This is a genomic window from Micromonospora sp. NBC_00821, assembly GCF_036347035.1.
Lineage (GTDB): Bacteria > Actinomycetota > Actinomycetes > Mycobacteriales > Micromonosporaceae > Micromonospora > Micromonospora hortensis.
The window spans coordinates 3936430-4051772 of sequence record NZ_CP108880.1 but is presented as its reverse complement, the minus strand read 5'-3'; the positions used below and the strand labels follow the sequence as shown (position 1 = coordinate 4051772).

The following is a 115343-nucleotide window of genomic DNA, read 5'->3' as shown; positions in this document are numbered from 1 at the left end:
CTTCGCGTACAGCGTGGTCGTGCCGGTGGGCTTGTTGGTCAGCGTGACGGTGGGGGAGACCAGGTTGTCCCACCCGCCGGTGGAGCCGATGGTGGCCGTGCCGATCAGCGTGCCGGTGGGCGAGCCGGTGCGCAGTTCGATGGCGCCGCCGAGCCCGCCATTGGTCACCCCGAGCGTCACCGAGCCGACGTTGCGCAGGTCCGCCGGCCCGAACGCCACCCAGTCGTTGTGGTCGACCTCGCCGAGCCGCTTGCCGGCGCGGGCAGTGGCCCGGTCGTTGACAGTGACGCCGGACTGGGCGCTGAAGTGCTCGGCCTCCTTGCTCTTGGGCTGCAACTGCACGCGGGTCGAGCCGGTCAGCGCCGGTACGCCGCCGGTCGCGCCACCGTCGGTGTACTGCGCGGTGATCAGGGTGTAGAGGTTCTGCCCCGGTCCGTGGCCGTCACCGGCGTCGGCCTCGGTGGCGAGTAGGCCCGAGCAACCGGTGTAGACGTCCAGCGGGTGGGCGTGCGAGTCGTGGCCGAGCTGCGTCTGCACCGTCACCTTGGCGCAGTCGATGGTCGTCTCCTCCGGGTCGGTGACCGTCACCGTGTACGGGATCTTGTCGCCGAAGTCGAAGAACCCGCCGTCGGGCACTGTGATGGTCACCGTCGGTCGGGTGTTGCCGACCACCACGTCGGTGACCGCTGTGGCGGTCAACCCGTTGCCGCTGTTGCGCACTGTCAGCCGGGCGGTGTGCTTCCCGGCCGTCGAGTAGGTGTGGCTCGGGTTGGCGGCGGTGGAGTCGGTGCTGCCGTCGTTTGTGAAGTCCCAGGCGTAGCTGAGCGCCGACCCGTCACCGGCGGACGACCCGGCCGAGGAGAACGTCACAGCGAGCGGCGTACGTCCGGTGTCCGGGGTGGCGGCGATCTTCGCGGTCGGTGGCCGCCCGTTGGCGACGTAGTCGATCCGGTAGATGCCCGCGCCGGCGTTGCTGCCGCCGCGACCACTGCCGGTGCCCTCGCCGAAGTCGATGACGTAGAGCGAACCGTCCGGGCCGAACTCCGCCTCGAAGGGCTGGATCCAGCTCATGTTGCCGAAGATCCCGTTGATCGACTGGAGGTCACCCACGGCGGTCGGGCCGAAGCGCGCGTTGCTGAAGCTCTGCGCCGTCTTGTGGATCGACAGCGTCTTGAACCATCTGCGGGTCAGCTCATAGGTGATCCACTTGCCCTCGAAGTACTCGGGGAACTTTGTGGTGCGGGTGTTGGCCGGGTCGTAGTCGTAGACCGGGCCGCTCATCGGCCCGCCACCGCCGGTGCCCAGCTCGGGGAACTGGGTGGAGGCGGAGTACGCGTACCAGACCAGCGCGGACTTCGCCGCCGGCAGGGTGGTCAGGCCGGTGTTGTTGGGTGAGTTGTTCACCGGCGCGGCGCAGGTGAACTTCGCCCCCGAGGTGTTGGTGGCGAAGTTGTAGTCGTTGAAGGGAATGTTGTTGCCCACGCAGTAGGGCCATCCGAAGTTGCCGGCGCTGGTGATCCGGTTGAACTCGACGGTCCCCTCCGGACCACGGTTGGGGTCGGCGGCGCGGGCGTCGGGACCGTAGTCGGCCACCAGCACCGCGTTGGTCTGCGGTTCGATGGTGATCCGGAACGGGTTGCGCATGCCCATCGCGTAGATCTCCGGCCGGGTCCTCGCGGTGCCGGCGGGAAAGAGGTTGCCGCTCGGCACCGTGTACGTACCGTCGGATTGTGGGGTGATCCGCAGGATCTTGCCGCGTAGGTCGTTGGTGTTGCCGGCGGTGCCCTGGGCGTCCCAGGCGGCGCGGCCGGCGCGTTCGTCGACGGGGGTGTAGCCGCTGGAGGCGAACGGGTCGGTGTTGTCGCCGATCGCCGCGTAGAGCCGTCCGGCCGCGTCCATGGCCAACGACCCGCCCATGTGCGAGTTGGCCCGGCCCTCGCCCCGATAGGTGGGGATGGTCAGCAGGCGTTTCTCCGAGGAGAGCGCGACGCTGTTGTTGGCGACGGTGAACCGGGACAGGTTGAGCTGTTTGAGGGTCTTGTCCGACCAGAGCAGGTAGATCCAGCCGTTGCTGGCGAAGTTGCGGTCCAGGGTCATCCCGAGTAGCCCGTCGGACTGGTCGGTCATCGCCGAGGTGTAGGCGAAGTCCAGCAGCGTGGTGACCTGGAGGGTGTCGGAGTTGACCACCTTCAGCGCGCCGGTGCGCTGGATGTAGTAGACCTTCCGGTCCGGGCCGACGGCCAACTCGAAGGGGTCGGCCAGGTTCTCGGTGACCAGCCCCACCCGTTCGAAGTTGCTGGTCTTGGTGGCCGAGCAGTCACCGGCGACCGCGCCGGCCGCCCACTCGATGCCGTAGCGCAGGTGTTCCAGGAAGGTCGGGGTGCTGAACTGGGAGCTGGCGTGCCCTCCGGCGGTGAACCAGGACCGGCCGCCGTCGTAGCGCTGACACCAGGAGTACGCGTGGTCGACGCCCTCGTCCAGGCCGTTGATCCCGTCGCGCACCTTGATCTGGGCGAGGGTGTGCACGTTGCCGGTCGGGTTGGTCCGCCAGTTGTACCACTCCTCGCTCTGCTCCCAGAGTTCCGGCAGGTTGCGCGTCGAGGGGTGCGCCCGGTCGAGCACCTTGACCCGGCCGGGGAAGGTGCCGCCGGTGGACGAGAAGTCGGGGTGGTAGTCGAAGATCGTGCCGACCAGCCCCTCGTACCACTGCCAGTCGCGTTCGCTGGCCGAGGCAGCGTGCAGGCCGGCCCAACCACCGCCGTTGCGGATGAACGTCTGCAACGCGGCCCGCTGGCTGGCGTTGAGCAGGTCACCCGAGGTCGGAAGGCTGTTGGTGTTGTTGAAGACGAGAGCGTCGAAGGTGGCGAGGTTGGCGTCGGTGAAGGCAGCCGCGTCGGTGGTGGCGACGACCTCGAAATTGTGGGCGGCGCCGAGCTGCTGGATCGCGGCGATGCCGGCCGGGATCGAGTCGTGGTAGAAGTTGGTGATCTTGGAGAAGACCAGCACCCGGAAGCGCGGGGCGGCCTCGGCGGGCAGGGCGGTGGTGGTGCTCACCACTGTGGCGATGGCGAGCAGGATCAGGCAGAACGCACGGAGGTGTCGGGGCATGGGGGCGCTCCCTGTCGGACGGTGAGGGGTCGGAAAGCGCTTTCTCGCTGCCCGCATCACGGTACTGACAGCCAGTGATGACCGTCAATAGCCTCCTGGTAAGCGGTTTCCCGCTCCGGCGGCGTCCGCGCGTCGGCGGGCCCCGCAGGCCCATGGGTACGGCTTAAGATGTCCTCTGGATGCGCCCGGTGACTGTGTGGATGCGGCGTGTCCCGTCGACCTGGGGAGGTCTCGTGACGGTGCCGTCCACGTCGGAATTGCCCGAGGGCCGTGGTGCCGACCGGATCGACACCACGACTGTGCATCCGGCTCGCCGCTACAACTACTGGCTCGGCGGCAAGGACAACTTCGCCGTCGACCGGGAGTCCGGCGACCAGATCGCGGCCGTCTATCCAGGGGTACGCACGCTCGCCCGGGAGAACCGGGCCTTCCTCGGCCGGGCGGTCCGCTTCCTCGCCGAGGAGGTCGGCGTTCGGCAGTTCCTCGACATCGGCACCGGCATCCCGAGCGCCGACAACACGCACGAGGTGGCCCAGTCGGTGGCCCCCGACTCCCGGGTGGTCTACGTCGACAACGACCCGATGGTGCTGGTCCACGCCCGGGCGCTGCTGACCAGCGACCCGGCCGGCGCCACCGCCTACCTGGACGCCGACCTCCGCGATCCGGACAAGATCCTCGCCGACCCGCAACTGCACGCCACCCTTGACCTGTCCCAACCGGTGGCGCTGGTGCTGATCGCCGTGACGCACTTCCTCACCGACGACGACCGCCCACACGAGCAGGTCGCCCGCCTGCTCGACGCGCTGCCGTCGGGGAGCTGGCTGGCGCTGACCCACTTCACCACCGACCACCTCCCCGCCGAGATCGTCAGGCGGATGGAGGCCGAGTTCGCCGCGGGCCGGATGAAGCAGGACGCCGTCTCCCGCGACCGCGCCGAGTTCGCCCGCTTCTTCACCGGGCTGGAGCTGGCCGAACCGGGCATCGCCCCGGTCACCGAGTGGCGGCCGCAGGTGCCACCGGAGCAGCGTCCGCCCCTGGCCGACGCCTCCATCTATGGCGCGGTGGCCCGCAAGCCCTGACCGGTCGTGCCGAGATGCCCGAGCCGCACTGGGCGCACGGTCACGTCTTACGCGTCAGGATCTGAGGCCAGGAGCCGGTCGAAGACACGTCGGTCGCCGTCGGGGTGTCGCCGCCAGGGCGTCGGGCGTTGAGCCACAGGCCGGGCCGTTCCTGGGTCAGGCAAACGGCTTCGGGTCGAAGCTGATGCCGCCCCGTTCGGCCATCCGGAGCACTCGATTGCCGTAACGCGGGGGTTGGCGCAGGTAGAGGGTGTAGCCCGACGCCTGGAACCTCAGGTCCAGGTCGCGCCCCTCCAGGTGCCAGCAGGGCTCCCCTGACTGTGCGGGGGCCTCCTGGCGCAGGTTCTTCAACTCGAACGGCAGACAGATGGAGTGCAAGCCGCCGACGATGTCCCAAACATTGTGGAAGATCAGCGTGGCCGGTGCTACCCAGAAGTGGACTTGCCGCATCGGGCCCGGATCGACCCGGCGCACGATGTAGTCGAGGTCGAGATGCAACGTCAAGGCCGACGGTGCGGTGGGATCGAGGTCGTCGTCCTCGCGATAGTCCCCTGTCGGATCTTCGAGCGGACCCTCGTCGTGGGTGACGGCGAGCGCGTGAATTCGGCAGTAATCCCACGAGGTTTCCACCAGGTCCTGATCTGTCAGGGTGGCCTTCCGGAGACCGGACTCACTGTGCGCATCCGTCGTCATGAAACGATTATCACCAGCCGCGTCGACGGCGCCAGATGTCATTCTGTGCGCGCGGGCTCCGACGGCCGGGTGAAGAAGCGGACGATGTCTTCCGCCGCGGTAGGGGACAGCATCATCGCCTGGACTCGTGCGGACATCTCGGCGATCGGCTGAATCCTGCTGAACATCGACTCCTCGTACGTCCGAATCGCCGAATTCGGGTCGGCGGGGTGGGCGGCGAGCCGGCTGGCGAGTTCTGCGGCGTCGAGCATCGCCTGGTTCGCTCCCTCGCCGACCGGTGGCATGAGGTGCGCGGCGTCGCCGATGAGGGTGACGTCCGGCCGGCTGGTCCAGCGCGTACCGATGGGCATCGCCTCGATCACGCGTGGCGTCGGCGCGCTCTCGGCGGCCTTGACGAGTGCGGTGAGTCGGGGGTTCCAGCCAGCGAACAGGTCCAGCAGTGCCTCCTTGGTGCGATACGTATCCAGGGGCCGGTCCTTTTCGCGCAGCGAGATCCCGACCCGGAGGTTGCCGTCGCCGAGACGTTGCGCTGCCAGAATCTGGTTCACCCCGACGCACCACAGGTTCCCGGGGCCGACCAGTTCGGCGAGATCGGGGTGACGTCTGTCGACGTCGGCGACGTTCAGCTCCACGAGCGTTGCCACGTAGGACAGTTCGACGTCGGTCAGCAGTGGCCGGACGACCGATCGCGCGCCGTCCGCGCCGATGAGGATGTCGCAGCTGGCTCGGTGGCCGTCGTGGAATGTCAGTTCCCAGCCCTCGTCGGGTCGGGGGGTCGCCGCGACGAGCCGGTGGCGCCAGGCGACCGTGTCGCCGGGAAGGGAGTCGAGGAGGAGGTCACGCAGTGCGCTCCGGTCGATCTCGGGACGTCCGGAGAACGAGCCGGGTTGCGGTTCGTGGTGCACCAGGGTGCGTCCGGTCGGGTCGAGGATGCGGTGTTCCTCGCCGTCGGGCCGCGCCTCCGACCGGAACCGGCCGGCGAGACCCGCCTCGGCCAGGGCCAGTTGTCCGGACTCCGGGTGCAGATCGAGGGCGCCGCCCTGGGGCCGGGCGGATCGGCTTGCTTCCCGGTCGTACACCACGGCGTCGATGCCGTGTCGGTGCAGGATCCGAGCCAGCGTCAACCCGCCGAGTCCGCCACCGGCGATCGCAATTCGCGTTCTCACGGCGCTACCGTACACTGTATTGGTGAATACACCGTACGGTAACGAGCCGCTGCCCGTTTGGGAGCGGCCCGAACCTCAGCCTCGGGCGGTGCCGGTGCCGTTGAGCCGCGAGAAGATCGCCGCTACGGCGATCCGGCTTGCCGACACGCACGGCCTCGACGGGCTGTCACTGCGCAAGATCGCCAAAGAGCTCGGTGTCGGTCCGATGCGGCTCTACGACTACGTGATCAACAAGTCGGAACTGCTCGATCTCATGGTCGACGTCGTCTATTCCCGGATCGCCGAGGTGGGCGAGCGCTCCGGGTGGCGCGACACGGTTCTGGCGATCGCCCACGCGACCCGCGCTGCCGCCCTTGAGCATGAGTGGTTCTCCGACGTGCTCGGCGGACGGCCACACCTGGGGCCGCACGCGCTCGCCGTGGGCGAAGCCACCGCCGCGGCGCTCAATGCGGCCCCCGGCGTGGTTGACATCGACGATCTCCAGCGGGCCGTGGGCACCCTCAACGCCGTCATCATCGGATCGGTCCGCAGAGAGGTCACCGAACGACGCACCGCACGCTCCACCGGCACCGACGAAGCCGCCTTCCAGGCCAGCCTCGGCCCCTACCTGACGCGCATGTTGACAACCGGCAGGTACCCCACAGTGGCCCGGCTCGTCATCGACGGCGCCCACCTCGAGGCCGAGGAGACCTTTCACCACAACCTGACCACCATCCTGGACGGCATCACCCGCCGACGCTCGACGTGATCCGTGCGCTGCGGCCAGCGGCTCACCAGTCCAGACAGGAGCCCACGAGTGGACGTCAGCCTGGCGACGAGCGCCGGCAGGGCCGATCGGCCGAACGAGGACTTCGTCGGTGCTGTTCCCGACGCTGTCGTTCTGCTCGACGGCGCCGGCATTCCGGGCGCCGAATCGCTCTGCTCCCACGGCGTCGCCTGGTACACGCACCGCCTCGGCGGCGCGCTGCTCGGCCACCTGTCGCGCGGCGACCGGCCAGATCTCGCCGCGATCCTCGGCACCGCGATCGGCGAGATCGCCGCCGAGCACGGCGACACCTGCGACATCACAGACCCCGGCAGCCCGCAGGCCACCGTCGCGATGGTCCGCGCGCACCAGGACCGCTTGGACTGGCTCCTGCTCGCGGACTCCTTCCTCGTCATCGACCAGGCCGACGACGGCCCGCTTGTGATCACCGATGAGCGCGAGATGACCGCCCGGCGGGAATGCGCGGCGCCGCTGGCCGGCATTGCCCAGGAAACGCCGGAGTACGACCGGGTGCGAGCCTCCTGCGTCACCGCGCTGCGTGCCCGCCGAAACCAGCCGGGCGGCTACTGGATAGCCAAGGATGACCCGCGCGCGGCGCGGGAGGCGGTGACCGGCAGCCGGTCCCTCGCTGACCTGAACGGTGTCGCGTTGCTCAGCAACGGTGCCAGCCGCATCGTCAGCCCGTACGGTCGGACCGACTGGCCGGGCATGCTGGACCTGCTTCGGGCCAGCGGGCCGACCGGCGTCATCGCCCGCGTCCGGCAGGCCGAGGCGCAGACCACCGGTGGCGCGGAGGCGCACAGCCCGGACGACGCCACGGTGGCCCACTGCACGCACCTGCCGCGGTGAGCACCCGCCCGTGCCGCCAGAGCGTGCTCAGCTTCAGGCGTGAGACGGGGGAGCTGCGACAGGGGCTCGGTCGTCCGACCCCTCCGGCAGGGTGATCGGCGCCGCGATGATTCGGCTGGGCACCACCGGCGCGTCCCGGCCGGTGCCCCGCCGGCTGTCGCCGCCAGAGGATTCCTCGTGGTAATCCTGCTCCACGTTGACCGACCAGACGTCGTGCGTACTCCCGGTGGCGATGTTCTCGGCGGTGAGCATCGCGGTCAGCATCGAGTGGTCCTGGTTGTTGTAGCGGTGCATGCCGTTGCGACCCACCGGGTGCACGTTCGGCACCGCCTCGGTCAGCCAGGCCCGGATCACGTCCACGTTGTGCTGGTAGCGCTCGTCGTACACCGGGTAGGCCTTGGGCATGCGCACGACGTAGCCGGCCTCCACCACGCCCTGTCGAACCAACCCCAACCGCTCCAGCTCCGCGGTGGCGAGGGCCACCAGGTCGGCATCCGGGGTACGCCACATCTCGTCGTCCTCGAACACGAAGTACTCCAGGCCCAGGCAGGTGCGGCCGTCCTTGACGAGGTACGGCGACCAGGAGCCGAAGTTCTGGATCCGGCCCACCCGTACCCCCGGGTCGTGCACGTAGATCCAGTTGTCAGGGAACGAGAACTCCGCCGGCACGACCAGGGCGACCGTCAGGAAGTCGCGGTAGCGCAGGTCGGCCGCGCAGGCCAGCACCTCCGGCGGCGCGGGCGGGTGCAGCGCGGTCACCAGCTCCGAGATCGGCATGGAGGAGATCACGTGGTCGGCTGCTTCGGTACGCTGCCCGCCCGCGCCGTTGACCGTCACGCTGATCGCCCGCCGGCGGGCCGGGTCGCGGTGCACGGCGGTGACCCAACTGCCGGTGGACACCTGCCCGCCCCGCTCGCGGACCTGCTCGGCGCAGCGCTCCCACATCATCCCGGGCCCGTACTTCGGGTACTGGAACTCCTCGATCAGGCTGGTCACATCGGTGCGCCGACGCCGGGGCAACAGCGCGTTGCGGATCGCCGTGGCCAGCGACAGGTTCTTGATCCGCTGCGCCGCCCAGTCGGCCTGCAACCGGTCCGCCGGCATGCCCCAGACCTTCTCGGTGTACGTCTTGAAGAAGATCGAGTACAGCCGCCAGCCGAACCGGGCCGACACCCAGCCCTCGAAGTGTGACTGGTCCCGTGGCGGCCGCAGTCGCGCGCGGGCGTACGAGCCAAGGCAGCGGACGGCCTCCGGCAGACCCAGGTTGCGCAGCGCGTTGACGGCGCTGAGCGGGTAGTTGAACAGGGCGCCCCGGTAGAAGATGCGGCTCATCCGGGGCCGGGTCAGGAAGTCCTCGTCCGGCAGGATCTCGTGCCAGAACGCCTCCACCCGGGGCACCTTGGTGAAGAACCGGTGCCCGCCGATGTCGAACCGCCACCCGTCGCGCTCCACCGTCCGACTGATCCCGCCGACCACCTCGTCGGCCTCGAACACCTGCACCGACCGGCCGTGCCGGAGCAACTCGTACGCCGCGGTGAGCCCGGCCGGCCCCGCACCGATGACCACAGTGCCGTTCTGCTCGCTCATGCTGACGCGCTCCCTGCTCACCGCCATGGTTGAGGCGCGGCGTCCACCCGCTCTGGGCAGAATGTCACACTTGGTGGTAGTTGGTCCTCGCTTCGGCGGGGAGCGCTGCGGCGTACCACGAGAAGAGCGACTTCCCCGCGCGGCCGGCGGACCGGGGGAGCAGGGAAGTGGGGCGGATGGACCGGTGGCGCAGCGGCGCGGCGACGCTTGCCGCGCGGGCGGTCGCGGCCGGTCGCGGTGGAGCACGCCTGGCCCGCCGGGTGCCGGCGCCCTGGCCGTACGTCATCGGCCTGTTCCTCGGCGCGAAGCTGCTGCTCACCCTGGTCGGCCTCCTGGTCCTTCACGCCTGGGACGGCGTCCCCGGGGCCCCACCGCCGGACGAGGCGTTGATGTGGGCGCAGCAGCGGGAGATCTCCGGGCACCGGTGGATCTCCTTCTGGTTCGCCTGGGACTCGCTGCTCTACCTGCGGCTGAGCGAGCTGCCCCTGAGCGGGCCGTGGCGAGACTTCGGATTCCCGCTGCTGTACCCGTTCCTGGCCCGGCCCCTCGGGACGGTCCTCGGCGGCGACAACGCACTGGCCCTGTTGGTGATCAGCAACGTGGCGTTCCTGCTGGCGCTCTGGTACGGCTACCGGCTGGCGGAGCTGCTCCTCGGCGACGCGTACGCCGCCCGCCGGTTCACCCGGTACCTGCTGCTGCTGCCGACCGCGTTCCTGTTCCAGGCCGCGCTGACCGAGTCGCTCTTCGTCTGCCTCGCGCTGGCCACCTTCTACTACGCCGAGCGACACCGGTGGCTGCTGGTCGGCGTGATCGGCTACTTCCTGGCGATGAGTCGCTCCGTCGGCCTGCTCGTGGCGCTGCCGCTGGCCCTGGTGCTGCTGCGGCAGCACGACTGGCGGCTCCGGCCGCGCGCCCTGCTCGGCTACGTCCGGATCGGCTGGCCGTTGCTGCTGCTCCCCGCCGGGTGGTTCACCTTCATGGCGTACTGCCGGTGGCGGGGCGGGGACTGGTTCGCCTACCAGCACGCCCAGGAGACCGGTTGGGGCATCGAGGTGCAGAACCCCGTTCCGGTGCTGCTCGACGGGTTGACCGGGGAGCCGCGCGACGCCGCGCGGGCGTGGTTCGCGGTGGCTGTCCTCGCCGTGCTGGTCGCCGGTTTCCGCCGCCGGGAGCTGGCCTACCTGGTGTACGGCGCCCTCATGGTGCTGGTGCCGCTGTCGATGGGCCCACCGGTGTACAAGAGCCTCCTGCGCTATCTGCTAGCCGCCTTTCCGGTGGCGCTGGTGCTGGCCCGCTGGGCCCGCCACACCAGCGTCGACGTGTGGCTGACCGCAGCGCTCGCAGTGGTGCAGGGCGTGCTGTTCGTGCTCTGGCTCAGCTACTGGACCCACATGATCATCTGATTGACGCTGCCGTCAGCCGGGCAAGAGGTACACGATGACCGAGCCACGGGTGCGCCTCGACGACCTGGGCGCCTGGTTGATCAAGGGCAACGCGGACCTGGTCGACCTCAGCGCCCGGTTCGCCAGTGAGCCACTGGTGACGAGCTGGTGCGTACGTCCCGGCTACCGGGCGCGGTTGATGTGCGCCGGGCAGCCGGTGGTGTTCTGGGCCAGCGGCAGCCGGGGCCGACTGCCGTACGGGGTGTGGGGCGTCGGGCGGGTCACCGGGGCGGCCGAGCCAGGCGCACCGGGGCAACCGTGGTCGGTGCCGCTGGATCTGCCCATCCTCGCCGAACGGGACCGGGTGTCCCGGCTGCTGTTGCGCGCCGATGACCGGCTCGTCGCCCTGGAGGTGTTCCGTCAGCCGCAGGCCGCCAACCCCTCCTACCTGACCGTGGCCCAGTTCGCCGCGCTGCGGACCCACCTGCCGCAGTGAGCGCGGAGGGCGGCCGTGCCTCGACCGAGGGGCCTGTGCGAGCCTCCTACGGACGTGAGAAGCACATTGAGTGGAGGCCCGGTGTTCGCCCTGCCGTTGACCGAGGACGTCGAGCTGCGCCCGTTGAACCCGTGGCGGGCCGAGGAGTTCCTCGCCCACCTCGACCGGGCCCGCGAGCACATCCAGCCCTGGGTGTCGCCGTCCTTCGTCGCCACCGACCTGCCGTCGGCCCGTGCGGTGTTGCAGCGGTACGCCGACCTCTGGGCCGGCGACAGCGGTGGCATCTGGGGGCTGTGGTGGCGGGGCACGCTCGTCGGCGGGGTCATGTTCGTGTCGTTCGACGTGACCCGGGGCGTGTGCGAGGTCGGTTGCTGGGTGGAGCCGGCGGCGCAGGGCAGGGGCCTGGTCGCCCCGGCGGTGCGCCGGATCGTCGACTGGGCGGTGCGCGAGCGCGGCATCCAGCGGGTGGAGTGGCGTACCACCGCCGACAACACCCGCAGCAAGGCCCTCGCCGACCGGCTCGGCCTGCGCCTCGACGGCACGCTGCGCCAGGTCAGCCCGGGTCCGCACGGTCGGATCGACATCGAGGTCTGGTCGGTGCTGGCCGACGAGTGGTCCGCCCGCCACGCACCGTCCACTGACGACAGCGAATAGTTGTCATACCCGCGCGGCACCATGCATCCATGGCCGTCCCCGCGCTCACCCCTCATTCCGACCCGCCGCGTTCCGTGCCGCTGCGTGAGGCGCGCACCCGGTTCAGCCAGCTCGTCGCGCTGGCCGAGCTGACCGACGCGGTCACCGTCGTCACCCGCGACGGCGATCCCCGCCCGGTCGCCGCGATCGTCCCCGCCGCAGCCGCCCGCAGCGGCGCCCAGGCCCGCGCCGACGCCGACCGGCTCGCGACGGTCACCGCCGGCTGGGCCCGCCGCCTCGAGGAGCAGCACCGACGCAGCACGCAGCGGCACGCCGCCGAGCTTGGCGCGGTCCGTGCGGCGCTGGCCGAGGTGTGGGCCGAGCTGGACAACCGGGTCGTCCCGGGCAGCGACCCGACGCTGGCCCGGCTGCGCGCGGCACACGCCGACCTGCTCGCCGGCTGACTCGCGTCCGCACCGGCGCGGCGGCGTTGGCTGCGCCCGCGTGGCGTTGGCGGTGCCCGCGTGGCGTTGGCTGCACCAGCTGAGGCGGGTGCCGCGCCGGGTGTGCGGCCGTATCCTGCCGGCTGACGGGTCCGCGCTGGCGGGCAAGCCGGTCGGCGTCCGTGCGGGTCGGCGTCCGCCTGGGTCGGTGTTCGCGTGGGTCTGCGCTCCGCTGCGGGCCGGCGTTCGCGCGGGCCGGCGTTCGCGCGGGCCGGCGTCCGCGCGGGCCGTCGGTCGTCGGGTCAGCCGGTGGCCGGGTACGCGTGGGTCTCGGTCGCCTTGACCGCCACCCAGACCCGCTGGCCGGGGATCAGCCGCAACTGGGCGGCGGCGGCCGGCGTGACGTCGGCGGCCACCCCGATCGGGCCGTCCAGTTGCACCCGCACGTTGTCACCGTGACGCTGGACGCCGGCCACTGTGCCCGCCCAGGTGTTCCGTGGGCTGCCCGCCGGTTGGGCCGGGTGCAGAGCCACCGCGGCCGGGCGGAACGCCACGAACGCCTCACCGTCCAACCGGTCGGCGACAGTGAGGGTCAGCTCCGGCGACACCCGCACCCCGTGCCCGTCGGCGCGACCCCGGTACAGGTTCAGCCCGACCAGCCGGGCGACGTAGTCAGTGCGCGGGCGGGCGGTGACGCTCGGCCCGTCGCCCTCCTGCACCACCCGGCCACCCTCGACGATGACCAGTCGGTCGGCCAACGCCAGCGCGTCCAGCGGGTCGTGGGTGACCAGCACCGTCGCGCCCGCGTGCGCGGACAGGTGCCGGTGCAGCTCCGCGCGGGTGTCCAGCCGGGTGCGGGCGTCCAGCGCGGCGAGCGGCTCGTCCAACAGCAGCAGCGACGGTGCCACGGCGAGCGCGCGCGCCAGCGCCACCCGTTGCGCCTGACCGCCGGAGAGCTGCCGCGGCTTGCGCTGCGCCTGCGCGTCAAGCCCCACCCGGCCCAGCCACTCCTGGGCCGTGGCGCGGGCGGCCCGCCGCTGGACGCCGTGCCGGCGCGGCCCGAAGGCCACGTTGTCCACCGCGGTGAGGTGCGGGAAGAGCAGGTAGTCCTGGAAGACCACGCCGATCGACCGGCGTTCGGTGGGCACCCAGCCACCGGTCGCCGGGCGGTCCAGGTCGACGTCGTCGAGGGTGACGTGCCCATCGGTGAGGGGATGCAGCCCGGCCAGCGCCCGCAGTGCTGTGGTCTTGCCGGCGCCGTTCGGGCCGAGCAGCGCCACCACCTCGCCCGGCGCGACCCGCAGCGGCACGTCGAGCCGGAAGACGCCCCGGTCGACGACGAGGCGCGCGTCGAGAAGTCGGTCGCTCACGCGCTGGTCATCCAGCGGTCTCGCAGCGCCACCAGGATGCCCACCGACACGACGAGCAGCACCAGGCTGAGCACGATCGCGGACTCCAGATCCGTCTCCAACGCCAGGTAGGCGGCGAGCGGCATGGTCTGCGTCCGACCGGGGAAGTTGCCGGCGAAGGTGATGGTGGCACCGAACTCGCCGAGCGCCCGCGCCCAGCAGAGCACCGCCCCGGCGGCCAGACCGGGCGCCACCAGCGGCAGCGTGACGTGGGTGAAGGTGGTCCACCGGCTGGCGCCCAACGTCGCCGCGGCCTCCTCGAAGCGGTGGTCGGCGGCGCGTAGCGCACCCTCCACGGCGATCACCAGGAACGGCATGGCGACGAACGCCTCAGCCAGCACGACACCCGTGGTGGTGAAGGGCAGGGTGATGCCGAACGTGCTGTCGAGCCAGCCGCCGACCAGGCCACGCCGGCCGAAGACCAGCAACAGCGCCACCCCACCGACCACCGGCGGCAGCACCAGCGGCACGGTGACCAGCGCGCGTACCAGCCGACGGCCGGGAAACTCGACCCGGGCCAGCACCCAGGCGAGCGGCACCCCGAGCAGCAGACAGAACGCGGTGGCCAGGGTGGCGGTCTGCACCGACAGCCGCAGGGCGGTCAACGCGCCCGGCTCGGTGAGCCGCTCCGGCAGGGTCGTCCACGGTGCCCGGATCAGCAGCCCCGCCAACGGCAGGACAAGGAACACCAACCCCAGCCCGGCGGGGATCAGCAGCGCCGCCGGCACGCGACCCCGCCGTCGAGGCGTGGCCGGGCGATCGCGGGGTGCGTTGTGGTCGTGGACCTGCCTCACGGCGCCTGGAACCCCGCCTCGGCGAGGACAGCCTGCGCCGGCGCCGAGCGGACGTACGCGACGAAGGCCCGTGCCCCGTTGGGATTCGGTGCGTCCTTCAACGCGACGATCGGGTAGTCGTTGACCGCCCGCGCCGACTCGGGAAACTCCACACCCGTCACGTCGGCGCTCGCCGCCCGCGTGTCCGTGCGGTAGACCAGCGCCGCGTCGACCTCGCCGAGCTTCACCTTGGCGAGCGCACCCTTGACGTCTCGTTCCAGGGTGACCGGCGTCAGCGCGACGCCGGCCGCGTCCACTGCGGTGCGGGCCGCAGCGCCGCAGGGCACCTGACTGGCGCAGAGCGCCACCTTCACACCCGGGCTGGTCAGATCGGCCAGGCCGGCCACTGCCTTCGGGTTACCCAGGGGCACCGCGATCACCAGCTGGTTGCGGGCGAAGACGCTCGGCGTGCCGTCGGCGTCGCCGGCCTCGATGACAGGGGCCATGTTCGCCGGGGCGGCCGAGGCGAACACGTCCGCCGGCGCGCCCTGGGTGATCTGGTTGGCCAGGGCGGAACTGCCGGCGACGTTGAGGGTCACCCGGCTGCCCGGGTTGGCAGCCTCGAAGTCCTTCCCGATGCGGGTAAACGACTCGGTCAGCGAGGCGGCCGCGAACACGGTCACCGGGCCGGTCACCCGGCCGTCCCCACCGCTGCCGGTTGCCCGGCCGTCGCCCGAGCCGCAGCCGGTCACCGCCAGGCCGGTCGCCACCAGGACAGCCACCGCCGTACGCCTGCTCCGCGCGACCGTCCGCGCGTTCATTCGCGCAACCGCCTCCGCGTTCACCCGCGCGACCGTCTCCGCCTTCATCTGGCCGATCGTCTCCGCCTTCATCTGGCCGACCGTCCGCGCGCCGGGGCGGGCGCGGCCCGCTCCACCACGACCGTTGTCGACTTGATCACCGCAACGGCCACCGACCCGACCCGCAGGTCGAGTTCGTCGACGGCCTCCCGGCTCATCAGCGACACGACCCGGAACGGGCCCGCCTGGATGTCGACCTGAGCCATCACCGTGTCTTTACGGACGTCGACGACGATGCCGCGCAACCGGTTGCGGGCCGAGGAGAACTCGGCGCCCGCATCCGGGTCGGTGGCCTGAGCGCGAGCGAACGCCGCCAGGTCGACGCCGTCGACGACCCGGTGGCCGTGCTCGTCGCGCGCGGCCGTCAGGCGCCCGGCGTCCACCCAGCGGCGAATGGTGTCGGCGCTGACGCCGAGCAGGTCGGCCGCCTCCCCGATCCGGTAGGTCGTCACCCGCTCACCCTAATGCCCGCATCTGCTAGGGCAGAAGCCCGGAACAGGCAGCAATCGCGTGGATCAGGCGTGCCAAGGCACGCAGTTGCGTCCTCCTGAGCGCCTAAGGACGCCACGGGCTCCCCTCGGGCGAGCCCGCAAGATCGCGCTCGAACCACGAAGTAGTGGTGTCGGCGGTCGATGAGGCCACTACATCCTGGTTCGAGCACGATCTTGGCGCGGGGCGCGGGGCGCGGGGCGCGGGGCGCGGGGCGCGGGGCGCGGGGCGCGGGGCGCGGGGCGCGGGGCGCGGGGCGCGGGGCGCGGGGCGCGGGGCGCGGGGCGCGGGGCGCGGGGCGCGGGGCGCGGGGCGCGGGGCGCGGGGCGCGGGGCGCGAGGCGCGAGACGCGAGACGCGAGACGCAGGGTGGCCCAAACCTCGCTCCCGGGCGGTCGGGACCGGTGTCCGTCGTCAAGATCCGCGCAACATCAGGGATGTTGCTGCCTCTCCCGCATCGAAGGCAGCACCATCCGGGAAGTTGCTCAGATCTGGGGGTGTGTGGCGGGCGGGCTCGCGTGAGCCCGCCCGCCTCTACGGTCAGCAGTTGCGGAGTTCGGGGGACTGGTTGAGCAGTTGGCCACGGGTCGACACGAAGCGGCGGTAGCGCTCGCTGTCGACGGCCGACGGGCGGAACGCGGCGACGCGGTGGCAGTTCTGGAAGGCCAGGCGTACGCCGAAGTGCCGCTCCAGGCCACCGCGGATCGCGTCGCTCGCCAGCGCGCGGAGCAGTTGACCCCGGTCGGCGTCGGTGGGCGGCGGGACGACGTTGTCGGCCAGGTCGGCGTCGCCGGCCTGCAGTTCGGCGACCACCCGGCTGACGGTGGCCCAGGCGTACGGCAGCGAGTCGCGGACGCAGGCGATGAACGCCTCGTCGTCGATGGGGCCGCGTTCGGCGGCGTCGAGCAGGGCGGGCGGGACGGTGAGTGACATGGTTCTCCTCCGCTTCAGCTAATGATTACCGTTTTCAACAACGGCGTCGACTGAGCAGACCACGTCTCTCGGACGACGTCAACGATGTCCCGGCGCGCCACGCCGCGACCGCACGCAGGCACATGCGAACGCGCCTGCGAAGCGCCTGCGCGAAGGCGCCCGCGGGAGCGCGCACGCGAAGGCGCCCGCGAGAGCATGCGTGCGGAGGCGACCGCTCGCAGCGCGTGCGACGGCGCTCGCGACGAGAGCCCGCGAAGGGCCTTGCGAACGCGCCCCACGCTGAGAGCGCGCGGAGGACCCGTTGCGGCGTCAGGGCCGGCGGGGGTGGCCCTTGAGGTGCCGGCCCAGCTCGCGGGCGATCTCCCGGTTGGCGTCGCGCTCGGCCAGTGTCTGCCGCTTGTCGTAGGAGCGCTTGCCCTTGGCGAGGGCCAATTCGACCTTGGCGTAGCCGTTCTCGAAGTACATCGACAGAGGAACGAGGGTCACCCCGCCCTCGCGGACCTTGTCCAGGATCCGGTCGATCTCGGCGCGGTGCAGCAGCAGCTTGCGGTTGCGGCGCGGGGCGTGGTTGGTCCACGTGCCGTAGGTGTACTCGGCGATGTGCAGGCCGTACAACACGATCTCGCCGTCGCGCTCGTGCGCGAACGCGTCGACCAGCGAGGCCCGCCCCTCGCGCAGCGACTTCACCTCGGTGCCGACCAGCACGATGCCCGCCTCGTACGTGCGCAGCACTGTGTACTCGTGCCGGGCCTTCTTGTTCGAGGCGATCAACCGGCGGGCGGGTGGCGTGGACGGGGTCACCAGGCGACGATATCCGGCCGCCGGAGCAGTCGTGCCGGCCGGCTCAGTCGCGTGCCGGGCGTGCGGGGAGCAGTCGTGCGCTGAGGTCGCGTACCGCCTCCCCGAACGCATCCTGCGACTCGCACGGCCAGTGCCCGAGGATCGGTGGTGGAACGCTGTCGCTGGGCGCCGGCACCACGTCCTGCGGGTCGGTCAACCTCCGGTCCACGGTCGCCGGCGGACCGGTCAGCGTCTCGGCCTCCCCCGGGCGGTGGGACGCGAAGATCCAGCCGCCGATCGGGTCGGTGTCGCGCCACAGGTTGATCCAGCGCCAGCCGATCCGTTCGCCGATCTCCCGCAGCGCCGGCTCGTCGGCGTAGGCGGGGAACAGCCGGGAGTACAGCCGGCCCAGCGGTGACCCATACGTCAGCAGGGCCACCCGCTCGGTGATCCGGGTGGGCAGTTGCAGGACCGTGGCGGCGAGCAGCACCGAGCCGTGGCTGTGCCCGGCCAGCAGCACACCCTGCCCCTGTTCCACCAGGTAGGTGATCCGCTTGGCCAGCTCCGGCACGGCCCGCTCGGCGTAGCAGGGCGGCGCGAACGGGTGCGCCGCCCGGGGCCAGAAGGTGCCCAGATCCCAGAGCACACCCACGTACCGGCGGAACTGCGCCGTCCGGTACGCGAAGATGCCGCCCACCACCAGGCCGAGCAGGATCGCGGCGATCACGTAGCTACCCGAACCGATCAGGAAGTTGACCATCCCTTCCGGCACGCCGATGTAGCGCTGCGCCACGTCGCCGGGTGGGAGCTGGAGCAGGCCGAGCACGCTGGTGGCCAGGCCGAGCGCCGCCAGGCCGGCGTACACCACGGAGAGCGGTTCCAACCGTTCGGTGAAGCGGGCCCGGGCCACGGCCTGCTCGACCCGCCGCAGCCGGGCCGCCGCGCGTGGCGGCGCCTCCGGGAAGTCGGCGGCCACGATCGCCCGCGCGGCCCGTCGCCGCCCGCGCCGGGTCAGCCTGGTGACCAGGCCGGCCACCAGCAGTGCGGTCACCACGGCCAGGAAAAACCCGAAGATCGCCCATTTGTACGCCAGGGGAGGGCTCGTCTCCAGGCCGTCCGCTGTCGTCCCCTCGCGATCGAGCAGGTCCGCCACCCGGTAGACCAGCTCGGCCGAGAACGCCACGGCGAGCCCGGCCGAGATCGTCATGAAGACCGGTGCTCCCAAGGCGCGGATGGGTGACCGGCTCTGCCCGCCGCCCCGCCGCCAGATCACCAGCGCGGCGAGCGCTACCACCAGCACCGTCTGGCTGACGAACAGCCAGGCCACGATCGCGCCGTAACCGGGTAGCGCACCACCTTGTGGCCAGGGTGCCGGGCTGATGACGACGTGCACGATCACCAGCATCGTCAGGCCGCAGGCGATGGTGCGTAGCCCGCGGAAGGCCCCGTCCACCCGGGGCGACGGGTCGGTGCGGTCGATGCTCGGCACCACGGTGACCAGGACCAGGCAGGCCAGCAGCACCGCCGCGGTGGCCGTCAGCAGGGTCACCATCACCCACGAGCGGTGCTGGCTGGCTCGCGCGGCCAGCAGGCTGGCGCTCAGCGTGGCGAACGCCACCGCGACGTGGACCGAGCGCAGTCGACCCACCAGCGGCTCGCCGTCCCACTGGCCGACGGCGCTCAACTGGTGTTTCGACGTCGGGGTCGACGGCGTCCGGAACGCGTCGAACGAATGGCCCGGGCGAGCGCCCAGCCACCAGACGAGCCCGATGGCGGCGACCGGCACGAGCGCCAGCACACCCAGGCGCAGCCCGGCCGGGCGCCCGCCGAGCCAGGACAGCCAGTTCCGGCCGGCCAGGCACGATGGGGTGTCCATGCAGCGCCAGGCGATCAGGTCCAGCGCCACCCCGACGATGGAGAGCACGTAGAGCATGGTGAGGGTCAGGGCGAGCACCCGGCACAGCGCCATGAAGCCACGCTGCGAGACGGTGTTCGCCGGGCGCATCCAGAGCGCCACGTTGCAGAGCATGAACGGCAGCAGGAAGACCAGCGACAGCGTCCGCACGGCCGTGCCGGACGGCAGGTCACTCCAGCGGTACGCCTCCAGCGTCACCCCGTCCGTCCCGGTGGAGTCCGGATAGCCGGGGCGCGGTCGGTAGAAACCTCCGCTGCGGTCCCCGGCTACCTGGTGCACGTACGGCCGGTCCAACACCTGGTCCGCTCCCGCGCCGGAGACACCGTGCACGCGCAGCTCCACGATCCCGCGTGACGTCGTCGGTCCGGTCGGTGTCGCGTCCGCCATGGGCCCCCCGAGGTGTGCGCGGCAGCCGGGCGGGCGTCGATGGCCGGCCACCCACACGGCTCCCCGGCTTACCCGCCTGCGGGGCGGTCAACCGTGCGCTGGGCCTCGGCGATGGTGCGGTCGACCCTCGGCAGGTGATTTCATGGCGCCATGGCGAACCCGGTGATCCTGACCGTCGACGACGACCCCGTGGTGTCCCGGGCGGTGGCCCGGGACATCCGGCGCCGCTACGGCGACCGCTACCGGGTGTTGCGGGCGTCCTCCGGGCCGGAGGCGCTGGACGCCCTACGCGAGGTCAAACTGCGCGGCGAACAGGTGGCGCTGTTGCTGGCCGACCACCGGATGCCGGAGATGACTGGCGTCGAGTTCCTGGAAGCGGCAATGGACATCTTCCCGGCGGCCCGCCGGGTGTTGCTCACCGCCTACGCGGACACCGACGCCGCGATCGAGGCCATCAACGTGGTCGACCTGGACCACTACCTGCTCAAGCCCTGGCACCCGCCGGAGGAGAAGCTGTACCCGGTGGTCGACGGGCTGCTGGAGGCGTGGGCGGTCACCCCGGACGCGGCCAGCGCGGAGATCCGGGTCGTCGGGCACCGCTGGTCGGCGCCGTCGTTCAAGGTCCGCGACTTCCTGGCCCGCAACCTGGTGCCGTACCGGTGGCTGTTGTCCGACGATCCGGAGGGCGTCCGGTTGCTCGACGCGGCCGGGGCCACCGAGGCGGACGTCCCGCTGGTGGTGACGGCGGAGGGCAAGGCACTGGTCGCCCCGAGCGAGGCCGAGTTGGCCGCGTTGGCCGGGTTGACGGTGGTGCCGGCGTGTGACTTCTACGACCTGGTGGTGATCGGCGGCGGCCCTGCCGGTCTCGGTTCGGCCGTGTACGGCGCGTCGGAGGGACTGCGCACGGTGCTCGTGGAGCGACGGGCGACCGGCGGTCAGGCCGGGCAGAGCAGCCGCATCGAGAACTACCTGGGCTTCCCGGACGGTGTCTCCGGCGCGCAGTTGACCGATCGGGCTCGGCGGCAGGCGGTCAAGTTCGGCGCTGAGCTGCTCAGCGCCCGGGAGGTGGTCGGTCTCAGCGAGGCCGGTGGTGCCCGACTGCTGCGCTTCGGTGACGGCACGGAGATCGCCGCGCACACGGTGGTGCTGGCCACCGGCGTGTCGTACCGGGTGCTCGACGCTCCGGGGCTGGCCGACTTCACCGGGCGGGGGGTGTTCTACGGCGCCGCCGCCACCGAGGCGCCGAGCTGCGTCGAGCAGGACGTCTACATCGTTGGCGGGGCCAACTCCGCCGGCCAGGCGGCGGTCCATTTCTCCCGGTACGCGTCGAGGGTGCACCTGCTCATCCGTGGTGCGGACCTGACCGCATCGATGTCGCGTTACCTGATCGACCAGTTGGAACGGATCGACCGGATCACCGTGCACCCGCACACCGCTGTTGTCGGTGGGGCGGGGGAGGACCACCTGGAACGGCTCACCCTGTGCGACACCCGTACCGGGGAGGCCCGCTCGGTCGACGCCTCCTGGCTGTTCATCTTCATCGGCGCGGAGCCCCGCACCGACTGGCTGGACGGGGTGCTGGTCCGCGACGACCGTGGTTTCATCGTGACCGGTCCGGATCTGCTCGCCGGAGGGCGGCGGCCGGCCGGCTGGTCGCTGTCGCGCGACCCGTACCACCTGGAGACCAGCGTGCCGGGCGTGTTCGCCGCCGGGGACGTGCGGGCCGAGTCGGTCAAGCGGGTCGCCTCGGCCGTCGGCGAGGGTGCGATGGCGGTGTCTCTGGTGCACCGCTACCTGGAGGCCCAATGAGCCGGTTCCGCGAGCGAAGGAGTCCCTGTGAGCGCGAGGAGTGAGCCGGGTTTGCGAGCCCCGCAGTCGCGAGCGAAGGAGTCCCTGTGACCACCGAGTCTGACCGGCTGACACCGGCGCAGTTGCGCACTCTGTTCCTGTTCGAGGCGCTCGACGACGGGCAGCTCGACTGGCTGGCCGAGCACGGCCGGGTCGAGCAGCGCGCCGGCGGCACCCTCGTGTACGGCGAGGGTGAGCCCGCGACCTGCTTCTTCGTGCTGGTGCGCGGGGCGGTGGCGTTGAGTCGCCTGGTGCGCGGCGACGACGTCGAGGTCAGCCGGACCGACCAGCGCGGCGTGTACGGCGGGGCCACTCAGGCGTACCTGGGCGACCAGGTCGAGCAGATCTACCGCAACAGCCTGCGGGCGGTGACCGACGCGGAGTTCTTCGTGCTGCCGGCGGAGGATTTCGCGTACGCCCTGCGGTCCTGGTTCCCGATGCCCATGCACCTGTTGGAGGGGCTGTTCTTCGGGATGCGGGACAGCCAGGCCATCGTCGGTGAGCGGGAGCGGTTGCTGGCCCTCGGTTCGCTTTCGGCGGGGTTGACCCACGAGCTGAACAATCCGGCCGCGGCGGCGGTGCGGGCCACGTCGGTTCTGCGGGACCGGGTCGCCGGGATGCGGCACAAACTCGCCATGATCGCCGACGGGCGGCTCGACGGGAGCGCCCTGCACGGCCTGGTCGCGTTGCAGGAGGAGGCGGTCGCCCGGGTGGCCACCGCGCCGAAGTTGACCCCGATGGCCACCGCCGACGCCGAGGACACCCTCACCGACTGGTTGGAGGACCATGGCGTCGGCGGGGCCTGGGACCTGGCGCCGATCCTGGTCGGCGGTGGGCTCGACGCGGCCTGGCTGGCGCAGGTCAAGGCAGCGGTCGGCGCCGCGGACCTGGAGGCGGCGGTGCGTTGGCTCACCTACACCGTCGACACCGAGCTGCTGATGCGCGAGATCGGCGACGCGGTCACCCGGATCTCCGGGCTCGTGGGCGCCGCCAAGCAGTACTCGCAGCTGGACCGCGCGCCGCACCGGGTGGTGGACGTGCACGACCTGCTCGACGCCACGCTGGTGATGTTCAAGGGCAAGATCCCCGCCGAGGTCAAGCTGGTCCGCGAGTACGACAGGGACCTCCCACCCGTCCCGGCGTACGCGGCCGAGCTGAACCAGGTATGGACCAACCTGATCGACAACGCGTTGGGCGCGATGGGGGAGAAGGGTGTGCTGACCGTCCGCACCGGACGGGTCGGCGACCAACTGACTGTGGAGATCACCGACACCGGGCCGGGCATCCCGCCGGAGGTGCGTCCGCGCATCTTCGAGCCGTTCTTCACCACCAAGCCGGTCGGCGCGGGCACCGGTCTGGGGCTGGACATCTCGTACCGGATCGTGGTGCACAAACACCACGGCGACATCCGGGTGGAGACCGAGCCGGGCCGCACCACCTTCCGGGTCCTGCTGCCGATCACCGAGGGGCCACCGGACGGGCCACGCGACGCGCCGACTACCTAGAGACATTGGATGGTCGCGGGCAGTAGTCTCGGGCGGCGTTCGTGATCCCCGTCTTGAGGAGGGTCCGTGGAGTCGATGGCCCGCCAGCGCACCGCTGCCGAGGACGACGACCGACCGATCGACCCGGCCGGTGGCAGCTCAGTGCTGCCGGAGCTGGAGGACGCCGCCTGGATGCACCACGCGAGCACCTTCGCGCACACCAGCTTCTGGGCGGTGGCCCGGCGGCTGCCCCGACTGGTTCGCGAGGCGGTGGCGCTGGCCTGGTCCACCAACCGTATGGACACTCTCGCCTCCATCGGCCTGAACGTCGCCGCCGGGGTGATGACCACCTTCGGCCTGCTCGCCACGACCTCCGTGCTGCGGGAGCTGTTCGCCGCCGGGCCCACCCCGGACCGGGTGCGTTCAGCCCTGCCGGCGCTGATCGTGGCCGCAGCGGCCGTCTCGGCGCGCGGCGGCCTCACCATCGCGGCCGGTTGGGCCCAGGCCCGGCTGACCCCGCAGATCAACTACCAGGTGGAGCTGCGGCTGTTCGAGGCCACCACAGCAGTCGACCTGGCAGCGTTCGACGACGCCGGGTTCGCCGAGGAGATGGACCGGGTGCGCGATCGAGGGATGGGGGAGGCGGCGTGGATCGTCGACCACACCGTCAACCTGGTCACCGGCGTGGTCGGCATGCTCGCCACCGCCGTGGCGGTGACCGTCATCCAGCCGCTGCTGCTGCCCTGCCTGCTACTCGCCGCGGTGCCCCAGGGGATTACGGCGGTGCGGATGGCTCGCCGGGAGTATCTGGCGATGCTGGCTCGGATCACCCGCCGACGGCGGATGTGGATGCTCGCCCACCTGATGGCCAACCGGCACACCGCCGCCGAGGTGCGTGCCTACCAGATGCGCGACTTTCTGCTCGCCGAGTACCGCGGCGTGATGGCCGTCGAGACCCGCGCCCAGCTGCGGCTGGTGCGGGCACAGACCGGCACGCGGGTGGTCGGCGCGACGGTGGCGGGGCTGGCCACCTTCGGCGTGTACGCGGTCCTCGGCGGCCTCCTGCTGGGCGGAATGGTCGCCCTCGCCGCCGCGGCGACCGCCCTGCTCGCCCTGCAGTCCGCGCGGACCAGCCTGGGCGTCGCGGTCGTCGCCACGAACTCACTGTACGAGGACGCCCTCTACTACCAGGACTACCGCGATTTCCTGGCCCGCGCCCATGCCCGGGTGCCGGTCGGCGGCGACCGGGTAGCCGACGCCGTCGACGTGATCGAGGTGGACGAGGTGAGCCTGAGCTACCCGGACACCGACACCCCGGCGGTGGACCGGGTCAGCCTGACCATCCGGCGCGGAGAGGTGATCGCGCTCGTCGGTGAGAACGGCTCCGGAAAGACCACCCTGGCCAAGCTGATCGCCGGGCTGTACCGGCCCACCGGTGGGGTGATCCGGTGGGACGGCGTTGACGCCGCCGAGCTGGACCCGCGTGCTCTCGGCGCCCAGGTGGCGGTGATGACCCAGGAGTACTGGAAGTTCCCCTTCACCGCTGGTCAGAACATCCGCGTCGGACGGCATGACCGCCCACCGGGGCGCTCCGGCCCCACCGTTCAGGAAGCGGCCGACGCGGCCGCCGCGCACGACATGATCATTGGCTTGCCGCACAGCTACGACACCCTGCTCGACCGCGAGTTCAAGGACGGCCATGAGCTGTCCGGCGGGCAGTGGCAGCGGTTGGTCGCCGCCCGGGGGCTCTACCGCGACGCGGCCCTGCTGATCTGTGACGAACCCTCGGCGGCACTGGACGCCCGCGCCGAACACGCCCTGTTCCAACACCTGCGCCGCCACCCCGACCGGGCGGTCGTCCTGATCACCCACCGGTTGGCCAACGTCCGGCACGCGGACCGGATCTTCGTGCTCGAGCGGGGCCGCCTCGTCCAGCAGGGCAGTCACGACGAGCTGATGGCGGCCGGCGGCCTCTACCGGGAGCTGTTCGAACTCCAGGCCAGCGGCTACCTGACCGGCACCGACGAGGTCCACCCTCGATAACAGCCAGACACCCCGTCCCGTTTCGTCCCGCAAGATCGTGCTCGATCCAGGAAGTAGTGGCCTCGGCGATCGTTCATGCCACTACAACAGGGACCGTGCACGATCTTCCGCCGCTGGGCCGCCGGCGAATCGGGCGGTTGGCGGGGTCAGACGGTGGGGTCAGGCGTGGTGGGCGGGGGTGAGGAAGTCGGCGAGTACCCGGGTGTGGGTGGAGAAGGCCAGCTCGACCGGGTCGGTGAGCACCAGCCACTCGGTCGCCTCCTCGGTCGGCGCCGACGGTGGCAGGTCCTCGGCCGCCCGCTCGGGCAGCACTCCGAAGACCATCATCGTGCCGCCCGCCGGCGCCCCGTGCACAGCGAACAGGCGGGCGTCCTCGGCCGCCGCGATGAGGCCGGTCTCCTCCCGCAGCTCCCGCACGAGTGCGTCGGACCACTCCTCGCCGTACTCGATGAAGCCGCCGGGCAGCGCGAGCAGGCCGCGGGCCGGCTCGATGTCCCGGCGGACTACCACCACTCCCAGGCCCTCGGCGGTGCGGACCGGCAGCACCGCGACCGCCACCGGCAGCGGGTTGCGCCAGACGGTCTCGCCGCAGACCGCGCAGACTCGCGGCCATCCGGCGGCCGGCGGGTAGGCGGCGCCGCAGTAGGAGCAGTGCGAGTACGGCGTGCCGGTCATGCCGCAGCACGTTACTCCGATCCCCGCCCAGCCCGTCGCGCCGCCGCCTCGCGCCCCGCCCAGCCCGTCATGCCGCCGCCCGCCGCCGCCTCGCCTGCCGAGCCGCCGCCTCGTCTCGCGCTCAGGCTGCCGGGTCGCCCGTGTAGAAGGCGGTGGTGCGTTCGGCGGCGGCCTTCGCCTCGTCGGCGTCGGTGCCGGCGGCGATGCTCGCTTCGCACCACAGCTGGCTGCTCAGCTCCATGGCCCGTCGTCCCTCGGCGGACGCGGTCCACTCGGCGCCCTGTTCCGGGGTGATCCCGCTGCCGTCGGCGGCCAGGTGCGAGGCGAGGCCGAGCAGTCCGAGGTCCCAGCCGACACCGACCGCGCCCGGCCCGAACTGGGCCCACCGGTCCTGGTCGACGTGCGCGATGTGGTCCAGGTCGAGGCGGGCCCGCTCGTCACCGACCGGGCTGACGCGCACCTCGATCCAGCTCACCTCGCCGCCCATTTCCCAGGTGGCGGTGAAGCGGTGCGGCGGCTCGCAGCTCTCGACGGTGCCGTGGGCGTTGCCCTGGAGCTGGTACGTGCCGCCCAGCCGCAGGTCGCCGGAGATCGGCAGGAACCAGCGCGGGATGCGCTCGGCGCTGGTGCAGGCGTCCCACAGATCCTCGGCCGTCGCCTGGTAGGTCTGGCTGATCGTGGTGACCCGCGCCTCACCGGCTTCAAGGTTGCGGCTGCCGACCTTCCGCTGGACGGCGTTGATCTGCTCGGTGGCGTCGAACATCAGGTGTTCCTCTCATCGGGTGGATCGGCGGGCCCGCGCAGCCGACGCTCACGTCGGCCCCGGGCCAGCTCGGTGGCGAGTGCCGCCAGGGGTGGGGTCCAGAACCGGCGGAAGTGATCCAGCCAGCCGTCGACCTCGCGCAGTGGGCGTGGGTCGACCGCGTAGAGCCGCCGGGCGCCCTCCGGCCGCACTGTGGCGAAGCCGTTGTCGCGCAGCACTTTCAGGTGTTGGGACACGGCGGGCTGGGAGATGCCGAACTCCTCGCGGATGACCGCGCTGACCGCGCCGGCGGTCTGCTCGCCACCGGCGAGCAGTTCGAGGATGCGGCGCCGGACCGGATCGCCCAGCACGTCGAAGGCGTGCACGACGACAGTTGTATCACTGACGGCTTATTTAAGCCAAGTCTGATATTCCGATGAGCTTGTCCAGCCGGATCGGCAGCTCCCGGATCCGTACGCCGGTCGCGTGGTGCACAGCGTTGGCGACCGCCGCCGCGGCGCCGACGATGCCGATCTCGCCGACGCCCTTCACCCCGGCCGGGTTCAGCTCGTCGTCGCGCTCGTCCAGCCAGTACGCCTCGATGGACTCCACGTCCGCGCAGCCGGTGATGTGGTACGTGGCCAGGTCGTGGTTGACCCAGTCGCCGTACCGCTCGTCGAGCAGGCCCTCCTCGTGCAGCGCCATCGACAGCCCCATCGTCATGCCGCCGATGAGCTGACTGCGCGCCGTCGTCGGGTTCACCACCCGCCCCGCCGCGAACACCCCGAGCATCCGGTTCAGCCGTACCTCGCCGGTGTCCGCGTCGACCCGCACCTCGACGAACTGCGCCCCGTACGCGTACCGGGGCAGCGTGGGTTGCCCGCCCACCTCCTCGGTGGTGTCCGCCTCGGCGGTCACCTCGCCGGTCGGTGGCCCGCCGTCGCGCAGCTTCTCGCGCAGCGCCTGCGCGGCGCGTATCACCGCCCAGCTCCAGCTGGCGGTCCCCATCGAGCCGCCGGCCAGCGGCGCCGTCGGCAGCGCGCTGTCCCCGATGCGGATCTCCACCCGCTCCGGCGGCACTCCGAGCGCGTCGGCGGCCACCTGCCAGATCGCCGTCCGGGCGCCGGTGCCGATGTCGGTGGCGTTGATCTGGACCAGGAAGCTCCCGTCGGGCCGGGCGGTGGCCGTCGCCGTTGACGGCCGGGCTCGGGCCGGGTAGCTCGACCCGGCCACCCCGGTCCCGATCAGCCAGCGTCCGTCGCGTCGGGACCGGGGCGACGGGTCACGGCCGGACCAGCCGAACCGCTGTGCGCCCTCGCGCAGGCAGGCCACCAGGTTGCGGCTGGTGAACGGGCGTCCCTGGTCGGGGTCGACAGCGGTGTCGTTACGGATGCGCAGCTCCACCGGGTCCATGCCGACGGCGATGGCCAGCTCGTCCACCGCGGACTCCAGGGCGTATGCGCCGGGGCACTCACCGGGGGCGCGCATCCAGAATGGCGTGGGCACGTCGAGGCGGACCAGCCGGTGCGTGGTGCGGCGGTGCGGTGCGGCGTACATGCTGCGGGTGTAGACGGCGGTCTGCTCGGCGAACTCCCGGATGGTCGAGGTCTGGCTGATCGCGTCGTGGCAGATGGCGGTGAGCCGGCCGTCGGTGTCGGCGGCGAGGCGGACCCGCTGGATGGTGGGGGTGCGGTAGCCGACCGGCCCGAACAGTTGCTGGCGGGTCAGCGCCAACTTGACCGGGCGGTCCACGTGCCGGGCGGCGAGGGCGGCCAGCACCACCGACGCCTTGGCGTACCCCTTGCTGCCGAAGCCCCCGCCGACGTGCTCGGCGACGACGCGGATCGACTCCGGCGGCAACTCGAACAGCTCGGCGAGGGTGGCGCGCACCGGTGTCGCGCCCTGGGTGGAGTCGTGCACCAGGAGCCGCCCGTCGCGCCACTGCGCGGTGGTGGCGTGCGGTTCCATCGGGTTGTTGTGGTACGCCGGCGTCCGGTAGGTGACGTCCACCCGCACCGGGGCGGCCGCGTACCCGGCGTCGAAGTCGCCCTCGGCGGTGTCCGTCGGATAGCTGGGGTTGACCTGGTCCGGCTTGTACAGGCCGGGATGGTCGTCGGTGAGCACTGTGCTGTGCGGGCCGGTGTCGTAGTCGATCCGGACCAGTCGGGCGCCCTCGCGGGCCGCCTCCAGGCTGGTGGCCACCACCACGGCGACGTACTGCCCCCGGTAGTGCACAGTCGGCTCCTGCAACAGCCGCAGCTCCGGCTGCGGGCCGGGCGCCATCCGAGGCGCGTTGCCGTGGTGCACCACGGCCAGCACGCCGGGCGAGGCCAACGCCTCGGTCGTGTCGATCCGGGTGATCCGCCCCCGTACCACCGCCGACGGCACCGCCCAGCCGTAGGTGACCCCGTCGATCGGGTACTCCACCGCGTACCGGGCCGTGCCGGTGACCTTCGCCGGGCCTTCGAGGCGGGGGTACGCCCGTCCGACCGCCCCGGTGCTCACGACGACGCCAGTTCGGTGAGCGCCCGCACGGTGATGGCCCGGGTCAGGGGCAGCTTGAAGCCGTTGTGCCGTAAGGGGCGCGCCTCGGCCAGCTCCGCGTCGGCGGCCCGGGCCGCCAGCTCCGGGCTGAACGGACGACCGCGCAGCTCCTCCTCGGCCCGGTACGCCCGCCACGGCCGGTGCGCCACCGCGCCGTACGCCAGACGCACGTCGCGGACCACGTCCCCGTCGAGGTCCAGCACTGCGGCCACCGAGCCGGCGGCGAAGGCGAACGAGGCCCGGTCGCGCACCTTGAGGTACGTCGAGCGGCGCGCGGCCGGTAGGGGCGGCAGCCGCACGGCCGTGATCAGCGCGCCCCGGGCCAGTGTGGTCTCCCGTTCCGGATGGGTGCCGGGGGAGCGGTAGAAGTCGGCGATCCGGACGTCACGGGGGCCGTCGGCGTCGTGCACCTCCACCACCGTGTCGAGCGCGGCCAGCGCGACGGCCAGGTCGGACGGGTGGGTGGCCACACACTGCTCGGACCAGTCCAGCACCGCCAGGTCGCGGTTCTGGCCGTGCAGAGCGGCGCAACCGCTGCCCGGCTCCCGTTTGTTGCACGCCTTGCCGGTGTCCTGGAAGTAGACGCAGCGGGTGCGCTGCAACAGGTTGCCGCCGGTGGTGGCCATGTTGCGCAGCTGCCCGGAGGCGGCGGCGAGCAGGGCGCGGGCCAGCACCGGATAGTCGCGGCGTACCACCGGGTGGGCGGCGAGGTCGCTGTTGCGGACCGTCGCGCCGATCCGCAGCCCACCGTCGGGCAGCGCCTCGACGGTGTCGAGCGGAAGCCGGGTCACGTCGACCAGCACGTCGGGGCGTTGCACCCCGAGCTTCATGAGGTCCACCAGGTTGGTTCCGCCGCCCAGGTAGGCGGCCTGCGGTTCGGCCGCCAGCACGGCGACCGCCTCGGCCACGTCGGCGGGCCGGTGGTAGCGGAACGCCCTCACGAGGACGCCGCCGTCTCGCGCACGGCCGCGACGATGTGCGGGTACGCGGCGCAGCGGCACAGGTTGCCGGCCATCCGCTCGCGGATCTCCGCGTCGGTCAGCTCGGCGGCCGTGTTCAGGTCGTCGGTGACGGCGCTGGGCCAACCTCGGGAGACCTCGTCGAGCATGCCTCGGGCGGAGCAGAGCTGCCCGGGGGTGCAGTAGCCGCACTGGAACGCGTCGTGCGCGATGAAAGCGGCCTGCAACGGGGACAGCTCGTCCGGCCCGGCCAGCCCTTCGACGGTCAGCACCGACCGGCCGTCCACGGTGACCGCGAAGACCAGGCAGCTCTTCACCCGCCGGCCGTCGAGGAGCACCGTGCAGGAGCCGCACTGGCCGTGGTCGCAGCCCTTCTTCGCCCCGGTCAGGTCGAGGTGCTCGCGCAGCGCGTCGAGCAGGGTGGTGCGGTTGTCCAGGGTCACCTCGCGGGCCGCGCCGTTGACCTCGACCGTCACCCGGGACGAGTGGCGCTCGTCGATCGTCGTCGCGTTCTCTCCTCCGCCCTGCACCGGCCCAGACTAGCTTTGTCAGTATATTCCAGGGCGAATAACGCAAAGCCCTTCGTACGGGGGTGATGCCGGTGACGGCCGGGCTGCTGCTGGCGGCCGGCGCCGGGCGGCGGTACGGTCGCCCGAAGGCGCTGGTCGAGCTGGACGGCGTGCCGCTGGTGCGGCGCGGAATCACGCTGCTCAGCGACGGCGGTTGCAGGCCCGTGCACGTGGTGCTCGGCGCGGGCGCCGACCAGATGCCCGATCTGCCCGGCGCGGTACTGGTCCGGCACGATCGCTGGTTCGACGGACTGGGCTCGTCGCTGCTGAAGGGCCTGGCCTCGCTGCCAGCCGCCGCGCCGGCCGCCGTCGTGGTCCTCGTCGACCAGCCGCTGCTCAGCCCGATCGCGGTGCGCCGGGTGCGCGCGGCGTACGCCGACGGTGCGGTCATAGCGGTCGCCACCTACGCCGGCCGGCGCGGACACCCGATCCTGCTGACTCGACGAACCTGGCCGCTGCTGAACGGGTACGCCGTCGGCGACCGGGGCGCTCGCGACCTGCTGCGCGACCGACCGGACCTGGTGGTCGAGGTGCCCTGTGACGATGTCGGGTCCCCGGTCGACGTGGACACCCCGGCCGACCTGCCCCGGATCTGAGCGCAGCCGAGCGGCCGCCCGGGGGCGACACCCCGGGCGGCCGCTCGCACCGCCCCCGTTCAGGCCACCGGAGTCGCGGTGCCGGTGGTGCGGGCGAGCCGCTGGTGGGCGCGGATCAACTCGGCGTAGCGCAGACCGCTGGCCTTCATCGTCCGACGCTGGGTGGTGTAGTCGACGTGCACCAGCCCGAAGCGCTTGTCGTAGCCGTACGCCCACTCGAAGTTGTCCAGCAACGACCAGACGAAGTAGCCGTCCAGCGGAACCCCTCGGGCCACCGCCGCCGCGCACGCCGCCAGGTGCTGCTCCAGGTGGTCGGTGCGTTCCTTGTCCTCCACCGTGCCGTCCGGGGTGACCTCGTCCGGCCACGCCGAGCCACTCTCGGTGACGATGATCCGGCTAGGCCGGTACTCCTCGTGCACGTCGACGAGTAGCCGCTCCAGGCCCGCCGGGTACATTTCCCAGCCCATCGCGGTCTCCACCGAACCGGGCACCGGCACCTGCCGGGCGTACGGGGCCGCGCCGGTCGGGTCGTCGACCACCAGCTGACGGAAGTAGTAGTTCACCCCGAGGAAGTCCGTCGGCGTGGCGATCACCGCCAGGTCGTCGCCACGTACCGGCGGCTCGACCCCGTAGGTGGCGATCATGTCGGCCGGGTAGCCACGCCCGTGGATCGGGTCCAGCCACCACCTGTTGACGTGTCCGTCCGCCCGGCGGGCCGCCGCGACGTCCTCGGGTCGGTCGGTCGCCGCCTCGATCGGGCTGAGGTTGACCACCAGACCGACCGAGGCCGGCCGGGCGGCGTTGGCGCGGATCGCCTGGGTGGCCAGGCCGTGCCCGAGCAGCACGTGGTGCGAGGCGTGCACCGCCCGGGTAAGGTCCCGCTCGCCGGGGGCCATGTTGCCCTCCAGGTGCCCGATCCAGCACACGCAGAGCGGCTCGTTGACGGTGCACCAGTCGGCGACCCGGTCACCGAGGCGGGCGGCCACCACCGCCGCGTAGTCGGCGAACGCCTCGGCGGTGGCGCGCTCCGGCCAACCACCCTGGTCCTGCAGGACCTGCGGCAGGTCCCAGTGGTAGAGCGTGACGAACGGTCGGATCCCGTCGGTGAGCAACGTGTCGACGAGCCGGTCGTAGAAGTCGAGCCCGGCGGCGTTGACCCGCCCGACGCCGTCGGGCATGACCCGGGGCCAGGCCACCGAGAAACGGTACGCGTCCACGCCGAGTCGGCGCGCCAGCGCCAGGTCCTCCGGCCACCGGTGGTAGTGGTCGCACGCCACCGCGCCGGTGTCGCCGTTGTCAACCTTGCCGGGGGTCGCCGAGAAGGTGTCCCAGATGGACGGCGCCCGGCCGTCGACGTCGACGGCCCCCTCGATCTGGTACGCCGCCGTGGCGACACCCCAGAGGAAGTCGGGTGGCAGCTTGGACAGGTCGGGCACGGGTCGGTTCTCCTCTGGGTGTGGATGACTCACTTGACAGCGCCGGCGGTGAGGCCGGCGACGAAGTAGCGCTGTAGGGCCAGGAACCCGACGACGACCGGGATGCTGACCACCAGCGAGGCGGCCATGATCTGGTTCCAGTAGACGTTGAACTGGGTGGAGTAGCCCTGCAGGCCGACGGCCAGGGTGCGGCTGCCCTCGTCGGTCATCACCGAGGCGAAGAGCACCTCGCCCCAGGCGGTCATGAACGCGTACACGGTGACCGCGACGACACCGGGCACGGCGGCCGGCAGGATGACCTGGAACAGGGTGCGCAGCGGCCCTGCGCCGTCGACCTGCGCCGCCTCGTCCAGACCCCGGGGGATCGAGTCGAAGTAGCCGACCAGCATCCAGATCGAGAACGGCAGCGAGAAGGTCAGGTACGTGATGATCAGGCCGGTGCGGCTGGCGTACAGCTCGATGCCTGTGGCGTTGCCCAGGTTGACGTAGATGAGGAACAGCGGCAGCAGGAACAGGATGCCGGGGAACATCTGCGTGGACAGCACCGTGACCGAGAAGAGGCCCCGGCCGCGGAACCGGTACCGGCTGACCGCGAACGCGGCGAAGATGGCCACCGCCACCGAGCAGATCGCCGCGATGCTGGACACCACCAGGCTGTTCACCAGGTACCGGGCCAGCGGCACGGTGCTCCACATGTCGATGAACGGTTGCAGGGTGGGCCGGCTGGGCCACCAGGTGAAGCCGTTCTGCACGTCCTGCAACGGCTTCGCCGCCGAGGTGACCATCACGTAGAGCGGGATGACGACGAAGAGGGTGAGCAGGGTCAGCACGATGCGCCGGCCCCAACGCTCACCGGCGGTCTCACGCATGGTCGTCCCTCCGACGGTTGGTGATCAGCAGGTACGCGGCCGAGACGACCAGCAGGAACAGCAGCAGCGCCACCGACATCGCCGACCCGGAGCCGAAGTCCCAGGTCTTGAAGGAGCTGCGGTAGATGTGGATGGAGATCAGGTCTGCCTGCTCGGGCGCGGAACCGCCGAACAGCACGAACGGGGTGTTGAAGTCGTTGAACGTCCACAGGAACAGCACCAGCAGCAGCACCAGGTTGACCGGCCGCAGCATCGGCAGGGTGACCGAGCGCAGTCGGCGCCAGAACCCGGCGCCGTCGATGGCGGCGGCTTCGTACAGCTCACCGGGCACGTTCTGCAACCCGGCCATGAGGCACAGGAACGCGAACGGCCAGTTGCGCCAGACCGACACCACCAGCAGCGACCAGAAGCTGTTGTCGCCGATCAACCAGAACGGCCGTTCGTTCATCAGCCCGAGCTGGTCCACGAGTACGTGGTTGACCAGGCCGGTGTCGCGTTGGAGCAGGAAACTCCAGGTGATCACGGCGGCGTAGACCGGCAGCGCGTACGGGGTGAGGAACAGCGCCCGCAGGATCGCGCGTCCACGGAACGGCCGTTGCAGGACCACCGCCGCCGAGATGCCGAGCAGCCAGGCGAACCCGACCGAGAGCAGGCTGTAGGCCAGGGTGATCCAGAACGAGTGCAGCAGTTCCTTGCCGGCGGCGCTGTTGAGGTCGAGCGTCGCCCGGTAGTTCTCCAGCCCGATGAAGGGCGCGGTGGACCAGTCACGGATGTGGAACTGGGTCAGCTCCAGCAGGCTCATCCAGACCCCGACCACCATCGGGATCACGTGGATGGCGAGTTCCAGCACGACGGCCGGTGCGAGCAGCAGGTACGGCAGGAGCGAGCGGCGGGGGCCGCGGGGCCGGCGGGCCGGCCGCCGGGCCGGGTCGCCGGCCCGGGGTTCGCGTCGGTCGGCGTCCGGCGCGGTGGTGCTGGTTGCCATCGGGGTCCTCTCGGAGGCGGTGGCCATGGTCGGGCTCAGCGCCCGACCACGGCCACCGGTGACGCCTGGGTCAGCGCATCTTCTGCTGCGCGTCGGTCAGCTTGGCCTTCACCGACGCCTCGGTGACCGGCTTGCCGCTGGCCGCGTCGGCGAACAGCTCCTTCATCGCGGTGCCGACCAGGGTCTCGAAGGTGCTCTCATCGGGGACCTGCGGCAGCGGAGCCGCGGTGGTGACAAGGGTCTCCTGGATGGTCTTCTGCTCGGTGGCGCTGAACGCCGGGTCGGAGGCAGCGGTCTTCACCGCCGGCAGCGAGCCGTACGTCTTGTTGAGGATCGTCTGCTCCTCGTCGCTGGTCATGAACTTCACGAAGCTCAGCGCGCCGTCTTTGTTCTTGGTGTGCTTGAAGACCGCCATGTTGATCCCGGCGACCATGCTGTTGACCTTCTTGCCGCCGGCCGGCGGGCTGGCCAGGAACGGCACCGGGGCCACCCCGTACGCGTCGGCGGGCATGTTCTGCGTCTTCAGGTTCGACCCGGCGGACTGCCACAGCAGCATGGCGGCCTTGCCGTTGGCGAAGTCGGAGACCGACTGGTTCTGCGCGTACTCGGCGTTGCTCGGGTTGGTGATCTTGTCGGCGGCCATGAAGTCGATGTACCGCTTGATCGCCGAGACGTTCTGCGGGGTGTCGAAGGTCGGCTTGCCGGCCGAGTCGAACCACTCGCCGCCGTACTGCTGGCTGAAGGTGAAGGCGTGGTGGGCGTTCTCCGACGGGTTGGCCCCCTCGATCGCCAGGCCCCACTTGCCGCCGGTGCTCAGCTTCTTGCCGTACTCGGCGAGCTGCTCCCACGTGGTCGGCGGCGCGGTGATGCCGGCGTCGGCGAACGACTTCTTGTTGTAGTACAGGCTGTACGCCATGCTGTAGAGCGGCACGGCGGCCGGCGGCTTGCCGGGGGCGCCGGCGGCGGCGAGCGCGGCGGGCACGATCCGGTCCTTGCCTCCGACGGCCTGCAGGGCGGCGTCGTCGAACTCGACCAGCGCGCCGGTGGCCTGCAGCGACGCCGACCAGGTGTTGCCGATGTTGACCACGTCCGGGCCCTTGCCGGAGGCGGCGGCGGCCAGCAGGCGGTTGAGCAGATCCGACCAGGGGACCACCTCGACGGTGACCTTGATCCCGCTCTGCTTCTCGAACTTGTCCAACTCCGGCTGGAGAATGGTCTTGTCGGCCTCCAGGCTGGCGCCCTGGTTGCTGGCCCAGTAGGTGAGCGTCTTCGGCGATGCGGCGGAGTCGTCGCCGGAGCCTCCGCAGGCGGTCAGCGAGGCGGCCGCCAGTACGGCGGCGGTGAATATCCCGAGGTGTCGTCTCGACACGGGTCAGCCCTTCCGGTGCGTGGTGGGGGTCCGCCGGCCTTCGTCACCGATAGGGGTCGGGCGACGGGGGCCGGCTGCGGACAGGGTTCGGGGGTGCGCCGTCGGGGTCCGTCGGCGTTTCCCGGGAGTTACATCACGGCTTAATTTATGTCGTCATTAAAGTTGCTGGCCGGTGGGTCGTCAAGCACGAGGCGGTTACAGTCGCCTCGAACGGCCGACGGGAACGAGGTGACGAGTGGAGCTGGCGCGTGCCACCAACCGCAGCGTGCGGTTGCGCAACCGGTCCGCCCTGCTGACCAAGCTCTTCCTGGACGGCCCGCTCACCCGGCAGGACCTGGTGCGCAGCACCGGGCTGAGCCAACCCGCGGTCAGCAACGTGGTGGCCGACATGATCGACGAAGGGCTGGTCGCCGAGGTCGGCGCCGCCGAGTCCGACGGCGGCCGGCCCAGCATGCTGCTGCGGATCGCGCCCCGCTTCGCCTTCCTGATCGGCGTGGACGTCGGCGAGACCCGGGTCCGGGTGGAGCTGTTCGACTTCGCGATGACCCTGTTGGCCAGCGTCGAGTACCCGCTCGACCCGGCCCGCACCGAGCCCGACCTGGTGGCCGGGCACGTGCTGGCCGGCATCGAGGCGGTCACCGGCCAGGCCGGGGTGGCCCCCGGCGACGTGCTCGGCGTCGGCATCGGTGTCTCCGGCGTGGTCGAGCAGGGCACCGAGGCCGTCGTGCACGCCCAGGCCCTCGGCTGGGACCGGGTGCCGCTGGAGCGTCTGATCGGCGCTGGCACCGACCTTCCGCTGCACATCGACAACGGCGCGAAGACCCTCGGCCAGGCCGAGATGTGGTTCGGCGCCGGCCGTGGCGCCCGGCACGCCGTCTTCGCGCTTGTCGGCTCCGGGGTGGGCGCGTCGGTGGTGACCAACGGCGCCACCTACCGGGGCGCGTCCAGCAGCGCGGGGGAGTGGGGGCACACCACCCTGGTGTACGGCGGCCGGGTCTGCCGGTGCGGCGCGCGCGGGTGCCTGGAGGCGTACGTGGGCGCGGAGGCGATCATCGACCGCTACCGGGAGGCGCGCCGGGGTCGACCGGTGCCGGGCGACGATGAGGAGTCTCAGATCGCCGCGCTGGTCGCCGCCGCCGAGACCTCGGCCACCGCCCGACGGGTGCTGGAGGACACCGCCGGGTACCTCGGCGCCGGGGTGGCCAACCTGATCAACCTGTTCAACCCGGAGCGCGTGGTGCTCGGCGGCTGGGCGGCGATGGCCCTCGGCGACCTGCTGCCGGCCGTGCGGGAGGCCGCCGGTCGGCAGGCGCTGCGCCAGCCGTACGAGCAGGCGTCGATCGAGCTGTGCCGGCTCGGGGTCGACGCGGTGGCGCTGGGCGCGGCAACCCTCCCGATCGCCCGCTTCCTCACCGAGGGTGGCGTCCGCCGCTGAGCGGGAACGACTGCTGCGCCGTCGGCAAATTACCCAAAAAGAATCCTCGGGATAAATAACGAAGTTATAGATCGATGTCTTGACGCCGTCGCAATCTCGCCGCAACACTCCTACGAGAGCGCTCTCCGACCCGCGACGCCGCATCGGCGGCACCACCCACGGCGCCACGGGGCGAGCCGATCCCATCCACGCGGCACCCCCTCGTAGCCCCCTATCGACAGGCGATGTCATGACATCTCGTGCAACATCCGTACGCCCGCGTCCTCGACGCGTCGTCCGGCATCTGCTGGTCGGGCTCACCGTGGCCCTGGTCGCGGCGCTCACCCCGACCGGTGCCACCGCTCCCGCGCAGGCCGCACCCACCCTGCTGTCCCAGGGCCGCCCCGCCACCGCCTCGTCCAGCGAGAACGCCGGCACCCCGGCCTCCGCGGCCGTCGACGGCAACACCGGCACCCGCTGGGCCAGCGCGTTCAGCGACCCACAATGGCTCCAGGTCGACCTGGGCGCCCGGGCCACCATCAGTCAGGTGAACCTGCTCTGGGAGGGCGCCTACGGCCGGGCCTTCCAGCTCCAGACCTCCGACGACGGTGCCACCTGGACGACGATCTACTCGACCACCACCGGCACCGGCGGCACCCAGAACCTCACCGTCACCGGCGCCGGCCGCTACGTACGCATGAACGGCACCGCCCGGGGCACCGGCTACGGCTACTCGCTCTGGGAGTTCCAGGTGTACGGCGAGACCGGCGGCAGCACGCCGACCTGCGGCAGCACCAACGTCGCGCAGGGCGGCCCGGCGACCGCCTCGTCCAGCCAGGACGCCGGCCTCGCGGCATCCGCAGCGGTCGACGGCAACCCGGGCACCCGCTGGGCCAGCACCGCCAGCGACCCGCAGTGGTTGCGCGTCGACCTCGGCAGCACCCGCACCATCTGCCGGGTGGTTCTCACGTGGGAGGCCGCGTACGCCCGGGCCTTCCAGCTCCAGACCTCGGCCGACGGGGCCACCTGGACGACGATCTACTCCACCACCACGGCCACCGGCGGCACGCAGTCCCTCACCGTCACCGGCAGCGGGCGCTACCTGCGGATGCACGGCACCGCCCGGGGCACCGCCTACGGCTACTCGCTGTGGGAGCTGGCGGTGAACACGACCGGCGGCACCAGTGAACCCCCGGTCGGCACTACCGACCCGTACAACCCCAACCTCGGGCCGAACACCTACGTCTTCGACCCGAGCACGCCGACGTCGACCATCCAGAGTCGACTGAACACCCTCTTCACCCAGCAGGAGACCAACCAGTTCGGCCCGCAGCGCCACGCGGTGCTGTTCAAGCCCGGCAACTACACCGCCGACGTCAACCTCGGCTTCTTCACCCAGGTCGCCGGCCTCGGCATGAGCCCCGACGACGTCAACCTCAACGGCCACGTGCGTGCCGAGGCGTTCTGGTTCGGCGGCAACGCCACCCAGAACTTCTGGCGGGCCGCCGAGAACCTGTCGGTCACCCTGCCCGCCGGGCAGACCGTGGAGCGGTGGGCGGTGTCGCAGGCGGCGCCGTACCGGCGGATGCACCTGCGCGGCGCGCAGAACCAGATCCAGCTCTGGAACGGCGGCGACGGCTGGTCCAGCGGTGGCCTGATGGCCGACACCCGCATCGACGGCCTGGTCGTCTCCGGTTCGCAGCAGCAGTGGTACTCCCGCAACAGCGAGTTCGGTAACGGCTGGACCGGCTCGGTGTGGAACATGGTCTTCCAGGGCGTCAACGGCGCTCCCGCGCCGAGCTTTCCCAACCCGTCGCACACCGTCATCCCGCAGACCCCACAGATACGGGAGAAGCCGTTCCTCTACGTCGACGGCACCGGTGAGTACCGGGTCTTCGTGCCCGCGCTGCGCACCAACTCGACAGGCACCAGCTGGTACAACAAGACCCCGGCCGGCTCGTCCATCTCGCTGTCGCAGTTCTTCGTGGTCCAGCCCGGCACCAGCGCCGCCACCATCAACGCGGCCCTCGCCCAGGGGCGGCACCTGCTCTTCACCCCGGGCGTGCACCACGTCACCGAGCCGATCCAGGTCAACCGGGCCGACACCGTCGTCCTCGGTCTCGGCCTGGCCACCATCCAGGCCGACAACGGCGCGGTGGGCATGCGGGTGGCCGATGTGGACGGTGTGAAGGTGGCCGGCATCATGTTCGAGGCCGGCACGACGAACTCGCCGGTGCTGATGGAGGTCGGGCCGTCCGGCTCGTCCGCGAGCCACGCCAGCAACCCGACCTCGCTGCACGATGTGTTCTTCCGCATCGGCGGGCCCCACGTCGGCAAGGCCACCAACACGTTGACCGTCAACAGCGACAACGTGATCGGCGACCACATGTGGCTGTGGCGGGCCGACCACGCGGCCAGCGGCGTACCGACCGGGTGGACGCTGAACACCGCCGACACCGGGCTCACTGTCAACGGCGACAACGTCACCATGTACGGCCTCTTCGTCGAGCACTACCAGAAGTACCAGACCATCTGGAACGGCAACGGCGGGCGGACGTACTTCTACCAGAACGAACTGCCCTACGACCCGCCCAACCAGGCGGCCTGGATGAACGGGTCGACCCGGGGCTACGCCGCGTACAAGGTGGCCGATTCGGTGACCAGCCACCAGGCGTTCGGGCTGGGCAGCTACAGCTACTTCAACGTCAACCCCGCCGTCGTGGAGGAGCGGGCCTTCGAGGTGCCCACCAACCCGAACGTGCGCTTCACGAACATGGTCACCGTCTCGCTCGGAGGCGTCGGCACCATCAACCGGGTGATCAACAACGCCGGTGGCACCGCGAACGCGGCCAACCAGCAGGTGTACCTGACCACCTATCCCTGACCGGGGTGCCCGCGCCGGCCCGGTCCTCTGTGATCGGGTCGGCCGGGTAGCACCCAGGGCCGTGGCCGGCCCGGTCCCGCCGAGACCGGGCCGGCGCGGTCGTGCCGCTCAGCCGGTCAGCACCTCGGCCGCCGCCCGTTCACCGGCGAGCACCGCGCCCTCCAGGTAGCCACTCCAGCGGGTGGCCGTCTCGGTGCCCGCCCAGTACACCCGCCCCACCGGCGTCCGCAGGTGCGGGCCGTACGTCCGCCACGTGCCCGGGGTGAACGCACCGGAGAAACAGCCCCGGGTCCACTCGTCGGCCGACCAGTCGTACTCGACGAGATCCACCGGGTCCTCGGCGCGCGGCCCGACCACGCTGGCGAACGCCTCCAGCAGGCATCGTCGACGCCGCGCGGAGGACATGCCGCGCAGCGTGGCGGCGTCGGTGGAGTAGCTGAACCCGGTCAGCACCCCGGTCGGTGAGGTGGGGGTGGAGTTGTCGACCGTCTCGGTGAGCGGACCGGCGCTGGTGGTGGCCACCCCGGAGCGCCCGTCGGCACGCCAGAACGGCTCCGGGTAGACGGCGTGCACCTTCAGCGCCGAACCCATCGGCATGCGCTGGGTGAGCCCGTCGCGCAACGGGGGCAGCGGCGGGTCGTACCGGATCCGGCCGGCCAGTGCCGGGGCCAGCGCGACCACCACGGCATCGCCGTCGACGCGCCCGGTGTCGGTCCACGCCGTCGCGCCGGCGGCTGTCTGTTCGATGGCCCGCACCGGCGCGGCCAGCGTCAGCGCGCCGGGCGGCAGGGCGGTGGCCATCCGTTCGGCAAGCGTCGGCGGCCCGCCCACGATCCGGTCCTGCTGCGCGCCGCCGGCCATCCCCAGCAACGGCCCGGTCCCGCCGGCGCTGCGCAGGTAGAACAGCAGGTGCAACAGGGACAGCTCGTCAGCGCCGGTGGCCAGCAGCCCGCCGGCGAGCACCCGCCCCAGGTAGTCGGCGGTGTCGTCGTCCCCGGCCGTGGCGGCGAGCCACCCGCCGAGGGTCGTCCGGTCCCACAGTGCGGCCTCCGGCGTCGCCCAGGGTGCGGCCGGGTCCAGTCGTGCGGCGTACTCGTCGAGCAGACCGAGCACCCGGCCCACCTGTGCGGGCGGCTCGGCCCGGGGCGCACCGGCCCAGAGCACTGTGGGCGCGCCGACCGATGCCGAGGCGAAGGTGGCCAACCCGTGCTCGGCGACCAACGCGTACATCCGGTCCTGGGTCGGCCCGATCCACTGCGCCCCCAGGTCGAGTTGCGTGAGCTCGGGCAGCCATCGGGTCAGCACCCGACCGCCCACCCGGTCTCGGGCCTCCAACAATCGCACCTGGGCGCCGGCACGGGTGAGCGCCAGCGCGGCGGCGAGCCCGGAGAAGCCGGCGCCGACCACGACCACCCGCAAGCCGTCGACCACACCGGGGTCTACCCACAACCGTCGCAGGCATGGCTACCAGCCTGGTCGCCGCACTGAGGGACCGTGCGCCTGTCCTGCGTCCTTTGCTCTGCACCCGCCGAGGCACCACCCGTGTCTGCGCACCGTCGCCTCCGCGGGTGCAGAGCAAAGGGCAGCCCGACGCCGGGGCCCGGGTCGGCCGCCGGGGCAGTGTCGCGTCGGCGGGTGCAGAGCAAAGGGCACGCCGACGCCGGGGCCGGCCCGGCCACCGAGAAACTTTCCGCCGGCCTGTCGATTCGGGCAGCGGCCGATCGTGTGGAGGATGAGAGGTCGGCGACGGGCCGGCCGTCCGTGAGGAGGAACGATGACGCGCTACCTGCTCAGCATCCACCAGCCGCAGGGTGAGCTGCCGCCGGAGCCGGAGTTCCTGGCCGGGGTGATGCGTCAGCTCGGCGAGCTGCGCGACGAGTTGGCGTCCACCGGGTCGTGGGTCTTCGGGCAGGGCCTGCACGGCCCGGAGACCGCCACCGTGCTGCGGCCTCGCGACGGCGAGGTGCTCATCACCGACGGACCGTTCGTGGAGGGCAAGGAGTACCTGGGCGGCATCACGATCATCGACGTGCCGGACCTGGACGCCGCCCTGCACTGGGGTCGCCGCTACGCGCTGGCCACGACCCTGCCGATCGAGGTGCGCCCCTTCCACGCCGGGGCCGGCGACTGACAGTGCTCGACGTGGAGGCGGTGTTCCGCGCGGAGTACGGCCGTGCGGTTGCCGTCCTGGTTCGCCTCCTCGGCGACATCGACCTCGCCGAGGAGGCCGTCCAGGAGGCTTTCGTCGTCGCGGCGGCGCGCTGGCCGACAACCGGCCTGCCGCCCAGTCCGGCCGGCTGGATCATCACCACGGCCCGGAACCGGGCGATCGACCGGCTGCGCCGCGACGCGTCCCGTGTCGACCGGCACGCCCAGGCGGCCCTGCTGTACGCCGCCGACAGTCCCGCCGAGGAGGGACCGGTGCACGACGACCGGCTACGGCTAATCTTCACCTGCTGCCATCCGGCGCTCGCCCCGGGCACCCGGGTCGCGCTCACCCTGCGGCTGCTCGGCGGACTGAGCACCGCCGAGATCGCCCGAGCCTTCCTGGTGCCGGAGCCGACCATGGCGCAGCGGCTGGTCCGCGCCAAGTCGAAGATTCGTAACGCCGGGATCCCGTACCGGGTGCCCCGTGACGCCGACCTGCCCGACCGGCTGGACGGCGTCCTCGCGGTGCTCTACCTGATCTTCAACGAGGGATATACGGCCAGCGCCGGCCCGCACCTGGTCCGCGCCGAGTTGTGCGCCGAGGCGATCCGGTTGACCAGGCTGCTGGTGGAGCTGATGCCGGACGAACCGGAGGCGCTCGGCCTGCTCGCCCTGATGCTCCTGACCGAAGCCCGCCGGGCGACGCGGACCACCACCGACGGCGAGCTGGTGCCGCTGGCCGAGCAGGACCGGCGCGGGTGGGACAGCGCCTTGATCGCCGAAGGTCAGGCCCTGGTCCGCCGCTGCCTGCGCCGCGACCGGCCCGGCCCGTACCAGATCCAGGCCGCGATCGCCGCCGTGCACACGGCCGGGCGGAGCGCCGCCGACACCGACTGGGCGCAGATCCTTCAGCTGTACGACCAACTGAGGGTTGTCGCCCCCAGCCCGGTGGTGGCGCTGAACCGGGCCGTCGCGCTCGCCGAGGTGTCCGGTGCGGCGGTCGCGCTGACCGAGGTGAACCGCCTCGACCTGGTCGGCTTCCACGTCTACCACGTGGTCCGCGCCGACCTGCTGGCTCGGCTCGGCCGGGGCGGCGAGGCCGTCGAGGCGTACCGGACGGCCGTCGCCCTGACGGACAACGCGGCCGAACGGGCCTTCCTCACCGCACGCGCGACGGCCCTGGCGACGCCCTGAGGGCGGTTTGCCGCAGGGCCGGCCGGGAACCCGAGGCACCGCCGTAGCAGGGGGATGGGGAGGGGCCATGGCGTACCGACCGACAGTCGTCGACACCGCGCCCGACCTGTCCACCCTCACGCTGGGCGTGGAGGAGGAGTACCTGCTGCTCGACCCGGACAGCGGCCGGAACCTCCCTGTCGCCGACCAGGTGCTAGCCGCGCTGCGCGGCCCCGCCCGGGACCAGAGCCGTCAGGAGTTCCGGCACAGCATGGTGGAGATGGTCACCCCGGTCTGCGCCGACCTCACCGAACTGCGCGCGCACCTGGTGGCACTGCGCCGCTCCGCCGCCGAGGCCGCCACGGCGGCCGGCGCCCGACTGGTGGCGGTCGGCGCCACACCGGTGGCCGAACCGCACCGGACGGTCCCCGACGAACCGCGCTACCACGCGATGTCGCGCCGGTACGGCCCGGTGGCGCACGACCCGGCGGTGTGCGGCTGCCACGTGCACGTCGGGCTGCCCGACCGGGAACTGGCCGTGCAGGTCTGCAACCACCTGCGGGTGTGGCTGCCGGTGGTGCAGGCGATCACCACCAACTCGCCGCTGCACGACGGGTACGACACCGGGCACGCCAGTTGGCGCTCGATGCAGTTGGAACGCTGGCCCAGTATCGGTCCGACGCCGTACTTCGACTCCGTCGCCGACTACGACCGCACTGTCGACGAGCTGATCGCCGCCGGCATCATGCTCGACGCGGCGATGGTCTACTGGTACGCCCGACCGTCGTCGACCTACCCGACGGTGGAGGTGCGGGTCGGTGACGTCTGCACCGAGGTGGACGACGCGGTGCTGGTCGCCGCGCTGGTCCGCTCCCTCGTGGCCACCCTCGCCGACGACGTACGTGCCGGGGTGAGCGCCCCGAACGTCAGGGACTGCCTGGTCGCCGCGGCGCACTGGCGGGCCGCCCACGACGGTCTCGACGGCGAGCTGATCGACCTGCGTGCCGGCGGGACCCGCCCCGCCTGGGCACTCGTCGACGAGCTGATGGCGGTGATCGCCCCGGCCCTGCTGCGCCACGGCGACCTCGGACAGGTGTTGGCGCAGCTCGCCCGACTGCGTCGCGACGGCACCGGCGCCGCCCGGCAGCGGCGAGTGCTGGAGCGCGCCGGAGACCTGCACGCGGTCCTCGACGACCTGGTCGCCCGCACCGCCGCCGGCTGACCCCCGGCACTGCCCACCGGGGTCAGCGGATGTCGTGGGTCTGTAGCCACAGCTCCAGCAGGCCGAGTTGCCACAGCTTGTTGCTGCCAGCCGCGGCCTCCGCCCGGTCCGGCTCGGCCAGCAGATGTGCCACGTACTCCGGGCGGAACAGCCCGCGCTCGCGCGCGGCCGGCGCCTGCAACGCCTCGGCCACCAGCTCGCGCACCGGGCCGTCCACATTGCGCAGCGCCGGCACCGGGAAGTAGCCCTTGGGTCGGTCGATCACCTCGGCGGGCAGCACCTCACGGGCGACCTCCTTGAGCACGCCCTTGCCGCCCTGGCTGACCTTGTGCTCCGGCGGGCAGTGCGCGGCCAGGGTGACCAGGTCCTGATCGAGGAAGGGCGTACGCACCTCCAGACCCCACGCCATGCTCATGCTGTCCACCCGCTTGACCGGGTCGTCGGGAAGCATCAGGTGGGTGTCCAGGCGCAGCACGGCGTCCAGCGCGGTCTGCGCCCCGGGCGCGGCGAGGTGCCCGGTGAGCAGGTCCCGGCTGGCGTCGTGCTCCAGCGCGTACGCCGGGCCGACTATGCGGCGCAGCTCGTCGTGACCGCGGTCGAAGAACGCGGCGGCGAACGTCTCGGCGGCGCCGTGCCGGGGCGCCTCGACCAGTGGCTGGTGGTAGCCGTAGCCGGCGAACACCTCGTCGGCGCCCTGACCCGACTGGGCCACCTTCACGTGTTGCGCCACCTGCTCGGACAGCAGGTGGAAGGCGACCACGTCGTGGCTGCCCATCGGCTCGGTCATCGCCAGCACGGCCCGTCGGACGGCGGGCACCAGGTCGTCGTCGGCCAGTCGGATCCGATGGTGGTCGGTGTCGTACGCGCGGGCCACCAGGTCGGAGTAGTGGAACTCGTCGCCGGACTCGCCGTCGCGGCTGTCGAAGCCGATGCTGAACGTCCGCAGGTGTTGCTGGCCGGCCTCGGCGAGCAGCGCCACGATGAGGCTGGAGTCCAGTCCGCCGGAGAGCAGAACCCCCACCGGCACGTCGGCGACCAACCGTCGGCGTACCGCCGCGCGCAGCGCGTCGCCGATCGCGGCCCGCCAGTCGGCGGCGTCCATCCCCGCGTCGGCGGGCTCCCGCACGTAGTCGGGTCGCCAGTAGACCTCCTCGCGGCTGCTCCCGTCTGCCTCGATGACCCGCAGGGTGGCCGGTGGCAACTTGCGCACGCCACGCAGTACCGTCCGCGGCGCGGGCACGATAGAGTGCCAGGACAGGTAGTGGTGCAGCGCCACCGGATCGATGCCGGTGTCGACGTCACCGGCCCGCAACAGCGCGGGCAGGGTCGAGGCGAACCGCAGCCGCCCAGGTGTCTCGGCGAGGTAGACCGGTTTGATGCCGAGCCGGTCGCGGGCCAGGATCAACCGCCGCCGGACCCGGTCGACCAGCCCGATCGCGAACATGCCGACCAGGTGGTCGACGAAACGTTCACCCCAGTGGGCGTACGCCACCAGGATCACCTCGGTGTCGCTGGTGGAGTGGAAGGCGTACCGGGCGCGGCGCAACTCCTCGCGCAGTTCCGGGTAGTTGTAGATGCAGCCGTTGAAGACCAACGCCAGGCCCAGGTCGTCGCGGACCATCGGCTGCCCGCCCGCGTCGGACAGGTCGATGATGGTCAGCCTGCGGTGCCCCAGGGTCACCCAACCGTCGGCGAACAGACCCTCGTCGTCCGGGCCGCGTGAGCGCATCGCCTCGGTCATCCGGGTGACCGCCGCCGCGTCGGGCGAGCGGCCGTCGAACCGCGCCTCCCCGCTGATCCCGCACATCAGCCGGGCCTCCCGTCACCTCGCCCCGACCGGTGTCGGCCGGTCCCGCCGACCGGACGGGGCCGCTGGCTACCCGTGGGCGGGGGGAGCAAACCCGTCAGCCGCGCAGGGTGCGCAGGATGCGGGCCAGCTCGGCGCGGTCGGTGTCGTTGAGGTGGCCGAAGAAGCGGTCGGCCTCGGCCCGGCGCGCGGCCCGGATGGCGGTGCTGACCCGGTCGCCCTCCTCGGTGAGCGCGACCAGCGTCGCCCGACGGTCGGCCGGGTCGGGTCGGCGTTCGACCAGCCCTCGGGTCTGGAGGTCGTCGACGACCTCCGTCGCCGAGCGGGGCGCGATGCGCAGGTGCTCGGCGAGGGTGCCGGGGCGTACCTCTCCGTGCCGGGCCAGCACGCCGAGGGCCCGGGACTGGCTGGGGGTGACGTCCCAGGGCGCCAGTGAGTCGCGGCTCTGCCGGCGCAGACGGGACGCCACGGCCCAGAACGTCTCCGCCAGGCTCTCGTCGTCGGCGCTCTCGACGGTGTGCTCGGTCACCGGAATACGGTAGCAGGATATGTGGTTGCTCCCTCATGATGAGGTAACCTCAGCAATATTGTCGACGAAAGGTAGTGCCCCCTTGGAACCCACCCCGAAGGGCCGCGACCGCGGCCACCGCACCGTCAGCGCCGAAGAGAAGACGCAGGCCCGTCAGGTGTCGCTGCGCCGCATCGGTCGCCTGTTCACCCCCCACCGGCCCGCCCTGGCCGCCGTCACCGCGATCATCGTGCTCTCCTCGATCATCGCGATGGCCACCCCGTTCCTGCTGCGTGCCGTGATCGACCGGGCCCTGCCGCAGGCCGACGTGACGCTGCTGGTCTGGCTGGTCATCGGCATGGTCGCCGTCGCGGCGGTGACCTCCGCCCTCGGCGTCGTGCAGACCTGGATCTCCACCCAGGTTGGCCAGCGGGTCATGCACCGGCTGCGCACCGACGTCTTCAGCCACCTCCAGCGCCAGTCGCTCGGCTTCTTCACCCGCACCCGCACCGGCGAGGTGCAGTCCCGGATCACCAACGACATCGGCGGCATGCAGTCGGTGGTCACCTCCACCGCCACCGCCGTCGCCGCCAACCTCACCACAGTGGTCGCCACCACTGTCGCCATGGTCGCGCTCTCCTGGCAGCTCTCCCTGGTCTCGCTCGTGGTGCTGCCGCCGGCCATCTGGCTGACCCGTCGGGTCGCCCGGATGCGCCGCGAGATCACCGCCCAACGGCAACGCGAACTCGCCGACCTCAACGTCACGGTGGAGGAGGGGCTCTCGATCAGTGGCATACAGCTGGCCAAGACCCTCGGCACCGGCCCCGCGCTGATCGACCGGTTCAGCGCCTCCTCGGCCCGCCTGGTCGACCTGGAGCTACGTAGTGAGCTGGCCGGCCGCTGGCGGATGGCCTCGATGAGCATCATCTTCGCCGCCGTACCGGCGGTCATCTACCTCGCCGCCGGGCTGCCCGGCACCGCCGGCACGCTGAGCATCGGCACCCTTGTCGCCTTCACGGCCCTGCAGGGCGGCCTGTTCCGACCGCTGATGGGCCTGCTCAACGTGGGTGTCTCGCTCACCGCCTCGCTGGCGCTCTTCGCGCGGATCTTCGAATACCTGGACCTCCCGGTCGACGTGGCCGACCCCACCGAGCCGGTCCGTCTCGACCCCGCCCAGGTACGCGGCCACCTGCGCCTGGAGGACGTCACCTTCGGCTATCCGGGCAGCGACACCGCCGCCCTCGCCGGGATCACCCTCGACGTGCCCGCCGGCACCAGCCTCGCCCTGGTCGGCGAGACCGGCTCCGGCAAGAGCACCCTCGCCGGGCTGGTCAGCCGGCTGCACGACCCGACCGCCGGCCGGATCACCATCGACGGCGTCGACCTGCGCGACCTGCGCCTGGCCGACCTGGCCGCGATCGTCGGCGTGGTCAGCCAGGAGACGTACCTGCTGCACACCACCGTCCGGGAGAATCTGCGCTACGCCCGGCCGGGGGCCACCGACACCGAGATCGAGGACGCTGCTCGTGCCGCCCAGATCCACGACCTGATCGCCGGGCTGCCCGACGGGTACGACACCATGGTCGGCTCACGCGGGCACCGGTTCTCCGGCGGTGAGAAGCAGCGCCTCGCCATCGCCCGGACACTGCTGCGTGACCCGCGCATCCTGGTCCTCGACGAGGCCACCAGCGCACTGGACACCGAGACCGAACGCGCCGTACAGCGGGCCTTCGACGTGCTCGCCCAGGGGCGCACCACGATCACCATCGCCCACCGGCTCTCCACGGTCCGCGACGCCGACCAGATCGCGGTGCTCGACCACGGTCGGATCGTCGAGGCCGGCACCCACGCCAGCCTGCTGGACCGCAACGGCCGCTACGCCACGCTGGCGGCCTGAACACCGGATCACAACCGTCTCGAAACAGTCTCGGAACTGTCTCGTTACGGCGCGGTCAGGTGGCGGTAGACGGTGGCCCGCGAGACACCCAGCGCCGCGGCGATGGCGTCCACGGAGTGGGTGCCCGCCGCGTGCATACGCCGAGCCGCCTCGATCTGCTCCCGACCCAGCGCGGGCGGCCGTCCCGGCCGCCGACGTCGGCTCGCCGCCCCGCTGGCCGTGCCCGCTGGTATCGCCGCGGTCGCGCTCCCCGGGGTCGCGTCTGAGTTCCGCCCGGCGGCGCCTGCGTGTGGCCTGGCTGCGGCGTCCGTGTGTGACCCGGCGGTGGCGTCCGTGCGTGTCCTCGCTGCGGCGTCTGCGTGTGGCCCGGCCGAGGTGCCCGCGTGTGGCCCGGCCGAGGTGCCCGCGTGTGGCCCGGCCGACGTGTCCGCGGGTGGGCCGGCCGCGTTGTCCGCGGGCAGCGGGGCCAGTAGTCGGCGTGCGCCGTCGAGCATGTCGGCGCGCAACACCTCGTCGGACACGTCGGTGAAGAAGACGACCGGATCGCTGCACGCGCCCACCGCCTGGACCGCGAGGACCCGCTCGCGGCGCCCAGCGTTCGGTCCGGCGATGAGGTCATTGGCCCGCATCGCGACCTCCATCAGGCGGTGGTACGTGTCGCCCCGACCGATCAGCGCGATGTCGTGGAAGAGCATGCCGAGCGGCCGACGGTGGGCGAGCATGATGTCCAGCCAACCCTCAAGCACCGTCCACCGGGCCCGCTCGGTGGGCTCTGTCCGCGCCGAGTCGAGCAGCGCCTCCAGGTCCGCCACCAAGGGCTCGACCAGGGCGGCGAGCAGATGCTCCTTGGCGGGGAAGTGGTACAGGATCGCGGTCTTGGAGAGCCGCAGCCGTTCGCCGATCTGGCGCAGCGAGGTGCGCTGGTAGCCGTGTTCGGCGAACAGGTCGAGCGCGGCGCGCAGGATCCGGGTGCGGGTGTCGTCCGCGGGATCGGCGGTCATGCCGGCAAGCCTAGCGACGTCCTGACCGGTGGGCACGATCACCATTGATTCGACTGACCGTTGGTCAGTACAGTGGTGATGGTCGACGTAGCCAACGGCAGGAGGGGCCATGCCCGTCATCGCGATCGGCAACCTGGTCAAGACGTTCGGCGCCATCCGGGCACTCGACGGGTTGGACCTGCGCGTGGAGCAGGGGGAAGTGCACGGCTTCCTCGGGCCCAACGGCTCCGGAAAGTCCACCACCATCCGGATCCTGCTCGGGCTGCTCCGCCGCGACTCCGGTGACGCCCAGGTGCTCGGCGCCGACCCATGGCGCGACGCGGTCCGCCTGCACCGCCGGCTGGCGTACGTGCCGGGCGACGTCAACCTCTGGCCCAACCTCACCGGCGGGGAAGCCATCGATCTGCTCGGTCAACTGCGCGGCGGCCTCGACCGGCGTCGCCGCGACGAGCTGCTGCACCGCTTCGACCTGGACCCGACCCGCCGTTGCCGCACCTACTCCAAGGGCAACCGGCAGAAGGTCGCCATCGTCGCCGCCTTCTCCTCCCCGGTGGAGCTGTACGTGCTCGACGAGCCGACCTCCGGCCTCGACCCCCTCATGGAAGCGGTGTTCCAGGACGAGGTCCGGCGGGTCAAGCAGGCCGGCGCCACAGTGCTGCTCTCCAGTCACGTGCTCGCCGAGGTCGAGGCGCTCTGCGACCGGGTCAGCATCATCCGCGAGGGCCGCACCGTCGAATCCGGAACCCTCACCGAGCTGCGCCACCTCACCCGCACGGCGGTGACCGTCGAGACCGCCCGCCCGGTCAGCGGCCTGGACGCGCTGCCCGGCGTGCACGACGTGCACGAGGTCGACGGCCGCACCCACCTGGAGGTCGAGCCCGCCCACCTCGACGAGCTGCTCGGCCAGCTCATCCGCTTCGGCGTCCGCGCGCTGACCAGCACACCACCCACCCTGGAGCAGCTCTTCCTCCGCCACTACGGCGACGACCCCGCCGCTGCTGCATCTGGTACTCCCGCCGCCGGCTTCTCGGACGCCGACTTGCAGGCTCACGCCTCGCAGGGCGGTGCCCGGTGAGCGCCCTCACCGGCACGACCCGACTGGCCCGGCTCGTCCTGCGCCGCGACCGGATCCGCCTCGCCATCTGGATCCTCGGCACGCCCCTGCTCGGTTACGCCCTCGCCGGCAGCGTCGCCGGCATCTACCCGGACCAGGAGGCCCGGCTGGGTTACGCCACCACCTCGGCGTCCAGTCTGGTCGCCCGCGCCTTCAACGGCCCCATCCACGGCACCGACCTCGGTGCCGTGGTCGTCGCCGAGACGTACGTGACGCTGGCCCTGATCGTCGCGCTGCTGAGCACCTTCGCGGTGACCCGGCACACCCGCCAGAACGAGGAGACCGGCCGGGCCGAACTGCTCGGCGCCAACGTGGTCGGCCGCTACGCGCCGCTCACCGCCGCGCTGCTCGTCATCGTCGCGGCGAACACGGTGGCCGCCGTGCTGCTCGCGGTCGCGCTGGTCGGCGCCGGTCTGCCGCTCGCCGGCTCCGTCGCGGCGGCGGCCGCGATCGGCGGCGTCGGGGTCGCCTTCACCGCGATCGCCGCGGTCACCGCCCAGCTCTCCGTCACCTCGCGCGGCGCCAACGCGCTCGCCGCCGCCACCGTCGGGCTCGCCTTCGTCCTGCGCGCCGCCGGAGACGTCCTCGGCGAACAGAGCGCCGACGGCACCCGCGTGCGCAGCGCCTGGCCGTCGTGGATCTCCCCACTCGGCTGGGGCAACCAGGTACGAGCCTTCGACGGTGAACGCTGGTGGGTGCTCGCCCTGCCCGTCGCGCTGCTGCTCGCCGGAGTGGCGCTGGCGTACGCCCTCGCCGAGCGACGCGACCAGGGCGCCGGGCTGATCGCCCCCCGACGCGGCCCGGCCACCGGAGCGCCACGGCTGCTCAGCCCCACCGGGTTGGCCTGGCGGACGCAGCGCGGCACGCTGCTCGGCTGGGCTGTCGGGGTGGCAGTGCTCGGCCTCTCCATGGGCGTCGCCGGCGACGAGTTCAACGACATGATCGGCGCGAATCCCGCCGCCGCCGAAGCGATCAACGCGATGGGTGGCGGAGCCGACCTGATCAACGCGTACCTGGCGGCGATGCTCGGCCTCTTCGCCCTGACCATCGGCGCGTACGTCGTGCAGGCCCTGCTGCGCGTACGCGGCGACGAAGCCGACGGGGTGCTGGAGGCCGCCCTCGCCACGGCGGTCAGCCGTACCCGCTGGCTCGGCACCCAGGTGCTCGCCGCGACACTCGGCGCGCTCGCCCTGCTGCTGCTCGCCGGCGTGACCACCGGCCTCGGCTACGGCATCGTCACCGGAGACCCGCTCGGCCAGGCCGTCGAGCTGGGCGGCGCCGCGCTGCTGCGCCTACCCGCCCTGCTCGTGATCGCCGGCGTGGTGACCGCGATCTTCGGGCTGCTGCCCCGCTGGTCGGTAGTGCTGTCCTGGACGGCGCTGTTGGTCTTCCTGCTCCTCGGGCAGCTCGGCGCCGTGCTGGAGCTGCCGCAGGCCGCGCTCAACGTCTCGCCGTACACCCACGTGCCGGCCGTGCCCGCTGTCGACCCGGCGGTGCTTCCCCTGGTGGTGCTGGCGGCGGTGGCCGCGGCCCTGCTCGCCGTCGGCGTGGCCGCCTTCCGCCACCGCGACGTCCCGTCCTGAGCCCGGATCCTTGGACCTTGCTGAACTGCCGCCGATAACCGGAACCAGGGCCGCACAGCTCGCTGGCGTGGGTCGGGGCTGAGGGGTTGCCTGGGGCTGGCAGCCTCGACCGCGTGAGTGACCTTCTGACGCAGCTTCCGGCGCTCCTCGGCGTCCTGGTTGGCACCCTGGGTACGATCCTCGCCACCTCCCTCGCCGACCGCGCCCGGTGGCGGCGAAGCCAGAGCGTCCGCTGGGACGAGCGACGGCTCGACGCGTACGTCGACTACGCGCACGCCCTCAAGGAGAGTCACGCGGTGGCGCTGCGACTGACGGCCGAGCACCGGCCGGGATCGCGGAGCCACCCCATCGACCGCGAGGAGGGGCTGGTCCGGCTCGCTGAGGCGGACGCCCGGCGCACCATCGTCTGGGAGAACCTGCTGCTGCTCGGCGACGAGCCGACTGTCGCCGCCGCCGCCAGGTGGCGGGACGCGATCTGGCAGGTCGAACGGCTCGCCCGGGGAATCGTCGAGCCGCCATCGGACGTGGCGGAAATGCTGACCTGCGTCGACGAGGCCCGCGACGGCTACTACCGGGCGGCCCGGCACAGTCTCGGGGTGCACGGGGGGTCGGTGGAGCAGTCCGCGACGCTGCGGCGGGCGTTGGTCGACCGGTCCACCGCGAAGCCGGAGGTGCCCGCCAACTGAGCGCGGCGGTGCCGGGGGCTCGCTGCGGGCGCTCCCGCATGGGACGCCGACCGACGGGTACCGGACACCATCGACGGCCGTGCAGGGGGTTTGTCGCACGCTACCGCGACACTGAGGCTTTCCCGACCGGGGAGGTGCCTCGTGCCGTATGTCAGGTCCCACACCAGGAAGGGTGGCGCACGGGTTCGGGCGCATTACCGAAGACGGCGCACGGGCAGCGTTCGGCGCAGATCGACGGTCCGCCGCGTGGCCGGTGGCGGCAGATCTGCCAACGGCTGGGCTCTGGCGCTGTGTGCCGTCGTCGCTTTCGTGCTCCTCCGCATGGTCATCGATTTCGTGCAGCGGCATCCATACTGGTCCGCTCTCCTGGTGAGCCTCGTCGTCATGGCGGCGGCCACTGTGGGTCTCGTCGTGTCGAAGCAGCGTGCCCGCGAACGGGCCGACCAGGCCCAGCGGGACAGGCTGATCGCGGTGACGGACACGATGAGCGGACCCGAGTTCGAGCAGTGGTTCGCCCGGATCCTGGTCGCGTCCGGGTTTCGGGACGTGAGGGTGTGCGGTGGTTCCGGCGACCGGGGAGCGGACGTCCTGGCGATCGCCCCCGACGGCCGACGCGTCGTGGTGCAGTGCAAGCGGCAGAGCCCTAACAACCGGGTCGGCAGTGCCGCGATCCAGCGGTTCGCCGGCACCTGCCGGGACATCCACGGTGGCGAGATCTGCATGCTCGTGACTAACAGTTTCTTCACCGCGGGCGACGGTATTCAGATAGCCCGGCAGCTCAACATCACGCTCGTCGACCGGGATGCGCTGGAAATGTGGGCCTGGACGGGGAGACCAGCGCTGGGGTCCATCGCGGGAGGCGGATCGCATTGACGCCCACGCCGATTTCCCGACAGCGTCCGTAGTCCCAACGGCGTACTGTCCCGGGTCAAGCATGGGAGGAGTCGGATGAGTTTCCTGCAGCAGGCAGAGCAGTCGCTGGACACCGAGCGGTTGTTCGAGGCCGACACGAAGGCGATGGGCTACCTTCCCAACTACACCAGGTTGTTCGCCCAGAGTCCGGCGGTGTACAGGGCTTGGCAGCAGCTCAACGGTGCGGTGAAGGCCGGGATGGAGCTGCGCCGATATGAGTTGGCGACCCTCGCCGCAGCCAGGGCCCTGAAATCCTCCTACTGCGGCCTGGCACATGGAAAGGTCCTACGCGACAAGTTCTTCGACGCGCCAACCGTCGCCGCCATCGCGTCAGACCATGGCAGCGCCGGTCTCTCCGCGCAGGAGGTCGCAGTCGTCGCCTTCGCCGGAAAGGTCGCGGCCGATGCGAACTCCGTCACCGAGGCCGACGTCGTGGGGTTGCGCGGCCTCGGTCTCGATGACGCGGACATCTTCCACGTGATCCTCGCCGTTGGCGCCAGATGCTTTTTCAGCACCGTCCTTAGCGCTGCCGGGGCTGAGCCCGATCCGCAGTACAACGAGAGCCTGGACGTGGATCTGCGGCGGGCGCTGAGCTTCGGCGGCTAGACCCAGAGAGAACGCACCAACCGGGCTGTCCCAGCGCCAGAGGGCGAGCGCCGACTTGTCGAGGAGGTAGCGCTCGCCGCTCGCAACGCCCGCGCGGCATCTTCGCCTTCGGTAAGCCCTGGGACGGAATCGCCCAGGCGCTTGTCGCCATCGGGCCTGCAGATCGTTTCGGCCACGTCCATCAGCAATCCGACACCATCAATAGATGCGGACGGCGCGCAGGCCCGTCTGGCAGCTAAGGAATCTCGCTGAAGCGGCGGAATGCCGGGGCCCGCACCTCGTGCGGCGTCTACCTGCCTGGGTGGCCGGCGGGATAGGGCTGGCCACCTCGATACACCTGAGCCACGACAATCCTCTCTGAGGGCAGGCGGGAGCGCGGAAGGTCCGTGTGGTGGGTCTGGAAGGGCGGTCGTCCGCTCGGGGGCCGCCTGCTCCACCGCCGCTCTCAGATGACCTACCATTCTGCAACCTGACCGGCTGGTGCTCGGTGATTGCCCCACTAGCAGGGTGTCCGTCGTGACGCCCCAGGTGGCACGGCGGCTGACGCGTGTTCAGGGCGGATGCCCATTCGACGGAGATCGCTGGCGGATCGTCGCGGTAGCGCCGCCCGTTGTCGGGAGTCGAACCACACGCGCCCATGCGAGCCTCTACTTTCACGAACTTCGATGTCCTGGTCTCGGCTCGGCGTGGCGCCGTTATGCACTGTGGACAGTGATACGAGGAGGCTTCATGCGCGGACGCAGATGGGCGACCCTGGTGACGGCGGTGGCGCTGACATTGGGCGGATTGGTCGGGGCCAGCGCTACTCCGGCTGCGGCGGATCCGCCGGGCGGGACGTTGCGCAACGTCTACTCCGACGGTCAGTTCTGCAACAGCTATGGCAGCGAGGGCGTTCGGACCGGCCTGTGGAGCCGGTACTACTGCGAGTACCGCCAGTACGGCCCCAACGCCCCCGGCTTCTACTTCCTCTGGACCTTCACCTCCTAGCGCGTAGCTGCTCGGACGGGCGCTCTCGGGCCCATCGGCCGCCGCCGGGTCGACCAGACCGGCGGCGGCATCCCTGCTGGACCGGCTGCTCGCCGAAGCCGGCTTCGAGCTGCGCTGGGACCGCGACAGGTACGTCCCACCGCCGCCGCAAGCCGCCTCGTCGTCGGTGTCGATCCTGCAGCGGCGGCCGTCGGTGACCGCCGCGCCGAGCCGGCGGACGGCCGAGTCGCCGCAGTTGGCCAAGCTCGGGGAGTACGTCGAACAGGCGTGGCAGCTCACCGTGCCGTCGCTGCGCGCCTCGTTGTCGACCGCGACTGGGCCGGTGCTGCCGCACGACGCGGCGGTGCTGGCGCGGTACCGGGCAATGGACCGGCTCTACGAGCTGGCCGACGCGGCGCGCGGTGGGGCGGGGGGCGTGTGGGTGCTCTGTCGGATGGAGGACCCGGTGTTGCTGCCCAAGCTGGACGGTGCGGTGGTGCGGGTGGGCGACAACGAGTGGATCGGCTTGCCGGACGCCTGGGTGGTCAACGCCCACCGCAGCGATCTGGCCTGAGCAACCGATTCGGCCTGGTCGGCCGGGCCGGTAGGTGAAGTGCCCGGCCGACCGGCCAGTTCCTGATGGCCGTCTCCCGCCTGCCCCGTCCGGTCCGGTCTCGTCGATGGGACCGGACCGGCCATACCCGACGGTAACTCATCCGAAGTTCTTGATGTCGCTGCGTGAGGCTCCGTACGGTGAGCCTCCACCCGCCGCACAGTGAGCGTGGCTCAACCGTCAGCGCCGATGCGGCATGGATCGACAGAAGATCAGTCTCAGCCCCTCGGCCACCACGGATGGCCTGTGTGCGATGGGAGCACGCCAATGGAATGTGTCATGCCGCTGATCTATTTCCTCGGCTTCTTCATCGGCCTGATTTACGTGCGAGCCAGGGCGGGTCTCGGGCAGGGCCGGATCAAGATCATTGGTGAGGGCGGGGTCGGTCTGGAATGGTTCGTCGGGTCCCTGCTGACTCTGATGTTCTGGCCGGTCAGCTTTGTTGTCTGGCTTGCCCGGGGTCGCCCGGAGCCACGGACTGTCTTCAACGACAAGGCCAGGGAGCGGCGTCGGCGCGCCGCCGGGATGTAAGAGGACCAGGGTATGTCGAATCACCGCGGCCGTCCGGGCAAACTGCCGCCTGGCACCGCCGCCATGCTGGCGGACTTCGCCCGCTACGAGTGGTACGGCGAGCGCAGCGGCATCGGGCCCGAACAGGCGTGGGGGATGCTGTCGACGCTGCTGCCGCTGAGCCAGTCCGACCCGGCCGGCCTGACTGCCGCGCTCGCCTGGGAGGTGACCCCACAGGGCGGATGGTCGGCGTACGGGGCGAGTCGGGTGGTGGCCGAGCTGCTCGGCCTCGGCTTCGAGGGTGACGACGCAAAGGTCGTGCTGGACGGGGGAATCCGTTTCCTGCGCCAGAACGGCGTCCCGCCGCTGCGGGTGCGTGGTTACGAGTGGAACCGGTGGGTCGACACCGGCGGCGATGTCACCAACTGGCTCCCGACGATCCCGCCGCCGCCGCCGGAGCGGTCCGGGCTGCGTGAGCTGGCACCGGGCGAGGTGCGCCACGTCGCCACGCTGACCGCCGACCGCGATTCGAACACCCTCCACGTGTGCCGGGACGACTCAGGGGCGTACCTCGCTCTGATCGACGCGCGGTACAGCGACGAGGACCCGACCCGCTCCCGCAGCCAGTGGAAGCAGGCCGCCTCGCTCTACGAAGTCTTCGTCAATGTCGGCCTGGCGCTGCAGTCACCGCCCCACTGGGTGAGCGCAGAGCTGGAGCCCTACATCCCGCTTCCCCGACCGAGCATCTGACGACAGAGCAACCATGCCTGGCTATGACCCGAACTGCGACAACTGCATGAAGTACGGGACCTGCCGGGGCACCGGTGTCGTGCGGCGTACGCGCCTGGACGGGGGCAACGCTTACCACGTCGACGAAACCTGCCCGACCTGGCGCGGAGTCGGTGGCAAGTCCGCCGCCGGCAACCACAACCACCGTTGACGGTATAGGACTGTGGATCAGCAGGCAGAGGTGCGACTCACTCGGTCTCCGGCAACGCCGGTCGCTCACGAATACTGAGCAGGTTCGCCCAGTTCCGAAGGCCCCTGACCTGGCCAGCCGGACAGGCCAGGGGCATCTACGGCTCGGCGGTTGTCAGGAACAAGTTCCCCATTGACAGTTGTGGCCCGAGGGCTTCCGCCTGAGCCCTTCAGCCTCCTTGCACCACGCGCACTTCGATTTGCCTGCCTTGACGCATGCACAGCCCATCGTTGCCTCCTGTTTCACTTCGCCGCGCGTCATCCGCGCCAGTTCTTCTCGAACACCAGCCGCCACGCCTGCTTCGTGTCGGCGTCGAATCGTTCCAGGCTGGTATCTCGCCGCCGGCGGATGTCATCCCGCCACACCGTTTTCAACGGACCTTCTCGAACACGCTCTCAGCGGAGACGGCGCCCAGGGGTGCGAGTGTTGGATGGTCGTTCAGAGGGCAGCGCGCCTTTATCTGCCGTCACAGAATACTGATCGACAATAGGCACCCTATCGGCCCTTCGAGTGACGTCCTCCGGCTGGATGCAGCCGCCCAGCCGACGCGTCACGCTTCAGTACCGGTCGGCCCCGGTGAGGAGTTGCTCAAGGCGGTCGGCGGTCGAGGTCACGAGCGCCAGTGGCCGTTCGAACTCGTTGATGTTCAGGTTGAGCAGCGGCACGGCGTGGCGGAACGTCACCATGTCGCCCAGGACGGACATCCCGCCGCAGACCGTGTTTCCGATCTCGCGCAGCGCCTGCACCACGTTGACCGAGTGCAACTCCCCGAAGGACGACTCGATCTGCACCCACTCCTCGGACCCGTCCGCCAGGGTGACATGCCAGAGCAGCACCACCTGCGAACGGAGGTTCCCGGTCTCGAAGACGAGCTTGATCAGGTCCTGCTGGTCATCGGAAATCTTGTAGTTCGACCGTACGTAGGATTTGAGGTCGGCCCAAGTCGCCATGTTGACCCTCCTATGCCGTTTCTTGGCGGAGAAGGCGCTCATGCGTCAGAACTAATTGCTCGGTCGCACCGGCCTTCTGCCCATCGTTCGGGGCAAAAGTGAGTGCACTCCACTTACGGGGAAACCGCAACCCCTGATTCACGCGCTATACAAGATCTGTCAATTCGACGACGACTTTCGGACGAAATTGCGGTGGAGCTTCGGTGGGCTCAATCGGCCGCTCGGTTGCCGTCGTCCGGACATTGCGGCTGTCCATCGCCATTGTGGCTGGAGTGGCCGCGGTCGCCGGGCCGACCCGAGGTCAGCCGTTCGTAGAACGCGCGGCAGCGATTTTTCCAGTCCAATTCCGCCTCGCTCGTCAGGCAGCGCGTGAGCAGGGAACACACGCCGTCGACCACCGCGGGATCGCTGATGTGCTGCTCGTACGTCTCGAGGGTTTCGGCCAGCCGGCGGCGGGCACCGGACTCGACAAGTTCGAGCGTGGCCATCGCGCGAACGGCGGCGGGCAGATCGATGTCGACCAGCGCCGGGATGAGGCGTCTGGCGACGCCGACGTCAGCGGCCCGGTTCGCCACCGAGATGCAGTGCGCGAAGAAGTCCGGATCGGCGGGCCGGGGTGCGTAGAGCTGCGGTAGCAGCTCGATCGCGAGTCGCTGTACGCCCTGCTCCATGCTGGACATCAGCGCGATGATGATCTCCTCGTCCGCGGCACGGTGCGCGGCGAGCACGCGGATCGCCTGCTTACGGGCGATCTTGTTCTCGAACTCGTCGACAGCGATTTCAGCGCCGACCAGTAGTTCGGACCGGCTGAGCCGAGTGCGCTCATTGAACAGCCGGACCACCGCAGCCCGCTTGTTGCGTTCCTCCATCTGGCGTAGGGCCAGTTCCGTCAGTCTGGACAGCTGACTCTTGAAGCGGTCCTTGAAGCCTCCGTACGAGAACGGGATGACGGTCAGCCGTCGCTCTGACTCCACCTCGCTGAGGATGTCGACAAGCTTCTGCTTGTCCGGGTCGAGGATTCCGGCGGCCTCTCTGGTGAGAGTCTTGTACACCTGGTAGGTCCGATCCAGGCAGAAGACCAGGGTCGGCTTCCCGATGACCAGCGCCTCCCGCAGCTCCGTCCTCCACGTGATCTCTCCGTACGCCTCGACGATGACGAACACGCACACATGTGCATGCTGCACGGTGTCGCGCGAGTTGGTCTCCCAGCTTGCCTGCGCATGGTTGACGTGCAGGATGTCTCCGGACAGGTAGTGCCAGACCTCCGCGTCAAAGCCGTTGGCGACGTGGATGAAGTCCTCGCGGTAGCGCTCTGTGTCGTGGGCACCGCACAACATGATTCGGAGCATCAGCCCACCGCCCGCTTCCGTACGCGCCGATGCGGAACTCGAACAGCGCCGCGGGGATGAGGTTCCACGAGAACTCCCTTCTGCTCTACCTGTCCACACCGGACTTGGCGCAGCACTTCGCATCGCTTCTGGACGGAGCTCGAGGGCGCTGAGGTGGCTGGCCGATGGCCTGCCCATCGGCGAGCGCAGCGGCGGTAGTGGCAGCGCGGGTCGCACAGAGTGACCGGATCACGAGGGGCGACCGTCGGCTTGTGGCTGATCGGCGGCGTGGGAATGCAAAGTCTTGTCAGCTTCGTGACGCCCTGTCAATGACATGTACCGGACAGTGCCTCTGCCGATTGTTGCCCGCTGCTCCGGGGGGACCCGCCCGAGTGGCCTACCTCCCCGCTACCTGACCCGAAACGCCGCAACAGCCCCACCGAACTACCCACCATCGAGTGATCATGAAGGGGATGAATCAGGGGCCGAGCGAGTCTGTTGGGGTGGGACGGAGGCAGAGGGGGTCGGGTCGGGGTGGTGGCTGAGGAGTTCGTTGATCCAGCGTGCGGCGTCCTGCTGGGCGGTGAGCATGTGGTCACGGGCGTCCGTGATGTCCTGGTCAGCTGTCTCATCGACGTGGTCGTTAAGGATCGCCGTCCACCGACGGCTCAGCTCCTCGGCGTACCTGGCCTGCCGGAGCTGCTCGTCGAACTGGTACTCCAGCTTGACCAGCCGGTCGATGTGCGGCTTGAGTGCCGGCAGGATCCGGTCGTCGAGCCGGACGGCGGCGTCGGGTCGGCAGGTGATGACGACCTCGCCCCGCCGGTAGCGCCAAACGGGATCGTCGGCGAGCGCCCGCTGCAACGCCACCTCCAGGTCCGCTGCCCGGTTCGGCGGCAGGTCCCGGGCGGCGTCGGCGGCCAGCCGGGTCAGCCGCTGGATCGCGTTCGGTTGGAAGTACTGCACGTACCAGCTCAGCACCTCGGACCGCAGGCTCGCCGGTGACGACCAGGCGAACGTGGCGCGGATGTAGAACGAGTACACGTACCCGCGTGCGGGGACCGCGATCAGCCGGGGTGCGTCGCGTTGTTCGACGAGTGGACCGGACGGCGACGGCGCGGCAGCGGAGCCGACGGGTGCCTCGTCCTGAAGCGCGGCGACCAGTCGATCCCAGCTACGCGCCCACCACCGCCAACCGCGCACACCGGCGTCGCGGGCGATGGTCAACCCGCGTACACCCCGGCGCCGCCACCGGTCCGCGGGCCTCGGCCTCCCGTCGGGGGCGTCCGTCATGGCACCCCTCCACGGTCACGGATCCGCGTTTCACGCTAACAACCGGTGCCCGATATGCCTGCCGCCACGCCGTCACCGAGCAGACGGCATATCGACACCAACCAGACTGGTGATCATTCGGGGTTCACCCACCATTGCGGAGCAGTTGGGGTGCCGAGGGGTGTTGTCGTCGACCGGCAGCGGTGAGACTAGGTTCGGTCCGACAATCATGCGGATCGATGGATTGGATGGTCTGGAGGCAGCCTGTGTCCACCCTCGTGTCCCCGCTGGCCACGCTCGGCGCGATCCGCCGGCGTACCACCACCCTCGCACTGCTCCTCGCCATGGTCGCCGCCGCGCTGGTCGGCCCGTCCGTGGTCTCCCCTCGATTGACCGACCCGGCCTCGGCGGCGGTCTACAGCTCCTGCACCATGAGCCGCTGCGCGGACGCCCGCACCGCCCGTTCGGGCTGGTCCGCCAAGGGGTTCCCGACCAGCCGAGGCTGGTACTCCTGGAGCGGCGGGAAGTCCAACTTCGCCGGCGGCCGGTTCTACAACTACGAGGGTCAACTGCCCACCAACGCCACCTACCACGAGTACGACGTCTACCCGCGCACCCAGGGCGCCGCCCGGGACGCGTACCGGATCGTGGTGAACCGCAGCACCGGGGTCACCTGGTTCTCGCCCAACCACTACACCGACTTCTACCGGCTCTGACCGACCTGGGGCCGGCCGGCCGCAATCGGTCGGCCCCGCCGCAGGTCGTCGTACCGATCAGATCAGGAGGAACGTGATGGTCGCCGAGCACGAGGGTCGGGTGCCCGATTGGCTGATCGTTCGCCACGACGGCGGCCTCGACGTGCCCGGCGCTGTGGTGTTGCCCGGAGCGACGACACGGACCAGGGCCGGGTTGTTCGCCGCGCTCGCCTCCGTACTGACCCTGCCGGCGTACCTGGGGGAGACCTGGGACGCCCTCTCCGACGTCCTCCGGGACCAGCTCGACGCCGGTCCGCTCACGGTGCTGATCACCGACGCCGGTCAACTGCTCGTCGATGAGCCGTCCGATCAGTACGGTCGGCTGCTCGCCGTGCTCGGCGACCTCGCCACCAGCGCCCCACACCCGTTGCGCGTCGTCCTCGACGAGGCGGTGCCCTCCTGACAGGTGATTCGAGCCCGCCGTCGGCGGCGGTGCCCGGCGGTGCGGGCGGGTGCTACCCGCACCGCCGGTCATCACGGGTCAGTGCGTCGCGGGCGGGATGCTCTGCTCGTACTGGAAGACGTTGTGCGGGTCGTACTTCGCCTTGATCTTGCGCAGCCGCGGGAAGTTGTGCCCCCAGTAGGCCTTCTCCCACTCGGCCATGCCGATGTTCGGCACGTTGACGTAGGCGCCGTCCACGTAGGGCCGCAGCGCCTGGCTGAACTCGGCGATCCAGGTCTGGGCGATCGGGGTGATGGCATCGCCGCTGTCGGGTTCGCCTCGTTTGCCCCAGCCCGCGCCGGGCTCCGAGTAGAAGAGCGCGTCGCGGTGCGGGAACGCCGAGCCGCCGAAGGGCTCCTGTCGTTGCGCTCCCCGGCCGAAGGCCTGGGTGAAGAAGTTACTGTCGGGCGAGGGCGCCTTCTCCATGAACTCGCGGACGATGCTGACCGCCTTCTCCGGAAACGGCTCGCGGGTGAACTGGGAGAAGAACTTCCAGTTCGCCGGGTCGTCCTCGCTCGGGGTCTGGAAGCCGGCGTAGACGTCGCCCCAGTTGCCGGTCTGCACGGTGACAGTGGGGTTGCCGATCGACAGGATCGGCGCCAGCAGCTCCCTGGCCTCCGCCTCGGATCCGTCCGCCAGGACCGCGAAGAACAGGATCTCGGTCGGGTGGACCTCGACCTGGCTGCCGAGGCGCGGGTCGGTGAAGGGTGCGACGCGCTGCCAGGTGTCGAAGACCTCGTGCAGGTCGTCGAGACCGGGCCAGGTCACCTGCAGGTACGCGACGCTGGTGACCGGAGCGACCTTGTAGGTCAGGGAGGTGACGATCCCGAAGTTGCCGTTGCCCGCTCCGCGCAGCGCCCAGAGCAGGTCCGAGTAGTTCCACGGGTCGACCTCGAGCACCTTCGCCCCGTCGGCGCCCGCCGCCACGACGATCTCCGCGCCGATCAGGTTGTCGCAGGCCATCCCGAGGTAGCGGGTGAAGAAACCGAGACCGCCGCCGAGGGTGGCGCCGGAGAGGCCCACTGTCCCCTCCGTGCCCGTCGTCGCCGCGAGGTCGTGCTCCCCGAGGGCGGTCACCGCCTCCGACTGGGTGAGCCCCGCGCCGACCTTCGCCGTGCGGGTGGCGGTGTCGATGTGGACGTCCTTCAGCTCGCTGACGTCGATCACGATGCCGTTGTCGACGTTCGACCAGCCTTCCAGGTTGTGCCGGCCACTGCGTACCCGCAGCGCGACGTTGTGCTGCCGCGCCCAGGTGAGCGCGTTGACCACGTCCTGGGTCTCCTGAGCGAAGACGATGACCAGCGGATAGTGCACGAACAGCTCGTCCCAGCCGAGGCTGGCCTCCGCGTAGTGGGGGCTCTGCGGGCGGACGATCCGGCCGGTCAGCCGCGCTGGCGGGAACTTCGTGTCGGAAGGCCAACCGGGACCGTCGGCCGCGACGGCCGAACTGCCGGTGATCACGCTCGGGATGGCGACCGCTCCGGCGCCGACGGCCGTCGCCCTGAGCAGATCACGACGGGAAAGGTCGCGCATGGTCCGAATCCTCTCGATTGGTGACACGCCCGAAAAGTGAACCGAGAGGGGCATTTCCTCTCATCTGGCGCAAACCAACCGTAAGGCCCGAGGGTTCCGAGTGGATCTGAGAACTTGTCACGGAACCCGGTCGGGTGATCCGGGACCGGGTCAGTGCGGGGCGGGCTGGTCCAGGATGGCGCTGAACCGCTCCTCGGCGAGGTCCAGCTGGCCGAAGATGTGCCGCTTCACCGCAGGCGACAACGGGGTGTCCGGCCGGCCGATCAGGTCCCGGAACAGCGGCACCAGCGGCCGGTACTTCCGGGCCGACGAGATCACCTTCGGCCCGACCGTGTGGATCACGCCCACCCCGTTGTCGGTGAAGTCCGACACCTTGATCACCCGGGCCCAGGGCTCCCGGTCCAGGCTGACCGCCAGATGCTCCCGGTACTGCGCGTTGCGGTCCCGCTCGGGGTCGTACACCGGATTGGTGACAGCGGCGACCAGGGTGGCCACCCGTGGCCCGAACCGCGCGGCCAGCGCCGCCAGCGCGGCCCCGGTCGGGTCGGTGCCCGGGTCGCCGTCGGCCAGCTCGACCGGATGGTCCTCCACCGCGTCGTGCAGCAGACCGGCGACGATCACGTCGACGTCCCGCACCTGGTAGTGGTGCATCAGTCTGATCGCCACCCGCAGCAGGTGGTTCAGGTACGGCTCGCGCACGCGTCGATCGTCGCGGTGCAGTTCGGCGGCGAGATCGAGCGCGGCGGTCAACCGCGCCCGGGCTGCGTCGTCGAACTGCTGGACCTCCAACCGGAAACGTTCCAGCAGGCCCGGTTCGCCGTGGATCTCGGTGATCGCGTGCATCGGCATGCTGCCCAGGTGCGGCGGGAACTCCATGCGTCACTTATAGCCGATCTTCACCTGATCGATGAGCCCGTACGTCGCCGACCCGACCGCGACCGCGCCGCGCGCCGCCGCCCCGAGCGTGCAGTTCCGGTCGTAGATATGAGTGGATCGTTCTGTGTGTCGGGACAGGAAGTGCAAGATCGCGGAGCCGTTCGGCGGGTTAGATCGGCAGCCGGTCGGCGCCGGCCAGCGGGTTCACCAGGAGGGGGACCAGCGGTGCCGGGAGCACGGGGTCGCGACGCAGGGTGGGCGTCCACCCCGCGTCTCCGGCCAGGTCGGGGTCATGATTCGCGTTGTACGCCGCCAGCAGGTCGACCGGTCGGGCCGCCCCGCCGCCCTGGCGGACCCAGGAGCCTCGCTCGGTCACCGCGGTGCCGCCCCAGTCGTAGAGCAGGTCCGCCGGGTCGACCGCCGCGTCCAGTGTGAAGAAGTTGTTCTGCGCGTAGATCGCTGACTGGACACCGACACCGAGCGCGTACTGGAAGTCCTCCCCGCCGACTCGGTAGTGGTTGTTGTAGATGTCGACCTGACCGAAACGCACCCGGGGCAGCCGTTGCAGGACGCCGTCGAAGAGGTTGTGGTGCAGTGTGACCCGCAGCCGGCCCACGTCCGGGCCGACGGTGTTGGACGAGCCGATCAACAGCAGCTTGTCCCGACCCGTGAAGCGGTTCCAGGAGGCGGTGACCAGGCTGGCGGTGTGTGTGACGTCCAGCGACCCGTCGTGCACCTGGTACGGCCGACCGAAGTACACCGGCTGGGCGCTGTCCGGGTTGTCGCCGTCGGTGAAGGTGTTGTGGTCGACCCAGACGTTCTCGCTGCGGCGTACCGAGATCTGGTCGTACTGGCTGTTCCAGTTGCCGGCGTCACCGTCGGTCGGCGACCAGGCGGGGAAGCAGTCCCGGGCGTCGACCAGGGTCAGATTGCGCACGATGACGTTCGACGCCCGGTCGATCATGAGGGTGAGGCCGGTCAGTCGAGCGCCGCGCAGCCCGACGATAGTGGTGTTCGGGCCGACGTTGATCTGAGTCTGCCGGGTCTGGTTGGTCACCGAGCGCACCCGAGCCTCCTCCAGCGGCCCGCTCGGTGGCACCCGTCCCCACACCGCCGGGTCGTACGCGGCCAGGTAGGCGTCCAACCGGTAGGCCGGGTCGGCCAGGTCGTCGCAGCTCAGCGGCGTGCCACCGGGTCCTTCGAAGCCGTCGATGGCGCCGTCGACGTAGATGAGCTTCGGGGTGGCGTTGCCGGCGTTGCCGGCGTTGTCGCCTCCCAGCGCGGCGACCAGCTCGGCCCGGTCGTGGACCACCCGGGTCCGCTCTGGGGTGGCCGCCGAGCCGCCGGTGGTGCCGGGGCCGTCGGCCGCCCAACCGTCGCGCTCGGGCAGCGTCTGCCGGCCGAGGTGGTCGGCCAGCCAGGAGAGCCGGTCGGCGGACGGGACGTCCGGACGGGCAGCGGCGGCGGCCGGCGCGGCGCCGAGGAGAAGGGCGACGACTGTGGCGCCGCCGAGGATTCTGCGCATCGACTCACTCCGTTCGTATGTGGTGGAGGTCCGTCCACGTGGTGTCTGCCGTTATCCGGCCAGCTCGGCGCGGTACGCGCCGGACGCCCACGGCACCCCCAGTTCGCTGGGCAGCGCCCCCCGCTCGGCCGCCCGGCGCAACACGTCGACGACGCCACGCAGGTGGCGGACCCGCTCCCCGCCCTCGCCGAGGGTGGTCACCAACTCGCCGTCGAGCAGTCGGGGCTCCGGCGCGGGCCGCAACGCGTCCAGCAGCGCGGTGAACGGCGCGGTACGGGCAAGCGGTGCGATCAGTGGCACGCCCGACGGGTCGAGCCGGTGGGCGAGCAGGTTCTCCAGCAGGCCCAGCCGCCCCGGCACCCGGCGGGTCACCACGTCCCCGGGCAGGCGCAGCCGGTCGGTCGGGTACTCCAGCACCGCCTGTCCCGTCGTACCGGTCACCACCACCTCGCCCGCCACGAACTCCTCGGCGGCCAGGGTCACCGCCACCAGCACCGGCGGCCCGGCGCGGAACCGGACCCGCAGCACTGCGGTGTCCTCCACCTCGATCGGCCGGACCCGATAGCGCTCCACCTCGATCGCGACCGGCCACGGCGTCGCCCCGGCGAGCGCCTCGGCGATCGCCAGGCACTGCATCACCGCGTGCGCGAGCGGGTTGACGAGCGCGCCGTCCAGCACCGGGCGGCCGTCCACACTTCGTCGACCGGCCCAGGGGGAGCGGGCGTAGTAGGCGTCCGGCCGCTGCCAGGCGGCGATGGTGGAGATGCCGGTGACAGTGCCCAACCGGCCGGCGGCCAGCGCGTCGGTCAGCGCGGTGAGGGCCGCCGAGCCGAGCGCCTGGAAACCGACCTGGGCCACCCGACCGGCGGCGGTGAGGGCCCAGGTCAGCTCCTCGTGCTCGGCCAACGACAGCACCGGCGGTTTCTCCAGCAGCAGGTCCGCGCCGGTGGCCAGGGCGTCACGGGCGATCGCCAGGTGGGTGTGCGGCGGCGTGCAGATCACCACCACCTCCGGTCGGGTGGCGGCGAGCATCGCCCGGTGGTCGGTGAACACCGCCACCCCGGGCGGCACCGGGGCGGCCGGGTCGTCCTCCACCGGTCGGACGTCGACCAGGGCGACCAACCGCAACCGACCGGCGTCGTGCAGGGGCGCGATGACCCGCCGGTGCCAGCGACCGTGCCCGTTCGCCCCGATCACCGCCACCCGGGGCGGCCGGGTTGCCCCGCTCACCGCCGACCGGTCCGGGTGGACCCGGTCACCGGGCACCGGCCAGTGTGGCCTCGACGCCGTGCCGCTCCAACGCGGTCAGCCAGGCGATCACGTCGGCGCGGACCTCGTCGTCCTCGGCCACCTCCATCGGGATGACGTCGCGCAACGCGAAGACCGCGTCGACAGCGCCCGCCGGGCTCTGCGCCCCGGCGTCCAGCGCGGCCCGGATCGGCCCGGCCAGTGGGTCCTGGAACGGCAACGGCCGGCCGTCGTCGGCGTACCCCAGCGCGAAGCGCAACCAGGACGCCACGACCAGCGCGCCCCAGCGCGCGGACCGCCCGGTCGCGCGCAGGTCGGCGATGGTGTGCAGGACGCGCTGCGGGAGCTTCTGGGAGCCGTCGATCGCCACCTGGAGGGTGCGGTGGTGGATCGCCGGGTTACCGAACCGGGCGAGGGCCTGCTCGCCGTAGTCGACCACCAGCACCCCGTCCGGTGGGGTGAAGCTGGCCGCCACGTCCTCGGCGATCAGCCGGCGCAGCACGTCACGCAGGTGCGGGATCTCCAGCGCGTCGGCGATCGTCTCCCGACCGGCCAACGCTCCGAGGTACGCGATGGCGGAGTGCACCCCGTTGAGGGCGCGCAGCTTCAACCGCTCCCACGGGCCGGCGTCGTCGGTGAGCACCGCCCCGGCGAACTCCCAGCCGGGCCGACCGCCGGGGAAGTCGTCCTCGATCACCCACTGCGCGTACGGCTCGGCGGCCACCGCGGCCAGGTCGGTCACGCCGAGCGCCCGCCGGGCCGCCTCGATCGTCTCCGGGGTGCTGGCCGGCACGATCCGGTCCACCATGGTGCCGGGGCAGGTGACGTTGCCGGCCACCCAGTCGACAAGCCCGGCGGGCACCCCGCCGGCCCGGCCGACCGCCTGGTCGAGCATGCCGCGCAGTCGTCGACCGTTGGCCGGCAGGTTGTCGCAGCTCACCAGGGCCACCGGCCCGGCGTCCGCGGCGGCCCGGGCGGCCAGCCCGCGCAGCAGCAGCCCCGGCACCGTGGTCGGCGACGCGCCGCCGGCCAGGTCCGCGGCGAGCGCCGAATCCGGGGACAGTCGGCCGGTCACCGGGTCGAGTTGGTACGCCTTCTCGGTGACGGTCAGGGTCACCACGCGGACGGCCGGGTCGGCGAGCAACGCCACCACGGCGTCCGGGTCGCTGGGCGCGTGCCGGACACCGCTGAGGGCGCCCACCACTCGGGTGGAGCTGCCGGCCGCGGAGAGGGCGCTGACGCTGAACAGGTTGTCCTGCGCGGCGATCGCCTCGACCACGGCGCTGCTGCGCGGGGCGACGGCCACGATGCCCCAGTCGCCCCCGGCCGCGCCGACCGCCGCCTCGGTGAAGACGGCCTGGTGGGCCCGGTGGAACGCGCCCAACCCCAGGTGTACGACGCCGGTCGGCACGGTGCCCGGCCGGATCAGCGGGCGGGCCTCGGCGGGCAGGCGGCGCAGCATGCCCATGCCGAGCCGGGAGGCCCCGACGGTCACCGCCATGCCGGACCGTCCGGGAAGCGGAACTCGGCGATCGACGCGGGCTTCATGGTGGCGCTGTAACCGGGCCGTTCGGGCAGCAGGTAGCGACCACCGCGGGTCCGCACCGGGTCGACGAAGTGTTCGTGCAGATGGTCGACGTATTCGATCATCCGACCGTCCAGACCGGTGCCCACCCGCAGGTAGTCGAAGATCGCCAGGTGCTGGACGTACTCACAGAGGCCCACGCCGCCGGCGTGCGGGCAGACCGGCACGCCGAACTTCGCCGCCAGCAGCAGCTCGGCCAGGACCTCGTTGACGCCGCCGACCCGGCAGGCGTCGACCTGCATCACCCCGATCGCCTCGGCCTGGAGCAACTGTTTGAAGATCACTCGGTTGGCGGCCACCTCCCCGGTGGCCACCCGGCACCGGCCAGCGGTCAACTCGGTCACCGCGCGGGCGATCCGGGCATGCCCGAGGATGTCGTCGGCGTGGGTGGGCTCCTCGATCCAGTACGGGTCCACCTCGGCCAGCGCCGCCATCGCGGCGATCGCCTCGTCGACGTCCCAGACCTGGTTGGCGTCCATCATCAACAGCGCGTCCGGGCCGATCTCCTCCCGGATGATCCGGGCCCGCCGCAGATCGTCGGCGAGCGGGCCGCCGACCTTCATCTTCATCGCCCGCCAGCCGTCCGCGTACGCCTGCCGGGTCAGCGCCCGCACCTTGTCGTCCGGGTAGCCGAGCCACCCGACCGAGGTGGTGTACGACGGGAAACCGTCACGGTCGAGGGTGGCCAACCGGTCGGCCAGCCCGTCGCGTCCCTTGTCGAGGATGGCGGCTGCCTCGTCCGGGGTGAGCGCATCGGTGATGTGCTTGAAGTCGACGCTGGCCACGAGGTCGTCGGTGGGCAGGTCGGCGAGGAAGCGCCACATCGGCTTGCCGGCCAGGGTTGCCCGCAGGTCCCACACCGCGTTGACCAGCGCGCCGGTCGCCATGTGGATGACGCCCTTCTCCGGGCCCAGCCAGCGCAGCTGCACGTCGGCGCTGAGCGACCGCCAGAACGCCACCGGCTCGGCCGTGATCTCCTCGATGGTGCGGCCCTGGACGTGGTGGGCCAGGGCACGCACCGCCGCGCAGGTGATCTCGTTGCCCCGGCCGTTGGTGAAGGTGAACCCGGCGCCGGTCGGGCCGGCGTCGGTGCCCAGCTCCACGTACGTCGCCGAGTAGTCACCCCGGTTGATCGCGTCGGAGCCGTCGCCCCGGGCGGCGGTGGGGAACCGCACGTCGTGCACCTCGACGGAGGTGATGGTGACCGTCATTGAGCCTGTCCTCCGAAGTTGAAGACCCGCTTGGGCAGCCGGTACGCCAGGTCGACGATGGTCTCGGCGGCCTCGTCCATCGGCAGCCGGTGCTCGGCGACGAGCCGGGCCAGGAAGCCGGCGTCCACCCGGCGGGCCACGTCGTGGCGTACCGGGATGGAACAGAACGCCCGGGTGTCGTCGACGAACCCGGTGGTGTTGTAGAAGCCGGCGCTCTCGGTCACCGTCTCCCGGAACCGGCGCAGCACCTCAGGGGAGTCCAGGAACCACCAGGGCGCGCCGAGCAGCAGCGCGGCGTATCCGCCCGCGAGGGGCGCCAACTCGCGGGTGAAGGTGTCCTCGTCGAGGGTGTAGAGCACCAGTCGCAGCCGGGGGTCGTTGCCGTAGCGCTCCAGCAGCGGGGCGAGCGCGTGGACGTACTCGGTGGCCTGCGGGATGTCGCCGCCGACGTCGCGGCCGTGCCGGGCGTGCAACCACCGGTTGTGGTTGCGCACCGCGCCGGGGTGCAGTTGCATGACCAGGCCGTCGTCGAGCGACATCCGGGCGAACTCCACGAGCATGTGCGCCCGGAACGCCTCCGCGTCGGCGGCGTCGGCCTCGCCGCGCCGGCCCCGGTCGTAGAGCCGTTCGGCCTCGGCCGGGGTCAGGTCCAGGGTGTGCGCGGTGGGGTGGCCGTGGTCGGAGGAGGTGGCGCCGGCGGCGATGAACGCGGCGCGTCGGGCCCGTAGCGCCGCCAGGTAGCCGGCGTACGTGCCGGTGTCCTCACCGGCCCGGTCGCCGAGACGGTCCACGTTCGTCGACCACCCCTCGAACTCCATGTCCACTACGTCGTCCGGGCGGAACGTGGTGACCACCCGACCGCCCGGCCCACCCCACCCGTCGGCGGCGAGCTTGGCGTGCTGCGCGAGATCGTCCAGCGGCGACTCGGTGGTGGCGAGGACCTCGATGTTGAACCGCTCGAACAGCGCCCGGGGCCGGAAGTCCGGCTCGGCGAGCCGGGCCGCGATCTCGTCGTAGAGGGCGTCGGCGGTGCTCGGGCCAAGCGGGGTGTGCACCCCGAACACGGTGCGGAAGGTCTGCTCCAGCCAGAGTCGCGACGGGGTGCCCCGGAACAGGTGCCAGTGCGCGGCGAAGCGTCGCCAGATCACCCGGCCGTCGGTCTCCACCGGGCTGCCGTCGCGGGTGGGCACACCCAGATCCGCCGGGGGTACGCCCTGACTGAGCAGCATCCGGGTCAGGTAGTGGTCGGGCACGATGAGCAACTGGGCCGGGTCCGGGAAGGGGCGGTCCTCGGCGAGCAGGGCCGGGTCGACGTGCCCGTGCGGCGAGATGATGGGCTGCTCCGCCGCCAGGGCGTACAGCTCCCGGGCCAGCGCGCGCTGGCCCGGCTCGGGCGGCAGGAGCAGGTCGGTGTGGTCGAACGTGGGCACGGAGTGGGGCTCCTCGTCTCCTGTGTCAGCGGGGGGTGAGCAGATCGGCGACGCGGACGGGTTGGCCGGTCTCGAAGGACCGGTTGGCGGCCAGACCGGTGAGCAGTGCCAACGCGCCGTCGTCGGCGGTCGCGGCGCGGCCCAACGGGTCGGGTTGACCGCCGAGGAGCACCCCGGTCATCCGGGCGTCGGCGCCGCCGTGCCCGTGCCGACTGCGACCCTCCACCGGGATCTGCCGGGGCGGGGCCCAGAACGGGCGCAGGGTAAGCGTCGCACCACCGCCCTCGGCCGGCGCCTCGGCGCCGTGCAGGGCGGCGCCCTTGACCGCGCCGGCGGTGCCCCTGTCGACGTAGTCGTTCTCGGCCACGTCCAGCTCCAGTCGGCCCCGGCTGCCGTTGACCATCACCCGGTATCCCTCCCAGGGCGCGTACGCGGTGAGGTGGTAGGTCATCGTGGCGCCGGTGGAGTAGCGGGCCAGCACCGCCATGTCGTCCTCGATGCTCACACCGGGCGCGAAGACGTTGCGGTCGCGCTGGTAGCCGTCCTCGGCCTCGGCGTCGAGGTACAACTCGCGCAGCCGGGGGTGCGCGTCCAGGCGCAGGGCGAACGGGTCGTCGGTGGCGGCGGGGGAGCCGTGCGCCCGGTCGTAGTCGCGGGCGTAGCCGTGCCGGCGACCGTCCTCGCCGTAGAAGAAGAGTCGGCCGGCCGCGTACACCTCGACGGGCGTGGCGGCCAGCCACCAGTTGACCAGGTCGAAGTGGTGGCTGGCCTTGTGCACCATCAGCCCCCCGGAGGTGGCCTTGTCGCGGTGCCAGCGGCGGAAGTAGTCGGCGCCGTGGCGGACGTCGAGCAGCCACTCGAAGTGCACCGAGCCGATCTCGCCGACCGCGCCCTCGGCGAGCAGCCGGCGAACCTGTTCGTGCAGCGGGTTGTAGCGGTAGTTGAAGGCGACAGTGACCCGCCCACCGGTCTCGGTGACCGTGTCCAGGATCCGCCGGCAGCGGGCCACGTCCACTGTCATCGGCTTCTCGGTGACGACCTCACGACCGGCGCGCAGCGCGGCCACCACGTACTCGTCGTGGGTGACGTCCACGCTGGTGACCAGGACGACGTCGACGCGCTCCTTGTCCAGCATGGCCGCGAAGTCACCGGCCGGGTACGTGGGCACCGGGCGGTGGCCCAGCTCGCCCAGCCAGCGGTTGTGCGCGTCCATCCGGGCCTGGTTGACGTCGGCGAAGGCGACCAGCTCGGTGGTGTCGGCGTGGTCGAGCACCAGCGCCCGGACGAACATCTCTGCCCGCGCGCCGGTGCCCACGACGGCGTACCGGACTCGCCCGGCGGCTCTCGGTGACATGCGGTCGCCTCCCGTGATCCTGCAAAGGTTTGCAATGAAGTAATCACGATCGATCCGTTCGCGTCAACGACGACGGCGGGATCGGCGTCATTTGTCAGTGTTTGAGGGGCGGCAGGTGACCAAGAGGAGTGTGGGTGCAACGAAGCCGTAATCATTGACCGTTGACACTGGCGCAACCGTTTGCATTAATGGGCCACACCTGCGTGACCGCCACCACATCGGACGAAGGGGCCGCCGTGCCAGTCACCATCCGGGACGTCGCCCGCGCGTCCGGTGTGCACATCTCCACCGTGTCCCGCACCTTCTCCGCTCCACACCTGGTCAACCCGGAGACCCGGGTCCGGGTGCTGGCCTGCGCGGAAGATCTGGGCTATCGGCCCAACCGTGCCGCCCGGGCACTGATCACCGGGCGGACGCACAACATCGGACTGATCATCGCGGACATCGCGAACCCGTTCTTCCCGCCGCTGATCAAGGCGGCGGAGAGTCAGGCCCGACACCGCGACTATCACGTCTTCGTGGCCGACACCAACGAGGACCCGACCGCCGAGGAAGAACTGGTCCACGCGCTGGCCAAGCAGGTGGACGGGGTGCTGCTGTGCAGCCCTCGGATGAGCAACAGCCTGATCGAGCAGCTCAGCCGCGAGGTGCCGCTGGTCGTGGTGAACCGCCAGGTGACCGGCCTGCCCTGCGTGCTGATGGACGTCGGGCAGGGTGCCCGCTCGGCGATCGAGCACCTGGTGGGCCTGGGGCACCGCAGCATCGCGCTGCTCGGTGGCCCGCGCAGCTCGTGGACCAACCGGGAGATGCGCCGTGCCGCCGGCGCGGCCGCCCGAGCCGGCGGCGCGGAGCTGACCATGCTCGGCCCCAACGCGCCCACCGAGGTCGGCGGTTCCGCCGTCGCCGAGCAGGTGCGACGCAGTGGGGTGTCGGCAGTGCTCGCCTACAACGACCTGATGGCGATCGGCCTGATCGAGGGGCTGGACGCGCTCGGGGTCCGGGTGCCGCAGGAGGTGAGCGTCGTCGGGGTCGACGACATCACCCTGAGCCGGCTGACCCGCCCCAAACTGACGACGGTGGCCACACCCACCGGGGCCGCCGGCCGGACGGCCGTCGACATGCTGCTGCAACAGGACATCGAGTCACCGCGCGGTGCGCGGGGGTCCGGTGCCGGCACGGCGCTCGGCGTCCGTCGTACCACCGCACAGGTAATGCTCCAGACCGACCTGGTCATCCGCGACTCGACCGGCCCGGGCCCGTACGCCCGACCGGCACGTCCCCTGGCCGCACCACGTGGCCCGGGCCCGCATTGCCCTGCGGACCCGGGCATCCCGACTGCGGCCACCGGTGACGCCGTCGCCTCCTAATGCCGAGGAGTGAGCGCACATGCACCCCGCAACGCCCCCCACCACTGCCGCGCCCGTCGGGCGCGCCCACCGTACCCCGCTGCCTCGGCGGCGCCTGCTGCGTGGCCTGCTCGCCGTGACTGTCGCCGCACCGCTGATGTTCGGCGCCGCCGCCTGCGGAGACGACGACGGAGGCGCCGCCGACCCGAACGCCCCGGTCAAGCTCTCCATCTTCTGGTGGGGTGGCGACGCCCGGGCCAAGCTGACCGAGGACGCCCTGGCCCTCTACACCAAGAAGCACCCGAACGTGACCTTCGAGAAGACCTGGCAGGCCAACCAGGGCTACTTCGACAAACTGGCCACCCTCACCGCCGGCGGCAACCCGCCGGACCTGTTCCAGATCGACGACAACTACCTCGCCGAGTACGCGGCCCGCAACACCACGCTCGACCTGACCTCGTACCAGGAGTCCGGAAAACTGGACACGTCCAAGTTCCCGGAGAGCCTCTGGCAGTACGGCGTGGTCGACGGCAAGCTCGCCGGTCTGGCCGCCGGGGAGAACACCCAGGGCCTGGTCTACAACAAGACGCTGTTGACCACTAACAACCTGCCCGAGCCGACCACCGGGATGACCTGGGAGCAGCACATCGCCTGGGCCGAGCAGGTCACCGCCAAGACCAAGGTGCCCGGCACGCAGGACCCGAGCGCCGACTACAAGGCGTTCTGGGTCTGGCTGCGCCAGCAGGGCAAGGACCTCTACAAGGGCAAGGAGCTGGGCTTCACCGCCGAGGACGTGACCAAGTGGTTCGACCTGTGGAAGGGCGCCCGGGACCGCAAGGCCACCCCGAGCGCCGACGTCATCCACGAGGGCAACTCCAGCGACGTCACCAAGCAGCTGGTGGTCACCGGCAAGTCGGCGACCTCCTGGGTCTGGGCCAACCAGATGCCGGACCTGAAGAAGAACACCAAGGACGAGCTGGGCGTGATCGCCTACCCCGGTGATCCGAGCGCGCAGTGGGCCCGAGCCTCGATGTACTGGTCGGTGTTCAAGGGCAGCAAGAACAAGGACGTCGCGGTCGACGTGATCAACTTCCTGAACAACGACCAGGAGGCGGTCAAACTGCTCGGCACCGACCGCGGTCTGCCGTCCAACCTCGACCTGCGCCGCGTGGTCAGCGACGACACCACCGACCCGGCCATGAAGCAGTCCATCGCCGTCGAGGCGGAGCTGACCCAGAAGTTCGGCAAGTCACCGCAGGTGCCGATCAAGGGCCACAGCAAGGTGAAGTCCGAGCTGATCAAGGCCGCCGAGAACGCGCAGTACGGCCGGGCCACCCCCGCCGAGGCCGCCGCCCAGTTCATCGAGGCGTGCAAGTCCGCCATCGCCTGACCGCGCCGCGAGGCGAGGAGAGGAGCTGTTCGTGGCGTTGACCACGGCACCCGACCCGACCCGACGCGGCCCCGGATCCGACCGGGCCCACGCTGAGAGGCGTGGGCCCGGACGCTTCCGGCACAGCGAAGGTCTGGCGGGGTACGTCTTCCTGTCGCCGTGGCTCATCGGCCTGATGGGTGTCACGGCAATCCCCATGGTGCTCTCGCTCTACCTGAGCTTCACCAACTACGACATCCTCACCCCCTTCTCCGAGGTGGAGTGGGTGGGGCTGGCCAACTACGAACGCATGTTCACCGCCGACCCGTCGTACTGGCACGCGGTGCGGGTCACACTGACCTTCGCGCTGATCGCCGTACCGCTGAAGCTGGCCGCGGCGCTCGGCGTGGCGCTGCTGCTCAACCGCGCCTGGCGCGGCGTCGGGCTGTTCCGCGGGCTGTTCTACCTGCCGTCCCTGCTCGGCGGCAGCGTCGCGCTGGCCATCGTCTGGGTCAACATGTTCAACCGCGACGGCGCGTTCAACTCGCTGCTGAGCCTCGTCGGCATCACCGGCAAGCCGTGGGTCAACGACCCCGACTGGGCCCTCGAAACACTGATGGTGCTGGCCATCTGGCAGTTCGGCGCACCCATGGTGATCTTTTTGGCCGGGCTCAAGCAGGTGCCCACCGAGCTGTACGAGGCCGCGTCGGTCGACGGGGCCGGCCGGTTCCGTCAGTTCCGCAACGTCACACTGCCGATGCTCTCCCCGGTCATCTTCTTCAACCTGGTGCTGGAGACCATCAACGGCTTCCAGGGCTTCACCGCCGCGTTCGTGCTCAGCAACGGCACCGGCGGCCCTGTCGACTCCACCCTGATGTACACGCTGAACCTCTACATCACCGGCTTCACCGACCTCAACATGGGCTACGCCTCGGCGATGGCCTGGGTGTTCCTGCTCGCCATCGCGGTCATCACCGCGATCTTCTTCAGCACCGGACGGTTCTGGGTGCACTACTCCGACGGGGAGGACCGGTGATGGTGACGGTGACCCCGACGACCGCAGCGCCGACCGCGCGCCGACGACCCGGCGGACGGCCAGTGCTGCGACTGCTGATCCTGGTGGCGATCGTCGCCGTGGTGCTCTACCCGCTGATCTGGATGGTGGGCACCTCGCTGAAGTCCCAGGAGGAGATCGTCAACAACGTCGGGCTGCTGCCCGAGCGTTTCACCCCGGGCAACTACACCGCCGGGTGGTCCAACTTCGACGTCAGCTTCGGTCGGTTCTTCCTCAACAGCGCCATGGTCAGCCTGCTCACCGTCATCGGCAACGGGCTCTCCTGCCTGCTGGCCGCGTACGCCTTCGCGCGGCTGCGGTTTCGGCTGCGCGGCATGTGGTTCGCCGTCATGATCGGCACGCTGCTGCTGCCGCAGCACGTGCTGATCGTTCCGCAGTACATCCTGTTCCGCACGCTCGGGCTGGTCGGCGGCGACTGGCCGTACCTGCCGCTGCTCATCCCGCAGTTCCTGGCCACCGAGGCGTTCTTCGTCTTCCTCATGGTGCAGTTCATGCGGGGCGTCCCCCGGGAGCTGGACGAGGCGGCGCGCATCGACGGCGCCGGCCCGTTCGGCATCTTCCGGCACATCATCCTGCCGCTGAGCCGCCCGGCGCTGGTCACCACGGCGATCTTCTCGTTCATCTGGACCTGGAACGACTTCTTCCGCCAGCTGGTCTTCCTGTCCCAACTGGAGGACTACACCGTCCCGGTCGCGCTGACCCTGTTCATCGACTCGACCAGCCAGAGCGCGGTCGGCCCGATGTTCGCCATGTCGGTGCTGTCGCTGCTCCCGGTCTTCCTGTTCTTCGTCGCGTTCCAGCGGATGCTCGTCGAGGGGATCAACACCAGTGGCATCAAGGGCTGAACCCGTGGACACCGGCGGGAGGCGGGACTGGCGCGACGTCGCCCGCGACGCCGCCGACCTGGCGTTGCTGGGCATCCTGCTGACCCTCGCGGCGGTTCCCCTGCTCACCGCCGCCGCGGCGGCGGGCACGGCCAGCGCGGCGGTGCACGACTGGACGCGTACCGGCAGTTGGCCGTCGGCGCGCACGACACTGCGCCGGTTCGGCCGCGCGGTGCTGCCCGGTGTCCCGGTGAGCCTGCTCGCGCTCGCCAGCGCCGTGCTGCTCGCCGCCGACCTGGCGGCGCTGGCCACCGGCCGGGTGCCGGGCGGCCCGGCTGCGCTGCTCGTGACGGCGCTGATCGCGGCCGGCCTGGCCGGGTACGGCGGGTTGGTCGTCGTCGAGGTGGGCGGCAACGGGGGCGGGCGGTGGTGGGCCTCGGCCCGCTCCGCCGCCCGCGCCTGCCTCGACGTGCCCACCCGCTGGGCGGCGCTCACCGGGGTCGTCGCGCTGGCCGGGCTGCTCACCGTCCTGGTCACCCCGGTCGCGGTGCCGATCCTCGCCGGCTACACGGTGGCCGCCCTGCACGCCGTCACCGTCCGCCGGCCGGTGTCGGTCGCCGTCGTCGGCGGCCGGCAGAGACCAGCCGACCCTAACGCCCGCCGGCGGGTGTCGGTCGCCGTCGCCGGCCGTCGGGAGCTGCCGTGAGCGGGGAGCCGGTTCGGTTGACGGTCGGGACCACTGAGGTGGCCGAGTACATCCTCGACCCGGCGCTGGACGCGCGACACGGGCCCCGACCGTACCTGCACCCGGTACGCACGCTCGGCGGAACGGTGGTCACCGACGCGCTCCCCGCCGACCACGTGTGGCACCTCGGGGCGTCCCTCGCGGTGCAGGACGTCGACGGCAGCAACCTCTGGGGCGGGCGCACCTACGTCCGCGACGTGGGCTACACGTGGCGCGACGACCACGGCGTCATCGCGCACACCGGTGAGGTCGAACGGTCCGCGGGCCGGTACGCGCACGATGTCGAGTGGCGCGACCGGGCTGGCGGGGTGCTGCTGACCGAGCGGAGGTGGCTCGCCGCGTCGGTGGTCGCGCCGGACGCCTGGCGGCTCGACCTGGAGTCCGTCCTCGTCGCCCCGGAGCACCGTGAGATCCGGTTGGGCAGCCCGGCCACCAACGGCCGCCCGGGCGGGGCCGGCTACGGCGGGTTCTTCTGGCGGGCCGCCGCCGACGGCGATTCGGCGGTGTTCACCGCCGACGCGGCCGGGGAGGAGACTGTCAACGGCAGCGCGGCGCCGTGGCTCGCGCTGACCGGCGCCGGGTCGGGTGGCGGGGCGTACACACTGGTCTTCGCGGGCCTCGGCCGCGGCGACCGGTGGTTCGTGCGGACCAGCATGTATCCGGGGGTCTGTGTGGCGTTCGCGTTCGACCGCCCGGCGGTGGTGCCGGCCGGTGGGAGCAGGCACGGCCGGTACCAGGTGTGGGTGGCCGACGGAACCCTCGACCGGGACGCGGCAGCGGCCCTGGTCACGTCGGTGCCAAGACCACGCTGAGCGGGGCTCCGAGCCCGAACACCCCTCGTTGACCATGAAGTTATTGCCACGACACGCCGGGCGGAGTGGCAACAACTTCATGATCAACGGGGCGAGGAGCTGGTGCGGGTCGGTAGGGCTGCGGTTACTCGGACGGCCTTGACGATCGCCGGGATCGAGCCGATCAACAGCACCAGCCCCCAGACGATCGCGATGATCGCGAAGACCAACGCCGCCACGTCGTCGACGATGCTGACCAGGATCACCGGCACCAGGTTGTGCAGGAACTCCAGCACGACGGTGCACAGCAGCGTGGTGAGGATCAGCAGGACGAGACCCTTGTTCTGCAGGAAACGCGGCTGGGCCAGCACCAGCATCCCGGCCCACACCAGCTTGAGCAGCAGCACCAGCCCGAGCAGCACCGCCGCCTCGCCGACCGGGAAGAACCCCCACAGCGCCAGGTACGCCAGCGTGCCGAACGGGACGGCCAGGAACAGCGACACCATGATGGACAGCTCCACGAACGCGACGACCAGCGCGACCAGCCCGACGATGATCAGGATGATCGAGAAGATCAGGCTGGCGACGCCCTGCACCCGACCCTGGACGCGCTCGGGCAGCAGCAGGCCCAGGCAGAACAGCCCGGTGCTCCAGACCGCCACGGCGTCGACCAGCGCCAGGTAGCCGGTGCCCCGGCCGGACGGTTCGCTGACCCCTGACACGTCGTCGATCTCCACGTCCAGCGCCCCGGCGGTGTCGGCGAGGGCCGCGCCGGCGTCGGCGCCGCCGAGCAGCAGCCCGGCACCGAGCTCCACCCCGATCGCCAGGACGATGGCGAGCATGGCCAGCAGCAGGAACGGCTTGCGCAGGTCACCCACGGCGGCACCTTCCTCTCAGCCCGGGTCGGGTCAGGACGTGGCCACGACGACAGTGCAGCCGCCCAGGCCGGGGCAGACCAGGCCCACCTCGGTGGCCTGGTCGACGGCGATCTTCGCCACCGCGCCGGTGCCGTCCGCCGCCGGCTCGACCTCGTCGCGGATGGTGAGGTCGGCGTCGCCGGGCGCCCGGGCGACAACTGTGAACCGCGCCGCGCTGCGCAGCATCAGGGTGTGCAGCCCGCCGGGGTCCGCGATCCGCACCACGCAGCTGCCGGAGAACGTCAGCCGCCCTGCGTCGTCGGCGCAGTCGGCGCTGACCGTCGCCGGATCCACGGCGGAACGCTCGCCGCCCAGGGCGCCCAACCGCTCGACCAACCCGTGCCGGGCCTCCGGATCACCCGGCTGGTTGCGACCCGTGCTGACCGCGACCACGAACAGCGCCACCAGCAGGACGGCGAACAGCCCCAGCAGCGCCTTCTGCCGACCACTCATCGCGCCACGGCCTTCGCCACGATCTCGGTGAACCGGATCTCGTCGATGCCCGCGAAGTAGCGGTTGGTGCCCTGCGTCTTACCAACCACCAGAAGCGTGACCTGGTGGGGGCCCTTGGCGAGCTGGACCGTGCCGACGTCCAGGAACTCCGTCTTGCGCACTGTCGGCGTGAAACCGAGGAACGTGCCGCCGACCTGGTTGCCGTCGATGGCGAAGACGGTGTTGGCGTAGTCGAGGGAGGTGGTGCGTACCGCTGCGAAACGCCAGGTGCCGTCGGCCGGGATCTGCACCGTCACGGTGACCTTGTCGCCGATGGCAAGCCCTTGGAAGAACAGCTGCCTGTCGCCGGACCAGGTCACTCCGCAGCAGTTGGGTTGCGCCTCCACCTTCGCCCCGTTCTTCGCCGGGGAGTCCACCACCGCCCCTGGCACCAGGCTCTCCGCCTCGACGGTGACCACCCGCGGCTCGCCGGGGGCCGGCTCGCCGTCGCGGGTCAGCAACACCACCCCCACGGCGACCACCACCAGCACCAACGCCGCCGCGGCGGCGATCCACAACCACGGGGTACGCCGTGGCGGAGCGACCGCCCGCACCTCGTACGTGACCCGGCCGCTGGAGCGGGAACTCTCCTCCGGCGCGGTGTTCGCCGAGTACGCGAACCCGGTCATGTCGTAGCGCCGAGGCGGGGTGCCGGCCGGCACGGCGAGCTTGACCAGGAACGACACCGAGCCCTGGCCGGGTACCACCCGTTGGGGTTCGGTGACGGTGAACCACGCCCGCTGTGAGCCGTCACCGGGCGCCACGTCGAACACCACGGTGTCCGGCGCGTTGCCCGGGTTGGAGACGGTGAACGTCAGCTCGCCGCTGTTGCGCGGGTCGACTGTGAACTGCTCGGCGGCGGCGACGACCGCCCACTCGGTGGTCATGACGACTCCTCTTCCAGGACGATCTCGACAGTGGCCGAGGCGGGTTTCTCCGCCTCGACGATGCGGGTGATCACGGCGAGCTGACCGGCGGCGGCGACCGGCACCCGCACCACGACGTGGAACGGCTGGTCGGCAGGTTCGTCGATGCCGAAGCCCGACATCCCGGTGGCCAGCTCCAGGGCCCGGCACATCCCGTACGGGGTGCCGCGCCATCGGGCCAGCAGGGCGGCGTTGGCCACCAGGTCGCGCAGCCGACCCACCGGCAGCGGCAGCGGGGTGTCCGGTCGGGGCGAGGCCACCACGTGGTCCATCGCCACCCAGCGGGTCAACCGCACGACCAGCCCGTCCGGCGCCCGGTACGGGTCGAACAGCGCGTCCACCTCGGCGAGGATCGCCTCGTCCGGGGCGTGCAGCCCCTCCATCACGTCCAGCAGCGCCCAGAGCACGCTGCCCGGCACGCAGGCCCGCTGATAGGCGGCGGGCAGCAGCCGTTCAATCGCCGAACGTCGCATCCTGGCGCACCACCTCGATGTCGTGCTCGCCGGAGCAGAGCAGCCAGGTATCGGGGACTGTCACCACGTCGGCGGTGGCCTGGTTGGCGCTGGGCGTCCAGGTGACGGCGTCGGCGCTGCGGTGCACGCCGCGTTCGCCGCTGGCCAGGATCAGCCGCTCCGCCGCGCCGGTGCCGGGCGCGGCGCTCCCGGCCGTCGGGCCGCTCACCGCGATGGCGTCGACCGGCACGAACCGGGTGCGGTCCCGCAACGGCAACCCGCAGTTGACCGACACCGCCTGCCACTGCGGCTGAGCGGCCAGGGTGTCCAGCCGCAGCACCCCGCCGCTCTGCGTGGCCGCCACCGCCTGCTGACCGGCGAACGCGAGGTCCCGGCAGGTGCCGCCGCTCCACCCCGCCTGCATCGACTGCCACTTCACGTCGGACTCGAACAGCCGGGTGCGATGACAGCCCTGGCCGGGTTTCTTCGGATCCGGCTCGCCGGCGCCGCTCCACAGCAGGGTGGCCGGGCCGTCGTACTGCACGGCGAGGACCCGGTTGTCCACGTTGGCCAGACCGACGTGGGTGAAGCTGCCGGGTCGGCCGCCGCTGGTCGACAGGTACACCCCGAAGCTGGCCTGCGCGGCCACCGCCACCCCCGGCGCGCCCCGCTCGGAGACGAACGTGCGGACCGCGTAGAAGCCCCGGTCGGCGTCGGACGGGTCGACCAGGATCTGCAACGGCACCGCCCCGGGCAGCAGCGACACCTCGTACAGGCCGGTGTCGGTGGCGGCCAGCAGCGCGCCCGCGCCGTCGCGGTCCAGCCAGGCCACGTCGGAGATCCGCGAGTCCAGGTCGGTGAGCAGCGACCACGTCTCGCCCAGGTCGGTGCTCAGGTGCACCCGCGAGCCGCCCGAGGCGCGCAGCGTCACCACTGCCACCGAGCCGGGACGCGCGACGATGCCCGGCCGCACCGGCGCGGGCGCGGGCGCCACCCGCAGCACCGTCTCGTCGTCGAAGCGACCGGCAGGTTCCCAACCCGCGCCGCCGTTGCTGGAGCGGAACAGCACCGGGCCGCGCCCGGCGTACCAGGTGCGCGGCTGGTACTGGTCCACGGCGAGGGCGCGGACGCCGGCGTCGGGGGCCTCGTCGACCACGAACCGCACCGACTCGACGTAGCGCACCCCCGGCTCGGCGTGCTCCAGCAGCCGGTACACGTTGGACGCCCGCAGCGGCTCGCCGAACGGCCAGCCGGTCGGGTTGAGCGCGGTGGGCAGCGGACTCAACGTCTGGTGCAGCCGGTCGTGGATGCGGCGACGGACCGCGTCCACGTCCTCCTCGCGGCGGACCACCACCCGGGCCCGCACGGACACCGCCTTGAACCGCGCCCAGGTGGCCCGGGAGCGGATGCCGAGCATCCGGCGTTCCTCCAGGTCCGCCTCGACCCGGTGCCGGGCCTCGGGCACCTCGTGCTCGCGCAGCACCGCCACCGGCAGCCGACCGCCCGGTCGGGCCGCCTCGGGCACGTACGGCACCAGCACCACCTCGACCTCGCCCGGCCGGGCGAAGCTGTACACCGCCGCGCGGGTGAACGCCCGCGCCCGAGCAACCGCGCCGGAGCTGGTCGCGAGGACCTCGAAGTCGCGGGCGGTGACCGCCCGCTGCTGGGCGAAGAACTCGTACGGGCCGCGCAGCAGCACCGACTCGAGCGCCTCCATGTCCCGACCGCCGGCCGCCGGGGCGGGGTTGTCCACGCGTACCCCCGGTAGTGGGTCACGCAGGCTGGTCAGCGTGCCCGCCGCCACGTTGCCGGTGGGCCCGCCACCGGCGCGGTACCAGAGCCGGATCTGCCGTCCGGCCGGCGGCACCGCCGCGACGGTCACCGGCGGCACGGTGCTCGTCGGTGCGGTCGCGTCGGCGGTGACCTCGCCGGGCGGGGTCGCCCCGGCGGGGGGTCGCAGGTCGAGGGCCGGGGCGAAGATGACAGTGCCGGAGCACCGGTCGACCAGGTACGCCTTGGCCTGCGGGCCGAGCCCGGCGAAGCTGTCCACCGGCTGCCAGATCTCGAACGTGCGACCGTCGTGCTCGCGGGCCGCCGCGCCGAGCTCGACGGTGCCGGCCGGCACCTCCACCCCGAGCAGCAGGTCCAGCGCCTCGGCGGTGTGTGTCAGAGGCGCGTGCGCCGCGCGCAGCACCTGCCCCGGCTGGCCGGTGCCCACCCCGAGCAGCTCCGCCTCGACCGGTTCGCAGTGGTGCATCCGTACCGTCACCGACGTCTCGTCGGCGGGCAGCGACGTCGGCTCGGTGGTGACGAAAACGACCGGCCGGGGATCCGCGCCCCGGGCCGCGGCGACCCGCAGCCCGGCCGGGATCCGGACCGCGCCGCGGTCGGTGCCGGTACGGGTGAACCGGACGTCCGCCCAGGCCGCCGTCGGCGCGTGCCGGGTGACCCCGAGCAGGTTCAGGAACGAGACGTACGCCTTCTCCGGCAACTGGTTCAACCGGTAGATCATCACCTCGGTGAGGTGCGCGAACGTCTCCACCAGCGCCATGCCGGGGTCGTGCGCCGACAGGTCGGTCCACGCTGGGCAGGATTGCCGGATCCGTTCCCGGGCCTCGGTGACCAGGTCGAGGAAGCCGCGATCGTCCAGGTGCGGCACGGGCAGCGTCATGACGCTCCTCCCTGGGCGGGCTCGTCGACCGGGAGTAGATCCACTGAGAAGACCAGTTGCCCGGGTGTCAGGCTGGCCCGCACCCGGTAGTCCAACCGGATCACCAACCGCCACGCGTCGTCGGAGTCCGGCCCGGCGTCCACGTCGATCACCTCGACCCGGGGCTCCCAGCGGGCGATGGCCTGCCGGACGTAGTGGATGGCCAGACCAGCAGTGGTGTCGTCGTTGGGCGCGAAGATCAACCGGTGCAGCCGGGCGCCGTACCCGGGTCGCATCAGCCGCTCGCCCGGCGTGGTCGACAGGAGCAGGAACAGCGCCTGCCGGACGCTCTCGTCGCCCTCGGTCATCGCCAGGCCGCCGGCCGCGGTGAGCGCCAACCCGCCGGCGCGACCGGCGTCGAAGCCGGCGCCGACGAAGCGGAAGGCCCTCATCGGTCCGCCCCCAGGAACTGCTGGCGGGGGTCGCGCACCGTGTGCTTGACCAACCCTGGCGGTGTGCCGTTGGTGAACCCCTCCAGGTGCGACAGCACCACCCGGTGCCCGTCGACGCGGACCCAGTCGCTGTAGCCGACGCGGACGGTCAGCGTCGTCGTGCACGGCTTGATGGTCGGGCCGTAGTTCGGGCAGGCGACTATCTTGCGTCCCTCCGGGTCGTCGTCGACAAGCACGGGCACACCGGTGACGGTCACCCAGTGCCGCGAGGGTCGGTTCTCGACCCGGCCGTCGTGATCGCAGGTGATCACGGAGTCACTGTGGATCCAGCGCATCAGCCGCCTCCTTCATGGTGGGCGCGGGCGAGCGAACGGGCCTGCTCCGCCGCGGTGGTCGGGTCCTCGGTCGATTCGGCGTGCAGGAAGTCCACGCTGCGGGCGCGCACCACCATGGCCCGGCCGGGTGCGGAGATCACCAGGTCGGACGCCGCGTGCAGGGTGGCCAGGTCGGGGGTCAGCTCCAGGAAGCTGCCTCCCTGGGTGCCCAGCCGCAGGCTGCGCCGCACGTCGTCGACGACGATCGACTGCCCGCCGGCGGTGCGCATCGTCCAGCGGCGGGCCTTTCCGTCGTCGATGCCCGCGTCGTACGGCTCGACGGCGCCGAACAGCGAACCGAGCACGATGCCCGAGGCCGGCTCGCCGCCCGGCAGCACCACCAGCACGGTGTCGCCCGGATCGGGCAGCGCCACCAGACCCTTGCCCGGCCCGGCGCCGGGGCAGAGCACGGCGAGCCAGCCGGCGTCGAGGTCCCCGTACGCCGGCAGGGTCAACCGGACCCGTCCCAGCCCGTCCGGGTCGGCGACGTCGGTGACGCTGCCGAGGGTGACCACCGCGCCGCCGGTCGGGGTTGTCGGGGTGGCCGGCGGCACCGTGGAGAAACGGGTCAGGTGCCCGTTGCCGTCCACCGTGTGCACCACCTCGGTCAGCACGTACGTCCCGGCGACCGGGTCGGGCACCCCGCCGAGGTCGACGCGACGGCCCGGCCGTAACGCCGGATCGCCCTCGGCCACCCCCTCGGCCGTGGCCAGCGCCGCCGCCCGGGTGTCCAGCCGGGCCTGGGCCAGCGCCGCCAACTCGTCGTCGCTGCGGCCGGGCTGGTTCACGGCGGTGCGAACGCCGTCGGCACCCACGTCCGCCGGATCCGGGCGGTCGTCGGCGGGCCGCCCGCAGCGGGCCGCGTCGACCTGCTGGCTGATCACCTCGGCCCGCTGCGGATGCCAGCCCAGGGCCGCGCTGGCACCGCTGGCCTGGTCGGTGTTCATGGACAGGCGCACCGTGTGCACCCCCGCGCCGAGCGCCAACGCGACCGGCTCCCCGTAGCCGGCGAGGGTGACCAGCCGGACCGTGTCCCCGTCGGCGGCCAGGTGCAGCCCGGCCCGGCCGGTCACCTCGCGCAGCAGCTCCAGATCACTGTGCCGGTGCTGAAGCAGCCGCTCCAACCGAGGGCCGTCGACCTCGGCGTCGACCGTCAGCCCCACCGCGCCGCACAGCTCCCGGGCCAGCTCGACGGCGGTCACCGAGGTGAAGACCCGCAACCCCTGCCGCTTACGCAGCCGGTGCAGCGGGTCGTACGCCCGCAGCCGCAGCACCGCCGCCCCGTCGGCGGCGTACTCCACCTCGACGCAGGTGACCTCACCGGTGAACAGGGCGTCCGCGTGGTCGGCGAGCCGTACGTCGAGCGCCGTGCCGGGGCGTACCACCGGGTCGAACGCGCCGGTCCCGGCGGTGGTGGCGAGCACCAGCTCGGCCTGGGTGGGCTGGTCGAGCCGGGCCGCGACCCGCACTGAGCGGACCCGCTGACGAGCCGCGCCGACCAGCTCGGCGCCGTCCAGCAGGACGATCAACGCCCGGGGCGCGACGCTGGTCATGGCGTACCCCCCGGGTTGGTGCTGGTGGCCGTGGGGCCCGACGGGCCCCAGGCGGCGGGCGCGGTGGCGATCGAGGCCCCGACGAACGACGCGCCGGCACCCGCCGCGCCGGCCAGCGCCCGCGCGGCGCCGGTCACCGCACCCACCACCGATCCACCGCTCGGCGCGCCGGGTGGTGGGACGGCGAGGGTGGTGCCGGCCGGCACGGCCAACGGATCGGTGATCCGGTTGTGGTCGGCCAGTAGCCGCCAGCGCAGCGGCGAGCCCAGCGCGTCGTTGGCCAGCAGGTCGAAACGCACACCGGAGCGACCCGGCTCGGCCGCGCCGTCACCGGCGGCGATCACCGCGCTGCCCGGCGTGGCGGTCGGGGTGCTCGCGGCGGCCAACTCCTCGGCGAAGCCGGCCTCGGCCTGATCGGCCGTCTCGGCGGCGCGGACCAGCTTCAGCCGCAGCCAGGACCGGCGTGGCGACCCGGTGCCGGTGAACGCGTCGAACCGTTCCGCCACCGCGATGATCACACCCGGCACGTTCCAGGTCTTGCCCCAGACCAACCGGACCAACGGCGGTCGCAGCCAACCATGCTCGGCCGTGGAGTTCTCCGCCAGCATCCACAGCGGACGGGTGAGCACCCGGACGTCGGCCGGACGCAGTTGCGCCTCCACGAAGTCGACGTCGAAGAGCAGGTCCAGCACCAGCTCGGTACGGCCACCGCCGGTGAAGACCAGCGGGTCGTCGGCCAGACCGGCCCCGGTGAGCTGCCCGCCGCCGGCACCCCGTTGGCGTACGCCGGCGAGCCGGGTCACCTGCACGGTCTCCGGGTTGAGCAGGCAGTCCACCCGAACGCCTGAGGAGTCGATGAGGAAGGCGACGCGTTCCATCAGTCAGCCGCCTGTTCCCGGTCCAGTCGGGTCAGCTGGGCGGTGTCCACCGCCGTGCCGGCGACAGACCACAGCGCGGTGTCGTCGGGCAGAGCCGGCCACGGGTCGACGCTCCGCGCCACCGCGCTGGGCGGCGGCCCGTCGATGCCGGGCGCTCGTCCGCCGCTGGCCGTTCCCGTACCGGCGTCGCGCGGCGGGGCCGGTGGCCGGGGTCGCGCCGGTTCGCCGGGCAGGGCCAGCCAGGGTCCACCGTCAGCGAGGCGATCCAGGTCGCCGTGTGCAGAGGTCGACGGGTTCCCGGCGCTCGTCGCCGTGTAGCCGGTCCAGGCCGGGTCGATCCCGTCCCGGTTCGACCTGCTCACGGGGCGGTGCGCGACCACCGCGTCCACTCCCGGCGACCGGGCCGCGCTGGGTGCATCGCCACGCAGGTGACCGCTCGGGTCCTCCCTGGGGGAGGGCTGACCGTCCCCGTCGCCCCGGAACCCGTCGCGACCACCGGAGAGCCGGTCGGCGGTGGGTCGTACGGGAGACGAGTCGGCGGAACGCCAGTGGTCGACCTCGCCGGACCACAGAGCGTCCAGGGGCGGGTGTGAGGTGCTTCGGGTGGCTCCGGCCTTCGCCCGGTGCGGGCGGCCGCTCGGCGAACTGTGCTGCCCGAAGACCATGGAGGGGATCGGCTGTCGGGGTCCATCCGCCCGGGGCAGCTCGGTCGCGTCGGCGGCCGTGGGGTCGAGGGCTGTGGTGTCGGGGTTCGTGGTGTCCGGGTTCGTGGTGTCGAGCCGGGTCGTCCGCCGTTCCGGAGGCACCTCCGCGCTCGGTCTCACCGGCCAGGTGGATCCGGCCGGCGGGCGCGACGCGTCCGGCCGGGTGGATTCGGCCGGCGGGGTTGTCAGGTCCGAGCCGGACGACGGCGTCCCGCTCGCACCGGAACCACCCGCGTCCCCCTCGTTGCCGAGCCTGCCGGATCTGCTGGACCTGCCGGACCCGTCGGACCTGCCGGACGTGCTGGACCTGCCGGGCCTGGCATTCGCGGCCGGGTCCGCACCGTCGGCGTCGACCCGACCGGTGGATCCGCCCTGCCCGTCGCTGTGGGCCCCGACCTCGGCGATGCCGGTCGGGGAAGGGTCGAGGTCCAGGTCATGCAGCAGGCCGGGCGCGTGGGCGGCGACCAGGTCCAGCCAGTGCCGCGGAGGCTCCCCGAAGCGGCGTGGGGCCACCACGGGCGTCTGCGTCGACGGTGGAAGCTGGCCAGCGGGCTCGACCCGCCCGGCGAGGCGCTGCACCGCCCCGGCCGCCGAGCGCAACCGGCCGGCCAGCCAGCTACGCGGGCGTCGGCGCGGTGGCACCGCCGGTCTCCAGCTCCAGGCCCTCGTAGCGCAGGGTCAGCGAGGCGATGGCGATCTCGTGGCTGAGGGTGTTGAGGTGTGCCCCGCGCCACCGGGTGGGCCAGGCGTCGATCAGGTTCCAGCGCAGCACCTCGGCCGTCCCGACCGAGTCGAGCAGCACCACCGAGACGTTGCGCCGGTTGAGGGTGCCCTGGGCGGTGGCGTTCACCCAGTCCCACAACTCTCGGGAGGCGGTGAGGCCGAAGTGCAGCGTCACCGGCTCGTACTCGGCCTGACCGGGCACCATCCGCATCCGACCCAGGCCGTGCTCCCGGTACGGCTGCCCGGGGATGTTCACCTCCAACCCGGTCATCTCGGTGAAGTGGCCGTTGGTGACGCCGTTGATGAGCAGTCGGAAGTTGTAGGCCCGGTACGGGTCGACCGGGGCCCCGGGTTGCGGGGTGGCGGTGGTGGGCATGTCAGCCTCCGATCGTCTCGGTCTCGGTGCCGCCGGCCCACTGGCTCAGCTTGAACACCACGAATTCGGCGGGCTTGACGACCGCGATGCCGATGTGGGCGATCACCATGCCCGCGTCGCGGACGTCCGGCGGGTTGGTCTCCTCGTCGCACTTGACGAAGAACGCCTCCTCCGGGCTGCGCCCCAGCAGCGCGCCGTCGCGCCACACCCGGGTGAGGAACGCCCCGATGTCGCGTCGGATCGAACGCCAGAGGGTGAAGTCGTTGGGCTCGAACACCATCCACCGGGTGCCGTTGGCGATTGCCTGCTCGATGGCGATGCTGAGGCGTCGGACGTTGAGGTAGCGCCACTCGCTGGCTTCGGCGGCGAGCGTACGGGCGCCCCAGACGCGGATGCCCTCACCGGCGAAGTAGCGGATCACGTTGACGCCCTTGGGATTGAGCACGTCGTGTTCCGGTCGGGTGACCAGGTAGCCCAGGTCGACGGCGCCGCGCACCGGTTCGTTGGCCGGTGCCTTGTGCACTCCGCGCAGGGCGTCGGTGCGGGCCCAGATGCCGGCCAGGTGCCCGCTCGGCGGGGTGAGTTCCAGTTCGCCGCTGATCGGGTCGCGTACCCGTAGCCAGGGGTAGTAGAACGCGCCGAACTCGGACTGTCGCGGCCGGTAGGCGGCCCCCTCGTGGCCGCCGGAGCCGCCCGGCTGGGCCGCGCTGCCGCCGGGACCGCCGGCCGCGCCGCCTCCCGTACCCTCGGCGGGCTTGGGCGGTTTGCCGGAGGACGGGGTGGCCACCCGGGTCAACGCGGAGATGTCGTCGATGTCCGGTGCCGGGTCGCAGATCGCGACCATGGTGCGGGTGCGCTCGGCCATGCTGAGCAGCGCCTCGTGGGACACCACGTCGTGGAAACCGGGCGCGGCGATGATGGAGATCTCGTCGACGGCCTCCAGCAGTTGCAGACCACCGCGCCGCTGCCCGGAGCCGGTGATCGCGCCACCCTCGCCGACGTTGACCACCCAGCAGCGCGCGCCCCCGTTGTCCAGGAAGCCGAAGACCGCGCGAGCCAGCGGGGTGCTCTCCACCCGCTCCCCACCGGCGAAGAGCCGCAGGAACTCCGTCCAGTTGTTGACCGGCACCGCCTTGCCCAGGTGGGCGGAGCGGTCCGGGGCGACGCCGACGAAGGCGGCGATGCTGGTGCTCGCCGGCCCGATCGGTCGGGCGCCGCTGGGGACCTCCTCGACGTAGATGCCGGGGGAGAAGTAACTGGGCATCGGTCCTCCTGTGCCTGTGGGTGTCAGTGGGTCGGTGGCGCGCAGACGATGACGATGTCGTCCTCGGTCGGGTCGACGTCGGCGGTGAGGACGAGCCCGCGTCCGGTCAGCCGCAGCCGGACCGGGCTCGGGTGCTCGGGGTCGTGCGGAACGCCGACGATCAGGAACCGGCCCTCGGTGTCGGTGTGGGTGGCGGCCCCGGTGGCGGGCAGCTCGACCCGCATCGCGGCCAGTGGCTGCTCCTGGGGGCCGATCACCCGCCCACCGAGGCTGCGCACGTCGAGTTGCCGCAACCGCAGCGGTTGCAGCACCGGCGGCGCGGCCGGAGTCGGGTGGTCCACCTGTGCCGCCACGTCGATCAGCAGCGCCGGGCGGGGCGCCGTACCGAACGCCGTCCACAGTGGTGGGTCGCCGGCCTCCAGCACGACCGGGTAGTTGCCGTCGCTGGTCGCGGCGGTGAGCACCCGGTCCAGCCGGGGCAACCCGGCCGGACCGGTGACGCAGAGCAGGTGGCGGACAGTGAACCGGTACGGTTCGCGGACCGCGCCGCTGGAGCGGGTCTGCCGGGCCGGGCGCAGGTCCATCGGCCAGAGGGTGAGTCCGTCGGCGTCGTCGCACGCGCGGGGCGGGCCGATCGGGACCGGTTGCCCCGCCGCGCTGGTCACCCAGGCGACCAACTCGGCGGTGGCGGTCTCGATCGGTCCGCGCCCGTGGGTGGTCATCGCGGCGGCGTCCCCTGGATCCGGTACGCGATGGCCTCGTTCCACACGTGCGGGTAGACGCCGATCTCGAAGTACCGGGTGAAGCGGTTGATCGGCGCGTTGGTGTGGTCGTGGTAGAGCAGCCACACCGGCGCGATGGTGAACAGGACGTAGTTGGCCAGGACGAGGGGGATGTAGAGCGGCCCGAGCAGGCGACCCTGGAAGATGTGCACGTCCTCGTGCCGCTGGATGCCGGAGCTGGAGCCGGCGCAGACGGTGCCGATGGTGGTGGCGTAACGGGGCGAGACCCCCTCCACCACGCTGACCCGACCGCTGTTCAGTGATGTGGGCCGGTCCAGTGAGTGCCCGAAGATCAGGTGCACGGTCAGGTAGATGGCGCCGACGACAGTGTTGAGCAGACTCCAGGTGTGGTCGACGACGAAGAGGAAGATGCCGCGGGCATCCGAGCCGTACACCCCGGCGGAGGCCACCGACCAGCCGAAGACCGTGCCGACCACCAGGCCCACGACGGCGCCGATCAGCAGCCCGATCGAGCCACCGGCGAGGAAGCCGAGCAGGGCGGCGAAGCCGACCTGGATGGCTGCGCTGAGAATTCCGAAGACCATGACGACACCCCTCAGACCCAGGAACGGAAGACTCGGGGCTCACGACCGCTCGCGACCTGGGTCGGCGTCGCCTGTCGGTTGCCGGGCGGGAACTGGTTGACGCCGAGCGCGGCGGAGAAGATGACCAGCGCGTTGAAGAACGCGATGATCCACTTCTCGGCGCCGGCGTCGTCGGCGAACGCCGCTGTCAGGTAGGACAGCAGCAGCGCGATGGCGATGGCGATCCACTTGCGGAGTTTGTCGCCGCTCGGGCCGATCAGCCCGCCGATGACGTTGGTGGCCAGCAGGGTGGCGGCGCTCGCGCCGGCGATGGTCCCCAGGGCTGCCCAGGTGAAGAGATCGTTCATGACGATCCCCCTTCTGCGATGGTGCGACCGGGATGTGGTGGTGGTGAGGTCCGGTGCCCCCCACGGGGAGCACCGGGGCCGGTCGCCGTCGTTTCCGGGGGCGGCCGGAGCCGGGCGTGGCCGGCTGAGCCGGCCACCAGATGGATCAGCCAGGCCCCGGGGCGCCGGCGGGCGGGCCCGGCGGCGGGGTCGGACCGGGCGCCACCGGCGCCGCGGGGTGACGGCGGCGCACCAGGAGTACGCCCACCGCGGCGAGCAGCAGCAGGAGGAGGACACCGCCGACGACCAGCAGCCAGGGGAATCCGCCGTCGTCCTCCTCGCCGGCGGCAACCGGCGAGGTGGACGGTCGAGGTGGCGCCTCGGCCACCGCCCGCAGTTCGGCTGGCTTCTCCTGGTTGGGATCGACCTTCCAACTGACCGAACGGCCGTTGACGGTGCCATTGCTGTCGATCACCCGTCCGGGAAATGTCACCGAGATCTCGAACGACATGAGCTTGAGGAACGCCTGTTGGTTTTGCGGATTCTGCTCCGCAACCTTTCCGCCATATTTCTTCGGATCCAGCGGCAGCGTGAAGCGGTAGAGATCGCCATCCCTGACCAGTTTCACGCTCTCGGTGTCGAAACCGGCCAGCGGCGCCTTGCGGTAACTGATCTGGGAACCGTAGAAAGTGTCGTCCTGGTAAAGGGTTTCCTCGCCCGCCGGTAGGGCGGGGATGTTCTGCCGCAGCTCGGCGAAGGCGACCGGCAGGTTCTTGTTACGACCGCTCAGCACGGACTTCTGGGCCGTCAGCAGGAGCTGCCCGTCGACCGTGTCGTCGGCGTTGACGGTCAACCCCATGTTGAGCTGCATGCAGCCGCTCAGCGCGGCGAGAAGAACGAGGCACACCGCGACGCGGAGTGCCCTACCGCGGTTGACTCTCCTGTTCATGGGGTCAGTGTGTGTGATCGCTTTCACTATCAGCAGTCAGCGATCGGTCACAACGAAGTCGCCGATTGTACCGGCGCGCTGTCGTCTTTGATTGGCCCCCACGAGGACCCGAATGACTATTCTGGAGCTTTGGGGCAACGATGGTTCCTCGTCGGCCGTAGTCTGGTCCGATGAGAATTGTCGCGTGCGTCCTGCTGGTAGATCCCGACGGGCAGCTGCTGTTGCAACTGCGCGACGGCGACGCGACGCACCACCCGAACGTGTGGGGGCTGCCCGGCGGCCACGGCGAGCCGGGGGAGACGCCGGAGCAGACCGCCGAGCGGGAGTTGTTGGAGGAGACCGGCCTGCGCGCCGACGGTCCACTGCAACCGGTCGCCGTGCAATCGCTGCCCGAGCTGGCCCGGGAGAAGCACTACTTCCTCGGCAGCACCAGGGCCCGGCAGGAGGACGTGGTGCTCGGCGAGGGCGCGGCGATGCTCTTCGTCCCCGGCGCCGAGGTGCTCGACGGTCGTCAGTGGACGCCGGGCACCGTGGAGGTGTTGACCGAGTTCCTCGCCTCGGCGGAGTACGCCGCCCTGGCCACCGGCCGGATCGCTGGGCCAGCTCAGCCCGCCGGTGGTCGCCAGTCCGCGTAACGGGCCATGCTGCGCAGGGCGACCCGGCCCGGGGTGAGCCGCAACGCGATGGTCCGCATCGTGAGGGCAATCGGGTTGTGCAGCTGCTGTCCGAACCGGCCGGCGACGTAGGAGGCGCGGGCAATGGACTGACTGCGTGGTCGACGCTGCTCGTCGTACGCGGCCAGGGCGGCCGGCACTCCCTTGGCGCCGCCGGCGCAGACCGTTCCGAGCACCACCGCGTCCTCGATGGCCTGCCCGGCGCCCTGCCCGAGGTTGGGTGTCATCGGATGGGCGGCGTCGCCGAGCAGCGCCACCCGGCCCCGGACGTACGAGGGCAGCGGCTCGGCCAGGTAGTTGATGTCGTTGCGCAGCACGACGTCGGGTGGGGTTGCCGCGAGAAGCGCCGGGATGGGGTCGTGCCAGTCGCCGAAGCGCTCCCGCACGGCTGCCAGCTCGTCGGGGGCGTGGCCGCCGGGCGGGGCGTTCAGCGCGCCGTACCAGTAGAGCTGACCGCCGCCGATCGGCACCATGCCGAACTCGGCTCCCGGCCCCCAGGTGATGGCGGCCGGGATCGGATCGGGAAAGGCGATTGCCGCCCGCCACGTCGTCGATCCGGCGTACACCGGGCCGGGGTGGTGCGGCCAGAGCTGGGCGCGCACCCGGCTACGCAGGCCGTCGGCACCGACCACCAGATCGGCGGTGAGAGTGTGGGGGCCGTCCGGCCCCTGGTAGCGCACCTCGGCGTGGTCCGGGCCGGACTCGACGTGCTCCACCACGGCGTTTGTGTGCAGGGACGACGCCGGCAGGGCCTCGCGCAGGATGCGGTGCAGCGTGGCCCGGTGCACGCCGAGCGCCGTGGTGCCCAGCTGCCGGATCATCTCCGAGGCGTCCACCCGGGACAACCATCGCCCGTGCCGGTCGCGGATCCCACCGGGTGCCTCACCGTGTCCACCCCGGCGCAGGGCCGGGCCGAGGCCGAGGGCGTCCAGCGCGCGCACGGCGTTGGCCATCAGACTCAGGCCGGCGCCGACCTCGCGCATTTCGGGGGCGCGCTCCAGCACGGTGACCCGCCACCCCTGCCGGTGCAGGGCGAGCGCCGCGCTCAACCCGCCGATGCCGGCACCCACCACCACCGCGTGTGAGTCGTCCATGTCGATCCTCCTTCTACACCTGTAGAAGAGTGATACTACCTCCGGGCCACCAGAAGGGAGGAGTGCCATGACGGCGCGGGAGAACCGGATCGCGACACTGACCGACGCGGCCATCGAACTGATCGCCGACGGTGGCATGCGAGCCCTGACCCACCGGGCGGTCGACGGCCGCGCCGGAATGCCGCCGGGCACCACCTCGGCGTACCTGCGGACCCGACAGACGCTGATCGAGGCAGTCGTCGGACGGCTCGCCGAACGGGACCGGGCCGACCTGGCCGCGTACGACCTGCCGACCGGCCCGCCACCCCCGACGCCTGCCCCCCGGCTCGACAGCGGCGACCTCGACGCCCTCGCGGGCGGTGTCGCCGAGGTGCTCGACCGCTGGCTGAGCACCGGACGCAGCCGAAGCCTCGCCCGCTACGCCTGCCTGCTGGAGGCGGTGCACCGGCCCGAGCTGCGCGGCATCCTGCAACACGGCACCGGCCTGCGGGTGCAGGCCCGGGACCTGCTGACCCGGGCCGGGGCCACCGACCCCGACCGGCAGGGCGACCAGTTCGTGGCGTTCGTGGACGGGCTGCTCTTCGACCGGCTGGCCGGCGCGGGCGCGCTCAGCGCCCCACCGCCCGGCACCGCGGCCAGCCGGGCCGACCTAAGCGCCGCCGTCCGTGCGCTGCTGCGCGCCCTCACCGGAAGCTGACCCGGCCGGCGCCGGTCGGCGAGTGGGCCGTCAGGCCCGACGGTGTGGGCATGACGGTGTGTGGGCCCGGCTGCGTGCGGACCCGACGGTGTGCGGGCCTGGCTGGGTGTGGGCCCGTCTGCGCGCTGACACCCGGGCGGGTCGCGAGCAGCCCGGTGATCAGGTCCGCCGCGTGATGGGAGACGATCGCCCCGAGATGCCGTGGGCCGCCGGCATGGTGTCGTGGGCCGGCCCTGTGGAGCTGAATCGTTTACGACATCGCGCCTGATGCCGTGGGCCGCCGGCTTGGTGTCGTGGGCCGGCCCTTTGGAGCTGAACCGTTTGCGACATCGCGCCTGATTCGTCTACGGCATCAGCTCCAAAGGGGGAGCGGACAGGGTGCTGCGGTGAGCTGGCGGTGTGCCGGCGTGAGCTGGTGGTGGGTGTGGTGAGCTGGGGCCGGGGCCCGGGCCGGGGCCGGGGTCGGGGCCGGGGCCGGGGTCGGGGCCGGGGCCGTGGCGGCGGGCCGGGCGGCGTGGGTGGGTGGGGGAGGTTGGGCGATGGTGCGGTTCAGCGGCCTGCGGACGGCCGGCGGGCGGTTGCGGCACGGCTGGCGGCCGGTGCTGGAAGCGACCGTCGCGGCGACCGTGGCCTGGCTGCTGGCGACCCGGTTGCTCGGGCACCCGCAGCCCTTCTTCGCGCCAGCCGCCGCGCTGATCGTCCTCGGGCAGGCCCGGGGGCAGCGCATCCGCCGGGCCGTCGAGGTCGTCCTCGGGGTCGCCGCCGGGGTGCTCGTCGCGGACCTGGTGGTGCAGGCGCTCGGCCCGGGCAGCACCTGGACGGTGTTCACCGTCATCCTGCTCACAGTCCTCCTCGCGGTGGCCTTCGGCGCCACCGGCGTGACGCTGGTGCAGGCGGCGGTCTCCGCGCTCTACCTGGTGGTGGTCGCACCGCCGGACGGCTCGTTGGTGCCGTTCCGCTTCGTCGACGCGCTGGTCGGCGGCGCGGTCGCCCTCGCGGCCAGCCTGCTGGTCGACGCCCGGCATCCCCTCGCGCCGCTGGTCGCCGAGGTGCGGCGGACCTTCGACGAGTTGGCCGGGCTGCTCGGCGGGATCGCCGACGCGTTGGACGACCGCGACGAGCCGGCGGCGGTCGCCGCGCTGCGGCAGGCGCGGGGGATGGACGCTCGGGTGGACGGACTGCGCGACGGTGTGCTGGCCGCCGGTGAGGCGCTGCGGCTCAACGTCCGTCGACGTCGGCAGATCGGTCGGCTGCGTTCGGTGGACGAGTCGATCCGCCAGATCGACTACGCGGTCCGTAACGTCCGGGTGCTGGCCCGTGCGGGCGTGACCCTCAGCCGGCTGCACACTGCGGCCCCGCCTGAGCTGGGTGCCGCCCTGCGGTCACTGGCCGAGGCGGTCCGTCAGGCCGGTGCCGCCCTCGCCGCCGACCTGAACGGGCAGGAGGAGACCGCCGACCGACACGCCACCCGGGCCGACGAGTCGGCGTTGGCAGCGGTACACGCCGCCGGGCAGCTCTTCGGTCCCACGCAGACCCTGCCCCTAGTGATGATCATCGGTCAGGTCCGGGCCACGGCCATCGACCTACTGCGCGGCGTCAACCCGGAGGACGACGCCGCCGTCCTCGCCCGCGTCGACGACGCCCTGGGCCTCCCGCCGGTTTGACGTCCGCACCGCTCAACTGTGGTTCCCTGCCCGTGGGGGATGGGCGGTGAGCCAGACGATGGCGGAATCGCGGATCGGGGCGGGGATCTCGTGGCCGCCGGGGAACTCCTGGTAGGTCACGTCATAGCCGAGGTCGTGAAGGTGGGGAACGAGGCGACGGCTACACACGTCGATGGGCAACACCCGGTCGTCGACGCCGTGCGAGATGAAGATCCGTGGCCGACCGTGGGTGACCGGTGGCGCGGCGAAACCGGGGGAGAAGGCCAGCACCGCGTCGACCAGATCCCCGTTCGCCAGGCCCAGCGACAGCGCGTACGAGGCGCCGTCGGAGAAGCCGCCGACCGTCACGTCGGCCACCGGGTAGGTGTCGAAGACGGTCGCCAACAGCCCGTCGATGCGCCCCACGTCCGCCCCGAAGCCGCCGGCGATCAGGTCCCAACTGGCCGCTGACGAGTCCGGGGCGACCAGCAGCAGGTGCTGCGCGTCGGCGACCGGCAACAGCAGGTCCAGCCCCTGTCGCGCCGAGCCGCCCGCACCGTGCAGGAGCAGCACCAACCGGTAGGCCGAACCGTCGCTGGCGGGCTCTGGGGCGTACCCCAGGGCCAGCCGGTCACCATCGGGGCCGGCCATCGGCACCAGCCCGGTGCGGCCCGGCGCCACCGGCGGGTGGCGGCGGGCGGTCAACCGGCCGTCCCGGGGGCTCGGCGCCGGGTCCCAGTGCGACGGCGCGGAGTCGGACACGGGTCGGCGCTCCTCGCGGTGGACGAAAGGTCCAACGCGGTTACCCGGCCCGTACGGGGTTAACCGTCGGCGTGTTCGATCGAGCGTCGACTCAGGCGCTGGCCCGCGCCACCAGGGCGGACGGGAAGAGGGTCACCGGAGCCGCCGGGCGCCCATCCAGCAGGGCGGTGGCCGCGGCGACGGCGATCCGCCCCACCGGATGACTCGCCGTGGTCAGCGCCGGGGCGGTCATCCCGGCCAACGGAATGTCGTCGAAGCCGGCCACCGCGACGTCGCCGGGCACCCGCGCACCGGCGTCCCGCAGGCCCGCGATCACGCCGAGCGCGGTGTCGTCGCTGATCGCGTAGATCGCGTCGATGTCCGGCCAGCGGTTGAGCGCCTCGCCGGCCGCCGTACGGCCGCGGGCCGCCCGGAAGTCCCCGGGCAGTATCCGCTCCGGTAGGCCAGCCTCGGCCATGAGCCGGCGGTACGTCCGCACCGGGCGTTGCGCGCAGGGCAGCCAGCGGGGGCCGGTCACCATGGCGATCCGGCGGCGACCCGAGGCGTACAGATGGCGCAGCACCTCTTCGGAGCCGGCGGCGTTGTCGACGTCGAATGACGGCACTGTCGCCGAGCCGACGCCGATCGAGACCACCCGACCGCGTAGCGACCGGGGCACCGCCTCCAGCAGTTCCTCGGTCGTGTTGACCAGGATCACCCCGCACACGCTGCGATCCCCGTCGAGTTGGTCGAGGCTGCGGGGGTCGCCGAACGGCAGCCAGTACAGTGCCACACCGACACCGGCGGGCGTGCACACCCGGGCGGCCGAGCCGACCACCTGGTGCACGTACGGATCGTCCAGCACCGCCGCGCTGGTCCCCTGGACGGCCACGACCAGGCGTACGCCGCCGCCGCGGACCAGCGCCCGGGCAGCCGGATTGGGCACGTAGCCGAGCTGGTCGACGGCTGCCGTGACCTGTTTCCGGGCGGCCGGCGAGGCGAACCCGGTGCCGGCGATCACCCGCGACGCCGTGGACCGGGACACCCCGGCGACCCGGGCCACGTCCTCGAGAGTGGCCGGTCGGTGTGCCGCTGTCGTCATCGTCGCCTCCTGCGGCGGCCCGTCCGGTCGGACCAACGCCTGCTCACATCATGCCCCGGCCGGACCAGCAGCGGTAAGGGGCGGTTCCCGGTTGTGGTGGTAGCGCTCTCAGGTGTGCGATCGTGCCAGGAGATCACCCCGAGAAAGAGGACCCACCCTCGTGAGCGCCCCCACCAGTCGACCCGTAGCCCCGGACAACGCCTCGCCGACCCTGCGGGCGGTGCGGCTCGCCCGCAACGGCGTCGCCGTCACCTTCACCCTCAACGGGCTGGCCGTCGGCAGTTGGTTCTCCCGCGTCCCGGCCGTCCGGGAGGCGTTGGACCTCTCCGCCGGCCGACTCGGGTTGCTGTTGCTGGCGATGAGCGTCGGCGCGCTGCTCGCCATGCCCACCTCCGGCCTGCTCGCCCAGCGGTTCGGTGCCGCCCGCACCGTCACGATGGCCACAGTCCTGGTCGCGGTCGGCCTGACCGTGGCGGGGTTGGGCGCCACGATGACCGGGTCGTTCGCCATCGTCGCCCTGGGACTGGTCGCTCTCGGCTACGGCTCCGGCGCCTGCGACGTGGCGATGAACGTCGAGGGCGCGGCGGTGGAACGGCGGCTGGGCCGCACGATCATGCCCCGGTTCCACGCTGGGTGGAGTCTCGGTTCGGTGGCCGGAGCGGCGCTCGGCGCCGGGGCGGCCCGGTTCGACGTGTCGGTCGGCGCGCATCTCGTCGCGGTGGCGGTGGTCGTGTTGGCCGGCACCGCGCTCGCCGCCCGGACGTTCCTGCCCGTGGGCAGCGACCACACCGGCGACCCGGCGGACGCCACCCCGGCCGCCCGTCGCCGAGCGCAACTCGCCGCCTGGCGGGAGCCGCGCACCCTGCTGATCGGCCTGTTCGTGCTGGTGGCGGCGTTCACCGAGGGTGCCGCCAACGACTGGCTGGCCGTGGCGTTCATTGATGGACGGGATTTGAGCGAGGCCGCCGGCGCGGCGGTCTTCGCGGTCTTCGTGGTCGGCATGACCGTCGGCCGCACTGTCGGCACCATCGCGTTGGACCGGTGGGGTCGGGTGCCGGTGCTCAGCGGCACCATCGGCCTTGCCGTGGTCGGCGCCGGCCTGGCCGTGCTGGCGGGCTCCGGGCCGGTGGCCGTCATCGGCGTCGCGCTGTGGGGCCTGGGTGCGTCGCTGGGCTTCCCCGTCGGGATGAGCGCGGCGGCCGACGACGAGGCGCACGCGGCGGTGCGGGTGAGCGTGGTCGCGGTGATCGGCTACACCGCGTTCCTCGGTGGCCCGCCGTTGCTGGGGCTGGTCGGCGACGAGGTCGGCACCCTACGCGCGCTGCTGGCGGTGCCGCTGTTGCTGCTGCCGACCCTGCTGCTGGTGCCGGTGCTGCGTCCGCCGCACTCCGCTGAGACCGCTCCGTCGGTGGTTAAGAACTGACCCACCTCGCCGCCGGGCGGTAGCGGGTGCGCGGCCGACTGCGCCGCGCACCCGCGCCGGTTACGGTCGCCCGCTCAGGCCCGCACGACGTGCACGACGATGTCCTGACCGTCGCCCACGGTGCCGGGGAACCCCTCCGACAACGTGTCCACGACCGTCAGTTGGAGCGCGAGGGTCTCGTGCGCGATGAGCTTCTGATGCGTGGAGATCGCCGCCGCGACGTCCGCGGGGGCGGCGATCGACACCGTGATCCGGTCGGAGACCTCGAAGTCGGCGTCGCGGCGGGCCTGCTGGATGATGCGGACGACGTCCCGTGCGACGCCCTCGGCCGCCAGTTCGGGGGTGATCTCGGTGTCCAACGCGATCGTCGCGCCGCGCTGGGACTCCACTACCCAACCGGTGCGCGGCACCTCCGTGATCAGGATGTCGTCCAGGCCCACCTCGACCTGCGCGCCGTCGACCGACAGTGGGTACGTCCCGTTCGCCCGGACGCCGTCGACCAGGTCCCGGGGGGTCACGCCGGCGATTGCCTTCGCGACGTGCTGGGTGCGGTTGCCGAACCGGCGGCCCAGGGTCCGGAAGTTGGCTTTGACCTGCACGTCGATGACCCCGCTCTGGGCATCGAGCGGCTGGAGGACCTTGACGTTCAACTCGTCGCCGATGTCGTCCAGCAACGCCTGCGGGAGGACGGTGCCGGCCGGCAGACCCACGAGCGCCCGGCTCAACGGCTGGCGGATCCGCAGGCCGCTCGCCTTACGCGCGGACCGGCCCGCCTCGGCCAATGCCCGCGCCGTGGCCACCTGGGACGACAACTCCGTGCTGATCACTGTCGTGTCGGCTGTGGGCCAGGTCGCCAGGTGCACCGACTCGGGGGCCGACTCGGCACCGCGCCGGACGACCTGCTGCCACACCTCCTCCGTGACGAAGGGGATGAACGGCGCCAGTAGCCGGGTGAGGATGTCGAGGCACTCGTACAGGGTGGTGAGGGCGTTGGGATCGCCCTCCCAGAAACGCTGCCGCGACCGCCGTACGTACCAGTTCGACAGGTCGTCGATGAAGTCGGCGAGCAGTCGGCCGGCGCGCGCCGTGTCGTAGTTCTGCATCCGTTCGTCGACGGCGGCCGCGAGGGCGTGGACCTCGCCGACGATCCACCGGTCCAACACCGGTCGCTGGGCGACCGGCTGCGCCAGGTGCGGCGCCCACGTCGAGTTCGCCGCGTACAGGGAGAAGAACGCCGCGGTGTTCCAGTAGGTCATCAACACCTTGCGGACGATCTCGTCGAGTGGGCCGGGCCCGATCCGGCGCGGCGACCACGGTGAGCCGGAGCAGGCCATGAACCAGCGCACCGCGTCGGCGCCGTGCGTGTCCATCAACGGGATCGGCAGCAGGATGTTGCCCAGGTGCTTGCTCATCTTGCGGCCGTCCTCGGCCAGGATGTGCCCGAGGCAGACGACGTTCTCGTACGGGGACCGGTCGAAGACCAGCGTGCCCACCGCCATCAGCGTGTAGAACCACCCCCGCGTCTGATCAATCGCCTCGCAGATGTACTGGGCCGGGTAGGTTCGCTCGAAGATCTCCCTGCTGCCCGGCACGTGGGGGTAGCCCAACGACGCGAACGGCATCGCCCCGGAGTCGTACCAGGCGTCGATCACCTCGGGGACCCGGGTGGCGACCTGGCCGCAGTCCGGGCAGGCGAAGGTGATCTCGTCGACGTACGGGCGGTGCGGATCCAGCTCGGACAGGTCGGCGCCGGCCAGCTCCCCGAGCTCGGTACGGGAACCAACAGCGGTGATGTGGTTGTCCGGGCATCGCCAGAGCGGCAGCGGGGTACCCCAGTACCGGGAGCGAGACACCGCCCAGTCGATGTTGTTCTTCAGCCAGTCGCCGTAGCGGCCGTGTTTGATGTGCTCCGGGAACCAGTTGGTGTTCTCGTTCTCCCGCGTCAGCTCGTCGCGGACCTCGGTCGTCCGGATGTACCAGGACGGCTGCGCGTAGTACATCAGCGGGGTGTGGCACCGCCAGCAGTGCGGGTAGGGGTGCTCGAACGGCTCGTGCCGGAACAACCGACCAGACCTCTTGAGGCGGTCGATGAGCAACGCGTCGGCGTCCTTGAAGAACACCCCACCGACCAGGTCGATGCCGTCGTTGAACCTCCCGTTCGGGGCGACCGGGTTCACCAGCGGCAACCCGTACGCGCGGCAGACCGCGAGGTCGTCCGCGCCGAAGGCCGGCGCCTGGTGCACCAGGCCGGTGCCGTCCTCGGTCGTGACGTACTCCGCGAGGACCACCCGGTGCGCGTCCGGGATGTCCACCAGGTCGAACGGCCGCTCGTACCGCAGACCCTCAAGGGCCGACCCCGGTACGGTCGCCAGGATTTCCGCCTCCTCGCCGAGGACCCGCCGGGTCAGCGGTTCGGCGACGACGAACGTGCCCCGCTCGGTGCGGGCCAGGGCGTACGTCACAGTGGGGTGTACGGCGACGGCGGTGTTGGATACCAGGGTCCACGGGGTGGTGGTCCAGATCAGCAGGTCGACACCGCTGTGACCGGCCACTTCCCCGCGCAACGGAAACCGCACGTACACGGAGGGGTCGGTGACGGTCTCGTACCCCTGCGCCACCTCGTGGTCGGACAGGGTCGTGCCGTCGCGGGTGCAGTACGGAGCGACCCGGAAGTCCTCCACCAGTCGCCCGCCGTCGTGGATCTGCTTCAGTGACCACCAGACGCTGTCCACGTACTCCGGGGACATGGTCTGGTACGGGTGCTCCAGGTCGATCCAGTAACCCATCCGCTCGCTGAGCTGGACGAACTCGTCCACGTGCCGCAGCACCGAGGTGCGGCACAGGGCGTTGAACTCCGCGACGCCCATCTTCTCGATGTCGGGCTTGCCGCTGAGCCCCAGTTCCTTTTCCACCGCGAGCTCAACGGGCAGGCCGTGGCAGTCCCACCCGGCACGGCGTGGCACCGAGAAGCCCCGCATCGTCCGGTACCGGGGGAACAGGTCCTTGAAGACCCTCGCCTCGATGTGGTGGGTGCCCGGCGTGCCGTTGGCGGTCGGCGGACCCTCGTAGAACACCCACGGCGGACCGTCGGCAGTCTGCTCCAGACTCCGGTTGAACACGTTGTTTGCCTGCCACCACTCGATGACCGCACGGTCCATCCCACCAAGATCGATCTTGGTGGGTAGTGGCACGAATGGCGACTTCGACGGACCGTCCGGCACCGACGTTCTCCCTACACTCCACGTCCGCTCGCGCGGGCATCTGCTCACTGCCCACGCGGGGACGAAGCGCCGGGCGTATGGCCAGGACTCCGCGGTACCACCCCGCTTGCGCCTCGATGGTGCAGGCGCCGCTCAATTTCACGACGTGACGTGCCGCGACGTCCGGTTCTACTGAGGCGGTCGAACTGCCCGTTCTTCCGGAGGCTCCCCGGTGATGGCCGGATCGGTGCCGATGCCGCCCAGCATAGCTGTCCGTGCGCGGAGCCAGTGGCCAGAGCGCTAGGCGTGTAGCCAGACGCGGAGAGGGCCGGTGGTGGTGAAGCCAGCGGAGAGCGCCGACGTCAGGTCCGCTGTGGTTTCGTAGCCGACCAGCGGCGCGTTGGGCATCGTGGCACACACCGCGCGCCAGACGTCCCGGGAGTTGTCGGTGCGGGTGAACAGGTTGGAGACGCCGTACGGGCCGTCGCCGCTGAGCACCGCTCCTCCGGTGATCACACCCCGGTCGTCGTGGCGGGCGAGCACCCGTACGCGGGGGTCGGCCAGGAGCGCGGGGCGGAACAGCTCTCCACCGCCGTGGGCCGCCGCCCAGGCCACCAACTCGTCGGGTGTGGTGACCGGGGTCAGCGGCGTGTCCACAGGCGGTGCCGACGCTGGCCGGTGGATCCACTGGGCGTCGAAGAGCACCCGGAACCCGTACCCGGACAGGTCGAGGTCGGCGAAGCTGTCCTTCACCGATGCGCCGGGCCCCGCGTCGATGCGGCCCAGAACGGCCTCGGCGTCGACGCCCGGCCGCACTGTGACCGCGTCCGGGTACCACTGTGGCGAACGGTGGGGGACCGACCAGGCGTCGGCGTCGGTACGGCTGGCCAACCCGTGGCTGCCGCAGACGATGTCGCACCATTCGGCGTTGTTGCGGGCCGCCGCCGCCCGCGCGTCCATGGGCATGATCGGCAGCCTAGGCGGCCCGAGGTGCTGTCAGGGGGCGTAGACCAGGTCCATCGTGTCGGCGTGCCCGGACCAGCGCAGGTCTAAGCGCCAGCAGCCGGCCTCGGGCAAATCGATGATCGACGGACCGGGGCCACCGGCGACCTCCCGGATCACCCGGGTGTCCGTGCCGTCCAGCCTCGCGGTGATAACAAGGGTTGCCGGCGCGGTCGGGTCGGGCGAGGTCGTGGCGGCGCGGGCCACCCAGAGGATCTTGTTGTTCGAGCCATCCGTCCGGACCTGCCGCAGCGGATGGGCGAACAGCACCGCCACGATGTCACCCTTCGCGCCGAAGACGTGCGGAACCCGCGCGTCCCCGCTGAACCCGGCGTCCGCCCAGTCCGGCAGGGACCCCGTCTCGACCCGCGCCGCGCAGGCGGTCGCGGTGCTCGCCGTGGTGGCCGCACCCGCCGTCGGCGACGCTCCGCTGGTCGTGGTCGTGCACCCCGCCAGCAGGACCACCGAGGATGCCAGCGTCAACCTGCCCCAGGAAACCATCTCGCCCCTTCCGGTACGCGTCGACGACTCGTCCACCCTTCCGACACCGCCCACGCCCGTCGGGTTCCTAGCCCAGTGAGCGCGCGATCTCGATCGCCTCGGCCTTGGTGAGGGTGCCCTCAATCCGGTAGCTCACGTGGTCGTCCTGCCAGATCAGGGTCGAGCCGGCCAGTCGGGCGGTCTCCCGGCGGATCTCGCCCGCCTGGTCCACGTAGGACAACGCGTGCGGGCCGTCGACCCAGACGGCGAAGTCGCCGTTGACCTGGACCCAGTTCGCGCCCGGCGGGCTGACCTCCTTGTGGAAGGCCAGGTCGAGGTGACCGTCGAACGCGTCGACGCGCAGCGCGCCCCCGTCGTAGAGCAGCGTCGCCACCCGGTACCGGCCCGTGGCGTCGGGGTCGGCGACCAGCACCTGTTCGGGCGTGCCCAGCATCGCCGGCAGGCGGATCGGAAACCGTACCGACCGTTGGGCCTCGTCCAGGGCGACGGTCCGCTGCCCGGGCAACGGCGACGCGGCGCCGGCGGGCGGCGTCGGGGCGGGCGAGGTGGCGATGCTGACCCCGGCGAAGCGCAGCAGCCCCGTGACGGCGTCGGCGATCGCGGCCCGCGTCGGCGGCAACACCGCCACCAGCAGGGCGACGAGCGCCACCGCGGCGAGCGACCGCCACCGGCGCCGCCGGGGCGACGGCGTGCCGAGCCGTACGCGGACGCGGGCGGTCACGTCGGGCGGATCGGGCGTGTCCAGCCAGGTGGACAGGTCGCGCAGTTCCCGTTCGAGGTCACCCATGCCGGACCTCCGCACTGTCGAGCAGGCCACGGAGCTTCGCCAGCGCCCGGGACGTACGCGACTTCACAGTGCCCCGGGGCCAGCCCAGAGCCGACACCGTCTCCTCCTCGGTGAGATCGAGGAAGAACCGGCAGACGATCACCTCACGGTCCCGTACCGGCAGTTGTCGCAGCGCCTGTACCAGCGACGCCCGGCGCTCACCGGCGAGGACCCCGCCGACCGCGTCGTCCTCGGCGATCTCGGACGTCGGGTCCGCTGCCGCCGCCCGCAGCACGAGCCCGTCGCGCCGGCCACGGGAGCGGTGCAGGTTGCGGGTCTCGTTGGCGACGATCGCTAGCAGCCACGACCGGAAGGACGCGTCACCCCGGTATCGGGACAGCTTCCGGTACGCCTTCACAAACGCCTCCTGGATGACGTCCTCGGAGTCCGAGCCGGCACCGAGCAGCACCGCGGTCCGGTACGCGGACGCGGTGTGCCGGGCGACCAGGAGGTTGTACGCCTCCAGGTCACCTGCCCGAGCGCGGGTGACGAGCGCCTCGTCGTCCAGGGGAGCCTCCGTTCGGATCACACTCAGGACACCGCCCACCCGCCGCGGGTTCCACGGGGATTTCCCGACGTGGGTCAGCTCTCTCCCATCCGGCGTGCAGCGTATTGCCAGGAACCGGTGCTGCACTGGAGGGACGTCGAGGAGAGGGGCGGGGCATGAGCTGGTTCAACCGCCGGTCACGGGGTGCCGAGGCGACCCCGACGAAGCTGGACCGGGAGGCGACCCGCGACGACCTCGCGGCGCTGGAGGCGTTCGTGGCCACCCGGCGCGGGGTGGAGTTCTACCTGGAGCCGGAGACGACCGCGACGGACACCACTGTGGTGGCGATCGCGCACGACGGCGAGTGGATCCGCCGCCGTACCGGAACGCCGCGCGCGGCCGGGTCCATCGCCCGCAAGCACGCGGTGCCGCTGTACGAGGCGGCGCGCACCGGCTACCCGGAACGGATGCGGACCTGGAGCCGGGCCCACCCGGAGCGCCATGCCCGCTGAGGCCAGGTCAGTGCGGCTGGGCCGGCGCGGGTTCGTGGAGAGCGGTAGCGCGGGCCTGCACCAGTCGGAATTCGGGTGAGGTGACAGTTCGTACCGTCACGGTGAGCACCAGGACGCAGAGAGCTGCTGCGCCCCAGAAGACCGCTCTGACGCTGACCAGTTCGGCGGTGAGGCCGGCGGCCAGGGCCCCGAGCGGCATGGAACCCCAACTGGTCAGGCGGCTGACCCCGCTGTAGCGCCCCATCATCTCGTCGGGCACGACGAGTGCCCGCAGCGAGCTGTAGGTGACGTTCCACGCGCCGGAGCCGGCGCCGCCCAGGACGGTCGCCGCGGCGACCAGCCGGGGGGACGAGGTGATGGCCGGTGCTGCCAGCAGGACGGCGAAGCTCGCCATCGACGCGGCGAGGACGACCCGCCGTCCGAGGCGGCGGGTGAGAAAGGGTGCGGCGGAGGCTCCCACCACGCCGCCCACCCCCAGGGCTCCGATCAGCAGGCCGTATTCCGCGTGGCTCAGGTTCATCGGTCCGGGTGCGATCGCGTAGACGGCGATGACCGCCATCCAGGCCGCCCAGCACCCGCTCGCCGCACCGGCCACCAGCAGCAGGGACCGCAGAATTCTTGCCTGCCACACGTACCGGATGCCCTCGCGGATGTCGACGCGGAGGCCCGGAAGCTTCGCCCTCGGTCCGGGGTGACCGCTGCTGCGGTAGTGACCGGTCATGACTGCCAGTGCGAGTAGTGCGCCCGCGTAACCAACGCCGCCGGCACCGAGTGCCACGGCCAGTCCGGCGGCGGCGAGCAGGCCACCCAGCGGGGGCCCGATGAACTCGTTGGCCGCGGTCTCGGTCGCTGTCAACGTCGCGAACGCGGATTCCATGCGACTGCGGGGTATGACCATCGGCACGACCGACATCCGGGTGGTGTCGGCGAACACCTCGGCGGTGCCGAGGAGCAGCGCACCCGCGTACAGGCCGGCCAGCGGGAGGGCGTCCACGAGGACGGCGCCCACGAGCACGGCGAGGAGCAGGGCGCGCGCGGCGGCCATCGTCATGATCAGGCGCCGGCGGTCCACCCGGTCGGCGAGGGCACCGGCGGGCAGTGCGAACAGCAACCAGGGCAGGGTGTTGGCCAGGGTGGCACCGGCAACCAGCGCAGGGGAGTTCGTCATCGAGACGGCCACCAGAGGCACTGTCAGCTTGACGACGCCGTCAGCCAGGTTGGTGATGGCGGCACCGGCCCACAGGGCGTTGAAGTTCCGCGTGCTCACTGTCGTCGGGTCGCCTGGTTGGGTGTCGCTGTGCATGGCCAGGAGCTTGCGACATCCTGCGGCGCCTCCCTAGAGTTTCGACTGGAGGCGAAAAGTGGCGGTGTTCCTGGTCGACGCCGAAGTGATGGCGCGGGCGCGTTTCGGCACCTCGCAGCTCACCGAGACGTTGGGGGCGCTGAATATCCTGCGCCGGGCTCAGCCGCTTCCGTGGCATCGGGTCTGGCGGGACCAGCACGTCGATGCCTTCCGGGGCTATCTCGACGGTGACCCGGTGACCCGGGCCATTCTGGCGCACGCCATATCGTCCTCCTGGATGGCCGACTTCCTGACGGTGCCGCCCGCCCGTCCGGACATGACGCTGGACGACGAACTCGTGGAGCTGGAATCGCTGCCGGACGACCGGATCCGTGCCGATCTGGCCCACGTACGTTCTCCGCTGGCTGCGGAGCTGCGCGGTTCGGGGTTGGCGAGCCGGACGGCCGCTCTCCTGCGCTGGGTCTGGCACCACACCATTGAGGCGGATTGGCCGCGCCGGCAGTCGGTGCTGCGCGCCGACGTGGTGTCCCGGATCTCCCGGCTGGGCCGGGACGGATGGTCCGGGGTCCTCAACGACATGCGGCCCGGCACGCGCTGGCTGGGCAACGGCCGGCTGCAGGTCGAGGAACGGCCCTACCCACCGTCCGACGTGCGCGGCGGGACGCTGACGTTCTTCGCGGCCCACTGCCGGGGAGGCTGGATCTCCTGGAGGTTGCCCGACCGCTTCGGGATCGTCTATCCGGTGACGGGAATCTTCGCCGAGGCGGCTCTCACCACCCCGGATCCACTGCGCCGCCTGCTCGGGAACGCGCGGAGCACGATTCTGGTGCAGGCGGCTGAGCCGGTCAGCACCACGGCCGTGGTCGCCGCGACCGGGCTGCCGCTCGGTACCGTCGGTGGTCACCTGCGCGTGCTGACGGATGCCGGTTTGCTCCAGAAGCGCCGGTCAGGCCGGGAGGTCCTCTACTGGTGGACGGATGCGGCACGGACGCTGGTAGCCGGGGCCTCATCGTTCTGAAGGGTCACGGCGTCAGGTGCCCGCACCCGGTGCCGGAGAGCGTCTGCCGTCTGGATCAGGCGCCCTCGACGGCCGAGCGGGCCTGCTCGAGCGTCATCGGCTCGGCGTGGCTGGAGACGTACCAGTGGTAGTCGTCGTCGAGCAGTCGCCGGACCAGGTCGAGGTCGAGGCCGTCCTCCGGCCGGCGCACATGGGCCGGCGGCGGGTAGAAGCAGTCGCCCAGCAGCATCACCCCCGAGTCGGGCACCAGCACCACTGTCGAATCCGGCGCGTGCCCGCCGCCGACGTGGCGTAGCTCGACCCCGACCGGCAGCTCGTCCACGTCGACGAAGGTGCGGGTCGGCGGCAGGATGGCGAAGTCTTCCCAGGACGCCATCGCGCGTGCGCGGGCTGAAAAGCTCGGGCGGAGGCGGGCATCGGCGCGTATCTGCTCCTGCAGGTAGGGGTGGCTCCACGGCCGGGCGGCCTCGGCGCGCAGCAGCGACACGGCCGTCTCGTGCCCGACGATCTCCACGCCGGGCCAGGCGCAGGCACCCCACACGTGGTCCCAGTGATGGTGGGTGTAGACCAGCCAGCGCGGCTCCGGAAGCCCGGCGGCGGCCAGCGCGGCCTGGATCTCGCGGGCGTGCGCGGGGCTCTGCCCGGCGTCGATCATCACACTGCCGCGTTCGTCGGCGACGACGGCGACACCGGCCTGGACCGCCTCCGGGTCGGGATCGCCCGGATACCGCCAAACACGGCCCGACAGGCGGTGGAACTGCGGGGCGACCACGATGATCGACCTCCGAGATTGATCGCGGACACTGGTGTGGCGTTCGCCGATCCTAGGTGAGGGTGTCGGCCGGCACCGCCCTGCCGGAGGATCGGCGCAGGTCAGGACTCGTCCGGCCACCTTTGCTCTGCTTACCTATAGGCGCCGGTGACGCTCCGTGTCTGGTGCACATAGGTAAGCAGAGCAAAGGACGTCGCACATTGATCTGAGGCATTCCGTCGCGCAGAGTCGCGCTCGCACCAATCGTTTAATCTCGATGAGTCCCGTCCGCCCGGCGGGGTCGGACCGGCGTTGACCGGCGGCGCGGCGGTGTGGCAGCATTCGCGGCCTGACGGCAGTGAAGGAAGTCGGTGCGAATCCGACGCGGTCCCGCCACTGTCACCGGGGAGCGATCCCCCCTCGTGAGTCACGGCCGTGTGTCTGCGGTTGGAAGGCCGGGGGAGAGCGTCGATCCGGAAGCCAGGATACTTCGGCCGTCGGGACGTACCCCAGGGCGTGGACACCCGAGGAGGACCCGATGACGCACGGCGTCTCATTCATCGACGACTATCGTCGTATCGCGCTCCAGGCAGTGCGTTCCAAGGACACCGGCCACCGGCACCGCTGAGCTGATCGCCCGGCGCTGACCGGCCCCGACCCATGCGTCGGGGCGCCGTTCGCGCTGGCCGTCGTACCGGCTGACGCCGTACCCACTCGCATCGCCCCGGTCACCCCGTGAGGGTCCAGGGCGTCACTTTCCGGAGCATGCCGTGCGCATCCTGCTGCTGTCCACCGCCGACACCGACCTGCTGGCCGCCCGCGCCAGCGGCGCCGACTACCGGTTGGCCAACCCCGCCCGAGTCGCCGCCGAGGAGGTGCCCGCCCTGCTCGACGGGGTCGCCCTCGTCGTCGTACGCCTGCTCGGCGGTCGGCAGGCGTGGGCGGACGGCCTCGCCGCGGTGCTCGCCACCGGCGTGCCGACGGTGGTGCTCGGCGGCGAGGCGCTGCCCGACGCCGAGCTGATGGCCATCTCCACGGTGCCGTCCGGGGTCGTCACCCAGTCGCTGGCGTACCTCGTGGAGGGCGGTCCGGACAACCTCGGGCAGTTGGCCCGGTTCCTCTCCGACACGGTGCTGCTCACCGGCGAGGGATTCGCCGCACCCGCGCCCACCCCGGCGTACGGCGTGCACGGCGAACACCCCGCCGACCCGGACCGGCCCACAGTGGGAATCGTCTTCTACCGGGCACACGCCCTCGCCGGCAACACCGACTTCGTCGACGTGCTCGCGGACGCGGTCCACAAAGCCGGCGGTAACCCGCTGCCGATCTTCTGCGGCTCGCTGCGCGGGCTGACCGCGGGCGCCGGCCCACTCGGGCTCTTCGCCCGCTGTGACGCGCTGCTGGTCACTGTGCTCGCGGCCGGAGGTGCGGTCGCCGCCGACGCCTCCGGTGGCGGCGACGAGGACGCCTGGGACGTCGGCGCCCTGGCCGCCCTGGACGTGCCGGTCATCCAGGCGCTCTGCCTCACCAGCACCCGCGCGCAGTGGGCCGACAGCGACGCCGGCCTGTCCCCGCTGGACGCCGCCATGCAGGTGGCCATCCCCGAGTTCGACGGCCGGATCGTCACGGTGCCGTTCTCGTTCAAGCAGATCGACGCCGACGGGCTCTCGGTCTACGCCGCCGACCCCGAGCGGGCCGCCCGGGTCGCCGGGATCGCGGTGCGCCACGCCCGGCTGCGGTACGTGCCGCACGCCGACAAGCGGGTCGCCGTGGTGCTCAGCTCGTACCCCACCAAGCACTCCAGGGTCGGCAATGCCGTCGGATTGGACACGCCGGCCTCGGCGGTCCGGCTGTTCGCCGCGCTGGCCGAGGCCGGCTACGACCTGGGTGACGCGCCACCGCCCGACGACGGTGACGCGCTGATCCACGCGCTGATCGCCGCCGGTGGTCACGACGTGGAGTGGCTCACCCCGGAGCAGTTGGCCGCCGCCGAGGCCCGGATACCGGGGTCGACGTACCGGCGCTGGTTCGACCAGGTCCCGGCCGAGCTGCGGGAGCGGATGCGGGAGCACTGGGGTGAGCCGCCGGGCGAGCTGTACACCGAGGGCGGCGACATCGTGCTCGCCGGGCTGCGCTTCGGCAACGTGGTGCTGCTGATCCAGCCGCCCCGCGGCTTCGGGGAGAACCCCATCGCCATCTACCACGACCCGGACCTGCCGCCCAGCCACCACTACCTGGCCGCGTACCGCTGGCTGACGGCGCCCGCCGCGGACGGTGGCTTCGGCGCGGACGCCGTGGTGCACCTGGGCAAGCACGGCACCCTGGAGTGGCTGCCCGGCAAGGGCCTCGGCCTGGCCGCGGACTGCGCGCCCGACGCCGTCCTCGGCGACCTGCCGCTGGTGTACCCGTTCATCGTCAACGACCCCGGCGAGGGCACCCAGGCCAAGCGGCGAGCGCACGCCGTGGTGGTCGACCACCTGGTCCCGCCGATGGCCCGCGCCGAGACCTACGGCGACCTGGCCAAACTCGAACAACTGCTCGACGAGTACGCGACAGTGCAGGCCCTCGACCCGGCCAAGGTGCCCACCGTGCGGGCCCAGATCTGGGACCTGGTGCGCGCCGCCGAGCTGCACCACGACCTGCACGCCGAGGCGATGCCCGACGCGGACGACTTCGACGACTTCGTGCTGCACCTCGACGGGTACCTGTGCGAGGTCAAGGACGTCCAGATCCGCGACGGGCTGCACATCCTCGCCGACGCGCCCACCGGCGAGCCCCGGGTCAACCTGGTCCTGGCGGTGCTGCGCGCCCCGCAGATCTGGGGCGGCGCCCGGGCCCTGCCCGGCCTGCGACAGGCACTCGCCGTCGCGTACTCCCTCGACGAGCAGGAGCTGCTCGCGTCGCCGGGACAGCGACTGGCGCTGCCCGCGGCGCTGACCGACGTGGTGGACGGGCCGGCCGGCACCGCCGCCGACGCGATCGACCTCATCGAGGCCCTCGCGCGGCGGCTGGTCGTCGGCATGGAGACCCTGGACTGGGCCGTGGACACTGTCGACGCCGTGGTGGCCGAGGTGACCGGTCGGTCGATCCCGGACGTCGCCGCGGTGCTGCACTTCGCCGCCACCGAACTGGTGCCCCGACTGGACCGCACCACCGACGAGCTGACAAACACCCTCGGCGCGCTCGACGGACGGTTCGTGCCGCCCGGCCCGTCCGGCTCACCCACCCGGGGCCTGGTCAACGTGCTGCCCACCGGCCGCAACTTCTACTCCGTCGACCCGAAGGCCATCCCCAGCCGCAACGCCTGGGACGTCGGGGTGGCCCTCGCCGACTCGCTGCTGGCCCGGCACCTCGCCGACACCGGGGCGTACCCCCGCTCGGTGGGTTTGACGGTGTGGGGCACCAGCGCCATGCGGACCCAGGGCGACGACATCGCCGAGGTGCTCGCGCTGCTGGGCTGCCGGCCGGTCTGGGACGACAGGTCCCGGCGGGTCACCGGCATCGAGGTGGTGCCGACCGCCGAGCTGGGCCGACCCCGCGTCGACGTCACGGTGCGCATCTCCGGCTTCTTCCGCGACGCGTTCCCGCACGTCGTGGCGCTGCTCGACGACGCCGTCCGGCGGGTCGCCGCCCTCAACGAGCCGGACGAGGAGAACTACCTGCGCGCGCACGTCGCCGCCGACCTCGCCGAGCACGGCGACGAGCGGCGGGCCACCGCCCGGATCTTTGGCTCCAAGCCCGGCGCGTACGGCGCTGGGCTGCTGCCCCTGATCGACGCCCGTACCTGGCGCAGCGACGCCGACCTGGCCGAGGTGTACGCGGTGTGGGGCGGCTACGCGTACGGCCGGGGCCTGGACGGGCGGGAGGCGCGCGCCGACATGGAGCGCTCGTTCGCCCGGATCGCGGTTGCGGTGAAGAACCAGGACACCCGCGAGCACGACATCGTCGACTCCGACGATTACTTCCAGTACCACGGCGGGATGGTGGCGATGGTCCGCCATCTCACCGGCACGTCACCGCAGGCGTACGTGGGTGACTCGGCGATGCCGCACGACGTGCGTACCCGCACGCTGGGCGAGGAGACCCGGCGGGTGTTCCGCGCCCGGGTGGTCAACCCGAAGTGGATCGCCGCGATGCGTCGGCACGGCTACAAGGGCGCGTTCGAGCTGGCGGCCACTGTGGACTACCTGTTCGGCTACGACGCCACCGCCGGCGTGGTCGACGACTGGATGTACGAGCACCTGGCCGCCGCGTACCTCTTCGACGACACCACCCGGGAGTTCCTGGAGAAGTCCAACCCGTGGGCGTTGCGGGGCATCACCGAGCGGCTGTTGGAGGCCGCCGACCGGGGGCTGTGGGCCGAGCCGGAGCCGGCCACCCTCGACCGGCTGCGCGACACGTACCTGGCCAGTGAGGGCGATCTGGAGGACCGGGCATGACCGCGATCTACCCGTTCAG

Annotated in this window: 106 protein-coding genes and 1 riboswitch (2 of these 107 only partly in view); of the genes, 44 read left to right on the top strand and 62 right to left on the bottom strand. The window is 71.6% G+C overall.

The genetic code is table 11. The features are described 5' to 3' along the window. Positions 1–3108, bottom strand: the 5' portion of a protein-coding gene (locus OHB44_RS18670; protein WP_330437703.1) for a ThuA domain-containing protein. Its footprint begins 357 nt before the window's first position; only the first 3108 of its 3465 coding nucleotides appear in the window; the start codon lies at positions 3106–3108; the stop codon falls past the left edge of the window. A gap of 233 nt (positions 3109–3341) precedes the next feature. Here OHB44_RS18670 and OHB44_RS18665 point away from each other — a divergent pair, with 233 nt between their 5' ends. Beyond that, positions 3342–4187 (top strand): SAM-dependent methyltransferase, encoded by an 846-nt coding sequence (locus OHB44_RS18665; RefSeq protein ID WP_330437702.1) that lies wholly within the window; start codon positions 3342–3344, stop codon positions 4185–4187. A gap of 156 nt (positions 4188–4343) precedes the next feature. Here OHB44_RS18665 and OHB44_RS18660 read toward each other — a convergent pair whose 3' ends face one another. Continuing rightward, a complete protein-coding gene (locus OHB44_RS18660) occupies positions 4344–4880 on the bottom strand; it encodes a hypothetical protein (RefSeq protein ID WP_330437701.1) in 537 nt (178 codons plus the stop codon). A gap of 38 nt (positions 4881–4918) precedes the next feature. After that, positions 4919–6046, bottom strand: a complete 1128-nt coding sequence (locus OHB44_RS18655; protein ID WP_330437700.1) for an FAD-dependent oxidoreductase — start codon at positions 6044–6046, stop codon at positions 4919–4921. An 88-nt stretch (positions 6047–6134) separates the two neighbouring features. On the opposite strand from OHB44_RS18655, the gene OHB44_RS18650 reads away from it, so the two are divergent. After that, on the top strand, positions 6135–6794 hold the full coding sequence (locus tag OHB44_RS18650) for a TetR/AcrR family transcriptional regulator (protein ID WP_330437699.1): 660 nt from the start codon (positions 6135–6137) through the stop codon (positions 6792–6794). A 48-nt stretch (positions 6795–6842) separates the two neighbouring features. Then, positions 6843–7661: a hypothetical protein gene (locus tag OHB44_RS18645; protein WP_330437698.1), complete on the top strand. Its 819-nt coding sequence runs from the start codon at positions 6843–6845 to the stop codon at positions 7659–7661. A gap of 33 nt (positions 7662–7694) precedes the next feature. Here OHB44_RS18645 and OHB44_RS18640 read toward each other — a convergent pair whose 3' ends face one another. After that, a complete protein-coding gene (locus tag OHB44_RS18640) occupies positions 7695–9248 on the bottom strand; it encodes an NAD(P)/FAD-dependent oxidoreductase (protein ID WP_238685176.1) in 1554 nt (517 codons plus the stop codon). A 176-nt stretch (positions 9249–9424) separates the two neighbouring features. Here OHB44_RS18640 and OHB44_RS18635 point away from each other — a divergent pair, with 176 nt between their 5' ends. The 4 genes from OHB44_RS18635 (at position 9425) to OHB44_RS18620 (ending at position 12223) form a co-directional block, all read left to right on the top strand. Beyond that, positions 9425–10651 (top strand): hypothetical protein, encoded by a 1227-nt coding sequence (locus tag OHB44_RS18635; protein WP_330437697.1) that lies wholly within the window; start codon positions 9425–9427, stop codon positions 10649–10651. Between the two features lie 34 nt (positions 10652–10685). Next, positions 10686–11126, top strand: a complete 441-nt coding sequence (locus tag OHB44_RS18630) for a hypothetical protein (RefSeq protein WP_330437696.1) — start codon at positions 10686–10688, stop codon at positions 11124–11126. Positions 11127–11207: 81 nt separating this feature from the next. Further along, positions 11208–11780 carry a GNAT family N-acetyltransferase gene (locus tag OHB44_RS18625; protein ID WP_330441253.1) on the top strand — a complete coding sequence of 191 codons (573 nt, stop codon included), beginning with the start codon at positions 11208–11210 and terminating at the stop codon, positions 11778–11780. Between the two features lie 29 nt (positions 11781–11809). Beyond that, positions 11810–12223: a type II toxin-antitoxin system Phd/YefM family antitoxin gene (locus OHB44_RS18620; RefSeq protein ID WP_330437695.1), complete on the top strand. Its 414-nt coding sequence runs from the start codon at positions 11810–11812 to the stop codon at positions 12221–12223. A gap of 281 nt (positions 12224–12504) precedes the next feature. Here the strand turns inward: OHB44_RS18620 and OHB44_RS18615 are convergent, their stop codons facing one another. From OHB44_RS18615 to OHB44_RS18585, 7 genes are all read right to left on the bottom strand, one after another. Then, positions 12505–13572 carry an ABC transporter ATP-binding protein gene (locus OHB44_RS18615; protein ID WP_330437694.1) on the bottom strand — a complete coding sequence of 356 codons (1068 nt, stop codon included), beginning with the start codon at positions 13570–13572 and terminating at the stop codon, positions 12505–12507. Next, a complete protein-coding gene (modB, locus tag OHB44_RS18610; protein ID WP_330437693.1) occupies positions 13569–14405 on the bottom strand; it encodes a molybdate ABC transporter permease subunit in 837 nt (278 codons plus the stop codon). Before modB ends, OHB44_RS18615 begins: the two co-directional genes overlap by 4 nt. Continuing rightward, the gene (gene modA, locus OHB44_RS18605) at positions 14402–15205 is read right to left on the bottom strand and encodes a molybdate ABC transporter substrate-binding protein (RefSeq protein WP_330441252.1); all 804 of its coding nucleotides are present in this window, start codon (positions 15203–15205) and stop codon (positions 14402–14404) included. Before modA ends, modB begins: the two co-directional genes overlap by 4 nt. 68 nt (positions 15206–15273) lie before the next feature. After that, positions 15274–15696, bottom strand: a complete 423-nt coding sequence (locus OHB44_RS18600; protein WP_238685181.1) for a TOBE domain-containing protein — start codon at positions 15694–15696, stop codon at positions 15274–15276. Between the two features lie 576 nt (positions 15697–16272). Next, positions 16273–16665: an SCO5389 family protein gene (locus OHB44_RS18595; RefSeq protein ID WP_238686092.1), complete on the bottom strand. Its 393-nt coding sequence runs from the start codon at positions 16663–16665 to the stop codon at positions 16273–16275. A gap of 309 nt (positions 16666–16974) precedes the next feature. Continuing rightward, positions 16975–17466, bottom strand: a complete 492-nt coding sequence (smpB, locus tag OHB44_RS18590) for an SsrA-binding protein SmpB (protein ID WP_238686093.1) — start codon at positions 17464–17466, stop codon at positions 16975–16977. A gap of 43 nt (positions 17467–17509) precedes the next feature. Next, positions 17510–19747: a hypothetical protein gene (locus tag OHB44_RS18585; RefSeq protein WP_330437692.1), complete on the bottom strand. Its 2238-nt coding sequence runs from the start codon at positions 19745–19747 to the stop codon at positions 17510–17512. A 150-nt stretch (positions 19748–19897) separates the two neighbouring features. Between OHB44_RS18585 and OHB44_RS18580 the strand changes: the two genes are divergently transcribed. From OHB44_RS18580 to OHB44_RS18570, 3 genes are all read left to right on the top strand, one after another. Further along, positions 19898–21556 (top strand): FAD-dependent oxidoreductase, encoded by a 1659-nt coding sequence (locus tag OHB44_RS18580; RefSeq protein ID WP_238686095.1) that lies wholly within the window; start codon positions 19898–19900, stop codon positions 21554–21556. Between the two features lie 86 nt (positions 21557–21642). Further along, a complete protein-coding gene (locus tag OHB44_RS18575) occupies positions 21643–23100 on the top strand; it encodes an ATP-binding protein (RefSeq protein ID WP_266302351.1) in 1458 nt (485 codons plus the stop codon). A 75-nt stretch (positions 23101–23175) separates the two neighbouring features. Next, positions 23176–25122: an ABC transporter ATP-binding protein gene (locus tag OHB44_RS18570; protein ID WP_238686197.1), complete on the top strand. Its 1947-nt coding sequence runs from the start codon at positions 23176–23178 to the stop codon at positions 25120–25122. 159 nt (positions 25123–25281) lie between these two features. Here OHB44_RS18570 and OHB44_RS18565 read toward each other — a convergent pair whose 3' ends face one another. The 6 genes from OHB44_RS18565 to OHB44_RS18540 all read right to left on the bottom strand — a co-directional run bounded on the left by OHB44_RS18565 (position 25282) and on the right by OHB44_RS18540 (position 30518). Further along, complete coding sequence (locus OHB44_RS18565) at positions 25282–25797, bottom strand: NUDIX domain-containing protein (protein WP_266302352.1); 516 nt, start codon at positions 25795–25797, stop codon at positions 25282–25284. A 121-nt stretch (positions 25798–25918) separates the two neighbouring features. Then, positions 25919–26560 (bottom strand): SRPBCC family protein, encoded by a 642-nt coding sequence (locus OHB44_RS18560; protein ID WP_330437691.1) that lies wholly within the window; start codon positions 26558–26560, stop codon positions 25919–25921. Further along, entirely contained in the window at positions 26560–26925 is a 366-nt protein-coding gene (locus tag OHB44_RS18555) for an ArsR/SmtB family transcription factor (RefSeq protein ID WP_266302353.1), read from the bottom strand. The genes OHB44_RS18560 and OHB44_RS18555 overlap by 1 nt, the downstream gene beginning before the upstream one ends. Positions 26926–26953: 28 nt before the next feature. Then, positions 26954–29044 carry a xanthine dehydrogenase family protein molybdopterin-binding subunit gene (locus OHB44_RS18550; protein WP_330437690.1) on the bottom strand — a complete coding sequence of 697 codons (2091 nt, stop codon included), beginning with the start codon at positions 29042–29044 and terminating at the stop codon, positions 26954–26956. Continuing rightward, entirely contained in the window at positions 29041–30024 is a 984-nt protein-coding gene (locus tag OHB44_RS18545; RefSeq protein ID WP_330437689.1) for an FAD binding domain-containing protein, read from the bottom strand. The genes OHB44_RS18550 and OHB44_RS18545 overlap by 4 nt, the downstream gene beginning before the upstream one ends. Then, positions 30021–30518, bottom strand: coding sequence for a 2Fe-2S iron-sulfur cluster-binding protein (locus OHB44_RS18540; protein ID WP_330441251.1), 498 nt, complete (start codon positions 30516–30518; stop codon positions 30021–30023). The genes OHB44_RS18545 and OHB44_RS18540 overlap by 4 nt, the downstream gene beginning before the upstream one ends. 119 nt (positions 30519–30637) lie before the next feature. Between OHB44_RS18540 and OHB44_RS18535 the strand changes: the two genes are divergently transcribed. Further along, positions 30638–31207, top strand: coding sequence for a nucleotidyltransferase family protein (locus OHB44_RS18535; RefSeq protein WP_330441250.1), 570 nt, complete (start codon positions 30638–30640; stop codon positions 31205–31207). 59 nt (positions 31208–31266) lie between these two features. Here OHB44_RS18535 and OHB44_RS18530 read toward each other — a convergent pair whose 3' ends face one another. From OHB44_RS18530 to OHB44_RS18515, 4 genes are all read right to left on the bottom strand, one after another. After that, the gene (locus tag OHB44_RS18530) at positions 31267–32643 is read right to left on the bottom strand and encodes a GH1 family beta-glucosidase (RefSeq protein WP_330437688.1); all 1377 of its coding nucleotides are present in this window, start codon (positions 32641–32643) and stop codon (positions 31267–31269) included. Between the two features lie 29 nt (positions 32644–32672). Continuing rightward, positions 32673–33512, bottom strand: coding sequence for a carbohydrate ABC transporter permease (locus tag OHB44_RS18525; protein WP_238686101.1), 840 nt, complete (start codon positions 33510–33512; stop codon positions 32673–32675). Beyond that, entirely contained in the window at positions 33505–34497 is a 993-nt protein-coding gene (locus tag OHB44_RS18520) for a carbohydrate ABC transporter permease (protein WP_238686102.1), read from the bottom strand. Before OHB44_RS18520 ends, OHB44_RS18525 begins: the two co-directional genes overlap by 8 nt. A 70-nt stretch (positions 34498–34567) precedes the next feature. Then, positions 34568–35866: an ABC transporter substrate-binding protein gene (locus OHB44_RS18515; RefSeq protein ID WP_238686103.1), complete on the bottom strand. Its 1299-nt coding sequence runs from the start codon at positions 35864–35866 to the stop codon at positions 34568–34570. Positions 35867–36101: 235 nt separating this feature from the next. On the opposite strand from OHB44_RS18515, the gene OHB44_RS18510 reads away from it, so the two are divergent. Next, complete coding sequence (locus OHB44_RS18510; protein ID WP_238686104.1) at positions 36102–37301, top strand: ROK family transcriptional regulator; 1200 nt, start codon at positions 36102–36104, stop codon at positions 37299–37301. Positions 37302–37530: 229 nt separating this feature from the next. Then, positions 37531–40164 carry a discoidin domain-containing protein gene (locus tag OHB44_RS18505; protein WP_330437687.1) on the top strand — a complete coding sequence of 878 codons (2634 nt, stop codon included), beginning with the start codon at positions 37531–37533 and terminating at the stop codon, positions 40162–40164. 108 nt (positions 40165–40272) lie between these two features. Here OHB44_RS18505 and OHB44_RS18500 read toward each other — a convergent pair whose 3' ends face one another. Continuing rightward, positions 40273–41595, bottom strand: a complete 1323-nt coding sequence (locus OHB44_RS18500) for a flavin monoamine oxidase family protein (protein ID WP_330437686.1) — start codon at positions 41593–41595, stop codon at positions 40273–40275. A 343-nt stretch (positions 41596–41938) separates the two neighbouring features. Between OHB44_RS18500 and OHB44_RS18495 the strand changes: the two genes are divergently transcribed. The 3 genes from OHB44_RS18495 to OHB44_RS18485 all read left to right on the top strand — a co-directional run bounded on the left by OHB44_RS18495 (position 41939) and on the right by OHB44_RS18485 (position 44707). Further along, the gene (locus OHB44_RS18495; RefSeq protein WP_238686107.1) at positions 41939–42295 is read left to right on the top strand and encodes a YciI family protein; all 357 of its coding nucleotides are present in this window, start codon (positions 41939–41941) and stop codon (positions 42293–42295) included. 2 nt (positions 42296–42297) lie between these two features. Further along, complete coding sequence (locus tag OHB44_RS18490) at positions 42298–43506, top strand: RNA polymerase sigma factor (protein ID WP_238686108.1); 1209 nt, start codon at positions 42298–42300, stop codon at positions 43504–43506. 67 nt (positions 43507–43573) lie between these two features. After that, positions 43574–44707, top strand: a complete 1134-nt coding sequence (locus OHB44_RS18485; RefSeq protein WP_330437685.1) for a carboxylate-amine ligase — start codon at positions 43574–43576, stop codon at positions 44705–44707. Positions 44708–44729: 22 nt separating this feature from the next. Here OHB44_RS18485 and OHB44_RS18480 read toward each other — a convergent pair whose 3' ends face one another. Together OHB44_RS18480 and OHB44_RS18475 are read right to left on the bottom strand one after the other, a co-directional pair. After that, positions 44730–46514 carry an N-acetylglutaminylglutamine amidotransferase gene (locus tag OHB44_RS18480; protein WP_238686110.1) on the bottom strand — a complete coding sequence of 595 codons (1785 nt, stop codon included), beginning with the start codon at positions 46512–46514 and terminating at the stop codon, positions 44730–44732. Positions 46515–46611: 97 nt separating this feature from the next. After that, positions 46612–47043, bottom strand: coding sequence for a MarR family winged helix-turn-helix transcriptional regulator (locus OHB44_RS18475; protein WP_112590140.1), 432 nt, complete (start codon positions 47041–47043; stop codon positions 46612–46614). An 82-nt stretch (positions 47044–47125) separates the two neighbouring features. Here OHB44_RS18475 and OHB44_RS18470 point away from each other — a divergent pair, with 82 nt between their 5' ends. Then, a complete protein-coding gene (locus OHB44_RS18470) occupies positions 47126–48919 on the top strand; it encodes an ABC transporter ATP-binding protein (RefSeq protein ID WP_330437684.1) in 1794 nt (597 codons plus the stop codon). Between the two features lie 44 nt (positions 48920–48963). Here the strand turns inward: OHB44_RS18470 and OHB44_RS18465 are convergent, their stop codons facing one another. Continuing rightward, complete coding sequence (locus OHB44_RS18465) at positions 48964–49920, bottom strand: TetR family transcriptional regulator (RefSeq protein ID WP_330437683.1); 957 nt, start codon at positions 49918–49920, stop codon at positions 48964–48966. A 109-nt stretch (positions 49921–50029) separates the two neighbouring features. Between OHB44_RS18465 and OHB44_RS18460 the strand changes: the two genes are divergently transcribed. The 10 genes from OHB44_RS18460 to OHB44_RS18415 all read left to right on the top strand — a co-directional run bounded on the left by OHB44_RS18460 (position 50030) and on the right by OHB44_RS18415 (position 57850). Then, positions 50030–50995 (top strand): ABC transporter ATP-binding protein, encoded by a 966-nt coding sequence (locus tag OHB44_RS18460; protein ID WP_330437682.1) that lies wholly within the window; start codon positions 50030–50032, stop codon positions 50993–50995. Beyond that, the gene (locus OHB44_RS18455) at positions 50992–52617 is read left to right on the top strand and encodes an ABC transporter permease (protein WP_330437681.1); all 1626 of its coding nucleotides are present in this window, start codon (positions 50992–50994) and stop codon (positions 52615–52617) included. The genes OHB44_RS18460 and OHB44_RS18455 overlap by 4 nt, the downstream gene beginning before the upstream one ends. A 113-nt stretch (positions 52618–52730) precedes the next feature. Further along, on the top strand, positions 52731–53303 hold the full coding sequence (locus OHB44_RS18450; RefSeq protein WP_330437680.1) for a hypothetical protein: 573 nt from the start codon (positions 52731–52733) through the stop codon (positions 53301–53303). A 246-nt stretch (positions 53304–53549) separates the two neighbouring features. After that, positions 53550–54176 carry a restriction endonuclease gene (locus tag OHB44_RS18445; protein WP_266302368.1) on the top strand — a complete coding sequence of 209 codons (627 nt, stop codon included), beginning with the start codon at positions 53550–53552 and terminating at the stop codon, positions 54174–54176. Positions 54177–54251: 75 nt separating this feature from the next. Further along, entirely contained in the window at positions 54252–54821 is a 570-nt protein-coding gene (locus tag OHB44_RS18440; RefSeq protein ID WP_330437679.1) for a carboxymuconolactone decarboxylase family protein, read from the top strand. A 729-nt stretch (positions 54822–55550) separates the two neighbouring features. After that, a complete protein-coding gene (locus OHB44_RS18435; RefSeq protein WP_266302370.1) occupies positions 55551–55808 on the top strand; it encodes a hypothetical protein in 258 nt (85 codons plus the stop codon). A 166-nt stretch (positions 55809–55974) separates the two neighbouring features. After that, entirely contained in the window at positions 55975–56361 is a 387-nt protein-coding gene (locus OHB44_RS18430) for a hypothetical protein (protein WP_330437678.1), read from the top strand. Between the two features lie 318 nt (positions 56362–56679). After that, on the top strand, positions 56680–56931 hold the full coding sequence (locus OHB44_RS18425) for a hypothetical protein (RefSeq protein ID WP_330437677.1): 252 nt from the start codon (positions 56680–56682) through the stop codon (positions 56929–56931). Between the two features lie 12 nt (positions 56932–56943). Beyond that, entirely contained in the window at positions 56944–57660 is a 717-nt protein-coding gene (locus tag OHB44_RS18420) for a hypothetical protein (protein ID WP_330437676.1), read from the top strand. A 13-nt stretch (positions 57661–57673) separates the two neighbouring features. Next, complete coding sequence (locus OHB44_RS18415) at positions 57674–57850, top strand: hypothetical protein (protein ID WP_330437675.1); 177 nt, start codon at positions 57674–57676, stop codon at positions 57848–57850. Positions 57851–58446: 596 nt separating this feature from the next. Here OHB44_RS18415 and OHB44_RS18410 read toward each other — a convergent pair. The 3 genes from OHB44_RS18410 to OHB44_RS18400 all read right to left on the bottom strand — a co-directional run bounded on the left by OHB44_RS18410 (position 58447) and on the right by OHB44_RS18400 (position 61460). Further along, positions 58447–58839 (bottom strand): hypothetical protein, encoded by a 393-nt coding sequence (locus OHB44_RS18410; RefSeq protein WP_238686122.1) that lies wholly within the window; start codon positions 58837–58839, stop codon positions 58447–58449. Between the two features lie 209 nt (positions 58840–59048). Continuing rightward, positions 59049–60404 carry a hypothetical protein gene (locus OHB44_RS18405; RefSeq protein WP_330437674.1) on the bottom strand — a complete coding sequence of 452 codons (1356 nt, stop codon included), beginning with the start codon at positions 60402–60404 and terminating at the stop codon, positions 59049–59051. A 225-nt stretch (positions 60405–60629) separates the two neighbouring features. After that, the gene (locus tag OHB44_RS18400) at positions 60630–61460 is read right to left on the bottom strand and encodes a hypothetical protein (protein WP_330437673.1); all 831 of its coding nucleotides are present in this window, start codon (positions 61458–61460) and stop codon (positions 60630–60632) included. Positions 61461–61705: 245 nt separating this feature from the next. On the opposite strand from OHB44_RS18400, the gene OHB44_RS18395 reads away from it, so the two are divergent. Next, positions 61706–62155: a ribonuclease domain-containing protein gene (locus OHB44_RS18395; RefSeq protein WP_372488386.1), complete on the top strand. Its 450-nt coding sequence runs from the start codon at positions 61706–61708 to the stop codon at positions 62153–62155. A 76-nt stretch (positions 62156–62231) separates the two neighbouring features. Beyond that, a complete protein-coding gene (locus OHB44_RS18390) occupies positions 62232–62597 on the top strand; it encodes a barstar family protein (RefSeq protein WP_330437672.1) in 366 nt (121 codons plus the stop codon). Positions 62598–62675: 78 nt separating this feature from the next. Here the strand turns inward: OHB44_RS18390 and OHB44_RS18385 are convergent, their stop codons facing one another. The 8 genes from OHB44_RS18385 to OHB44_RS18350 all read right to left on the bottom strand — a co-directional run bounded on the left by OHB44_RS18385 (position 62676) and on the right by OHB44_RS18350 (position 73398). Then, positions 62676–64169 carry an FAD-binding oxidoreductase gene (locus tag OHB44_RS18385; protein WP_266302379.1) on the bottom strand — a complete coding sequence of 498 codons (1494 nt, stop codon included), beginning with the start codon at positions 64167–64169 and terminating at the stop codon, positions 62676–62678. Positions 64170–64319: 150 nt separating this feature from the next. Continuing rightward, positions 64320–65045, bottom strand: a complete 726-nt coding sequence (locus OHB44_RS18380; protein WP_266302380.1) for an HD domain-containing protein — start codon at positions 65043–65045, stop codon at positions 64320–64322. Between the two features lie 169 nt (positions 65046–65214). After that, entirely contained in the window at positions 65215–66570 is a 1356-nt protein-coding gene (locus tag OHB44_RS18375; RefSeq protein WP_330437671.1) for a pectate lyase family protein, read from the bottom strand. 51 nt (positions 66571–66621) lie between these two features. After that, complete coding sequence (locus tag OHB44_RS18370; RefSeq protein WP_330437670.1) at positions 66622–67836, bottom strand: Gfo/Idh/MocA family protein; 1215 nt, start codon at positions 67834–67836, stop codon at positions 66622–66624. After that, positions 67826–69319, bottom strand: a complete 1494-nt coding sequence (locus OHB44_RS18365) for a mannitol dehydrogenase family protein (protein WP_266302383.1) — start codon at positions 69317–69319, stop codon at positions 67826–67828. Before OHB44_RS18365 ends, OHB44_RS18370 begins: the two co-directional genes overlap by 11 nt. Then, positions 69310–70614, bottom strand: coding sequence for an enolase C-terminal domain-like protein (locus OHB44_RS18360; protein ID WP_330437669.1), 1305 nt, complete (start codon positions 70612–70614; stop codon positions 69310–69312). Before OHB44_RS18360 ends, OHB44_RS18365 begins: the two co-directional genes overlap by 10 nt. Beyond that, entirely contained in the window at positions 70611–72044 is a 1434-nt protein-coding gene (gene uxaC / locus OHB44_RS18355; protein WP_330437668.1) for a glucuronate isomerase, read from the bottom strand. The genes OHB44_RS18360 and uxaC overlap by 4 nt, the downstream gene beginning before the upstream one ends. A gap of 25 nt (positions 72045–72069) precedes the next feature. Next, on the bottom strand, positions 72070–73398 hold the full coding sequence (locus tag OHB44_RS18350) for a Gfo/Idh/MocA family protein (protein ID WP_238686133.1): 1329 nt from the start codon (positions 73396–73398) through the stop codon (positions 72070–72072). Between the two features lie 236 nt (positions 73399–73634). On the opposite strand from OHB44_RS18350, the gene OHB44_RS18345 reads away from it, so the two are divergent. From OHB44_RS18345 to OHB44_RS18320, 6 genes are read left to right on the top strand one after another with little or no spacing between them, the layout of a single operon-like run. Next, entirely contained in the window at positions 73635–74765 is a 1131-nt protein-coding gene (locus OHB44_RS18345) for a LacI family DNA-binding transcriptional regulator (protein WP_238688794.1), read from the top strand. Between the two features lie 19 nt (positions 74766–74784). Beyond that, positions 74785–76134, top strand: coding sequence for an ABC transporter substrate-binding protein (locus OHB44_RS18340; RefSeq protein ID WP_238686135.1), 1350 nt, complete (start codon positions 74785–74787; stop codon positions 76132–76134). Positions 76135–76165: 31 nt separating this feature from the next. Beyond that, the gene (locus OHB44_RS18335; RefSeq protein ID WP_238686136.1) at positions 76166–77149 is read left to right on the top strand and encodes a carbohydrate ABC transporter permease; all 984 of its coding nucleotides are present in this window, start codon (positions 76166–76168) and stop codon (positions 77147–77149) included. Beyond that, positions 77149–78033 (top strand): carbohydrate ABC transporter permease, encoded by an 885-nt coding sequence (locus OHB44_RS18330; RefSeq protein WP_238686137.1) that lies wholly within the window; start codon positions 77149–77151, stop codon positions 78031–78033. The genes OHB44_RS18335 and OHB44_RS18330 overlap by 1 nt, the downstream gene beginning before the upstream one ends. Before the next feature lie 4 nt (positions 78034–78037). After that, complete coding sequence (locus OHB44_RS18325) at positions 78038–78718, top strand: hypothetical protein (protein WP_266302387.1); 681 nt, start codon at positions 78038–78040, stop codon at positions 78716–78718. Next, positions 78715–79569, top strand: a complete 855-nt coding sequence (locus tag OHB44_RS18320) for a PmoA family protein (RefSeq protein WP_330437667.1) — start codon at positions 78715–78717, stop codon at positions 79567–79569. Before OHB44_RS18325 ends, OHB44_RS18320 begins: the two co-directional genes overlap by 4 nt. A gap of 83 nt (positions 79570–79652) precedes the next feature. On the opposite strand, the gene OHB44_RS18315 is transcribed toward OHB44_RS18320, so the two are convergent. From OHB44_RS18315 to OHB44_RS18240, 16 genes are all read right to left on the bottom strand, one after another. Then, on the bottom strand, positions 79653–80426 hold the full coding sequence (locus OHB44_RS18315; RefSeq protein WP_238686139.1) for a hypothetical protein: 774 nt from the start codon (positions 80424–80426) through the stop codon (positions 79653–79655). A gap of 30 nt (positions 80427–80456) precedes the next feature. After that, complete coding sequence (locus OHB44_RS18310; protein WP_238686140.1) at positions 80457–80918, bottom strand: hypothetical protein; 462 nt, start codon at positions 80916–80918, stop codon at positions 80457–80459. After that, positions 80915–81844 carry a hypothetical protein gene (locus tag OHB44_RS18305; RefSeq protein WP_330437666.1) on the bottom strand — a complete coding sequence of 310 codons (930 nt, stop codon included), beginning with the start codon at positions 81842–81844 and terminating at the stop codon, positions 80915–80917. The genes OHB44_RS18310 and OHB44_RS18305 overlap by 4 nt, the downstream gene beginning before the upstream one ends. Beyond that, positions 81841–82356, bottom strand: a complete 516-nt coding sequence (locus OHB44_RS18300; RefSeq protein WP_238686142.1) for a phage tail protein — start codon at positions 82354–82356, stop codon at positions 81841–81843. The genes OHB44_RS18305 and OHB44_RS18300 overlap by 4 nt, the downstream gene beginning before the upstream one ends. Further along, a complete protein-coding gene (locus tag OHB44_RS18295) occupies positions 82337–85006 on the bottom strand; it encodes a putative baseplate assembly protein (protein ID WP_238686143.1) in 2670 nt (889 codons plus the stop codon). Before OHB44_RS18295 ends, OHB44_RS18300 begins: the two co-directional genes overlap by 20 nt. Beyond that, positions 85003–85437, bottom strand: a complete 435-nt coding sequence (locus tag OHB44_RS18290; RefSeq protein ID WP_330437665.1) for a GPW/gp25 family protein — start codon at positions 85435–85437, stop codon at positions 85003–85005. The genes OHB44_RS18295 and OHB44_RS18290 overlap by 4 nt, the downstream gene beginning before the upstream one ends. Further along, positions 85434–85772 (bottom strand): hypothetical protein, encoded by a 339-nt coding sequence (locus OHB44_RS18285; RefSeq protein ID WP_238686145.1) that lies wholly within the window; start codon positions 85770–85772, stop codon positions 85434–85436. The genes OHB44_RS18290 and OHB44_RS18285 overlap by 4 nt, the downstream gene beginning before the upstream one ends. Further along, entirely contained in the window at positions 85772–87364 is a 1593-nt protein-coding gene (locus tag OHB44_RS18280; RefSeq protein WP_330437664.1) for a phage baseplate assembly protein V, read from the bottom strand. The genes OHB44_RS18285 and OHB44_RS18280 overlap by 1 nt, the downstream gene beginning before the upstream one ends. Then, positions 87361–88242, bottom strand: coding sequence for a CIS tube protein (locus OHB44_RS18275; RefSeq protein ID WP_330437663.1), 882 nt, complete (start codon positions 88240–88242; stop codon positions 87361–87363). The genes OHB44_RS18280 and OHB44_RS18275 overlap by 4 nt, the downstream gene beginning before the upstream one ends. Then, positions 88242–89588, bottom strand: coding sequence for a hypothetical protein (locus OHB44_RS18270; protein WP_330437662.1), 1347 nt, complete (start codon positions 89586–89588; stop codon positions 88242–88244). Before OHB44_RS18270 ends, OHB44_RS18275 begins: the two co-directional genes overlap by 1 nt. Continuing rightward, the gene (locus OHB44_RS18265) at positions 89563–90045 is read right to left on the bottom strand and encodes a phage tail protein (RefSeq protein ID WP_030327509.1); all 483 of its coding nucleotides are present in this window, start codon (positions 90043–90045) and stop codon (positions 89563–89565) included. The genes OHB44_RS18270 and OHB44_RS18265 overlap by 26 nt, the downstream gene beginning before the upstream one ends. A gap of 1 nt (position 90046) precedes the next feature. Beyond that, positions 90047–91309 (bottom strand): phage tail sheath family protein, encoded by a 1263-nt coding sequence (locus tag OHB44_RS18260; protein WP_238686149.1) that lies wholly within the window; start codon positions 91307–91309, stop codon positions 90047–90049. A gap of 23 nt (positions 91310–91332) precedes the next feature. Continuing rightward, complete coding sequence (locus tag OHB44_RS18255; protein ID WP_330437661.1) at positions 91333–92031, bottom strand: carboxypeptidase regulatory-like domain-containing protein; 699 nt, start codon at positions 92029–92031, stop codon at positions 91333–91335. Further along, the gene (locus tag OHB44_RS18250; RefSeq protein ID WP_266302394.1) at positions 92028–92636 is read right to left on the bottom strand and encodes a glycine zipper family protein; all 609 of its coding nucleotides are present in this window, start codon (positions 92634–92636) and stop codon (positions 92028–92030) included. Before OHB44_RS18250 ends, OHB44_RS18255 begins: the two co-directional genes overlap by 4 nt. Positions 92637–92647: 11 nt before the next feature. After that, positions 92648–92983 (bottom strand): hypothetical protein, encoded by a 336-nt coding sequence (locus OHB44_RS18245; RefSeq protein ID WP_210787143.1) that lies wholly within the window; start codon positions 92981–92983, stop codon positions 92648–92650. A 145-nt stretch (positions 92984–93128) separates the two neighbouring features. Next, positions 93129–93821, bottom strand: coding sequence for an LppM family (lipo)protein (locus OHB44_RS18240; protein WP_330441249.1), 693 nt, complete (start codon positions 93819–93821; stop codon positions 93129–93131). Positions 93822–94081: 260 nt separating this feature from the next. On the opposite strand from OHB44_RS18240, the gene OHB44_RS18235 reads away from it, so the two are divergent. Further along, positions 94082–94546, top strand: coding sequence for an NUDIX domain-containing protein (locus OHB44_RS18235; protein WP_266302396.1), 465 nt, complete (start codon positions 94082–94084; stop codon positions 94544–94546). Here the strand turns inward: OHB44_RS18235 and OHB44_RS18230 are convergent. Then, a complete protein-coding gene (locus tag OHB44_RS18230; RefSeq protein WP_330437660.1) occupies positions 94516–95679 on the bottom strand; it encodes an FAD-dependent oxidoreductase in 1164 nt (387 codons plus the stop codon). The genes OHB44_RS18235 and OHB44_RS18230 overlap by 31 nt on opposite strands. Before the next feature lie 67 nt (positions 95680–95746). On the opposite strand from OHB44_RS18230, the gene OHB44_RS18225 reads away from it, so the two are divergent. Both OHB44_RS18225 and OHB44_RS18220 read left to right on the top strand, forming a co-directional pair. Next, on the top strand, positions 95747–96376 hold the full coding sequence (locus OHB44_RS18225) for a TetR/AcrR family transcriptional regulator (protein WP_330437659.1): 630 nt from the start codon (positions 95747–95749) through the stop codon (positions 96374–96376). 539 nt (positions 96377–96915) lie between these two features. Next, complete coding sequence (locus OHB44_RS18220; RefSeq protein WP_330437658.1) at positions 96916–98040, top strand: FUSC family protein; 1125 nt, start codon at positions 96916–96918, stop codon at positions 98038–98040. 12 nt (positions 98041–98052) lie between these two features. On the opposite strand, the gene OHB44_RS18215 is transcribed toward OHB44_RS18220, so the two are convergent. Together OHB44_RS18215 and OHB44_RS18210 are read right to left on the bottom strand one after the other, a co-directional pair. After that, the gene (locus tag OHB44_RS18215; RefSeq protein WP_330437657.1) at positions 98053–98781 is read right to left on the bottom strand and encodes an alpha/beta hydrolase; all 729 of its coding nucleotides are present in this window, start codon (positions 98779–98781) and stop codon (positions 98053–98055) included. Positions 98782–98872: 91 nt separating this feature from the next. After that, positions 98873–99862 (bottom strand): LacI family DNA-binding transcriptional regulator, encoded by a 990-nt coding sequence (locus OHB44_RS18210; RefSeq protein ID WP_330437656.1) that lies wholly within the window; start codon positions 99860–99862, stop codon positions 98873–98875. A 160-nt stretch (positions 99863–100022) separates the two neighbouring features. Here OHB44_RS18210 and OHB44_RS18205 point away from each other — a divergent pair, with 160 nt between their 5' ends. Beyond that, positions 100023–101285, top strand: a complete 1263-nt coding sequence (locus OHB44_RS18205) for an MFS transporter (RefSeq protein ID WP_238686159.1) — start codon at positions 100023–100025, stop codon at positions 101283–101285. A gap of 74 nt (positions 101286–101359) precedes the next feature. Here OHB44_RS18205 and ileS read toward each other — a convergent pair whose 3' ends face one another. The 3 genes from ileS to OHB44_RS18190 form a co-directional block, all read right to left on the bottom strand. Then, positions 101360–104476 carry an isoleucine--tRNA ligase gene (gene ileS, locus OHB44_RS18200; RefSeq protein WP_442932614.1) on the bottom strand — a complete coding sequence of 1039 codons (3117 nt, stop codon included), beginning with the start codon at positions 104474–104476 and terminating at the stop codon, positions 101360–101362. Between the two features lie 309 nt (positions 104477–104785). Further along, positions 104786–105451, bottom strand: a complete 666-nt coding sequence (locus OHB44_RS18195) for a hypothetical protein (protein WP_330437654.1) — start codon at positions 105449–105451, stop codon at positions 104786–104788. A 30-nt stretch (positions 105452–105481) separates the two neighbouring features. Then, entirely contained in the window at positions 105482–105763 is a 282-nt protein-coding gene (locus tag OHB44_RS18190; protein WP_330437653.1) for a hypothetical protein, read from the bottom strand. Between the two features lies 1 nt (position 105764). On the opposite strand from OHB44_RS18190, the gene OHB44_RS18185 reads away from it, so the two are divergent. Further along, complete coding sequence (locus OHB44_RS18185) at positions 105765–106067, top strand: hypothetical protein (protein WP_238686163.1); 303 nt, start codon at positions 105765–105767, stop codon at positions 106065–106067. On the opposite strand, the gene OHB44_RS18180 is transcribed toward OHB44_RS18185, so the two are convergent. Both OHB44_RS18180 and OHB44_RS18175 read right to left on the bottom strand, forming a co-directional pair. Continuing rightward, positions 106056–106775, bottom strand: coding sequence for a hypothetical protein (locus tag OHB44_RS18180; protein WP_330437652.1), 720 nt, complete (start codon positions 106773–106775; stop codon positions 106056–106058). The two genes, OHB44_RS18185 and OHB44_RS18180, sit on opposite strands and share 12 nt — an antisense overlap. Then, positions 106768–107343: an RNA polymerase sigma factor gene (locus tag OHB44_RS18175; protein WP_238686165.1), complete on the bottom strand. Its 576-nt coding sequence runs from the start codon at positions 107341–107343 to the stop codon at positions 106768–106770. The genes OHB44_RS18180 and OHB44_RS18175 overlap by 8 nt, the downstream gene beginning before the upstream one ends. 134 nt (positions 107344–107477) lie before the next feature. Between OHB44_RS18175 and OHB44_RS18170 the strand changes: the two genes are divergently transcribed. Beyond that, positions 107478–107813 carry a hypothetical protein gene (locus OHB44_RS18170; protein ID WP_124859681.1) on the top strand — a complete coding sequence of 112 codons (336 nt, stop codon included), beginning with the start codon at positions 107478–107480 and terminating at the stop codon, positions 107811–107813. 7 nt (positions 107814–107820) lie between these two features. On the opposite strand, the gene OHB44_RS18165 is transcribed toward OHB44_RS18170, so the two are convergent. After that, complete coding sequence (locus OHB44_RS18165; protein ID WP_330437651.1) at positions 107821–109116, bottom strand: MFS transporter; 1296 nt, start codon at positions 109114–109116, stop codon at positions 107821–107823. Between the two features lie 58 nt (positions 109117–109174). Between OHB44_RS18165 and OHB44_RS18160 the strand changes: the two genes are divergently transcribed. After that, a complete protein-coding gene (locus tag OHB44_RS18160; protein WP_238686166.1) occupies positions 109175–110134 on the top strand; it encodes an ArsR/SmtB family transcription factor in 960 nt (319 codons plus the stop codon). A 55-nt stretch (positions 110135–110189) separates the two neighbouring features. Here OHB44_RS18160 and OHB44_RS18155 read toward each other — a convergent pair whose 3' ends face one another. Next, a complete protein-coding gene (locus OHB44_RS18155; protein WP_238686167.1) occupies positions 110190–110906 on the bottom strand; it encodes an MBL fold metallo-hydrolase in 717 nt (238 codons plus the stop codon). 315 nt (positions 110907–111221) lie between these two features. Continuing rightward, positions 111222–111398: riboswitch (cobalamin riboswitch) on the top strand. A 257-nt stretch (positions 111399–111655) separates the two neighbouring features. Between OHB44_RS18155 and cobN the strand changes: the two genes are divergently transcribed. Continuing rightward, entirely contained in the window at positions 111656–115324 is a 3669-nt protein-coding gene (cobN, locus tag OHB44_RS18150; protein ID WP_330437650.1) for a cobaltochelatase subunit CobN, read from the top strand. Next, positions 115321–115343, top strand: partial view of a magnesium chelatase subunit D family protein gene (locus tag OHB44_RS18145; RefSeq protein ID WP_330437649.1) — the 5' end (the start) only. Its footprint extends 2164 nt past the window's final position; 23 of the gene's 2187 nt are visible here — the first part of the coding sequence; its start codon is at positions 115321–115323; its stop codon lies off the right edge, out of view. Before cobN ends, OHB44_RS18145 begins: the two co-directional genes overlap by 4 nt.

What these genes read in the sequence shown, in the direction of transcription:
- OHB44_RS18660 (WP_330437701.1), bottom strand. Translation starts at nt 4,880, where the DNA reads ATGACGACGGATGCGCACAGTGAGTCCGGTCTCCGGAAGGCCACCCTG.
- OHB44_RS18640 (WP_238685176.1), bottom strand. Translation starts at nt 9,248, where the DNA reads ATGAGCGAGCAGAACGGCACTGTGGTCATCGGTGCGGGGCCGGCCGGG.
- OHB44_RS18635 (WP_330437697.1), top strand. Translation starts at nt 9,425, where the DNA reads ATGGACCGGTGGCGCAGCGGCGCGGCGACGCTTGCCGCGCGGGCGGTC.
- OHB44_RS18630 (WP_330437696.1), top strand. Translation starts at nt 10,686, where the DNA reads ATGACCGAGCCACGGGTGCGCCTCGACGACCTGGGCGCCTGGTTGATC.
- OHB44_RS18620 (WP_330437695.1), top strand. Translation starts at nt 11,810, where the DNA reads ATGGCCGTCCCCGCGCTCACCCCTCATTCCGACCCGCCGCGTTCCGTG.
- modA (WP_330441252.1), bottom strand. Translation starts at nt 15,205, where the DNA reads ATGAACGCGCGGACGGTCGCGCGGAGCAGGCGTACGGCGGTGGCTGTC.
- OHB44_RS18595 (WP_238686092.1), bottom strand. Translation starts at nt 16,665, where the DNA reads ATGTCACTCACCGTCCCGCCCGCCCTGCTCGACGCCGCCGAACGCGGC.
- OHB44_RS18585 (WP_330437692.1), bottom strand. Translation starts at nt 19,747, where the DNA reads ATGGCGGACGCGACACCGACCGGACCGACGACGTCACGCGGGATCGTG.
- OHB44_RS18580 (WP_238686095.1), top strand. Translation starts at nt 19,898, where the DNA reads ATGGCGAACCCGGTGATCCTGACCGTCGACGACGACCCCGTGGTGTCC.
- OHB44_RS18570 (WP_238686197.1), top strand. Translation starts at nt 23,176, where the DNA reads ATGGCCCGCCAGCGCACCGCTGCCGAGGACGACGACCGACCGATCGAC.
- OHB44_RS18565 (WP_266302352.1), bottom strand. Translation starts at nt 25,797, where the DNA reads ATGACCGGCACGCCGTACTCGCACTGCTCCTACTGCGGCGCCGCCTAC.
- OHB44_RS18560 (WP_330437691.1), bottom strand. Translation starts at nt 26,560, where the DNA reads ATGTTCGACGCCACCGAGCAGATCAACGCCGTCCAGCGGAAGGTCGGC.
- OHB44_RS18535 (WP_330441250.1), top strand. Translation starts at nt 30,638, where the DNA reads ATGCCGGTGACGGCCGGGCTGCTGCTGGCGGCCGGCGCCGGGCGGCGG.
- OHB44_RS18525 (WP_238686101.1), bottom strand. Translation starts at nt 33,512, where the DNA reads ATGCGTGAGACCGCCGGTGAGCGTTGGGGCCGGCGCATCGTGCTGACC.
- OHB44_RS18520 (WP_238686102.1), bottom strand. Translation starts at nt 34,497, where the DNA reads ATGGCAACCAGCACCACCGCGCCGGACGCCGACCGACGCGAACCCCGG.
- OHB44_RS18505 (WP_330437687.1), top strand. Translation starts at nt 37,531, where the DNA reads ATGACATCTCGTGCAACATCCGTACGCCCGCGTCCTCGACGCGTCGTC.
- OHB44_RS18495 (WP_238686107.1), top strand. Translation starts at nt 41,939, where the DNA reads ATGACGCGCTACCTGCTCAGCATCCACCAGCCGCAGGGTGAGCTGCCG.
- OHB44_RS18485 (WP_330437685.1), top strand. Translation starts at nt 43,574, where the DNA reads ATGGCGTACCGACCGACAGTCGTCGACACCGCGCCCGACCTGTCCACC.
- OHB44_RS18480 (WP_238686110.1), bottom strand. Translation starts at nt 46,514, where the DNA reads ATGTGCGGGATCAGCGGGGAGGCGCGGTTCGACGGCCGCTCGCCCGAC.
- OHB44_RS18465 (WP_330437683.1), bottom strand. Translation starts at nt 49,920, where the DNA reads ATGACCGCCGATCCCGCGGACGACACCCGCACCCGGATCCTGCGCGCC.
- OHB44_RS18460 (WP_330437682.1), top strand. Translation starts at nt 50,030, where the DNA reads ATGCCCGTCATCGCGATCGGCAACCTGGTCAAGACGTTCGGCGCCATC.
- OHB44_RS18440 (WP_330437679.1), top strand. Translation starts at nt 54,252, where the DNA reads ATGAGTTTCCTGCAGCAGGCAGAGCAGTCGCTGGACACCGAGCGGTTG.
- OHB44_RS18435 (WP_266302370.1), top strand. Translation starts at nt 55,551, where the DNA reads ATGCGCGGACGCAGATGGGCGACCCTGGTGACGGCGGTGGCGCTGACA.
- OHB44_RS18425 (WP_330437677.1), top strand. Translation starts at nt 56,680, where the DNA reads ATGCCGCTGATCTATTTCCTCGGCTTCTTCATCGGCCTGATTTACGTG.
- OHB44_RS18420 (WP_330437676.1), top strand. Translation starts at nt 56,944, where the DNA reads ATGTCGAATCACCGCGGCCGTCCGGGCAAACTGCCGCCTGGCACCGCC.
- OHB44_RS18415 (WP_330437675.1), top strand. Translation starts at nt 57,674, where the DNA reads ATGCCTGGCTATGACCCGAACTGCGACAACTGCATGAAGTACGGGACC.
- OHB44_RS18410 (WP_238686122.1), bottom strand. Translation starts at nt 58,839, where the DNA reads ATGGCGACTTGGGCCGACCTCAAATCCTACGTACGGTCGAACTACAAG.
- OHB44_RS18400 (WP_330437673.1), bottom strand. Translation starts at nt 61,460, where the DNA reads ATGACGGACGCCCCCGACGGGAGGCCGAGGCCCGCGGACCGGTGGCGG.
- OHB44_RS18390 (WP_330437672.1), top strand. Translation starts at nt 62,232, where the DNA reads ATGGTCGCCGAGCACGAGGGTCGGGTGCCCGATTGGCTGATCGTTCGC.
- OHB44_RS18385 (WP_266302379.1), bottom strand. Translation starts at nt 64,169, where the DNA reads ATGCGCGACCTTTCCCGTCGTGATCTGCTCAGGGCGACGGCCGTCGGC.
- OHB44_RS18380 (WP_266302380.1), bottom strand. Translation starts at nt 65,045, where the DNA reads ATGGAGTTCCCGCCGCACCTGGGCAGCATGCCGATGCACGCGATCACC.
- OHB44_RS18375 (WP_330437671.1), bottom strand. Translation starts at nt 66,570, where the DNA reads ATGCGCAGAATCCTCGGCGGCGCCACAGTCGTCGCCCTTCTCCTCGGC.
- OHB44_RS18365 (WP_266302383.1), bottom strand. Translation starts at nt 69,319, where the DNA reads ATGGCGGTGACCGTCGGGGCCTCCCGGCTCGGCATGGGCATGCTGCGC.
- OHB44_RS18360 (WP_330437669.1), bottom strand. Translation starts at nt 70,614, where the DNA reads ATGACGGTCACCATCACCTCCGTCGAGGTGCACGACGTGCGGTTCCCC.
- OHB44_RS18350 (WP_238686133.1), bottom strand. Translation starts at nt 73,398, where the DNA reads ATGTCACCGAGAGCCGCCGGGCGAGTCCGGTACGCCGTCGTGGGCACC.
- OHB44_RS18340 (WP_238686135.1), top strand. Translation starts at nt 74,785, where the DNA reads ATGCACCCCGCAACGCCCCCCACCACTGCCGCGCCCGTCGGGCGCGCC.
- OHB44_RS18330 (WP_238686137.1), top strand. Translation starts at nt 77,149, where the DNA reads ATGGTGACGGTGACCCCGACGACCGCAGCGCCGACCGCGCGCCGACGA.
- OHB44_RS18310 (WP_238686140.1), bottom strand. Translation starts at nt 80,918, where the DNA reads ATGAGTGGTCGGCAGAAGGCGCTGCTGGGGCTGTTCGCCGTCCTGCTG.
- OHB44_RS18305 (WP_330437666.1), bottom strand. Translation starts at nt 81,844, where the DNA reads ATGACCACCGAGTGGGCGGTCGTCGCCGCCGCCGAGCAGTTCACAGTC.
- OHB44_RS18300 (WP_238686142.1), bottom strand. Translation starts at nt 82,356, where the DNA reads ATGCGACGTTCGGCGATTGAACGGCTGCTGCCCGCCGCCTATCAGCGG.
- OHB44_RS18295 (WP_238686143.1), bottom strand. Translation starts at nt 85,006, where the DNA reads ATGACGCTGCCCGTGCCGCACCTGGACGATCGCGGCTTCCTCGACCTG.
- OHB44_RS18290 (WP_330437665.1), bottom strand. Translation starts at nt 85,437, where the DNA reads ATGAGGGCCTTCCGCTTCGTCGGCGCCGGCTTCGACGCCGGTCGCGCC.
- OHB44_RS18285 (WP_238686145.1), bottom strand. Translation starts at nt 85,772, where the DNA reads ATGCGCTGGATCCACAGTGACTCCGTGATCACCTGCGATCACGACGGC.
- OHB44_RS18280 (WP_330437664.1), bottom strand. Translation starts at nt 87,364, where the DNA reads ATGACCAGCGTCGCGCCCCGGGCGTTGATCGTCCTGCTGGACGGCGCC.
- OHB44_RS18275 (WP_330437663.1), bottom strand. Translation starts at nt 88,242, where the DNA reads ATGGAACGCGTCGCCTTCCTCATCGACTCCTCAGGCGTTCGGGTGGAC.
- OHB44_RS18265 (WP_030327509.1), bottom strand. Translation starts at nt 90,045, where the DNA reads ATGCCCACCACCGCCACCCCGCAACCCGGGGCCCCGGTCGACCCGTAC.
- OHB44_RS18260 (WP_238686149.1), bottom strand. Translation starts at nt 91,309, where the DNA reads ATGCCCAGTTACTTCTCCCCCGGCATCTACGTCGAGGAGGTCCCCAGC.
- OHB44_RS18255 (WP_330437661.1), bottom strand. Translation starts at nt 92,031, where the DNA reads ATGACCACCCACGGGCGCGGACCGATCGAGACCGCCACCGCCGAGTTG.
- OHB44_RS18250 (WP_266302394.1), bottom strand. Translation starts at nt 92,636, where the DNA reads ATGGTCTTCGGAATTCTCAGCGCAGCCATCCAGGTCGGCTTCGCCGCC.
- OHB44_RS18245 (WP_210787143.1), bottom strand. Translation starts at nt 92,983, where the DNA reads ATGAACGATCTCTTCACCTGGGCAGCCCTGGGGACCATCGCCGGCGCG.
- OHB44_RS18240 (WP_330441249.1), bottom strand. Translation starts at nt 93,821, where the DNA reads ATGGGGTTGACCGTCAACGCCGACGACACGGTCGACGGGCAGCTCCTG.
- OHB44_RS18235 (WP_266302396.1), top strand. Translation starts at nt 94,082, where the DNA reads ATGAGAATTGTCGCGTGCGTCCTGCTGGTAGATCCCGACGGGCAGCTG.
- OHB44_RS18230 (WP_330437660.1), bottom strand. Translation starts at nt 95,679, where the DNA reads ATGGACGACTCACACGCGGTGGTGGTGGGTGCCGGCATCGGCGGGTTG.
- OHB44_RS18225 (WP_330437659.1), top strand. Translation starts at nt 95,747, where the DNA reads ATGACGGCGCGGGAGAACCGGATCGCGACACTGACCGACGCGGCCATC.
- OHB44_RS18220 (WP_330437658.1), top strand. Translation starts at nt 96,916, where the DNA reads ATGGTGCGGTTCAGCGGCCTGCGGACGGCCGGCGGGCGGTTGCGGCAC.
- OHB44_RS18210 (WP_330437656.1), bottom strand. Translation starts at nt 99,862, where the DNA reads ATGACGACAGCGGCACACCGACCGGCCACTCTCGAGGACGTGGCCCGG.
- OHB44_RS18195 (WP_330437654.1), bottom strand. Translation starts at nt 105,451, where the DNA reads ATGCCCATGGACGCGCGGGCGGCGGCGGCCCGCAACAACGCCGAATGG.
- OHB44_RS18185 (WP_238686163.1), top strand. Translation starts at nt 105,765, where the DNA reads ATGTCACCCTTCGCGCCGAAGACGTGCGGAACCCGCGCGTCCCCGCTG.
- OHB44_RS18180 (WP_330437652.1), bottom strand. Translation starts at nt 106,775, where the DNA reads ATGGGTGACCTCGAACGGGAACTGCGCGACCTGTCCACCTGGCTGGAC.
- OHB44_RS18170 (WP_124859681.1), top strand. Translation starts at nt 107,478, where the DNA reads ATGAGCTGGTTCAACCGCCGGTCACGGGGTGCCGAGGCGACCCCGACG.
- OHB44_RS18165 (WP_330437651.1), bottom strand. Translation starts at nt 109,116, where the DNA reads ATGCACAGCGACACCCAACCAGGCGACCCGACGACAGTGAGCACGCGG.